The organism is Ligilactobacillus sp. LYQ139 (assembly GCF_045033025.1).
Taxonomy (GTDB): Bacteria; Bacillota; Bacilli; order Lactobacillales; family Lactobacillaceae; genus Ligilactobacillus.
Genome location: NZ_JBJFZW010000001.1, coordinates 346,029 through 437,985 on the forward strand (window position 1 = coordinate 346,029; position 91,957 = coordinate 437,985).

General features: G+C 47.8%; 96 protein-coding genes, 3 tRNA genes and 1 pseudogene (1 of these 100 running past the window's edge). 9 read left to right on the forward strand and 91 right to left on the reverse strand.

The genetic code is table 11. The features are described from left to right. From ACI3E1_RS01690 to ACI3E1_RS01780, 19 genes are all read right to left on the reverse strand, one after another. On the reverse strand, positions 1–1,047 hold the 5' portion of the coding sequence (locus tag ACI3E1_RS01690; RefSeq protein WP_405023948.1) for an FtsW/RodA/SpoVE family cell cycle protein. 147 nt of this gene lie to the left of the window's left edge; 1,047 of the gene's 1,194 nt are visible here — the first part of the coding sequence; the start codon lies at positions 1,045–1,047; the stop codon falls past the left edge of the window. Between the two features lie 18 nt (positions 1,048–1,065). Continuing rightward, positions 1,066–1,284 carry a DUF2969 domain-containing protein gene (locus ACI3E1_RS01695; protein WP_405023949.1) on the reverse strand — a complete coding sequence of 73 codons (219 nt, stop codon included), beginning with the start codon at positions 1,282–1,284 and terminating at the stop codon, positions 1,066–1,068. After that, the gene (gene yidD / locus ACI3E1_RS01700; RefSeq protein ID WP_405023950.1) at positions 1,259–1,594 is read right to left on the reverse strand and encodes a membrane protein insertion efficiency factor YidD; all 336 of its coding nucleotides are present in this window, start codon (positions 1,592–1,594) and stop codon (positions 1,259–1,261) included. The genes ACI3E1_RS01695 and yidD overlap by 26 nt, the downstream gene beginning before the upstream one ends. After that, on the reverse strand, positions 1,591–2,637 hold the full coding sequence (locus tag ACI3E1_RS01705; RefSeq protein ID WP_405023951.1) for a rod shape-determining protein: 1,047 nt from the start codon (positions 2,635–2,637) through the stop codon (positions 1,591–1,593). The genes yidD and ACI3E1_RS01705 overlap by 4 nt, the downstream gene beginning before the upstream one ends. 177 nt (positions 2,638–2,814) lie before the next feature. Next, positions 2,815–4,116: a UDP-N-acetylglucosamine 1-carboxyvinyltransferase gene (gene murA / locus ACI3E1_RS01710; protein WP_405023952.1), complete on the reverse strand. Its 1,302-nt coding sequence runs from the start codon at positions 4,114–4,116 to the stop codon at positions 2,815–2,817. Positions 4,117–4,151: 35 nt separating this feature from the next. Next, entirely contained in the window at positions 4,152–4,382 is a 231-nt protein-coding gene (locus ACI3E1_RS01715; protein WP_405023953.1) for a DUF1146 family protein, read from the reverse strand. A gap of 245 nt (positions 4,383–4,627) precedes the next feature. After that, positions 4,628–5,044: a F0F1 ATP synthase subunit epsilon gene (locus ACI3E1_RS01720; protein ID WP_405023954.1), complete on the reverse strand. Its 417-nt coding sequence runs from the start codon at positions 5,042–5,044 to the stop codon at positions 4,628–4,630. Positions 5,045–5,058: 14 nt separating this feature from the next. Then, positions 5,059–6,462, reverse strand: coding sequence for a F0F1 ATP synthase subunit beta (gene atpD, locus ACI3E1_RS01725; protein WP_405023955.1), 1,404 nt, complete (start codon positions 6,460–6,462; stop codon positions 5,059–5,061). Positions 6,463–6,482: 20 nt separating this feature from the next. Next, positions 6,483–7,427, reverse strand: coding sequence for a F0F1 ATP synthase subunit gamma (locus tag ACI3E1_RS01730; RefSeq protein WP_405023956.1), 945 nt, complete (start codon positions 7,425–7,427; stop codon positions 6,483–6,485). A 17-nt stretch (positions 7,428–7,444) separates the two neighbouring features. Further along, the gene (gene atpA / locus ACI3E1_RS01735; protein ID WP_405023957.1) at positions 7,445–8,965 is read right to left on the reverse strand and encodes a F0F1 ATP synthase subunit alpha; all 1,521 of its coding nucleotides are present in this window, start codon (positions 8,963–8,965) and stop codon (positions 7,445–7,447) included. A 20-nt stretch (positions 8,966–8,985) separates the two neighbouring features. Further along, positions 8,986–9,528 (reverse strand): ATP synthase F1 subunit delta, encoded by a 543-nt coding sequence (gene atpH / locus ACI3E1_RS01740; RefSeq protein ID WP_405023958.1) that lies wholly within the window; start codon positions 9,526–9,528, stop codon positions 8,986–8,988. Next, entirely contained in the window at positions 9,515–10,036 is a 522-nt protein-coding gene (gene atpF / locus ACI3E1_RS01745) for a F0F1 ATP synthase subunit B (protein WP_405023959.1), read from the reverse strand. The genes atpH and atpF overlap by 14 nt, the downstream gene beginning before the upstream one ends. A gap of 47 nt (positions 10,037–10,083) precedes the next feature. Then, positions 10,084–10,320, reverse strand: a complete 237-nt coding sequence (gene atpE, locus ACI3E1_RS01750; protein ID WP_283581459.1) for a F0F1 ATP synthase subunit C — start codon at positions 10,318–10,320, stop codon at positions 10,084–10,086. A gap of 49 nt (positions 10,321–10,369) precedes the next feature. Further along, positions 10,370–11,092 (reverse strand): F0F1 ATP synthase subunit A, encoded by a 723-nt coding sequence (gene atpB, locus ACI3E1_RS01755; protein ID WP_405023960.1) that lies wholly within the window; start codon positions 11,090–11,092, stop codon positions 10,370–10,372. A 277-nt stretch (positions 11,093–11,369) separates the two neighbouring features. After that, the gene (gene upp, locus ACI3E1_RS01760) at positions 11,370–12,008 is read right to left on the reverse strand and encodes a uracil phosphoribosyltransferase (RefSeq protein ID WP_405023961.1); all 639 of its coding nucleotides are present in this window, start codon (positions 12,006–12,008) and stop codon (positions 11,370–11,372) included. A gap of 59 nt (positions 12,009–12,067) precedes the next feature. Beyond that, a complete protein-coding gene (locus tag ACI3E1_RS01765; RefSeq protein ID WP_405023962.1) occupies positions 12,068–13,075 on the reverse strand; it encodes an L-threonylcarbamoyladenylate synthase in 1,008 nt (335 codons plus the stop codon). 36 nt (positions 13,076–13,111) lie between these two features. Then, positions 13,112–13,954, reverse strand: coding sequence for a peptide chain release factor N(5)-glutamine methyltransferase (prmC, locus tag ACI3E1_RS01770; protein WP_405023963.1), 843 nt, complete (start codon positions 13,952–13,954; stop codon positions 13,112–13,114). Then, the gene (gene prfA, locus ACI3E1_RS01775) at positions 13,947–15,029 is read right to left on the reverse strand and encodes a peptide chain release factor 1 (RefSeq protein ID WP_405023964.1); all 1,083 of its coding nucleotides are present in this window, start codon (positions 15,027–15,029) and stop codon (positions 13,947–13,949) included. The genes prmC and prfA overlap by 8 nt, the downstream gene beginning before the upstream one ends. A 1-nt stretch (position 15,030) precedes the next feature. After that, positions 15,031–15,636, reverse strand: a complete 606-nt coding sequence (locus ACI3E1_RS01780) for a thymidine kinase (protein ID WP_405023965.1) — start codon at positions 15,634–15,636, stop codon at positions 15,031–15,033. A 146-nt stretch (positions 15,637–15,782) separates the two neighbouring features. Between ACI3E1_RS01780 and ACI3E1_RS01785 the strand changes: the two genes are divergently transcribed. From ACI3E1_RS01785 to ACI3E1_RS01810, 6 genes and pseudogenes are all read left to right on the forward strand, one after another. After that, positions 15,783–17,135, forward strand: coding sequence for a MurT ligase domain-containing protein (locus ACI3E1_RS01785; RefSeq protein WP_405023966.1), 1,353 nt, complete (start codon positions 15,783–15,785; stop codon positions 17,133–17,135). Beyond that, positions 17,135–17,839: a type 1 glutamine amidotransferase gene (locus ACI3E1_RS01790; RefSeq protein ID WP_405023967.1), complete on the forward strand. Its 705-nt coding sequence runs from the start codon at positions 17,135–17,137 to the stop codon at positions 17,837–17,839. Before ACI3E1_RS01785 ends, ACI3E1_RS01790 begins: the two co-directional genes overlap by 1 nt. A 132-nt stretch (positions 17,840–17,971) precedes the next feature. Then, positions 17,972–18,910: pseudogene (locus tag ACI3E1_RS01795) on the forward strand (GntP family permease); the annotation flags it as partial. Positions 18,911–18,933: 23 nt separating this feature from the next. Further along, positions 18,934–20,082: a glycerate kinase gene (locus ACI3E1_RS01800; RefSeq protein WP_405023968.1), complete on the forward strand. Its 1,149-nt coding sequence runs from the start codon at positions 18,934–18,936 to the stop codon at positions 20,080–20,082. Between the two features lie 74 nt (positions 20,083–20,156). Then, entirely contained in the window at positions 20,157–20,639 is a 483-nt protein-coding gene (locus ACI3E1_RS01805) for a sugar diacid recognition domain-containing protein (protein ID WP_405023969.1), read from the forward strand. A 294-nt stretch (positions 20,640–20,933) separates the two neighbouring features. Continuing rightward, positions 20,934–21,185, forward strand: coding sequence for a helix-turn-helix domain-containing protein (locus ACI3E1_RS01810; RefSeq protein WP_405023970.1), 252 nt, complete (start codon positions 20,934–20,936; stop codon positions 21,183–21,185). 111 nt (positions 21,186–21,296) lie between these two features. Here ACI3E1_RS01810 and manA read toward each other — a convergent pair whose 3' ends face one another. The 23 genes from manA to ACI3E1_RS01925 all read right to left on the reverse strand — a co-directional run bounded on the left by manA (position 21,297) and on the right by ACI3E1_RS01925 (position 41,233). Beyond that, on the reverse strand, positions 21,297–22,262 hold the full coding sequence (gene manA / locus ACI3E1_RS01815; protein WP_405023971.1) for a mannose-6-phosphate isomerase, class I: 966 nt from the start codon (positions 22,260–22,262) through the stop codon (positions 21,297–21,299). 41 nt (positions 22,263–22,303) lie between these two features. Then, positions 22,304–23,317: a serine hydrolase domain-containing protein gene (locus ACI3E1_RS01820; protein ID WP_405023972.1), complete on the reverse strand. Its 1,014-nt coding sequence runs from the start codon at positions 23,315–23,317 to the stop codon at positions 22,304–22,306. 60 nt (positions 23,318–23,377) lie between these two features. Beyond that, positions 23,378–23,450 (reverse strand) — tRNA-Gln (locus ACI3E1_RS01825). Positions 23,451–23,570: 120 nt separating this feature from the next. Next, complete coding sequence (locus tag ACI3E1_RS01830; RefSeq protein ID WP_405023973.1) at positions 23,571–25,265, reverse strand: oleate hydratase; 1,695 nt, start codon at positions 25,263–25,265, stop codon at positions 23,571–23,573. Between the two features lie 172 nt (positions 25,266–25,437). Then, positions 25,438–25,761, reverse strand: coding sequence for a hypothetical protein (locus ACI3E1_RS01835; protein ID WP_405023974.1), 324 nt, complete (start codon positions 25,759–25,761; stop codon positions 25,438–25,440). A 117-nt stretch (positions 25,762–25,878) separates the two neighbouring features. Beyond that, positions 25,879–25,951, reverse strand: a tRNA-Glu gene (locus ACI3E1_RS01840). A gap of 44 nt (positions 25,952–25,995) precedes the next feature. Then, complete coding sequence (locus ACI3E1_RS01845) at positions 25,996–26,214, reverse strand: hypothetical protein (protein WP_405023975.1); 219 nt, start codon at positions 26,212–26,214, stop codon at positions 25,996–25,998. Next, the gene (locus ACI3E1_RS01850) at positions 26,202–26,801 is read right to left on the reverse strand and encodes an XTP/dITP diphosphatase (RefSeq protein ID WP_405023976.1); all 600 of its coding nucleotides are present in this window, start codon (positions 26,799–26,801) and stop codon (positions 26,202–26,204) included. Before ACI3E1_RS01850 ends, ACI3E1_RS01845 begins: the two co-directional genes overlap by 13 nt. A gap of 138 nt (positions 26,802–26,939) precedes the next feature. Then, positions 26,940–27,251, reverse strand: coding sequence for a thioredoxin (trxA, locus tag ACI3E1_RS01855; RefSeq protein ID WP_405023977.1), 312 nt, complete (start codon positions 27,249–27,251; stop codon positions 26,940–26,942). Between the two features lie 81 nt (positions 27,252–27,332). Then, positions 27,333–29,702, reverse strand: a complete 2,370-nt coding sequence (locus ACI3E1_RS01860; protein WP_405023978.1) for an endonuclease MutS2 — start codon at positions 29,700–29,702, stop codon at positions 27,333–27,335. A gap of 19 nt (positions 29,703–29,721) precedes the next feature. Beyond that, the gene (locus ACI3E1_RS01865) at positions 29,722–30,288 is read right to left on the reverse strand and encodes a CvpA family protein (RefSeq protein ID WP_405023979.1); all 567 of its coding nucleotides are present in this window, start codon (positions 30,286–30,288) and stop codon (positions 29,722–29,724) included. Positions 30,289–30,310: 22 nt separating this feature from the next. Then, on the reverse strand, positions 30,311–30,538 hold the full coding sequence (gene zapA, locus ACI3E1_RS01870) for a cell division protein ZapA (RefSeq protein WP_405023980.1): 228 nt from the start codon (positions 30,536–30,538) through the stop codon (positions 30,311–30,313). A gap of 13 nt (positions 30,539–30,551) precedes the next feature. Beyond that, positions 30,552–30,896, reverse strand: a complete 345-nt coding sequence (locus ACI3E1_RS01875; RefSeq protein ID WP_405023981.1) for a phage holin family protein — start codon at positions 30,894–30,896, stop codon at positions 30,552–30,554. 1 nt (position 30,897) lies between these two features. Continuing rightward, on the reverse strand, positions 30,898–31,254 hold the full coding sequence (locus tag ACI3E1_RS01880; protein WP_405023982.1) for a PspC domain-containing protein: 357 nt from the start codon (positions 31,252–31,254) through the stop codon (positions 30,898–30,900). Then, complete coding sequence (locus ACI3E1_RS01885; protein ID WP_405023983.1) at positions 31,251–32,324, reverse strand: PDZ domain-containing protein; 1,074 nt, start codon at positions 32,322–32,324, stop codon at positions 31,251–31,253. The genes ACI3E1_RS01880 and ACI3E1_RS01885 overlap by 4 nt, the downstream gene beginning before the upstream one ends. Before the next feature lie 10 nt (positions 32,325–32,334). Further along, a protein-coding gene (prfB, locus tag ACI3E1_RS01890; RefSeq protein WP_405023984.1) for a peptide chain release factor 2 occupies positions 32,335–33,454 on the reverse strand; the annotation gives its coding sequence in 2 pieces (ribosomal slippage) (positions 32,335–33,381 and positions 33,383–33,454; 1,119 coding nt in all). Positions 33,455–33,528: 74 nt separating this feature from the next. After that, complete coding sequence (gene secA / locus ACI3E1_RS01895) at positions 33,529–35,892, reverse strand: preprotein translocase subunit SecA (protein ID WP_405023985.1); 2,364 nt, start codon at positions 35,890–35,892, stop codon at positions 33,529–33,531. 274 nt (positions 35,893–36,166) lie between these two features. After that, positions 36,167–37,864: an arginine--tRNA ligase gene (gene argS, locus ACI3E1_RS01900; protein WP_405023986.1), complete on the reverse strand. Its 1,698-nt coding sequence runs from the start codon at positions 37,862–37,864 to the stop codon at positions 36,167–36,169. A gap of 239 nt (positions 37,865–38,103) precedes the next feature. Further along, positions 38,104–38,174 (reverse strand) — tRNA-Gly (locus tag ACI3E1_RS01905). A gap of 48 nt (positions 38,175–38,222) precedes the next feature. Continuing rightward, a complete protein-coding gene (locus ACI3E1_RS01910; RefSeq protein ID WP_405023987.1) occupies positions 38,223–38,432 on the reverse strand; it encodes a DUF2187 domain-containing protein in 210 nt (69 codons plus the stop codon). 120 nt (positions 38,433–38,552) lie between these two features. Beyond that, positions 38,553–39,101 (reverse strand): ribosome hibernation-promoting factor, HPF/YfiA family, encoded by a 549-nt coding sequence (hpf, locus tag ACI3E1_RS01915; RefSeq protein ID WP_405023988.1) that lies wholly within the window; start codon positions 39,099–39,101, stop codon positions 38,553–38,555. 138 nt (positions 39,102–39,239) lie between these two features. After that, a complete protein-coding gene (locus tag ACI3E1_RS01920; RefSeq protein WP_405023989.1) occupies positions 39,240–39,863 on the reverse strand; it encodes a ComF family protein in 624 nt (207 codons plus the stop codon). 53 nt (positions 39,864–39,916) lie between these two features. After that, positions 39,917–41,233, reverse strand: coding sequence for a DEAD/DEAH box helicase (locus ACI3E1_RS01925; protein WP_405023990.1), 1,317 nt, complete (start codon positions 41,231–41,233; stop codon positions 39,917–39,919). Between the two features lie 63 nt (positions 41,234–41,296). Between ACI3E1_RS01925 and ACI3E1_RS01930 the strand changes: the two genes are divergently transcribed. Further along, entirely contained in the window at positions 41,297–41,938 is a 642-nt protein-coding gene (locus ACI3E1_RS01930) for a YigZ family protein (RefSeq protein WP_405023991.1), read from the forward strand. A 74-nt stretch (positions 41,939–42,012) separates the two neighbouring features. On the opposite strand, the gene ACI3E1_RS01935 is transcribed toward ACI3E1_RS01930, so the two are convergent. From ACI3E1_RS01935 to ACI3E1_RS02150, 44 genes are all read right to left on the reverse strand, one after another. Continuing rightward, complete coding sequence (locus tag ACI3E1_RS01935; protein WP_405023992.1) at positions 42,013–42,303, reverse strand: DUF1292 domain-containing protein; 291 nt, start codon at positions 42,301–42,303, stop codon at positions 42,013–42,015. A gap of 15 nt (positions 42,304–42,318) precedes the next feature. Further along, entirely contained in the window at positions 42,319–42,762 is a 444-nt protein-coding gene (gene ruvX / locus ACI3E1_RS01940) for a Holliday junction resolvase RuvX (RefSeq protein WP_405023993.1), read from the reverse strand. A 5-nt stretch (positions 42,763–42,767) separates the two neighbouring features. Continuing rightward, entirely contained in the window at positions 42,768–43,025 is a 258-nt protein-coding gene (locus ACI3E1_RS01945) for an IreB family regulatory phosphoprotein (RefSeq protein ID WP_405023994.1), read from the reverse strand. A gap of 204 nt (positions 43,026–43,229) precedes the next feature. Next, positions 43,230–45,872, reverse strand: a complete 2,643-nt coding sequence (gene alaS, locus ACI3E1_RS01950) for an alanine--tRNA ligase (RefSeq protein WP_405023995.1) — start codon at positions 45,870–45,872, stop codon at positions 43,230–43,232. 246 nt (positions 45,873–46,118) lie between these two features. Continuing rightward, on the reverse strand, positions 46,119–47,462 hold the full coding sequence (locus tag ACI3E1_RS01955) for a DEAD/DEAH box helicase (RefSeq protein WP_405024049.1): 1,344 nt from the start codon (positions 47,460–47,462) through the stop codon (positions 46,119–46,121). Beyond that, entirely contained in the window at positions 47,462–48,421 is a 960-nt protein-coding gene (locus ACI3E1_RS01960; protein ID WP_405023996.1) for a bifunctional oligoribonuclease/PAP phosphatase NrnA, read from the reverse strand. The genes ACI3E1_RS01955 and ACI3E1_RS01960 overlap by 1 nt, the downstream gene beginning before the upstream one ends. 56 nt (positions 48,422–48,477) lie before the next feature. After that, positions 48,478–49,557, reverse strand: a complete 1,080-nt coding sequence (dinB, locus tag ACI3E1_RS01965) for a DNA polymerase IV (RefSeq protein ID WP_405023997.1) — start codon at positions 49,555–49,557, stop codon at positions 48,478–48,480. Between the two features lie 160 nt (positions 49,558–49,717). Then, entirely contained in the window at positions 49,718–50,227 is a 510-nt protein-coding gene (locus ACI3E1_RS01970; RefSeq protein WP_405023998.1) for a hypothetical protein, read from the reverse strand. A 17-nt stretch (positions 50,228–50,244) separates the two neighbouring features. Further along, entirely contained in the window at positions 50,245–51,204 is a 960-nt protein-coding gene (locus ACI3E1_RS01975) for an SPFH domain-containing protein (RefSeq protein ID WP_405023999.1), read from the reverse strand. Then, on the reverse strand, positions 51,201–51,665 hold the full coding sequence (locus tag ACI3E1_RS01980; protein WP_405024000.1) for an NfeD family protein: 465 nt from the start codon (positions 51,663–51,665) through the stop codon (positions 51,201–51,203). The genes ACI3E1_RS01975 and ACI3E1_RS01980 overlap by 4 nt, the downstream gene beginning before the upstream one ends. Before the next feature lie 12 nt (positions 51,666–51,677). After that, positions 51,678–52,778, reverse strand: a complete 1,101-nt coding sequence (locus ACI3E1_RS01985) for a hypothetical protein (RefSeq protein ID WP_405024001.1) — start codon at positions 52,776–52,778, stop codon at positions 51,678–51,680. A gap of 356 nt (positions 52,779–53,134) precedes the next feature. Then, on the reverse strand, positions 53,135–53,401 hold the full coding sequence (locus tag ACI3E1_RS01990) for a hypothetical protein (RefSeq protein WP_405024002.1): 267 nt from the start codon (positions 53,399–53,401) through the stop codon (positions 53,135–53,137). After that, entirely contained in the window at positions 53,343–53,732 is a 390-nt protein-coding gene (locus tag ACI3E1_RS01995) for a hypothetical protein (protein ID WP_405024003.1), read from the reverse strand. The genes ACI3E1_RS01990 and ACI3E1_RS01995 overlap by 59 nt, the downstream gene beginning before the upstream one ends. Positions 53,733–53,796: 64 nt before the next feature. Continuing rightward, the gene (zwf, locus tag ACI3E1_RS02000) at positions 53,797–55,251 is read right to left on the reverse strand and encodes a glucose-6-phosphate dehydrogenase (RefSeq protein ID WP_405024004.1); all 1,455 of its coding nucleotides are present in this window, start codon (positions 55,249–55,251) and stop codon (positions 53,797–53,799) included. A gap of 185 nt (positions 55,252–55,436) precedes the next feature. Then, positions 55,437–56,192: an enoyl-ACP reductase FabI gene (fabI, locus tag ACI3E1_RS02005; RefSeq protein WP_405024005.1), complete on the reverse strand. Its 756-nt coding sequence runs from the start codon at positions 56,190–56,192 to the stop codon at positions 55,437–55,439. Positions 56,193–56,210: 18 nt separating this feature from the next. Beyond that, positions 56,211–56,993, reverse strand: coding sequence for a carboxyltransferase subunit alpha (gene accA, locus ACI3E1_RS02010; protein WP_405024006.1), 783 nt, complete (start codon positions 56,991–56,993; stop codon positions 56,211–56,213). Further along, complete coding sequence (accD, locus tag ACI3E1_RS02015; protein WP_405024007.1) at positions 56,986–57,846, reverse strand: acetyl-CoA carboxylase, carboxyltransferase subunit beta; 861 nt, start codon at positions 57,844–57,846, stop codon at positions 56,986–56,988. Before accD ends, accA begins: the two co-directional genes overlap by 8 nt. Further along, a complete protein-coding gene (gene accC, locus ACI3E1_RS02020) occupies positions 57,846–59,219 on the reverse strand; it encodes an acetyl-CoA carboxylase biotin carboxylase subunit (protein WP_405024008.1) in 1,374 nt (457 codons plus the stop codon). The genes accD and accC overlap by 1 nt, the downstream gene beginning before the upstream one ends. Positions 59,220–59,223: 4 nt before the next feature. Beyond that, complete coding sequence (gene fabZ / locus ACI3E1_RS02025; protein WP_405024009.1) at positions 59,224–59,670, reverse strand: 3-hydroxyacyl-ACP dehydratase FabZ; 447 nt, start codon at positions 59,668–59,670, stop codon at positions 59,224–59,226. Positions 59,671–59,672: 2 nt separating this feature from the next. Then, positions 59,673–60,167 carry an acetyl-CoA carboxylase biotin carboxyl carrier protein gene (accB, locus tag ACI3E1_RS02030; protein ID WP_405024010.1) on the reverse strand — a complete coding sequence of 165 codons (495 nt, stop codon included), beginning with the start codon at positions 60,165–60,167 and terminating at the stop codon, positions 59,673–59,675. A gap of 2 nt (positions 60,168–60,169) precedes the next feature. Further along, positions 60,170–61,402, reverse strand: a complete 1,233-nt coding sequence (gene fabF, locus ACI3E1_RS02035; RefSeq protein ID WP_405024011.1) for a beta-ketoacyl-ACP synthase II — start codon at positions 61,400–61,402, stop codon at positions 60,170–60,172. A 13-nt stretch (positions 61,403–61,415) separates the two neighbouring features. After that, complete coding sequence (gene fabG, locus ACI3E1_RS02040) at positions 61,416–62,147, reverse strand: 3-oxoacyl-[acyl-carrier-protein] reductase (RefSeq protein WP_405024012.1); 732 nt, start codon at positions 62,145–62,147, stop codon at positions 61,416–61,418. Beyond that, positions 62,147–63,088 (reverse strand): ACP S-malonyltransferase, encoded by a 942-nt coding sequence (locus ACI3E1_RS02045; RefSeq protein ID WP_405024013.1) that lies wholly within the window; start codon positions 63,086–63,088, stop codon positions 62,147–62,149. Before ACI3E1_RS02045 ends, fabG begins: the two co-directional genes overlap by 1 nt. A 31-nt stretch (positions 63,089–63,119) precedes the next feature. Continuing rightward, entirely contained in the window at positions 63,120–63,365 is a 246-nt protein-coding gene (locus ACI3E1_RS02050) for an acyl carrier protein (protein ID WP_283581407.1), read from the reverse strand. A 23-nt stretch (positions 63,366–63,388) separates the two neighbouring features. Next, positions 63,389–64,372 carry a beta-ketoacyl-ACP synthase III gene (locus ACI3E1_RS02055; RefSeq protein ID WP_405024014.1) on the reverse strand — a complete coding sequence of 328 codons (984 nt, stop codon included), beginning with the start codon at positions 64,370–64,372 and terminating at the stop codon, positions 63,389–63,391. Positions 64,373–64,395: 23 nt separating this feature from the next. Beyond that, complete coding sequence (fabZ, locus tag ACI3E1_RS02060; protein ID WP_405024015.1) at positions 64,396–64,845, reverse strand: 3-hydroxyacyl-ACP dehydratase FabZ; 450 nt, start codon at positions 64,843–64,845, stop codon at positions 64,396–64,398. Between the two features lie 186 nt (positions 64,846–65,031). Next, positions 65,032–65,400 (reverse strand): preprotein translocase subunit YajC, encoded by a 369-nt coding sequence (gene yajC, locus ACI3E1_RS02065; RefSeq protein WP_405024016.1) that lies wholly within the window; start codon positions 65,398–65,400, stop codon positions 65,032–65,034. Between the two features lie 66 nt (positions 65,401–65,466). Beyond that, positions 65,467–66,477, reverse strand: a complete 1,011-nt coding sequence (gene ruvB, locus ACI3E1_RS02070) for a Holliday junction branch migration DNA helicase RuvB (protein ID WP_405024017.1) — start codon at positions 66,475–66,477, stop codon at positions 65,467–65,469. A gap of 16 nt (positions 66,478–66,493) precedes the next feature. Further along, a complete protein-coding gene (gene ruvA, locus ACI3E1_RS02075; protein WP_405024018.1) occupies positions 66,494–67,084 on the reverse strand; it encodes a Holliday junction branch migration protein RuvA in 591 nt (196 codons plus the stop codon). Positions 67,085–67,099: 15 nt separating this feature from the next. Further along, positions 67,100–69,016, reverse strand: a complete 1,917-nt coding sequence (mutL, locus tag ACI3E1_RS02080; protein ID WP_405024019.1) for a DNA mismatch repair endonuclease MutL — start codon at positions 69,014–69,016, stop codon at positions 67,100–67,102. Then, on the reverse strand, positions 69,000–71,603 hold the full coding sequence (gene mutS / locus ACI3E1_RS02085; RefSeq protein WP_405024020.1) for a DNA mismatch repair protein MutS: 2,604 nt from the start codon (positions 71,601–71,603) through the stop codon (positions 69,000–69,002). Before mutS ends, mutL begins: the two co-directional genes overlap by 17 nt. Before the next feature lie 29 nt (positions 71,604–71,632). Continuing rightward, positions 71,633–72,439, reverse strand: a complete 807-nt coding sequence (locus ACI3E1_RS02090; RefSeq protein WP_405024021.1) for a TIGR00282 family metallophosphoesterase — start codon at positions 72,437–72,439, stop codon at positions 71,633–71,635. A 133-nt stretch (positions 72,440–72,572) separates the two neighbouring features. Next, on the reverse strand, positions 72,573–74,138 hold the full coding sequence (gene rny, locus ACI3E1_RS02095) for a ribonuclease Y (RefSeq protein WP_405024050.1): 1,566 nt from the start codon (positions 74,136–74,138) through the stop codon (positions 72,573–72,575). A gap of 189 nt (positions 74,139–74,327) precedes the next feature. Continuing rightward, positions 74,328–75,374: a recombinase RecA gene (gene recA / locus ACI3E1_RS02100; RefSeq protein WP_405024022.1), complete on the reverse strand. Its 1,047-nt coding sequence runs from the start codon at positions 75,372–75,374 to the stop codon at positions 74,328–74,330. A 97-nt stretch (positions 75,375–75,471) separates the two neighbouring features. Beyond that, on the reverse strand, positions 75,472–75,954 hold the full coding sequence (locus ACI3E1_RS02105; RefSeq protein ID WP_405024023.1) for a CinA family protein: 483 nt from the start codon (positions 75,952–75,954) through the stop codon (positions 75,472–75,474). Between the two features lie 142 nt (positions 75,955–76,096). After that, positions 76,097–76,687: a CDP-diacylglycerol--glycerol-3-phosphate 3-phosphatidyltransferase gene (gene pgsA, locus ACI3E1_RS02110; RefSeq protein WP_405024024.1), complete on the reverse strand. Its 591-nt coding sequence runs from the start codon at positions 76,685–76,687 to the stop codon at positions 76,097–76,099. A gap of 24 nt (positions 76,688–76,711) precedes the next feature. Continuing rightward, the gene (locus tag ACI3E1_RS02115; RefSeq protein WP_405024025.1) at positions 76,712–77,719 is read right to left on the reverse strand and encodes a RodZ domain-containing protein; all 1,008 of its coding nucleotides are present in this window, start codon (positions 77,717–77,719) and stop codon (positions 76,712–76,714) included. Positions 77,720–77,802: 83 nt separating this feature from the next. Beyond that, complete coding sequence (ymfI, locus tag ACI3E1_RS02120) at positions 77,803–78,528, reverse strand: elongation factor P 5-aminopentanone reductase (RefSeq protein WP_405024026.1); 726 nt, start codon at positions 78,526–78,528, stop codon at positions 77,803–77,805. A 2-nt stretch (positions 78,529–78,530) separates the two neighbouring features. Beyond that, positions 78,531–79,802, reverse strand: a complete 1,272-nt coding sequence (gene yfmH / locus ACI3E1_RS02125) for an EF-P 5-aminopentanol modification-associated protein YfmH (protein WP_405024027.1) — start codon at positions 79,800–79,802, stop codon at positions 78,531–78,533. After that, positions 79,789–81,066, reverse strand: a complete 1,278-nt coding sequence (gene yfmF / locus ACI3E1_RS02130; RefSeq protein WP_405024028.1) for an EF-P 5-aminopentanol modification-associated protein YfmF — start codon at positions 81,064–81,066, stop codon at positions 79,789–79,791. Before yfmF ends, yfmH begins: the two co-directional genes overlap by 14 nt. 420 nt (positions 81,067–81,486) lie before the next feature. Then, complete coding sequence (locus tag ACI3E1_RS02135; RefSeq protein WP_405024029.1) at positions 81,487–83,793, reverse strand: DNA translocase FtsK; 2,307 nt, start codon at positions 83,791–83,793, stop codon at positions 81,487–81,489. 11 nt (positions 83,794–83,804) lie between these two features. Then, positions 83,805–84,317 carry a tRNA (cytidine(34)-2'-O)-methyltransferase gene (locus tag ACI3E1_RS02140; protein ID WP_405024030.1) on the reverse strand — a complete coding sequence of 171 codons (513 nt, stop codon included), beginning with the start codon at positions 84,315–84,317 and terminating at the stop codon, positions 83,805–83,807. 145 nt (positions 84,318–84,462) lie between these two features. Next, complete coding sequence (locus ACI3E1_RS02145) at positions 84,463–84,966, reverse strand: YbaK/EbsC family protein (RefSeq protein WP_405024031.1); 504 nt, start codon at positions 84,964–84,966, stop codon at positions 84,463–84,465. A gap of 2 nt (positions 84,967–84,968) precedes the next feature. Then, positions 84,969–85,322 carry a PTS glucitol/sorbitol transporter subunit IIA gene (locus tag ACI3E1_RS02150; RefSeq protein WP_405024032.1) on the reverse strand — a complete coding sequence of 118 codons (354 nt, stop codon included), beginning with the start codon at positions 85,320–85,322 and terminating at the stop codon, positions 84,969–84,971. Between the two features lie 106 nt (positions 85,323–85,428). Here ACI3E1_RS02150 and ACI3E1_RS02155 point away from each other — a divergent pair, with 106 nt between their 5' ends. Beyond that, positions 85,429–86,457, forward strand: a complete 1,029-nt coding sequence (locus tag ACI3E1_RS02155) for a lactonase family protein (protein ID WP_405024033.1) — start codon at positions 85,429–85,431, stop codon at positions 86,455–86,457. 24 nt (positions 86,458–86,481) lie between these two features. Further along, entirely contained in the window at positions 86,482–87,114 is a 633-nt protein-coding gene (locus ACI3E1_RS02160; protein WP_405024034.1) for a copper homeostasis protein CutC, read from the forward strand. A 73-nt stretch (positions 87,115–87,187) separates the two neighbouring features. On the opposite strand, the gene ACI3E1_RS02165 is transcribed toward ACI3E1_RS02160, so the two are convergent. The 5 genes from ACI3E1_RS02165 to ACI3E1_RS02185 form a co-directional block, all read right to left on the reverse strand. After that, entirely contained in the window at positions 87,188–88,282 is a 1,095-nt protein-coding gene (locus ACI3E1_RS02165) for a glycosyltransferase family 4 protein (protein ID WP_405024035.1), read from the reverse strand. A gap of 123 nt (positions 88,283–88,405) precedes the next feature. Beyond that, a complete protein-coding gene (locus tag ACI3E1_RS02170; RefSeq protein ID WP_405024036.1) occupies positions 88,406–89,074 on the reverse strand; it encodes a TIGR01906 family membrane protein in 669 nt (222 codons plus the stop codon). After that, complete coding sequence (locus tag ACI3E1_RS02175; protein ID WP_405024037.1) at positions 89,046–89,831, reverse strand: TIGR01457 family HAD-type hydrolase; 786 nt, start codon at positions 89,829–89,831, stop codon at positions 89,046–89,048. The genes ACI3E1_RS02170 and ACI3E1_RS02175 overlap by 29 nt, the downstream gene beginning before the upstream one ends. Positions 89,832–90,366: 535 nt before the next feature. After that, positions 90,367–91,641: a LysM peptidoglycan-binding domain-containing protein gene (locus tag ACI3E1_RS02180; protein ID WP_405024038.1), complete on the reverse strand. Its 1,275-nt coding sequence runs from the start codon at positions 91,639–91,641 to the stop codon at positions 90,367–90,369. Next, positions 91,641–91,957, reverse strand: a 317-nt coding sequence (locus ACI3E1_RS02185) for a hypothetical protein (protein WP_405024039.1), incomplete at its 5' end; no start/stop codon positions are given. The genes ACI3E1_RS02180 and ACI3E1_RS02185, both read right to left, overlap by 1 nt.

Genomic DNA, 91,957 nt, shown 5'->3' on the forward strand with positions numbered 1-91,957 from the left:
GCCAATACTCATCCCGATATTTTCAAACACGTGGAACAAAATCATCATTACGACCCCGGTTGAAATATAGGCGTAAAACACGTTTTTTGTATCAAAGGTCACCTGTAAAATTTGGAAAATCAATAACAAGTAAATAAAGATCAGGACACAGCCGCCAATAAAACCGAAGTTCTCTCCGATTACCGAGAAAATCATATCTGATTCCCGGACAGGGACGTAGACGGTAGAAACATCAAAGCCCTTCCCAAAAATCTGACCGGACCCAATCGCCTTCATACTCTGCCATAACTGATAACTATTCCCGGTTGACCCGGCTGCCGGATGCAACCACGCATCTATCCGTTGAAACTGGTAATTTTGGAATCCCAGATGTAAGAGGATCCCCCGCCCATAAGTTACCAGTAAAATTGCCGTAACTCCCAGGGCCGCGACCATTGCAACTACCGGGGCAATGATACGCCAGCTAATTCCCGAAACAAGCACCATTCCAAAGAAAATAGCGGCAAAAACAAGCGTCGTCCCGAAATCATTTTGCAAATGCAGTAACACGATAATCGGTAGGGTCCACAAAAACATCTTCCCGATTAACCGCCAGTCGCTCTCAAGCGTATGCTGCGGATAAACTGAGTTATGCTTTGCAATTACTCGCCCAAGCATTAGAATATAGGCCGGCTTCATCACTTCCGATGGCTGAAACGTCAGCGGCCCTAGAGCAAACCAACTCTTCGCCCCGGTCTTAAGCGCATACGCCCGACTATAAAAGACCAGCAAAAGAACAAGTAATGTAATTCCAATTCCGTACGCAATGGGTGCAAGTTTCCAAAGCTGTTCGGCATCAAAGCGCATCACAATAACTACAAGTAAGACTCCAATGATGTACCACACCGCCTGAGAAACCAATGCATGGAGGACACTTGTCGTACTCGTATCGTGCTTAACCGCCACGTAAAGGGCCGCCATTCCAATTACCGCCAATAAGAGAACGGACAAAATGATCCCCCAATCAACCCGGGCTTCGTTTTCCCGCCGTAACTGTTGTTGTTTCACGTTAACCGGCTCCCTTCACTAGTTATGAAGATGGTATTCCCGAATCAAGGCATTAACCGCCTCATCTTCACTCGGTAACTTAAACTGCCGCCCGTCAGGAAGCTCTGCTTGAAACGCACCATCAACCGGCAACACCCGACCAATAACATCCTTTCCAACAACATACTCCGTTAAAAGTGTGCCATGATCCATCTTTTCGTTCGCAACAATTTCAATGTTTTTTTCCTTGCGTGCCACTATAATCCTCACTTTCCTCATTATCAGATATTTGCTCCATATATTGGTCTAGGTCAGATAAATCCAGGTGAGCATCCCGGTTACGATGAAGCGAAAAGTGATCCGGAACCGGATCGTAACCAGGACGACAAAAAGGATTACACCGAAATAACCGCGCGATTCCCATTAATCCGCCACGGATAACACCGAACCGTTCAACTGCGTTCATCATGTAGGTCGAACAAGTTGGATAATACCGGCATGCCGGCGGTAATGCAGGCGAAATGTAACGCTGGTAAAACCGTAATCCCGCTAAAAAATAACGTTTCATTTCGTAGAACTAGACTCGCTTTTGGTGGTCGCTGTCTTCTTGGCAAGCAACTTACTTGTCCCCACCGCAACATCATCTAACGGTGTTTCCGCGACGGTTACCGGAACCCGTAATTCATCCGCAAGTAACTCCGCAATCCCATCAAACTGCGCCCCGCCGCCTGTCAAAGTAACCCCTGACTCAATAATATCTCCAACAAGTTCCGGTGGGGTGTGGGCAATCACCTTTTTTGCCGCCACAACAATTTCCGCCATCGTCTCATGGATTGCATCCTCAACATCGTTAGAAGTCAATGTAATAGTCCGGGGCATCCCGTCAACAGTATCGCTCCCCCGAACCTGTAATTCAGCGTCCCGGTGATCTTTAATAACCGTTCCGATTTCAACCTTAGCCTGCTCAGCTGACCGTTCACCAATCAAGAGGTTATCGTGTTGCTTAACGTATGCAGCAATATCAGCGTTGAACGTATCCCCCGCCTTCCGGAGTGATGCGCTCGTCACAATTCCGCCAAGTGATAACACGGCAATGTCGCTTGACCCCCCACCAATATCAATAATCATACTGCCGTGGGGTTTAAAAATGTCCAGCCCCGCACCAATTGCGGCCGCCTTAGGCTCCTTCTCCAAAAACACCTGACCACCGCCGGATTTTTCCGCCGCCTGAATTAACGCCTTTTGCTCAACGTCGGTAGTATCCGTCGGGCAACAAATCATAATGTTGGGCCGCGTTAAAAAGCCCTTCACGTTCAGCTTTTTAATAAAATGGGCTAACATTGCCTCAGCCATATCAAAATCGGCAATGACACCGCCCTTTAATGGACGAACAGCGCGAATATTTTCGGGTGTCCGTCCCACCATGGCAGCCGCCTCATTTCCCACCGCAACAACTTTATGCTTATCATCAGCAACGGCAACAACCGCCGGCTCATTCACGACAATTCCTTCACCCTGAACATTAATTAGGACATTTGCTGTTCCTAAATCAACACCAATATTTTTTGTCGCTGTGCGCTTTCCAAACAAAAACCTCCGTGTAGCAGTCATGCTACTAACCTCCTCGTCATTGGACAATTCACCGTCCATGTCCTCCCGATTATACCATAATCATAGGTATTTCTCCGATTCATTCGCGGCGATTTTCTAATTTCATCTTTTCAAAAAACAGGAAACCACGACCGTAAACCCTCGCGTAACGATCCTCGTTTCCTGTTCACCATTATTCTATTTTGACTCAGCCTTTACCCGTACACTTTCCGGAATAATATCATCAACCCGTTTGATTTCAGCACCAAGAGCCGCTAATTTCTGATGGAAATGATAATATCCCCGGTCAAGGTATTCCAAGTGTGTAACCTGCGTAATTCCATCGGCGACAAGGCCGGCAATTACCAGCGCCGCTCCTGCCCGTAAATCGGTCGCAGCCACCTCGGCCCCACTAAACTTAGTCGGTCCGTACAACACAACGGTATCTCCCTCCACCTTGAAGTTAGCGTTCATTCGCCGAAGTTCTTCCAAGTGCATAAAGCGATTTTCAAAAACCGTTTCCGTTAACACACTCGTCCCCCGAGCAGCGAGTTGCAACACCGTCATTTGCGGTTGCATATCCGTCGGAAAACCCGGGTGCGGCAACGTCTTTACTTCAATAGGCTTGAGTTCTTGGGGGCCGACAACCCGGATGCCCGCCGCGCTAACCATTACCTGTGCGCCCATTTCCCGTAACTTTGAAATCAACGGTTTATTATGTTCTGCTACCGCATTTTTAACCAAAACGTCTCCGTGCGTAACTGCCGCCGCTGTCATAAAAGTCCCGGCTTCAATCCGGTCTTGCATTACCTGGTATGTTGTTCCGTGAAGGTGGTCCACTCCAATAATTTTAAGGGTATCCGTTCCTGCCCCCACAACGCGCGCACCCATTTTATTAAGGGCATTTGCTAGGTCAACGATTTCCGGTTCCCGCGCAACGTTTTGGATTACCGTTGTTCCTTCGGCTAAGACCGCCGCCATCATAATATTTTGGGTTGCCCCAACACTTGGAAAATCAAGGTATATCCGGGCCCCCTTAAGGTGGTCTGCCTGCGCTTCAATGTAACCGTCATGTTGCTCGATTGTTGCGCCAAGTGCTCGCAATCCCTTCAAATGAAGATCAACTGGCCGAGAACCAATCGCGCATCCTCCGGGCATTGCCACCTTAGCCCGACCTAACCGGGCAAGAAGCGGTCCTAAAACAACGACGGACGCCCGCATCTTTGATACGTACTTAAACGGTGCTTCGTACGATAAATTTCCCGTTGCATCCAGGGTAATCGTATTTTCCCGCTCCTCAAAACCAACTTGAACGTTGAGAAACCGAATAACGTTATTCATCGTGTACACATCCGCTAAAATCGGAACGTCTGTCAAGACGGTGCGCCCCTCCGTCGGTAAAATTGCCGCCGCTAAAATCGGTAAAACCGCATTTTTTGCTCCTTCAATAGCAACTGTTCCTTGTAGCCGCTGCCCGCCATGAACAATAATCTTTTCCATTGAAATGATCCTTTCACAAGTTAATTTTATTCGTCTTATAACAAGTAACCAAGATTCCGGACATTAGTAATAAAGCTAAGGAAAAACTGACTACACGTGAATCCCAGTGCAACCGCCCCTAGAACAACTAGTAACCGTACTGCCCACTGCTGCTCAGAGGGAAAGAAACGGTCAAGCCGTAACCCCTGAAGCATATAAAACGTCACTGCGATAAACGTAAAGTGACTTATTAAGGTTAAAAGCGCCATTATACCGTATAGTTTCATTGCCTTCCTCCGCAAATAAATTCGCTCTCATCATAGCATAAAAACCGTTACCAGAATGTAATGTTCCCGTAATTTTAATCTTTTTAATAAGGTTAATTAATAACCTTCTTCCCCAAAGGACTAATCACAAATAGTAAATCGTACGAACCACGAATCGTAATTTCTAATTCTCAATTTATTTAGAAATAACAAAAAAGAGACCAGGCAATTGTCCCTAGCCTCTTCATTGAAGGTAACCAATTTTCTTAATGTTTTGTAATGTTCAACCGGTTAATTGCCCGCCGGAGAGAAACCTCCGCCCGCCGCATTGCAGCATCATCATGTTTCTGCTTTGCGGCAGCGATTGCTTCTTCAGCACGCTTTTTGGCCTGTTCAGCCCGTGAGATATCGATATCCTCTTTGCGCTCCGCAGCCGATGCCAAGACGGTTAAGGTGTTATCAGAAAATTCACAAAAACCGCCACTCACTGCGATTTCATCAAACTGATCCTCGCCTTTTTTCACCCGAATTTCATCGATTGCAAGTGAAGCAAGCAACGGAATATGATTCGGCATAATCCCGACTTCACCACCAGTTGTTTTGCAAATCACCAATGTGGACTGGTCATTGTAGACCGTTCCATCCGGCGTTACGACGTTAACAGTTAAAACAGGTTCAGCCATTAGACGTTCCCTCCTTAATTGTTAGTCATCTTTTTTGCTTTTTCAACAACTTCCTCAATCCGACCAACTGATAAGAACGCATCTTCCGGAAGGTCATCGTACTTTCCCTTCAGGATTTCATCAAAGCCCTTAACGGTTTCTTCAACAGGAACATAGGACCCTGGAACCCCCGTAAACTGTTCAGCTACGTGGAAGTTCTGTGATAAGAAGAACTGAATCCGCCGGGCCCGGTTAACAATGACCTTTTCTTCATCAGACAACTCATCCATCCCAAGAATCGAGATGATATCCTGTAGCTCACGGTACCGCTGGAGAATATGCTGAACTTCCGTGGCAACCCGATAATGTTCCTCACCTACAATTTCAGGTGCAAGAGCACTTGAAGTTGATGCGAGCGGGTCCACGGCCGGGTAAATCCCAATCTGCGTTAATGACCGCTCCAGGTTCGTCGTTGCGTCCAAGTGGGCGAACGTCGTTGCTGGAGCCGGGTCGGTATAGTCATCAGCAGGCACGTAAACGGCCTGAATTGACGTAACTGACCCCTTCTTCGTAGAAGTGATCCGTTCCTGCAACTGACCCATTTCAGTGGCTAGTGTTGGCTGGTACCCAACGGCTGACGGAATCCGTCCAAGAAGGGCGGACACCTCTGACCCAGCCTGCGTGAACCGGAAAATGTTATCGATAAACAACAGCACATCCTGACCTTCAACGTCCCGGAAATACTCAGCAATCGTTAACCCGGTTAACGCAACCCGCATCCGGGCTCCAGGCGGCTCGTTCATTTGCCCAAAAACCATGGCTGTCTTCTCGAGAACACCGGATTCCTTCATTTCGTAGTACAGGTCGTTCCCTTCACGGGTCCGTTCACCAACACCAGTAAATACCGAAATTCCATCGTGTTCCTGAGCAATGTTATGGATTAATTCCTGAATCAGCACGGTTTTACCAACACCGGCACCACCGAACAGACCAATCTTTCCCCCCTTAACGTATGGTGCTAAGAGGTCAATAACCTTAATCCCCGTTTCGAGAATTTCAGTTCCCGTACTCAATTGATCATAGTCAGGTGCATTCCGGTGGATTGGATTCCGCTGTGCATCTTCACCAAACTCTGGACCGTTATCAATGGTTTCCCCAAGGACGTTAAATACCCGTCCGAGCGTTTCCTTTCCAACAGGAACGCTAATTGAAGCCCCCGTATCAACAACCTGCGCGCCACGCTTCAAACCGTCCGTTCCGTCCATGGCGATTGTCCGCATGATTCCGTCACCCAATTCGAGGGCAACTTCGATAACTAATTCGCTACCATCTTCACGCTTAACCTTTAAGGCGTTGTCAATTTCTGGTAATGCTTCATTTAATGGAAACTGAACATCAACAACAGGACCGATAACTTGAACGACTGTTCCAGTACTCATTCGTTATTCCTCCTGTTTTCTTATTCTAAGGCAGCTTGTGCACCCGTAATTTCCGTGATTTCCGTCGTGATGGCACTTTGCCGAGCCCGGTTATACTGTAATTCCAAATTGGCAATAATATCACTCGCGTTATCCGAAGCCGACCGCATTGCGGTTGAACTTGAGGCGTGTTCGGAAGTCTTGGCGTCAAGAATCGAACCATAAACCAGACTTTCCGCATACTGCGGAAGAACGGCCTCGAGAATTGCTTCTTCTGACGGTTCGGTCTCGTACAGGCTACTGATTGTATCTGTATCCGCTGTTTTCTTATCCGTGAGATCGTCATGCCCCAAATTTTCTGCTGAAATCGGGAGCATCTTCTCTGCCCGGAAAACAGACGTTAACGTGTTGACGAAGTGGCTGTAACAAACGTATAATTCGTCGTACTCAGCCTCGTCATACCGCTGAATAATTTCCCGCACGATTGGCCGCACTTCCCGAAACGTCGGCACGTCACTAACACCCCGGTACTCGTATTCCACGGTGAATCCCCGTTTCTTAAAGAAATCCGCACCGGTTCCGCCAATTGCAAGAATCACAACGTCATCCTTGGTGTGCTTTCCCTTCTGGATAACTTCCATTGTCTGCTTAATGATATTACTATTATAGCTTCCAACCAGCCCTCGGTCCGAGGTGATTACCATAATCCCAATTTTATGGACAGGCCGCTGGATCAGCATTCCAAGGCCGCTCTTCCTTTCAGCAGGCGCATCCTCAGAACCAGCCGCAGCAGCAGCAAGTAAGTGGGACTTAGCAAGGTGGGTAATCACACTCCGTACTTTATCGGCATATTCACGGTAACTCGTTGTGTGGTGTTGAATCTGGTTCAACTTGGACGTTGAAACCATCTGCATTGCACTGGTAATTTGCTTCGTCTTCTTAGTTGAAGCAATCTTCCGCTTAACTGCTTGCAGTGAACCAGCCATTTATGTCACCACCCTTCTTATTTGCTACCCTTATCGCTTGGCTGAAATGTTTCAGTAAATTCCTTGATTGCAGCATCAAGCTTATTAGTATCCGGTAAGTCACCCGTCTTAGCGATGACATCTAACAAATCCTTGTGGTTACTATCAAAGAAAGCAAACATTTCATTCTGGTATCTTAAAATATCAGCAACCGCGATGGTGTCTAGGAACCCATGCGTCAGGGCGTACAGAATCAACACCTGTTTCTCGACTGGAAGCGGCTTGTGAAGCGGCTGCTTTAATACCTCAACCGTCCGTTGCCCACGGTTCAACTTAGCCTGCGTTGCCGCATCCAAATCTGAACCGAACTGAGCGAACGACTCTAGTTCGTGGAATGAAGCAAGATCCAACCGAAGAGTTCCGGCAACCTTCTTCATTGCCTTAATCTGGGCAGCGCCCCCAACACGAGAAACAGACGTTCCGGCATCAATCGCCGGCCGAATTCCTGAGTAAAAGTTGTCACTGTCAAGGAAGATCTGACCATCAGTAATTGAGATCACGTTCGTTGGAATGTAGGCCGAAACATCGCCAGCCTTCGTTTCAATGAACGGAAGAGCTGTCATCGAGCCACCGCCAAGATCATCGCTTAGCTTGGCAGCCCGTTCAAGCAGCCGGGAATGCAGGTAGAAAACGTCCCCTGGATATGCTTCACGTCCAGGCGGCCGCCGTAAAATAAGTGACAGTTCACGGTAAGCGTCGGCCTGCTTTGAAAGGTCATCGTAAACAATTAAGACGTGCTTACCGTTAAACATAAACTCTTCGCCCATTGCTGCCCCAGCATATGGTGCTAACCACAGCATCGGCGCTGGTGATGACGGTCCAGCAGTTACAACGATGGTGTAATCCATTGCGCCGAACTTCCGCAGCGTTTCAACTTGAGCACGCACGGTCGAATCCTTCTGCCCGATAGCAACGTAGATACAAATCATATCCTGATCTTTCTGGTTAATAATTGTATCAATAGCAACGGACGTTTTCCCGGTCTTCCGGTCACCAATCACTAACTCACGCTGTCCCCGGCCAATTGGAACCAGGGAGTCAATCGCCTTTAACCCGGTCTGAAGAGGTTCAAAAACAGATTGCCGTTCCATAACGCCAGGAGCCTTATGCTCAATTGGCCGTGTCTTCGTCGTTTTGATTTCACCTAAACCATCAACCGGCTGCCCAAGAGGGTTGACAACCCGACCAATTAATTCTTCACCAACTGGTACTTCCATAATCCGGCCAGTCCGCTTAACGGTATCGCCTTCCCGGATTCCCTTGTAGTCCCCCAGGATAACGATTCCGACATCAGATTGTTCCAGGTTCTGTGCCATTCCGTAGGTACCGTCAGCAAACTCTAACAGTTCACCTGATAAGGCGTTATCTAACCCGTTTGCCCGGGCAATTCCGTCCCCAACATACGTTACGGTACCGACTTCTTCAACAGTAAGTTCATCTTGGTAATTTGCTAATTGCTGTTTGATCAGAGCACTGATTTCCTCAGCTTTAATGCTCATAAAAGTCTCACCTCTTTAAATCATTTTAATAACAGACGCTTGATGTGCTCAATCTTGGACTTGATTGAACCGTCATAGATGTAACTATTTGAATGGAGAATTACCCCACCAATGATCGACTCGTCAACAACCGTGTCAACCACAACCTTATTTGCACCTACAACATTAGCAAATGAAGAGGCAAGCTTGTCCTTCTGCTCATCATCCAACTCAATGGCGGTCGTTACGGTTGCCCGGACCGTCCTATGGTACTCATCATTTAATCTGTTAAATTCACTGACAATCCCATCAAAGTTAACTAATCGCCGGTAATCATACAGCATAGTTACCAGGTTTTTCGTTACCGGTGACAGGTCGGCAGTTATCGCTGTTAACATGGCCTGCTTAGCCTTCTCTGTAATCTGAGGACTGGTCATGAACAACATAAATTGTGATTCTTCGTTAAACGCCTGGTTAAGCGTTGTTAACTCAACCTGCACATCTTCAAGTACTTGCTTTTCCTGCGCAAGTTCAAACAACGCCGTTCCATAACGCCGGGCGATCGTTGCATTACTTTGTGACATTTTGCTTCCCCAATCCTTCAATGTAAGAGTCAACTAAGGCCTTCTGGTCATCAGCAGAAAGTTCTTTCTTGATAACCTTCGAAGCAATCTCAATGGACAATTCAGCAACATCATTCCGCACACCGTCAATGGCTTCTTGCCGTTCCTGCTCAATGTCCTTCTTTGCGTTTGCCTTCAGCGTTGCGACTTCTTTGTGGGCGGCATCAACGATGTCAGCCTTCTGTTGTTCGCCGTTCTTCTTCGCCCGGTCAACAATTTGGGAAGCCTCAACGTGTGAATTCTTCAGCGCCTCTTCGCGTTGAGCAGCAAGCTGTTCGGCTTCCTGCCGGGACTTTTCTGCAGAGTCAATGTCACTAGCAATCTTCTCAGCCCGTTTATCCATCATCTTAGTCACTGGTCCCCAAGCAAAATGCTTAACAACTAATGCCATGACAATGAACAAAATCAGGTAGTAGAGGAAATCGCCCCATTGAACACCAGACGTTGCGCTTAAAAGCATCGAATTCATCGCTTAGCACCTCCTTATTACTATAATTACGCAGCTGATATAAGGAACTACTTAGCAAGTAACATGAAGGCAATAACGATTGAAATAATCGGCACAGCTTCAATCAGCCCAACACCAATGAACATGTTTGTCCGTAACTGACCAGTTAATTCTGGCTGCCGTGACATTCCTTCGAGCATCTTCGAAATAACGAGCCCGTTACCAACACCAGTACCAACAGAAGCCAACCCTGCGGCGAGCCCTGCACCAAGTAAAGCTAAACCTGTAATAATACTAGAAGCCATAATAAAATTCCTCCTTAATGTACCTCTCACGAAGTTGCTTCCAACTTCACTATTCTTCTTCGACCTTTTGTGAAATATACACCATTGTCAGTGTGACAAAGACATATGCCTGGATCGCTCCAATAAAGACCGAGAATGCTTGCCAAATCATTTCAAGCGGAATTGATGAAACAAAACCAACCGGTCCTGCCTTAACAAGACCTCCAATAACCTCCAACAGTACTTCCCCGGCGTAAATGTTACCGAATAAACGGAGTGCTAGCGTCATGAAATTGGTGAATTGTTCCAGCAGGTTAATCGGAAATAGGAAAAAGAACGGCTTTAAGTACGTATTCTTAACGTAACCCTTAAAGCCAAATTTCTGTACCCCTGCAGCATGGGACAGAACCAGCACCATCAACGCCAACGTCAGTGTTGTTGTTGCTGATGCCGTCGGACTCCGGAAGAAGTTAAAGTCCTGTCCGTGCTTTGCAATATCAAATTGGAAGATCAGCCCTGCCTGGTTAGCGATGAAGATAAATGCAAAAAGTACGAAAGCGAACAGCCGGTACTTCTTACCTTCTTCATCGGGAAGAACTCCTTTGATGATCCCGTTTGTGAAATCAATTAGCCATTCCAGCATATTTTGCCATCCCGTCGGCTTAAGCTTCAAGTCACGGGAAAACCAAAAAACAAGGGCAAGAAAAACAAATGCCACTAGGGTCCCAGAGATGATGTTACTTACGTTGAAGGGAATCCCAAAAAGTTTCACAATTTGAAACGATTCATCCACAAGTCTCACCTCTTTTCAAATAAAATCATACGGTTAAACAATAAGGTCGAACCATAAGAGAATTCAGGGGCAAAAATCCCGTGAATACATGTAGAATCATACCACTTACACCTCAATTTCACAAAGTTAATTTGGAAATTTCTTAGGCCAATACCGAACAATCCTGTCCTAACAACACCCCGATAAGGCAGCGTTATTCCCAAAACAGCGAATAATAAACCGCATACCAAAAAACCGGATTCAGCCGATTCCCCGTCCAAATCCGGAAATTATTACCCTAATTCACATCGACTGTTCCGTATAACCGGTCACCCGCATCACCTAACCCCGGAACAATGTACCCAATTTCATTAAGACGGTCATCAAGGGCTGCTGCATACAGCTCAATGTCAGGATGAGCAGCCATCAGTTTATCAACCCCCTCAGGAGCCGCCACGATGCTTAGGAACTTAATTCGTTTTGCCCCCCGTTGCTTGAGCGCCTCGACTGCCATCATGGCAGAGCCCCCCGTTGCTAACATCGGGTCGATGATGATTACCTGTCTGTCACTAAGTTTATGGGGAAATTTAGCATAATACTCTTCCGGAACCAGGGTTTCTTCGTCCCGTTGCATTCCGATGAATCCTACCCTAGCAGACGGAAGCATATCCAACACTCCATCCAGCATCCCCATTCCGGCTCGTAAAATTGGAACCACGACAGGCTTCTTCCCGCCAAGCTTCTTTTCCGTTGCCGTTCCCATTGGCGTCGTTACCGTAACATCCTCCAAGGGAAAATCCCGGGTTGCTTCATACGTCATCAGCTGGGCGATTTCCGTCACGCATTGTCGAAATTGATTTGTGCTACAATCCTTATCCCGAATAATCGTCAATTTATGCTGAACCAACGGGTGACTAACCACCGTAAAGTTTTTCATGCTGTCACGCTCCTATCCCGGCATCACGGTACCGGCTTAATCATCATAATCATACCATACTAACCGTGGAAGAACTGGTCTCCTGCTGCTTTTCGCAACCGGTTCATGTACGCCATTCCTAGCCCTTCTTCAGGGTATGCGGGAGCAAGGATGTAATCAACAGGTACGTCGCTATCAAAATACCGTAATCCAGCAAAGAGCCTGCGACTAGCCGTTGCGACATCCGCCCCTATATCAAAGAACGGGTGGGACGTCTGTTTTTTCAGTACCGCTGACGCCATTACGCCAACCTTTTTTTCCTGCCGGTCAGCCCATCGAAGTGCCTCCGGCCACTCATCAGTAGCGACAATTAGTACCTGAGCGGCTGGCGCATAATGCTTGTACTTCATCCCAGGTGCCTTGGGAATTTCAGTTTTCCCGACGTGATGATTATCAGCTAATACCGGACAACCAAGGACGCCCTCAATTTCTTCTGGCGTAACCGCTCCAGGACGAAGAATTGTCGGCTGCCCCTTACTAAGATCAAGGATGGTTGATTCAACACCCACCTTTGTCGGTCCGTCATCAATAATTCCCGCAATCCGACCATTCATATCGTGATAAACATGTTGGGCTGTTGTTGGGCTTGGTTTTCCAGAAGTGTTGGCTGATGGTCCAACGATTGGCGTATCAGCCGCCGCAATCATCTTCCGCGTTGTTTCGTTGGCAGGACACCGGAATGCCGCCGTAGTCAGCCCCCCCGTCACCGTCTTGGATAGTTTTCCCGGAGCAACGTTAAAGATTAACGTCAGCGAACCTGGCCAGAAATGGTCGATTAACCTTTGGGCCCGCTTATCCACCGGTCCGGTAAAGCGCTCCATCATCGCCTGTGAACTAACCGTCACAATCAACGGGTTGTCAGACGGGCGGCCCTTTGCCAGGTATACCCGCTTGGCCGCCTGCTCATTAGTGGCATCCGCACCAAGGCCATAGACCGTCTCCGTTGGAAAAGCGATCAATTCGCCAAGCTGAATCTCCTTTGCCGCAGCTTCGTATTCGTCTGGCTGATAAATCCGCGTAATCATCATTATTACCGCTTCCTTTCACCATAGTCCTCATTTTCACTATAAACATACTCGCACCATACGGTCATGGCCCGCTTCATCCTGACGGACTGTTACCTGCGCAGCTGGAAACTGCCCTTCAAAGAGTTGGCGAACAGCTTCCCCCTGATGCCAGCCGATCTCAAGGTATATCCGCCCGTGGGGGGATAAAATCCGAAACACTTCTTTTGCTAACTGGCGGTACACTGCTAACCCGTTTTCCGGGGCAAAAAGTGCCCTGACAGGCTCATGCTTACGCACGCTTATATCCATCTGGGATTGCTCCGTCATCGCAATATATGGCGGGTTCATAACAAGCACGTCATATTGTCCGGTTAACGGCGCGGTTAAGTCTCCAACTGTTACGCTAACGACTGCCCCTAACTGACGGGCATTGAGGCGCGCCACCCGTGCAGCCCGCGGTGAAATATCCGTTAACGTTACCTGCCACTCTGGATGAGCTAACTTCAGCGTGATTCCAATGTTGCCGCTCCCGGTCCCAATGTCAACAACTTGCTTGGGCGCACTCCCCGGATAATCTGCAAGGAGCCACTCAACCAAATCACCCGTTTCCACCCGGGGAATCAACGTATCTTCCGTCACGGTAAACCACCGTCCAAAAAACGGTGCTTTCCCGACCAGCTGCTGGGGCGGCCAACCGGTACATACCCGTTGAACGTTGACTTGGTACTGGTGCCACTCTGTAACCGGCATGGTCTCTTGCAAATGAACGAGCAACGCGGTCGCATCCCACTCATGAGGGGCACGCAATAACCACGTTGCATCTTCCCGGTAACCACCATGGGCTGCAACATAAGAAAAAGCCCACTGTTGGGCTTCAAAATACGTCGGCTGGCTAATCATTTTGGAGCTCTTCCAGCGCTTTGGTTTGGTCGTAAAGAACAAGGGCATCAATAATCTCTTCAAGTTCTCCGTTCATAATCCGATCCAACTTATTTAAGGACAACCCAATTCGGTGATCCGTAACCCGATTTTGGGGGTAATTATACGTCCTGATTCGCTCTGACCGGTCTCCGGTTCCAACCGCTGACTTCCGGTTTTCGTCGTACTCATTTTGTTCCTTCGTTGCGTAATAGTCGTACACCCGCGCTTTTAAAATCTGCATCGCCTTCGCCCGGTTTTGTTGTTGGGAACGCTCATCTTGCATTGCAACAACAATTCCCGTTGGTAAATGGGTCATTCGTACCGCAGACGACGTCTTATTAATGTGCTGTCCACCAGCTCCGGACGACCGGTAAACGTCAACCCGAATATCCTTTGGGTCAATTTCAATCTCAACGTCCTCTTCTTCAGGCATAACTACCACCGTCGCTGTTGAGGTATGTACCCGGCCAGCTGATTCGGTTACCGGTACCCGTTGTACCCGGTGGGCCCCACTCTCGTACTTTAACTTTGAGTATACCTGGTTCCCACTAATCAAAACTGCAACTTCCTTGAAGCCCCCGACTTCAGTCTGATTCTTATCAATTACCTGGAACTTCCATCCCTGCCGTTCAGCGTACTTGCTGTACATCGAAAAAAGATCAGCAGCAAAGAGACTCGCTTCGTCTCCCCCGGCGGCACCCCGAATTTCCATAATGATGTTTTTATCATCGTTAGGGTCCTTGGGAATCAACAGAATCTTAATTTCATCTTCGAGCTGCTCTTTCTCCTCCTTAGAGGCCGCGAGTTCTTCCTTAACCATGGCCGTCATTTCATCATCCATGCCCGCATCAAGCATTTCCTCATCATCCTTGATCTGCTGAACAACCTTCTTATAACGGTCATACTTTTCAACGGTTTCCTTTAGGTCAGCCATCTCCTTGGACAACTTCGTAAACCGCTTGGTGTCAGCAATGACGTCCGGATCTGACAACAATCCGCCCAATTCTTCATACCGGTCAGCTAACATTTGTAACCGGTCAAATAACTTATCCATATTAATCGTAATCCTCCTTTACGTTCTGGTGGATTAATTCCTCGTTCGGATGAAAGTAGTGTTCCCGACAGACCGAATAATACGCTTCGTTACCCCCAATTTGAATCTGTTCGCCATCGTAAACGGGATGCCCTTCATTAACCCGAAGGTTCATCGTGGCCTTCCGTTCACAGAACCAGCAAATCGTCTTCATTTCCTCAATTTTATCGGCATACAAGAGAAGATACTTAGTCCCTTCGAACAACTCATTCCGAAAATCATTTTTCAACCCAAACGTCATTACCGGAATCCCTAGCTCATCAACAATCTGAGTAAGTTCCATGATATGGTGTCGCTGAAGAAACTCTGCTTCGTCAATCAGTACACACGAAACCTTTCCGGGAACCGCCTTAACGTGTTCAAAAACGTTTGTCTCCGGATAAATAATTTCCGCCCTTCGCTTTAGTCCGATCCGGCTCGCAATTACTCCCTGACCTGCCCGATCATCAACACTGCTCGTCATGATGATGACCTGTTTTCCTTCTTCTTCGTAGTTATGGGCCACCTTTAAAATTTCAATGGTTTTCCCACTGTTCATTGCACCGTACCGAAAAAAAAGCTGTGCCACCCTACTTCACATCCTCTATCAGTCTTTCCGTCTAAGTATAGCTGATTTTACGCTAAAATGCACCAACTGGTAGTCCGATCCCGCCGCCGCACTCGTTTTATGATAAAATTCAGGGGAAGCTTTTGATACGAAAGGATAATAGAGGCATGACACTTAGAAGTTCATTTGCAGCCCTTGCGGGGAAATCATCGTACCGGCTCCTTCACGATGTCCTTCACCGCGGCGGAACCTCGTTTCCCGGCGGCCTGGCACTTAAAATTGACCCAGCCGTGCTAACAACACTTGCTAAAAACTACGAGGTCATTATCATTACGGGAACAAACGGCAAAACCCTTACCACTAATTTAACGGTTAAAGCGCTTCGCCCGGCCTTCCCGCACATCCTAACAAATCCCAGCGGGTCAAACATGATGCAAGGAATCGTTACGGCATTTTTAACTAACCAAAAAGCTAAAAGCGGAAGACACCTCGCGGTGATTGAAACCGACGAGGCAAACGTCCCGTTAATTTCGCAATACGTTAACCCTAAAGCATACGTCTTCACGAATCTTTTTCGTGACCAACTGGACCGCTACGGTGAAATTTACACCACATATAACAAGATCCTTAAGGGAGTACGAATGCATCCCGATGCACTTATTATCGCTAACGGAGATGCACCCATCTTCAACAGCGTAACCCTTCCTAACAAAATCGTATACTATGGGTTTGCTAATCGGCCTGATAAAATCCAGAATGCCCCTGCTAACACGGACGGACTGCTATGCCCTAAATGTCACCACATTCTACGGTATAAGGAACTGGTTTACGGTAATCTAGGGAAGTACTTTTGCCCCCACTGTGATTTCCACCGGCCAGGCCTAACCTACCAGGTAACAACAATCGTTAACCAAACGCCGCAATCATCAACGTTTATGATTAATAACCATAAAATTACCCTCCACATTGGGGGCACGTATAACATCTACAACGCCTTGGCCGCGTACGCCGTTGCCCGGGAAATGGGCGTTTTGCCGGAAGATATTGTCCATCAACTTAGCACGGATGACAAGAAGGTCTTTGGCCGCCAGGAAGTTATTCCCCTTGATGGTAAGGACGTTACGCTTATCCTCGTTAAGAACCCAGTTGGATTAGACCAGGTATTACAAATGATTAAAACCGACAACGAACCGTTTTCGCTGGTGGTCCTCCTGAACGCGAACTACGCCGATGGAATTGATACCAGTTGGATTTGGGACGGCCGGTTTGAAGACCTCCCGTTCGAGCGGATTCCAGCGGTTCTTACCGGTGGCGAGCGGTACCGCGATATTACGTTCCGCTTGCGGGTTGCCGGCGTTCCGGAAGAACATTTTGACCACAAAGAAAACCTCAAGGATGTAGTTACAGCAATCAAACAAATGCCCACCAAACACGTATACGTTCTCGCAACGTACACCGCGGTGCTGCAGTTGCGCGCGCTCCTTGCCAGTGATGGATACATTAACGGGGAGATGAAGTAATGAAATACGAATTACACTTAACCCACCTATACGGAAACCTTCTTAATACGTACAGTGATATCGGAAATATCCTAACGCTTCAGTACTATGCCAAGCAGATGAACATCCACATTACCCCCGAAGTTATTTCCCTTGACCAGCAATTTGACCCAGATAACACCGATTTGGTTCTCTTTGGCGGGGGACAAGACCTGGAACAAAAGGTTGTTTCTGATGACATTCAAACAAAGCGCGATGCCATTATCCAATACATTGAAACGGACGGCCCGCTGCTTGCCGTTTGTGGAGGCTACCAGCTTCTTGGTGAATACTACGTCGGGGCGGATGGCACTAAGATAAAGGGGATCCACGCCCTGGACCACCGCACTGAAACCCAGGAAAATAACCGCTTTATCGGTGACATTAAAATTAAAAATGCCGAAACCGGACAAATCTACCATGGATTTGAAAACCACAACGGAATGACCTTCCTCGGAAAAAACGAACGGCCGCTTGGGCAAGTCATCGAGGGCCACGGAAACAACGGTCAGGACGGAACGGAAGGGGCCATTCATAAAAACACCTTCTGTACGTACTTTCACGGCCCGGTACTTGCTAGAAACGGCGAACTAGCAAAACGCCTGCTTCTCATTGCCTTGAAACGCAAGTATCCCGACGCGGATTTGGGTGCGGCGAAAGCATTAAAAATCAAACCAACGTACTAAACATTTTCAGCTGTACCATTCACGTAAATTTCTCGTTCACCGTGGATGGTTATTTTTTACGTAACCTAGTGATTTTCGTCACTTGTTCTGCATTCACAGCAAAAAACAATGATACACAAATATTCCTGTATTTTAGCGGTTATTATTATGGCCCCAATTGCCCTAGAAGTCGGCAAAAAACTAAACATCTCTAAACTTGCCCTACTAATTGCCTTATCGGGCGGCGGCAAAGCAGGTAATATCATTTCACCAAATGCCAATACAATTGCCGCTGCTCACGGTTTTGGACTGCAACTTAGCCAAGTAATGATTGCAGATTTTGTTCCTGCATTGACAACGTTAGCGACAACGGTCATTGTCGTAATATGTATTCAACACCTTGGAAGTCAAGTTACTTCCGCAGACATTAAGGATACTGAGAACGCTAAAAGACAGTTACCTTCACTTGGAAGTGCATTAGTTGCGCCGACCGTCGCAATTATTCTCCTATTATTGACTCCGATCGGCGCAATTTTTCATCTAGCATGGTTAGAAAAATGTAATTTAGACGCAATGTACGTTTTACCCCTTGCCGCCATAATCGGTGCACTTGCAATGCACCAAGGAAATCACCTTCGTTCCTTTGCGGCAACCGGAATTAGTAAAATGACTGATGTCGTCCTCATCTTAATCGGAGCAGGTGCAATTGGCGCAACAATAACGCAATCAACGTTCCCGCAATTATTAATCACTGAAATTAAAACAATGCATATTCCTGGCGTTTTACTTGCACCATTGTCAGGACTATTAATGTCTGGCGCTGCCGCCTCAACTTCTACTGGCGTTATCCTGGCTACAAAAGCTTTCTCGAAAGCAATTCTAGATTTTGGCGTCGCCCCATTAGCAGCAGCAATGGTTCACTGCAGTGCAATCGTAATCGATTCACTTCCCCAAGGAAACTACTTTCACGTTACGCAAAATGCCATGCACATGAATATTAAAGAACGGTCCAAGACCATCATTTTTGAGGCGCTTTGCGGAACAGCCGCTATGATTACTGCTACCATAATGTACGGATTATTACATTTATAAAATAAAATTGGAGGATGATTATAATGAAAATTGTTATTGCTCCAGATTCATTTAAGGGGTCAGTTACCGCCAAAGAAGCGGCCCAGTTAATGATGACCGGGATGAAACGTATCTTTCCAAAAGCAGATTACGAACTTATTCCAATGGCAGACGGCGGTGAAGGAACGGTCCAATCTTTAATCGATGCCACCAATGGTCATTTTATTACAACGCCAGTACATGACCCCTTGGGACGTAAAATCAACGCCCGATACGGCCTTCTTGGCGACCATAAAACAGCTGTAATCGAAATGGCAGCAGCCAGTGGGATGGAATTAATGCAATCAAAGGAACTAAATCCGTTAGTAGCAACCACTTACGGTACTGGCGAATTAATTAAAAATGCACTTGATCATGATGTCAAAAAAATCTTAATTGGTATCGGCGGAAGTGCAACAGTCGACGGTGGTGCGGGAATGGCGCAGGCATTGGGAGCACACTTACTTGATAAAAAAGGAAAAGAACTATCCTGGGGAGGTGGCATGCTGGACAAATTAGAACAAATTGACATTGCGGAAATCGATCCCCGGATTAGCCATACCCAAATCCAAATTGCTTCTGACGTTACTAACCCGCTTACTGGTAAAAATGGTGCTGCAATGGTTTTTGGCCCTCAAAAAGGGGCAACCCCATCAATGGTTAATTCTTTGGATAAAAATCTCCACCACTACGCCCAGCTCATTACCCGTGATTTAGGAATGAACGTTGAATTATCCTCCGGCGCCGGCGCTGCCGGAGGATTAGGAGCTGGCTTGTTGGCCTTTTGCCACGCACAATTAAAAGCAGGGGTCAACTTAATAATCGATACGGTTAAACTAAAACAACGTGCCCAAGATGCTGATGTTGTGCTTACGGGTGAAGGGAAAATTGATTTTCAAACACAATACGGTAAAACTCCTTTTGGCGTCGCACGCGCAACCAAATCCGTTGCTCCGCATGCGCCAGTCATTGTGCTAGCGGGTAATATTGGTAAAGGAGTCGATACTCTATATAGCTCTGATGGAATTGACGCCATCTTTTCAACCCCAACCGGCGCCAAACCGTTAAAACAAGCTTTAGCCGACACAAGACATGATTTGTCACAAACGGCCGAGGAAGTGGGCCGTTTAATCAAAGCTTTCATGCACTCCTAATAAATTAATACGGGATGGGGATTCATCAAACCCCACCCCGTTTTACTTGCTAAAACAAATATGGAGGAATCCAAATGGAATTAACAGCTGATCTAGCCCAGGAAATCGTCAACGCCGCAATGGAACGAATTCCGTATAATGTCAATATTATGAATGAACATGGATACATTATTGCTAGTGGCAATCACGACAGAATTAATACACTTCATGTTGGTGCGTTACAAGCAATTGAAGAACGTAAAATTTTACCCATGGATGCATCGTTCGGACCCCATGGACAACCAGGAGTCAACATGCCGTTATTCTATGGCGGAGAAGTTATTGGTGTGATTGGAATTACTGGTAATCCCCAAACCGTTACCCCGCTGGCTTCTCTATTACAAGCCACCGCTGAGTTATTACTTCACCAATCTGAAATTAACCGCCAACAAAATTCGCACCATGATCAACTTAACCGTTTTTTAAATCAATGGATCAAAATAAAAACGGATATTATGCAACGCACAACCTTTGTTCTGGAGGCACAACAACTTAAAATTAACCTGAATCACCAGTAGCGTGTCCTTGCGGTTCGCTGTACACCACAATTTATCCGTTCAATTTATGTTAATCCAAAGGACTTTACACTCTCCCCAACTGGGTCAACCTCAATCGTAATTACCTACCAAGCATCAACAATTAATCACCTGATTAAAATTTGTCATACCAAACAATTACCTTTAGGAATTGGAGAACCCAATATAAACCTTGGCAATTCAGCTGATCAAGCCTATCAAACGCTTGAAATCCAGCAAATTCTTCATAATCCAAAGATGATTTATTATAAAGATGTCGCTCTAATTAGTGATTTAATGAGCCAAAATTTTCATTTGGAATCATTAGTAGATAGATTTAACCGGTTATCCCAAACTACTTTCGGCCAAGAATTGATTGCCACAATTGGCGAATACATTCGTTATAACCAAAGTATTAAAATTACCGCTAATAAAATGCATATCCATCGCAATACGTTAAACCATCGCTTACTAAGTATCAAAAAAATATTCGAACTTGACCCACATAATACGTTCCAATTAATTACGCTATATATTGCGTACTTATAGTTCACATGGCATCACGAACATAAATTAAAGTAACATCCATTATAAAAAACCTATTACCACTTCAAATGGTGGTAATAGGTTTTTTATTCTACACGAGCAAAAAATTATATTTTATACCCGTTCTCCCGGCTCCGACGCGATTGCCACGAGATTTCCTGCTAGCGTCCACCGCCTTACATCATTAGGTAGAATAAAATGTTGTCCCTTTCGCAATGAATAGGCGGTCCCATTAACCGTAATGCTACCAACACCATCCAGTACCGAAACCAACGTATATGGAGCTTCTCCCCGCGCAAACGTCCCGGCTCCATCAACAACCTGCCAGCGATAAACCGTAAAGAACGGCGTCTTTACAAATCGTGTTACCCTAACGTCTCCGATGATGATCTCTTCCAGGGTTAACTGCGGATCACTATGCGGAACGTTCGTCACCGCAACGGATTGCTCAATGTGAAGCGGCCGCTTCCTCCCCGTTATCGAATCAACACGGTCAAAGTCGTAAAAACGGTACGTTGTATCACTGCTCTGCTGCGTTTCAAGGACCATAATTCCCTTTCCGATAGCATGAACAGTCCCACTCGGAACGTACAGGAAATCGCCCGCCTTAACGGGAACCCGCCGAAGGAGTTGATTCCATTGTCCCGTTTCAACCATTTTCCGTAATTCCGCCCGGTTCTTAGCATGATGACCATAAATCATCGTTGCACCCGGATCGGCCTTAATCACGTACCAGCACTCTGTTTTCCCCAGTTCGTGCTCATGTTCCATTGCGTATGCGTCATCCGGGTGTACCTGAACGGAAAGATCCATCTTCGCATCCAAAATCTTAGTGAGTAACGGGAAAACATTTCCTGGGGCGTTCCCAAACACATCCCGGTGCTTGGCCCACACCTGATCAAGGGACATTCCCCGATACGGTCCGGTTGCCACCGTGGCCAGTCCATGCGGATGGGCGGATATGGCCCAACATTCTCCCGTGTGATCACTGGGAATATCATAGCCAAACTCATCATGAAGCCGGGTACCGCCCCACATTTTCTCCTGAAAAACTGGCGTTAAGAAATATGGTTCACCCATTGTTCATTCCCCCTGAAATTATTTTCTCCCATATACTAGACTTATGAAACCGACTCCTTTTCAGCAAGGTAAACCTGCACTACCTCCGCTCGTCGATCAATAAACGTGTGATTATCTTGCTGCGGGTGCACCCGATTAGTCAGTAAAATCAACGCATCGTGCGCCTGTTTATCAATCAACAGCATTGGCCCGGTATAACCTGTGTGGTGAAGACATACCTGCCCGCTAGACGTATATCGAAGATCCCATCCCAAAGACCGCCCCAGCGTTCCTGTTGGAGTCCAATCAGCGAAAAGCCGGTTAATAAGCGCGCTGCTAATAATCGGGTGCTGGAATTCATCCGTCATCATCCACTGACAAAAGGTTATTAAATCATCCAGCGTTGTAAACAAACCAGCTGACCCACACCTGCGCTGTAATTGCCGGGCTTTCGGGTCATGAACAACACCACGTAAAACATTCCCGCCTGGCGTCACCGTAGTGGGAACGCACTTAGCCGGATCACGCGGAGTAAACGTACTGTGCCGCATTCCTAACGGTCGAAGGACAATGCGCCTAATGGCCTCTTGAACGGGCATTCCCGTCACAGCCTCAACCACTAAACCAGCAAAAATCAATCCCAAATCCGTATAACGCACCTGCCGCCCCAACCGTGAACCAATATGAAGGCCCATCAATGCATTAATTAACTGGGAACCCGTTAACTGGTCCCGGTGGGGAATATAACCGCTAATTGCCGCCGTGTGGGTCAACAAGTGCCGGATAGTAACGCGGGAATCAAAAAACTCCGGAAGATACGTTACTACCGGACAATCCACATCCAGCTGTCCAGCCTCCATCAAATGCAACAACACCGTAGTCGTCCCCACTACCTTTGTAAGGGAGGCTACGTCATATAACATTCCTGGACGGAGGGGTTCGGCTTGAGGGATCACGGCCGCCTTCCCCTCGACACGCTTAATTACCGTATCGCCGTGAATTAGCGCCCACGCCATTCCTGGGACTACGCCGGTCGTAATCATTTGGTTTAATAACGCCGTTGTTTGGGCAAACATCGCTTCTTTTCCCCCCCTTTAGATATAAAAAAAGAGCCCACCTCCGTGAACTCCCAGTGATTGGGCATACTGGATTCGAACCAGTACATTACGGATTCAGAGTCCGCTGCCTTACCAGTTTGGCTAATGCCCAATAATTATCAACCGACTTTTACAGTATATTAATTTATTCCTTTACTGTCAATAACATTTCGCGTTTTTTTCGCAAAAAAATGGCGTCCCAGCTGGGACGTCATTAACACTACTAATTATCCTACTCAAACATCTTCTTAGTTGCCCGGAATAACGTTTTCGGATCCTTATCGTACCGCGGGTTTTTAACTAACCGTTTCATCGGTACTCCCGCAAAGTGGAACGCAGCAATTTCGCCAGAACGAACCGCGCTTTGTTCGGTAAAAATCATCTGATACGGCTGTTCAACAAATTCCCCCGTAAACGCTAAGTTCGTGGAGTTTGCCGGAATTATCTCCGGCCGGTCACTCTTAGCCCGATTGTTAAACAAGGCGGAAGCATACGGCATGTAAACTGGAATGCAGTTAACTACGCTGGCCATAATTTCCTTTTTCTTTGATTTAATATTTACCGGCCCCGGATCAACCTTAGACAGCTGCCCAATTAATTCTTCAAGCATTTCCTTCCCGGTCATCTTAATGTACTGCTTGTCAACGAACTCACCGTGGCGCCGCGGATACAAGAAATACCCCCACAAAACAGTCTCGTTCGGCTTCTGGGTTGTAAAGTGCGGCTGATGATGCACCACAATCGACATATTGACGTCCTCGTGACCAAGCGGCGTAATCGGTTCCGTTGAAATGAAGGAGTTCAAGGCATTTCCTGGTTCTTGGGTGGTAATTCGCGTAATTTCGTTTAACAGAAGATGGTTATTCGTTGTTAACGTGAAGCTAACCCATTCGCTCGCATCACGGTCTGCAAAAAACTTATCCGGATTCCCAAGGTTATAGAAGTGCTCCGTGGCCTTCTTCCATAGACTTGAAGCCGCCCCATAGTCCATGTTTTCAGATGCAGGTGTATTAAAGTCCCCGATAGTAGCGGCGTCGGTAATTGAACCATTAGTAAAGATTACCGCCGTATCATCATCAACGGTAACGTGTTCTTCTTCCCCCGTTTCAGTATTTTCCATTACCAGTCCCGTAACAGTAATCTCATCTTGCATGGTTGTTTCCTTAAATTCCCAATCCGTAACGCGCCGGTTTAGAATAATGTGGCATCCCTGTCCTTGTAAATACTTAATCAGGGGTAACATGATACTTTCATACTGGTTGTATCGTGTTCGATTAACCCCCACAAGATGCTCAATTTGGGTGAATTCGTAAATCATCTGGTGCATGTAACGCCGTAATTCCTGTGCGGAGCTTTGTGTTCGGAAAGCAAAGGTTGTCTCCCACATGTACCAGAAGTTCGTCTGAAACATGTGCGGGTCATCCTTAAAGTACTCAGCAATTGTTACGTTATCAAGCCGTTCTTCCTGACTATCCGGCATCATCACCAGCTTCGTTAATAACAAACGATCCTTATTATTCAATCCAAGTTTCCCGCCATCAACGATGCCGACACCGCCTTTTAATAACCGTGCCTTATCATACGTCCGATGGTGGGCGTCAAAATCGCGCGTATCCTCTGCCGCCGTCATTCCCGGCTCCGTTACTGACGGGACCCGCGCTAGTAGATCCATCAAATCTACATACGTCCGGTAGTTTAACATCCGGCCACCCCGGGCAATAAAACCCTTTGTATTATTCATCGGGTAATTCTTGTTCCAATACTCGCCGGCCTGCGCCTTATCGGTTGATCCGTCATTGGAACCATGGTCATCAAGGCTATAGAATGTGATGTTTTCGCCATTCCACTTTCCTTCCTGAATCAGATACACAGCGGCCGCCATGTTCGCTAACCCCGCACCAATCATAATCGCTTTACGTTTAACCATTATTTTCATCCTTTCACCTAAGCTCATTAACGTCTGCTTCTAGTATAATGAAACCAAATTAGTAAGTCGAGCGAACCGTTGCAATAAATAATATTATTTTAAATTATGGCTATCCTTAATAAAAATACAATAAGCGGCGCCGGAAAATCTCCCAGCACCGCTTTCGCCTTTATTATTTTCCTTTAGCCACGTGCATTTCACACTGCTTTTTCCCGGTATAACGGTATGCCTTCCGCTTCAAATAACTTAACAGTTGCGCTTCATTGTCAAATTCCCGCGGATGCACCTGTTTATGCAGGCGAAGTGAAATCTTGTTAATCTTAATCCGGCCAGTAATCGTATAATTATAATCAACGATAAACCGGTTGTTCAGATTATCCGGATCCTTGCCAAAGCGTAGAACGTACACCCGCTCAGGTACCATCATTGGATTAACGTGCTCTTTATCGTAAGAAACACCATACGCACGTAAAAGGTTCTTAGTTCTTCTTAGCATGTTGATCTCCTTTCTGACAGTTCCATCTTTAACTCTATTATAACAATTTTATACTGCAACTAGTACTACAAAGAATGGACTGTGATTAATCACAGTCCATCGCACGTGTTCTGCTTATCACCCGTACGGGGATCGAACCCGTAACTCCGCCTTGAGAGGGCGACGTCTTAACCAATTTGACCAACGGGCAATACCAAAAGTACTCTTACTATTATACAGGTTCGGCCACTATTGTCAACTCTTAACTACTACTTTTTTATCAGTGCGAGAAACCATAAAACCAGTAACACCACGCACCACCCGACGGCCATCAAAACCACCCATGCAAGGAACTGACTCTGGAGCAGGATATTTGCAGCAAACAAAATCATTGTAGTAAGGCACCAAAAGATTAACCGGTCCTGGATATAATGTGCTTCCCTTTTCACGGTCCACTCCTGCTAATTCCACCATTCATCAAACTGCATCATTAAGTGTTGCATTGCCCGACCGCGGTGACTTACCTTGTTCTTTGCAGCTACCGTTGTCTCCGCAAACGTTGCGTGCACTTTCGGACAATAGAAAAGTGAATCATACCCAAACCCGGCAACCCCCTGTTCGTGCAGCGTAATTTGACCGTCACACCGTCCCGTAGCAATTAACGGCGCACTTCCATCAGGCTTAACCGCCACAATGACCGTCTCAAAGTGGGCCGTTCGCTCTTCCACTGGAACCCCTACAAGGTTCGTCAGCAATTTTGCGCGATTGGCTGCATCATCGTGATCACCCGCATACCGGGCGGTATATACTCCAGGCTCTCCGTTCAGTGCATCTACAAACAACCCTGTATCATCCGCCAAAACGGGGATTGTCAACGCCTCAGCAATTGTTTGGGCCTTAATCATGGCGTTTTCCCTAAGGGTTGTTCCCGTCTCATGAATTACCGGAACATCGTTAAAATCCGCCAACGTTTTAACGGTCAATCCCTTTGGGGCAAAAAGCGCTGCGTATTCCCGCGCTTTTCCCGCATTGCCCGTTGCAACTACAACCGTCTTTTTCACGTAATCACCCTCCAATCAACTTGCTTCCATTATGCCAAACAAGCTACGCCGTGACAATTACCACTTGTTCTACAGCTTAGGCTTAATACAATAAACGGGCCAGCGTTTTTCTAACACTGACCTGCTTATTATTTACACTTAGTTCAAATACTGTTCGATTTCCTTCTTTAGGGCTTCCTTTGGATGGTAACCCACAATTGTATCAACAACTTTCCCGTCCTTCTTAATTAACATCGTTGGGATACTCATGATTCCGAACTGTTGGGCCAACTCTTGGTTTTCGTCCACATCCACTTTGCTGAAATGTACGCGATCACCCATTTCATCGTCAAGCTCTTCAACAACCGGTCCCTGCATCCGGCAAGGACCACACCATGTTGCCCAAAAGTCGGTGAACGATACGCCGTGTGCAGTCTTCTCATCAAAATTCTTTGTCGTTAACTCTTCCATGTTAACCCCTTCTTTCTTACTTTTCGTAAGTAATTATAACACAGTTTATGTTTCCCGGTGCATCAGATGCCCCCACCGAAACTACTTAAAGTGTACCACCGTTGCACCGTTTCCGCCCGCATTCGGGGCTGCAAAGTTAAAGCTCTTTACTGCTGCGTTATTCTTAAGGTAGTTTGTAATACCCGTTCGAAGTGCTCCGGTTCCCTTTCCGTGCACAATCGTCACTGACTGATACCCGGCTAAAAGAGCGGCATCTAGGTAACGATCAACCTTCGTCATTGCGGCATCATAACGTTCTCCGCGTAAATCCAACGTGGGTGATACGTGACTTGCACGGGCCGTTTTAACGGTTGGATGTGCCCGTTTTCCACCGGATTCCTTTCGCGGGGCACGCACCTTCTCCAGGTCCGCCTCATCAATCTTCATTTTCAAAATCCCCAGCTGAACCTCCCACTGGTGGTTCCCGGCCTTACGAAGAAGCACTCCGCGTTGGCCATACGATTTAACAAGAACGTCATCGTTGGCATGAAAAACATACTGTTGCTTTGCCCGTCGCAATACCCGGTTTTTCCTTAACGTCGGGTTCTGCTCTAAGGCATTTAGCTTTCCTTGGGCCGCAATCAATTTATCTTCCTTAACGGGGGCGTGTTGCTCGTTCCGCATCCGCCGCAGGTCGCTAATAACTGCGTTAGCCTTCTTTTTAGCATTGGCAACCAGTTCGTTAGCGGACCGTTTCGCCTGGTTCATCAGTTGCTCTCGCTCGTTGATAAATTGAGTAAACCGTTTACTTAAATCAGCGTGCAGTTCCGTCGCCGCCTCAAGGTTTTTATTAAGCGCAACCTGATCGTTCTCAAGTTGCCGGCGTTTTGCAACTAAATCGGCAATCATATCGTTGAGATCCTGGTTATCATCAGCAGTTAAATTACGAGCTGCTGTAACCACCGTCGGATCCATCCCCAGCCGCTGGACAATATCAAACGCATTACTCCGTCCAGGAATTCCAACCAACAGATGATACGTTGGCTGAAGTGTTTTGCTGTCAAATTCCATTGAAGCGTTGATTGTTCCTGGCCGTTCGTACCCGTAGGCCTTTAATTCTGGATAGTGCGTCGTTGCCACAACAAAACTGCCCCGCGCGCCAACTGCATCCAGAATGGCAATTGCTAACGCCGCTCCTTCCTGGGGATCCGTTCCAGCACCAAGCTCATCAAAGAGGACTAACGCGCGCGCATCCGCCTGCCGCATAATCGCAACGATGTTTGTCATATGCGCTGAAAATGTACTAAGACTTTGCTCGATGGACTGTTCATCCCCAATATCGGCAAAAATATCACTAAAGACGCCAATCCGGCTTTCCTCAGCCGCGGGGATAAACATCCCGGACTGTCCCATCAACTGAATCAACCCAAACGTCTTCAACGTAATTGTTTTCCCCCCGGTATTGGGCCCCGTAATTACCATCGCCTGATAATCCGCCCCAATAGCGAGATCGTTTTTCACCGCCTTCTTTGGATCTAAAAGTGGGTGCCATGCCTGACGGAGATACACGTCATTTTTAGGGGAAATCGCTGGCTTGGTTGCCCGGAGGTGTTTAGCGTACCGGGCCTTGGCATTAATGAAATCAAGCTGGCCTAATACCACCGCGTTCCCTGCAAGCTCAGTCGTATACGGCACAAGTAACGCTGATAATTCCGCTAATATTCGTCGAACTTCTTCAGCTGCTGCTAACTGCTGCTGGCGAAGCCGGTTGTTAAGGGTAACGATTTGTTCTGGCTCAACAAAGAGCGTTTGGCCAGATGCGCTCTGGTCGTGAACGACACCCCCAAACCGGCCGCGGTTTTCCGCTCTGACCGGAATAACGTACCGGTCATCCCGCAACGTAATAACCGCATCACTCAGGTACTTCGCATTTGCGCCGTGCGTATAACTATTTAGTTCCGCCCGAATATTTGCTTCCGTACTAGTAATCTGGTGCCGAAGCCGTTTTAGTTCCGGCGAAGCATCGTCAGTAACGTGACCATCAAACTCAACGGAGCGAATCAAACGACTTCCAATTTTAGGAAGTGTTACCAACTGTTCTAAAAGGTGCGTAATAACGGGGAGTTGCGCATCCTGCTCTGCAGTCAACTGCTTAAAAAACACCCGCACCTCGTTTGCCGCGCGGAGCACCCGGGCAATTGAAGCAAGCTCTTTCCCGTTAAGGGTTGCTCCCACTTTAAGCCGTTTAAGCGCGGGGGTAATTGTTACAAGTTGTGGAAGCGGGATCCCGCCCTTCAACCGCAACACATCCATTCCATCCTGGGTGCCAGCTAACTGCTCTTTAACCCACGTCAAATCCGTGTGGGGGGTTAGTTGGTCAACGAGTTGCGCTCCCATCGCCGTTGTCGTCTCTTCCCGCACAGCATGTTTAATTTTTGCATACTCTAAAGTAATCAGGGTTTTTTTATTCATTATCATATCCCCCCTACGGCTATTGTTCGTTAATAACCGGTTGTTGTTGGCCAGAACCCCCCTGCTCTGCAGGAGTAACGCTGTTAGTCGTCATAGTTGACAACCCCGGGGTCTTCATTAACATGGCATTCGCCACCATTGACGTACTGACTGCTTGCCGAACAGATGCTACTGGCCAAGCGCTTAACAAAAGGAGCCCACCGAAAATAACCACGTAGGCCGTTAAAAATGAAAACACCGCCCCTGCTAACCGGTTAAGCGTTGCAAGAAGCGGCAAATCTGCAATCCGATTGATTGCCCGAACAATAAACCGTGCAATAATCCCACAAATAATCGCCACGACCCAAAACGCAACGAACTTATAAAACATCAGGTTCAGGTTAACGCGCAAAAGAAGCCAGTCTCCGGTATTCGCAACCGCTGGAAAAATTCCCGCCAAAAAACGGCCCACCGTACCGGACAACCGAATACTGATGATAAACGTAACGATCACGCTAATAAAATTCAAAATTCCTCGAATTAATCCCCGCCGGTAACCATGCCGCAGCGCTAACAATAGTAACAGAACAATAATTACGGAAACCATCCCGTCAACCTCCTAAGGACGTTTACTCCTTGCTTTTTTGTTGGAGCGCAAGTTGGTCGGCCACTGCATTTACAGCTGTTAAAATTGCCGCCCGTTCATCTGAAATCCCGGGCATCTGCTCCTTAATCGCTGCCAATTGCTGGTTCACTATACCCACGACCGCATTCATGCGGGCCATACTAGCCTCCCCAATGATAATGTATTCCTTGCCGCCAATTTCCACTTTAAAACGACGCTTATTTTCCGTCATCTAATTCGCCTCACTAATCCGTAAAATAGTTTGTAATCACTACATTAACCACGCTAATAATTAACGCCACTACTAGCGCCCACCCAAAGTTAGCAAAGGCAAATGCTCCTCCAACCACCAAGGCGGTTAACTCCAACATTACCGCGTTAATTACCCACGAAAAGAGTCCTAGTGTCAGCACAGTAATTGGTAATGAAATAACCGTTAATAACGGCTTAACTACCATATTAAGGACACTCAAGACAACAGCCGCAATCAGGGAAACCCAAATACTGGCCACATGAAAACCTACCGGGAAAAAGCCCGCTACCGCTAAGAAAACAATGGCATTAATGATAATTCGTTTCCAAAAACCCACGTTAATCGTCCTCTCGGTGTTCATGGACGTCTCGTTCATGAACATCAGTAATAATCTTTCTTCCCGCTGGGCGCTTCTGCCGCGCTGAAGTGGTCGTCCGGTTAGTAAACATATCAGTCCACGCCGACCGCGAATTAGTCGACTCACCATCTTCCGGTGCCCCCATCAGCAGGTAACATACCAGGTATAACCCCACCGGCAAGACAACCATTCGGGGAAACAACATGCAGATAACGGTAATCCCTACCCACGTTGCGCGCAGGTAGTTTGCCCTGATTCCCCAGTGGGCCGCTAACCCACCACAAACGCCTAATAAAAACTTATTTTGTGTTGACCGGTGAATCCGGGATTCCTTCATTTTAGCTCACCTACCCGTGAATAAACCGCTGCGGGGAACGTCACAATTCCCACTTCATGGGGAACCCCCGCATATAAACTACTCTCAACTAACTTCATGTCCCCCGTCACTGTCCGAACGCGCAAGCGGCAATACGCTGCGCTGCGTTGCAGGGCCGCGTACAACTCCCGGTGATTATGGACCGGCGCATCATTGCACGCCACCACAACGTCACCCGGACGTAATCCCATCCGCGCTGCTGGCGTTGCTGGACGAACAGCGACTACCCGGATTCCATCCGTTGCGGCTGTCACAACCGGGGAGTGATGGTGGATTCGCCACCATTGATTGCCAATATCGTAACAGCTCACCATTACCAACGCAACACCTAGCCCCGCCCGGAGCGCTGAGTACCCCGTAAAGCTTCCTAAAAGCGCCAGTCCGCACTGAATGCCAGTCACCATTTGAAGGTGGCGCACTACCGGTGCCGTTGTTTTTTCCTGAATTACCCGGTGAATTCCTACTGGGAAAAATATGATAACGGGAATCGAGCCTTGACGGGTTCCTACCATCACAAACGCCGGTAGGATGGTCGTTTCCCGCCACTCGTACCGCGCAAAGACATGGTGACGCCGGTTCATTACCATCCGGGGACTAACTTTCTGACCACCAAACAAGCTTAAAATTAACCGGGTAATACAAATAAACACTGTAAATACTAAAGTAGCGTGCAGTGCGCCACCATCCTTGGTAATCAGTGTCAGCCCAACTGGAACTAAAATCAACAGCGGTGTTAAATTATGCCACCAATTGGTTAATGCCACTATTCCAGCGAGAAAACCATAAACAGCCACCAACTCCCAACTTACGGTTACCCGCATCAAAATTGTCCCGCCAATACCAATAAGAGCCATTCCGCCAAAAGCCATGATAAAGTGCCGGCCCTCATACCAATCACGGTCAACGGCTTGGCGCCACTGGTGGCGTTCCTGACGAATTCGTACCAGGTAATTAATTCCGGGCATCACGCCACCCAACCATAATAATGGATTAAATACGATCGCTCCGAGGAGCCACCCAACTACTTTCATTTACTAACTCCTACTGGGGATTTTGTTGTTGCAGTTTCCACTGAAGGTACGCATTAATGAACGGATCCAAATCACCATCCATAACCGCCTGACCGTTCCCCGTTTCATAATTGGTCCGGTGATCCTTAACCATCGTGTATGGATGGAAAACGTACGAGCGAATCTGGGAACCCCACCCAATTTCAAGCTGCTCTCCCTGAATAGCAGCCTTCTTCTTGGCCTGTTCTTCTAGTTTCATTTGGTAGAGCTTAGCCCGCATCATTTTTTCTGCGGTTGCCCGGTTTTGAAACTGGGACCGTTCCGCCTGACTGGAAGTTACAATTCCCGTTGGGATATGAATTAACCGAACAGCAGAAGATGTCTTATTAATGTGTTGACCCCCGGCACCACTTGACCGGAAAACCTCCATTTTAATATCTTCAGGCCGAAGTTCAACTTCAACGGAATCGTCAAGTTCGGGCATTACGTTTACCGACGCAAACGAAGTATGCCGGCGACCCGCCGCATCAAACGGAGAAATCCGGACCAATCGGTGAACCCCCCTTTCGCCCCGAAGGTATCCATACGCGTTATCCCCCCTAATCAGAAGGGTTACGCTTTTAATTCCGGCTTCATCCCCCACCTGGTAGTCCGCCGTTTCAACGGCAAACCCGTGCTGGTCAGCCCACCGCTGGTACATCCGAAAAAGCATGCTTCCCCAGTCCTGGGACTCGGTTCCCCCAGCTCCTGGGTGGATTTCTAAAATAGCGTTATTTTGATCGTATGGTTCGTTTAACAGCATCCGCAGCTGGTAGTCTGCCAACTTCTTTTGAACCGCTTCAAAGTTTGCGGCTAACTCAACCTGCACGTCCGAATCAGTTGGATCCTCTGCTGACATCTCACACAAAACAGTTAAATCTTCCAGCGCTGCTCCAAGCTGTTTATAATTATCATACTTTGCCTTCAATTGATTATTGGCGGCAATCACTTTTTGCGCGGCCTGCTGGTTGTCCCAAAAACCCGGAGCTGCCATTTGGTGCTCATTATCGGCAATTTCTTCTGCTAACCGATCTAAGTCAAAGAGACCTCCCAAAGTCTGCGACTTTTTCATTCATTACCTTAATTTCACGTCGGTAATCACTTAATTCCATTCAAAATCTCCTCCGCCCAAAAAGGAGGCTGGGATTTTCATCCGCACCTCCCCACCATGTTTCGTTCCTATCAGCTACCGCCTAACGTTTTGCCGGATTTCCGCTTTCAAGAACAGCCGCGTTACGTCTTCTTCAATGTCAGCAACCATTTGTTCAAACATCGTGAAGCCATCGGACTGGTATTCAACTAGCGGATTCAACTGTCCGTAGCCCCGGAGTCCAATTGATTGCCGGAGCTGGTCCATTTCATCGATATGATCAGTCCACCGGGTATCAACTACCCGAAGAATGCAGACCTTCTCAAACTCAAGCATCTGCTCCGAATCAGGTAATTGTTGTTGCTTTTTAGCGTAGACTTCCTCAGCCCGTTCGTCCAGATAGCCCATGATTTCCTGGGGATTCTTTCCCTCTAAATCATCAAGGGCAATCGTATCCTCCTTTACCATGCTTGACTGGGCAAAATCGAGAATGGCCTCTAAGTCCCATTCATCCTTGTTTCCCTGGGTGTGCACCTCAACAACATGCTTAACGGTCCGCTTAATCATCGGCATGATTACCGGCTTTAAGCTTTCTTCTTCCATGATTACCTGTTGCCGTTGGGCGTAAATTACTTCCCGCTGGGCCCGCATTACATCGTCGTACTGAAGAACTTGCTTCCGCGTATCGTAGTTGTTTCCTTCAACCCGCTTCTGGGCGGATTCAACCTGCTTGGTAATCATCCGGGATTGGATAACTGCATCGTCATCAGCAACCTTCATTTTCTCTAACACGGCCTTGATCTTTTCTGAACCAAAGCGAAGCATTAGATCATCTTCGAGCGAAAGATAAAACTGACTTAATCCCGGATCACCCTGCCGACCAGACCGTCCCCGCAACTGATTATCAATCCGCCGGGATTCGTGCCGCTCCGTCCCAATAACGGCAAGACCGCCAACTTCTCGGACCCCAGGGCCGAGTTTAATATCAGTTCCCCGCCCGGCCATATTCGTCGCAATGGTTACGGCTCCTTTTTGACCAGCATTAGCGACAATCTCGGCTTCCTTGGCATTATTCTTAGCATTTAAAACAGCGTGGGGAATCCCTTCCTGATCAAGTAATCCTGACAAATATTCAGACGTTTCAACGGCAACGGTCCCAACCAGAACTGGCTGCCCCTTGGCATGCCGCTTCTTGATGTCTTCGACTACCGCCGCAAACTTACTCTTTAACGTTGGGTACAGTAAATCCGCCTTATCCTTCCGAATAACTGGTTTGTTGGTTGGGACTGTGATGACTTCCATGTTATAAATTTCACGGAATTCTTCCTGTTCCGTCTTAGCCGTCCCCGTCATCCCGGATAACTTCTTGTACATCCGGAAGAAGTTTTGATACGTAATGTTGGCCATCGTCTTGGTTTCTTCCTCGATGTTAACACCTTCCTTAGCCTCAATGGCCTGGTGCAACCCGTCAGAGTACCGCCGGCCGTCCATAATCCGCCCGGTAAACTGGTCAACAATTAGTACTTCACCATCGCGCACAACGTAATCTTTATCCCGAAGCATAATGTAATTTGCCCGCAAAGCATTATCAAGGTGGTGCGTCAAAGCCGTATTATCCGGATCAAACAGATTCCGTAAGGCAAAGTACTTCTCCGCCTTCTGGATTCCCCGCTCTGTCAGCGATACGGTCTTTGATTCAAGGTCAATCTTAAAATCGTCTTCCTTGGTAAGGGTCTTTGCAAACCGGTCCGTCCGTTTGTAAAGAGCAGTTTTCCCAGTTGATTGCCCCGAGATAATCAGTGGCGTCCGGGCTTCGTCAATCAGAATTGAGTCTACCTCATCGACAATCACAAAATTTAACGGCCGCTGAACCATGTCTTCTTTGTAGACCACCATGTTATCCCGCAGGTAATCAAAGCCAAGTTCACTGTTCGTCGAGTACGTAATATCACAGTTATACGCCTGCCGCTTTTCTTCGGGTGACTTATTGGCGACGTTTAATCCAACGCTTAACCCTAACCATTCGTACAGTTCACCCATTTCCGTAGCATCCCGGCCGGCCAAATATTCATTAACCGTCACTACATGAACTCCCTTACCAGCAAGCGCATTCAAGTAAACCGGCATCGTTGCCGTCAGGGTCTTCCCCTCACCGGTTTTCATTTCGGCAATGTTTCCTTCGTGGAGGACAATTCCCCCAATGATCTGAACCCGGTACGGGTATAACCCAAGAACCCGCTTGGCTCCCTCCCGACAGACCGCAAAGGATTCCGGCAAAAGTTCATCAAGGGTCGCCCCCTTTGCATAGCGCTCCTTTAACGCGGGGGTTTGCGCCTTTAATTCTTCATCGGACAAAGCCGCCATTTTATCAGCGAGCGCCTCGACCTTATCAGCAATTTTTCCTAGTCGTCGCAGTTCACGTTTATCACTTTCGACCCATTTTTTCAGGATGTTTGTCATTGATTTAATCCCTTCTCAGTCGTATATTTTCAAGTCCCGGCACTTGGGCCGTAATCCAATAGAATATCGGTTTTTATTTTAGCATTATACCCGGATTAGAAGCAAGATGCGGCAGCTTTTAAACAAAGAATCCCACCTGAAAGTTGCCACACTCCAAAATATAAATTGACGCCCCATACACCTTTTCCACTTCATTCCCCCAACCATTTACTTGGAATGAAACAATAAGGAGGACAAGACAACGGCTCATCCTCCATGATGGTAATACTTTTTATTACATTTCGTCTGGTGCTTGAACACCTAAAAGTCGCAGGGCTTCTTTGAGAACTAAGGCAACGCACTTAACAAGTGCTAGGCGAGCATTCCGGCCGGCATCCTCCGTCAGGATTCGGGAGTGTGCGTAGTACTTATTAAACGCCTTCGCAAGGTGCAACGCGTATTTGGCGACCACGGATGGTTCGTATTCGTCCATCGCCCGCTTGATAACCGCCGGAAAATCTCCCAGTAACCGCAGAGTCTCCCAGGCCTGCGGATCATCAACGGCAAATGCCTGGTCTGCTGTTAGTTGCGGATTCCCTGCCTTCCGCAAAATACTCATTGCCCGAGCGTGGGAATACTGAACGTACGGCCCAGTTTCTCCCTCAAACCGCACAACTTCGTCCAGATTAAAGTCAAAGCTGTTTAGCCGTTCGTTCTTTAAGTCGTGGAAGACTACCGCCCCGATTCCCACAGCACTGGCGACCTTATCTTTATTAGCTAATGTCGGGTTTTTGGCGGCAATTTGTTTCTCCGCTAGGCCAATCGCATCGTTAAGCACCTGATCAAGGAGCACTACATGCCCTTTTCTGGTGGACATCTTCTTCCCGTCCTTGGTAATAAGGCCAAACCCAATGTGATGAATTTCATCGGCCCAATCGTACCCCATCTCCGTTAGAACGGCTTTTAGTTGATCAAAATGATTTGTTTGTTCGTTACCGGCAACGTACAAAGACTGAACAAAGTTGTATGTCCGCTTCCGGTACAGGGCTGCTGCCAGGTCCCGGGTAATATAGAGAGTAGCACCGTCCGAACGCATAATTAATGCCGGATTAAGGTTGTATTTCTCCAAATCAACGATCTGAGCTCCCTGACTTTCATGCAAAAGCCCCTTTTGTTTCAGCAAGTCAACAACCTCATCCATCTTATCGTTATAGAAGGCTTCCCCGTTGTACGAGTCAAAGTCAATTCCCAGTTTCTTGTAAATTCGCATAAACGACTTCAATGATTCCGACCGGAACCACTTCCACAGTCGGGTTGCTTCTTCATCACCATCTTCAAGCCGCTTAAACCAGTTCCGGCCCAGATCATCAAGCGCTGGATCCTTTTCAGCCTCCTCATGGAACTTCACGTAGTACCTCAACAAGGTGTTAATCGGGTCCTGCTTGACTTCTTCTTCACTCCCCCACAACGTGTACGCCGCCATGAGCTTTCCAAACTGGGTTCCCCAATCACCCAAGTGGTTAATCTTAATTGGATGGTAATTCGTCTTCGCAAGCAAGAGTGCAATTGCATTCCCAATTACCGTCGATCGGAGGTGACCCATTGAAAACGGTTTAGCAATGTTGGGGGAGGACATATCTACCGTCACGTTCCCTCCGTGGCCGAGATCCTGGTCGCCATAATGCTCCTGTTTCTTTAAAATCGTTGCCAAAATTTCCTGACTATACTTCGCCTTATCAAGGAAAAAGTTAACGTACGGGCCAACCGCTTCGACCTTCTCAAACCCCGTTTTGTCAATTTGGGTGACCAAATCAGCTGCGATTTGCTGCGGTGCCTTGTGGAGGACCTTAGCTAAGATAAATGCCGGGAAGGCGTAATCCCCACGCGCAATCTCCTTAGGAACCTCAACCTTATCCATAATTTCTTCAGCAGGGGTTGGCGCACCGAGCGTAGCGGAAATCCGAGCCGCAATTTGTTGCTTATAGTCTACCATTTTAACTCCTTTCAGCAGAAAAACCCCGTCCCTTTATTAAAGAGACGAGGCTTCCCGCGGTACCACTCTAATTGATCTTCAATCCACTTTGATATTTAACTAAACCCTCAAAAGCGCGCTTCCTGCAGGCCGAACACCCGGCTTCCACCCTCCCAGACTCGCTTTTGTCCTCCTCTGCAGTACTCTTCTTTCTCATCAGGTATTAAAAAGGCATCCCACAAACAATGAGATGTCACTTAAGCGGATGACGAGAATCGAACTCGCGATGCCAGCTTGGGAAGCTGGAGTTTTACCACTAAACTACACCCGCATCGAACGAAAGTTAGTATACCATACTCATTTTCGCTTGTCATGTGAATTACGAGATTTTTTTCATGTTCTTCTGGGCAATAATTACCCGTTCATGGTAATCGCTAACGGCAATCCGGTCTTCGTCATCATACTTAGTAATAGAAACCAACCCCGAATTATCGTATAGTTTCTCCAAGGTACCCTCAAAATCATGCTTTAAAGCCCCCATCTTCTTGCAGGTTACCTTATCGCCGACCGCTAACTTTGCTTTTGCCATTACATATCACCCCTCATAGTATGTTTGATACTATCAAATTTATTGATGCCGTGCAACTTTTTAAAACACGAGAAGCGGGGTCATCCTATAAACCCCGCTTCCGTATCACCAAAGTTAATGCTAATCAGCCGCTTCAATCATTCCATACCGTCCGTCACGCCGCTTGTAGACAATATTAACATCCGCCGTTTCGGCGTCACGGTAGATAAAGAAATTATGCCCTAACATATTCATTTGTAGAATCGCTTCTTCAGCATCCATTGGCTTTAAGGCAATGTTTTTGTTCCGAACGATTTCAAACTGCTGGTCTGACTGATCATCATCCGTTGCGGGCGTCACGAAGGCCATATCCTTAACGCCCTTTTCCCGCGATTTCCGGTTAACCTTTGTCTTATATTTCTTAATCTGCCGAACAAGTTTATCAGTAACTAAATCAATACTTGCATACATGTCAGAAGAAGTTTCTTCAGCCCGTAGAACCAGGTACGGTAACGGAATCGTTACTTCCACTTTAGCGGTTTTGTCAGGATAAACCTTTAAGTTAACGTGCGCAGTTGGCTTTGTCGCATCAGCAAAGTACTTTTCTAACTTGGCTAACCGCTTCTCCACGTATTCTCGAATTGCTGCCGTAACCTCGATATTCTCACCACGAACGTTGTACTTTAACATAGTACCCTCTCCTTTCACACGTAAGTACATTCAAGTGAACGCGCTTACTAACGCGGTGCAAGTGCATCTCGTCTACATCTATATTATATGATAAAGCACTACCGGAAACAATTATCTCTACTAAGAAATCTCCCTTTCTTACCGAGCCAGAGTTACCGAACGAATGTGCTGAACCCCCACTGCAGTCAGGGCTTTTCGCGCATGATACAGTGTCCGTCCCGTAGTATAAACATCATCAACCAACACGACACGCGCGAACCGCGCGGCACTTGGCTTAGCCTGAAACGGTTGTTTAGTTTGTAACCGGGCGGTGCGAGTCTTAGTACTTTGCTTTTGGTGGCAAGAAGGGATCATCATTAATCCCTCTTTAATAGCAATGCCGGAAAGAAACCCCACCACCTGATTAAACCCACGTGTTTGCCACGTTATATCATCAACCGGCAATGGGACGTATATCCATCCCTGCCACCGGGGATACCATTTCGTTAAAGCGGTCTGAAGTTCATCGCTAAAAACCCGTCGAAGCCGATAATCGCCCTGAAACTTATACCGTTGCATATAAGTACGCATTGCATTGTTATACGCGTATAATGCCCGGTTACATAACAAAGACGGCTGTTGGGATCGCCATCGTCGGCAGTCCGGACACAATTCTGGCCATTTACGACCACATCCCGGACACGTTGACCCGGTAAGCCGCACAAATTCTTTTCGGCAAGCGGAACACAGGTAATCATCCTGTATTCTCTGCCACGATAACACCCACCTAAAGGAGGACAAGGTTTTTAAAGCTCTCCCACATAACAAGCAATTCATCATCCCATCCTCCGGGCAGCCCGATTAAGGGCGCGAATTTGACGGTAAGCCGCCCGAACAACCGGCGTTATCCGGGTACATCCAAATAAAACGGTTCCCGTTGGTGCGGTGGGGGATCGTCCAACCCGGCCAGCAATTTGAACAAGAGCCGCAACAGTAAACACCGGATCATCCGCTCCTAAAATAATAACCTGAACGTCCGGAAAGGTTACTCCTCGTTCAAGAATCGTTGTGGTAACTAGATATTGCACCCGATGTTTCCGCATTGCAGCAACCTTTTCTTGCCGGCGTGGATCAGCCGCATAGACACTCGTTCCCCGCCAAGTCGGTAACTGTCGTTGAAGCGCACGCAGGACCGGTTTTAACCACTTAATCCGGGAAACAAAAATTAATACTGGTAAACAACGCTCCTGCCATCCTGCTAACGCTGCTTGAATCTTTGTGGGGAACATCTGTCGGTGAATTAAGCGTTCCCAATGCCCAATCCGAACAAACACGGGTTCGGGAAGAGGATAGCCATGGTACCGGGCAGGAAGCATCCCAATCTGGAAGCGATGCCGCCGTATAACTTTAAGCAATTGGGATGACGGCGTAGCAGTAAGAAGCAGCACCGCTGCATCCTCCTTAATCGCCCGTGCAGCAGCATAATGTAATCTTTTATCCGTAATAAACGGAAAAGCATCCACTTCATCTACTACTAAAAGATCAAACGCCCGGTAGAACCGCAAAAGTTGGTGGGTCGTCGCGACAACTAGTTGTGTATACCGGTATGGCGTCGACTCATCCCCCGTAAGAAGAATGGCAGTCACAGCTGGAAATGCAGTCCGTAGCCGGGGGAAAAGTTCCCGACAAACATCAATCCTGGGGGTAACCACCCCAACCCGCCAACCGGCAGCGAGGCCCGCTTCCAGTCCTGGAAAAAGCATTTCCGTTTTCCCAGCTCCCGTCACCGCCCACACCAGAAAACGGCGCCGTTGCTGAACGGCCCGCTTAATCTTTTCTGCTATCCGGGCTTGCGCAGGCGACAACTTTCCCCGCCATACGCACCGGCTCCCATCAAAGTGAAAATCATTTGGCTCGGGAATAGTGTATAATGAAGTTAATGTACTAACCCGCCCGAGTTGAAGGCACTGGGGACAGTATGCGTGATGGTGCGGCAACCGCCCTTGCCGCCACGTTACCTGCCCGCACCGTAAACACCACACTACCGGCCCCCACCTGTGAATCACCGGGACTTGTTGGATTTGTGGGCTATTCCTTAGACCGGCGGGTAACGGACCTGCCACAAGCCGCCCGTATAGTTCGCTCTTTTCCATCCCAATCCCTCCTTCACCATATAATTACGCTTAAAGGGGAATAATTTATCGGAGGAATTAGCTTTGACACCGTATTACACGATTACAACTCCTGGAAAGGCCACCCTCACAATTAAAAAATCAATATTTATTTGCCGAATTACCCGCACAACTTCTCCAAAAGAGGCAACTGCTTTTATTGAACGGGTTAATACAACTGAACGTAAGGCCCGACATAACTGCTTTGCCACCGTTATCGGTGACAACGACCAGTTTCAACGAATGAGCGATAACGGCGAACCTTCCGGAACAGCAGGCGTTCCCATTCTCAGTACCCTTCAGCAACGCCACCTCCACGATGTCACGGCAGTTATAACCCGCTATTTTGGCGGCATTAAACTAGGAACTGGCGGATTAATTAGGGCTTATCGGAAAGTAACAAGCACCGCAATCAATGCAACAACCATTATGACAAAGCGCTCCCAGCAAACTATCACCGTTACAACCGATTATGCACGGTTTCAAACCCTCCAAAATTACCTACAACAGCACCATATTCCGCTACTAACGACCGACTACACGACAGCCGTTACCACAACAATTACTCTTCCGGCAAACCAGTTCCCCGCCTTCAATCAGACAATTAAGAACCTCCTTTCTGGTCATGTAACGCTTCACGCAGGAAATATTCAGCCAACGTATGTTCCGGCAAACATAACACATTAAAAAACGAGGTTAGAACGGCTAAGTTCCAACCTCGTTTTTTGTTCACGTTCCTTGTGCTTCTAATTAATCAACCACTACTGCATATTTTCGTCATTGAGGAACGTGTCAAGCACACCTTCAACCATGTCCCATTCATCGTCGTCATCAATTTCAAATAGATCTGCGTCTTTTGCTTCTCCGTTTTCATCCGGTTTAAACGAAAAGGCCAACACGTCCACCTGTTCGTCTGGTTCAGCATCAGCTGGAACCAACAGAATATACGACTTACCATAATCCTCCGAATCAAACGTAAAAAGGATGCGGTAAAGACTTTCATTGCCTTGATCATCAACCAATGTAATTAAGTCGTCCTGTTCCTGTGCCATTTAATCTCCTCGTTTCTAATTTAATTTTGCAGTCAACGGTCCCTTCCGGTCAAGGTATCCTTGCAAAATCAGGCTTGCCGCCAACTTATCAATAACCTTCTTGCGCTTTGCCCGGGAGGTATCCGCTTGCTCAACCAGCATCCGCTCCGCCGCAACGGTTGTTAGCCGTTCGTCTTGATAATCTACCGGTAACCCGAAGCGTTCCTTAAGCAATTCACCATAATGCCGTGCTGCTTCTACCCGGGGACCCTCCGTATTATTCATATTTTTGGGCAATCCCACTACAAAAGCACTCACATCATGGTCAGTGATAAGGGCGGCAATCCGCTCAAGACCAAACTGCTCTTCTTTTTCGTTAATCGAAACAATCTCAACCCCCTGGGCGGTCCACCCAAGAAGATCACTCACTGCCACACCGACGGTCCGTGAGCCGACATCTAATCCCATCAACCGTCCCACGCGTACTAGTCCTCCTTATTCAAGTATGCCCGCACAAGCTCCTCAATAATTTCGTCACGCTCGTGCTTTCGGATCAAGTTACGGGCATTATTTAACCGTGGAATGTAAGCCGGGTCGCCAGATAGAAGGTAACCAACAATCTGATTAATTGGGTTATATCCCTTCTCCTCCAGTGCCTGGTAAACGGTCACGAGCGTATCATGAACACTTTGGGGATTATCAGCATCAAAATTAAAGAATACTGTTTTATCAGTTGGTTTCATCATGCCACCTCCAAACTAAGCTCCCGTACATAATCTGCTTTCAGTATACCATAACCGTTTTAAAAACAAGAGTTGCGGGAAGATAAACCGCAACCTTCTCGCTTTTTTGCGCATATAAAACAAACGGGCTGAGTAAAAGTCCGCCCCCTCCGAACCGATCTTCACAATTCAGTCGGTTTGCAACTTCTATTCTGCCCGTTTAATTTACTGCTGTGCTACCCACTCAGCTGCCTGCTTAAGGGCATCCTGAATACCAGCCGACTTCTTTCCCCCAGCCTGTGCGAGGTTTGGCCGGCCACCACCGCCACCACCAACAAGCGGCGCAATCGCCTTGATCAGATCACCGGCCTTCAAGCCAGCCTTAACCTGCGCATCACTCATTGCGGTGATGAGGTTTACCTTACCGTCTTCCGTGGCCGTTGCCAGTACCAAAATATCTGAGTAGCCGTTGGCCTTCCACTGGTCGGCAAGCTGCCGGAGTTGACCCATGCCAGAAACGTTTACCTGCGCGGCAATTAATGTCTTACCGTTGATTTCCTGAACGTCCTGAAAAACGTCACTAGCCTGCTGGGAAGCAAACTTGTCTTCTAAGGATTGTTTTTCCCGTTCAAGCTGCTTAATGGTCCCCTGAAGCTGGTCGACCCGTTCTGGTAAATCTTTTACTTGAACAACCTTTGCCTTTGCGGCGGCCGTTGTTAGTAAGTTGTCATGCTGTTTCAGGTATTCGTACGCTTCCTTGGAAGTGACCGCCTCAATCCGCCGGGTCCCGGCACCTACCCCAGATTCAGAAACAACCTTAAAGAGTCCCAGTTCACTCGTGTTATCAACGTGGTTCCCACCACAGAATTCCATCGAGTAATCACCAGCCTTAACCACCCGAACAGTATCACCGTACTTCTCCGAAAAGAGGGCAATGGCCCCCATCTTCTTGGCGGATTCAATGTCCGTAACGACCGTCTCTACCGGAAGTGCCGCCCAAATCTTTTCGTTTACAATCTGTTCAACTCGTTCGAGATCTCCCGGTGTAACGGCTCCCAGGTTGGTAAAGTCAAACCGCAAGTACGTTGGTTCAACCAATGAACCTGCCTGATGCGTATGCTCACCTAAAACATCGCGTAAAGCTTGGTCTAAAAGGTGCGTTGCGGTATGGTTCTTCTTTACCTTATTATGGAATTCCCGATCAACTTCAAGGCTATAGGTGCGGCCCGTTACCAGCGGGCCAAGCACCTTAACCGTGTGCATGTTTTGCCCGTTTGGTGCATGTTGGACGTCCGTAACGCGGGCAACAACCTCACCGTCTTCATCCTTAATTACTCCCTGATCAGCGACCTGTCCGCCCATCTCAGCGTAAAACGGAGTCTTATCAAAAATTAACTGGGCCCCGCCCCGGGCGGTTTGATCAACTAGTTCATTATTAACAATGATGTTCCTTAACGTTCCGTCGATGCTTAACTGGCGGTACCCTACGTACTCACTCGGCGTCTTAATATCAGTGAGCAGTCCGTTTTGAACCCCCATCGACTTAGCATCACTCCGAGCAGCACGAGCCCGGTCCTTCTGTTCCTTCATGGCAGCGTCAAACCCAGCCTGGTCAACCACCATGCCCGCATCATGCGCGTATTCCTGGGTTAATTCAAACGGGAAGCCGTACGTATCGTACATCTTGAACGCCCCATCACCCGGAATTTCCGTTTTTCCGGCTTGCTTTGTTTCAGCAATTAAATCATCTAGCAACTGCATTCCTGCGGCTAAGGTTTCGTTAAAGCGTTCTTCTTCCATCCGGATAACTTTCTGGATATAATCCACCTGTTCAAGCACTTCCGGATACGCAGATTTCATAATTTCACCAACAACAGGGACAAGGTTGTAAAGGAACGCGCCCTTAATTCCCAACTTTTGACCGTGCATGACCGCCCGGCGGATTAACCGCCGAATGACATAACCGCGCCCTTCATTAGATGGTAAGGCCCCATCGCCAATCGCAAAGGTAACCGCCCGGATATGGTCAGCAATGACCTTAAACGACACATCGGTTGTTGGTGCATCCCCATACTTAACGCCAGGACCCATTGCCGCCGTGGCGTCCATGATTGGTAAAAACAGGTCCGTTTCAAAATTTGTCGGCGCATTTTGGAAAATGGAAACAATCCGTTCCAGCCCCATTCCAGTATCGATGTTCTTATGCGGAAGTGGTTCGTAATTGCCATCCGGCTTATGGTTAAATTCAGAGAACACAATGTTCCAAATTTCCAGGTACCGTTCGTTTTCCCCTCCCGGATAATTTTCAGGATCATCCTCAGCAACGTTATTCATTTCCTGCCCACGATCATAGAAAATCTCGGAATCCGGACCACTTGGTCCCTGACCGATGTCCCAGAAATTATCCTCAGCCTCATAAATATGGCCTGGTAAAACACCAACCTCTTGCCAATACCGCTTAGCATCTGTATCCTTCGGGTAAACCGTTACGTACAGTTTTTCCGCATCAAACGCAAACCATTCCGGACTCGTAAGTAATTCCCACGCCCACGTGATCGCCTCTTCCTTGAAGTAGTCTCCCACGGAGAAGTTCCCCAACATTTCAAATAACGTGTGGTGCCGGGCAGTGTGTCCTACGTTTTCAATGTCATTTGTCCGGATAGACTTTTGGGAACTTGTAATCCGGTGGTTCTTAGGAACAACCGTCCCATCAAAGTACTTCTTCATCGTTGCTACCCCGGAATTAATCCATAGGAGCGTCGGGTCATCGTGTGGAATTAACGGCGCACTCTTTTTCACATCGTGCCCCTTACTCTTAAAGAAGTCCAGATACATCTGGCGCACCTGAGCACTCGTTAGTTTTTTCATAGTAACAATTCCTTTCCAACGATAAAAAGCACCGTCACAACGTAAGGACGCCTTTGCGCGGTACCACCTTACTTGCAACGATGCTAGTCGTTTACCTCTTAATAATTAGTTCATTTAGTTTTAAGTCAGGGAGCACAGGCTGCCTCATTCTAGATCCGTCGCACCACCAGGATCCTCGCTGCAGAACGCTAGCAGACCGCATATCCTGCCGCACCTAAGAATAGCAAACTCCCCCCTAGTTGTCAATTACCAGTTATCACGGTGTTGCTTACGCTGAGCTCGCATTTTCTGACGCCGTTCAATCCGGCGTTTTTGCTGAGCATCCTTTGCAATTACCCGCTTAATCTTTTTTTTGTATCCCGGTTTATGCTTCTTCTTAGCCTTCTTGACCATTCCTCGGAGTTGCGGATCCATATGATCCTGACGTTTTCCCCGCTGCTGGCGCCGACGTCGATCGTACGTATCAACTAACCGACCATTTTTTAACTCTTTAGGCTTAAAATGGATTTCCATCCCTTCAAGTTCCTTAATTTGGCGGTCATCGCCCGGCCCATACAAGGTTATTGCTGTCCCGGACAACCCGTTGCGCCCGGTTCGCCCAACCCGGTGAACAAAAAATTCTAGATCACGGGGAAGATCATCATTAATTACCAAAGACACCCCTTCAATATCAATTCCCCGGGCTGCAAGGTCAGTCGCAACCACATACTGGTATTCCATGTTATGAATTGCACGCATAACCCGCTTTCGTTCACGGGGTTGAATTCCCCCGTGAACGGTAGCAACGCGTAATCCCTGGTGCCGCAGATAAGTACTCAATTCATCAGCCCGTTCCTTAGTATTAGTAAATACTAATGCCAGGTACGGTTCTCCCATAGTGAGTAGCCGCAAAATCAGCTGATTTCGGTCACGCCCCTTCGTTGATAACAAAAAGTTATCAATCGTGGGACTAATTACATGCTGGTTTTCCACCACTTCGACTACCGGATTTTCCATGTATTTCCGTAAAAATGGGCGTAATTTTTCCGGAATCGTGGCGGAAAAGACCATCATTTGAAGATCACGCGGCATTGCTCCGGCAATGGCATCCGTTTCCGCTAAAAAACCGAGGTCGAGCGTCATATCAGCCTCGTCAACCACCAACATTTTAGTGCGGTGAACATCAAGCGCGCCTCGCCGAATCAAATCATTGATTCGCCCTGGGGTACCAATAACAATCTGGGGTTGTGCCCGCTGAAGCTTGCTGATTTGGCGTTGTTTATCAGTTCCTCCCACGTAATTTTGCACCACGATCGCCGGGTTAAACCGCACAATCTGCTTGGCGGCATCGTAAATTTGATAAGCCAATTCCCGACTCGGGGTTGTAATAACAGCTTGAACCGACTGAATCCGGGGATCAACCGCGTTAAAAATCGGAAGAAGAAACGTATGCGTCTTCCCGCTTCCAGTCTGAGATTGCCCCACAACACTTTTCCCCGCCATAATCGTTGGGATTAGCCGTTGCTGCACTTCCGTCGGACGGCTAAAGTTAATCGCTGCCAACGCCTTCATGATAAACGGCTGAAATTTAAAATCTGCAAAGGTCGCCATCACTGGTGTTCCTCCTCATACTTCGCTGCGAGAGCATCTAACTCAGCCACGTAGTCCGGGATCTGCTCTTCATCATGTAAAACCGCTCCACTAGCAAGGGGATGACCGCCACCATCGTGCTTCTTTGCCAATTCATTAATCACCGGCGCCTTTGACCGAATTCGGAGCCGGTATGTTCCGTCCCGTTGCTCAACAATTACGGTCCAACACAAAACATCCGCAATCATCCCGGGAAGGGAAACAACACTGGACGTCCCAGCATCCTTAATTCCTAACCGGGCAATATCTTCCAGTTTAATCACAACAAAAGCAGCATGATGCGCTGTAATCTCCATATTTTGATATACAAATGCAGCCAACCGCGCCTCCGGAAGGGAAATATCGCTTAACTTCCGGTTAACCGCCGGAGCATCAATTCCCTGCCGGAAAAGTTTAGCAACAACCTCCAACGTATGCGGTGTCGTATTATCGTACATAAACCGACCAGTATCCCCAACAATCCCGGCATACAGCATCCGGGCTGCTTCGGGCGTTAAGTGAAGCTTCCCGTGGCTCGCTGAAACAAGGTCCACTATCAGTTCAGACGTACTTGATGCTTCTGGGACAACCCAGTTTAACGGCGCATACTGATCTTCTGCTGGATGATGATCAATTTTAATGAGATCAGCTCCCGTAGTATACCGGACATCGTCAACCCGCGGCGCATTTGCCGTATCCAAAACAATCACCAAAGCGTGCTGATAAACCGCATCGTCAATGGTCTGTTCCTTGGCAATCCAATCAAGGCTGTGCACGTCTTGCCCAACCTGATAGACCTGCTTACCCGGAAAACTTGCCCGCAAAATGGTTGCCAACCCTGCTTGAGCTCCCACGGCATCCGGATCCGGCCGCTGGTGGCGGTGAATAATAATCGTTGGTGCAGCTTCAATCTTATTAATAATTTCATCTTGTACTGTCATCCTTATCGGTCCCTTCTTCAAAACCTTCCTGTTACCCAGTATAGCAAATTCCCCGCCTAAAGCGGGAGGCGGATGTTCTCAAAGGCAACGTCATCCAGGTTAGTCATCGTCAAACCCAACAGCCGAACGTTAATAGCATCCGGTTGAACCACGTCAAATAATTGCTGCCCATACCGTTGAATTTCTTGAACATCATTTTCAAAGTAATCATCCAGGGTAATCCGCCGCGTAACCGTTTCAAACGCCGCATTCCGCACCTTAATGACAAGCGTCTTCCCGTGTTTTTGTTTCCGGTGAAGTTCACTAACAAGCCGTTCGGCCGTCGCATGCATTACGCGCTCAACTTCAACACCACTCATCAATGGCTGGTCAAACGTTCGTTCACTTCCAATTGATTTGCGCTCCCGTTGCCATTCAACTGGTCGGGGATCAATCCCCCGAATCCGTTCATAAAACAGGTGACCCGCCTTACCAAAGCGCCGGATTAACTCCGTATCGCTCACCGCATATAAGTCCGCCCCCGTTTCAATTCCCATAGCATGCATTTTTACAACGGTCTTCTTCCCCACGCCCCGAATGGTCTCAATGGGAAGCGGATCAAGAAAGACCCGCACATCCTCCTGCCGGACAACCGCCACACCAACTGGTTTACGGTATTCCGATCCAAGCTTTGCTAAAAATTTATTTGGCGCCACCCCTACCGAACAAGTCAGGTGGGTTTGCTCAAAGATGGCCCGTTGAATCTGGCGGGCAACCACAATTGCTGACCGGATTCCCTGTTTATTTCGCGTAACGTCCAAGTATGCCTCATCCAAAGCAACCGGTTCAATCATATCGGTATACTCGTGAAAAAGCGCATGAATCTGGTCGGAAACCCGGTGATACTTGGGAAAGTCTGGCCGCCGAAAGTGAGCTTGTGGGCACCGCCGAAGGGCCTCTTGTGCACTCATGGCCGAGTGAATCCCGTATTGCCGCGCAATGTAATTGGCAGTTGCCACTACCCCATGTCCCCCGGAATGTCGAGGATTCCGGCTTACCACAAGCGGCACGTTTTGTAATTCTGGGTGATCCCGCATTTCAATTGATGCGTAGAAGGCGTCCATATCGACGTGAATAATTTTTCGTTGTCCAACCACAAAATCATCCCCACAATCGTTCTTCCTTTTATTAAAACGCCGCACACGTGTTCGTGCAACTTCTTTTAATTTTACGCTAAAAAAGAGGCCGGAATCTATGATCCAACCCCTCGCATATTCAAATCCCTCACGGTGAAATGCTTATTTTTCGTAAAAATCATCATCGCTGCTGAACATGCCTAACCACAAAGAAAACAATGGTGGTTATAACTGCGGTAATAATGAATACATTAGCCATCGCAAAATCGCACAGAAGACTAATCCCCGCCATCGCCTTATCTGCACCGTGTAATGCAGCCGCCATCAACCACCGGTCCATCGTTTCAACAATCACAATCTGCGCAATCCATCCTAGGATAACGGTCACCATCATCACCCCCAGAGCGGCAAACCCACTTTGACGTAATGACAGAACATTGCGTAACGTCCACCACGCTAGTAGCCAAGCAATTAATACGTAACCACACCACATAATTCGTGAAACGACGACCTGCGCATAGAGCGAAGAATGCCTCAAAAATATTTCCGCAGTAAAATTCAGCGCCATCTCAACAAAGGTTAGTATAATGGCAAGCGTCCATAACCGTGCTATCCCCTTCTTGGACGGGACGTTTTCCCCCGACTGCTTAGGAGCCTTCCGGACACCATAACTAAACTGTTTCCGTTCCATTGAGTATCCTCGGCGCGTTAGTTCTGCTGGTCAGTCGTGGCCTGTTTTTTAGCGGGAGCATCCGTTACGCTGGCCTTAAACACGGAGCCAAGGCTCGCAATGTTCTGCAACTCACTCGGAATTACCAACTTTGTTGCTTGTCCATCCGCCAACTGCTTAACGGCCTCTAAGCCCTTAACGGTTAACGTCTGATCCGTTACGTCCGCCTGACTAATTGCACTCAGTCCGTCAGCTGTGGCCTGTTGAACCTGCCGAATTGCCTCAGCCTGCCCTTCAGCTTCCAAAATTCGGGACTGCTTTTGCCCCTCAGCGACCTGAATCGCTGATTCCTTATCGGCCTGAGCCTGCAAAATTTGAGATTCTTTTTGCCCTTCCGCCTGCAGAATTGCGGCTTTCTTGTTTCCTTCAGCAGCCAGCACCTGAGCCCGGCGTTCCCGTTCAGCTTTCATTTGCTTTTCCATGGCATTCTGAATTTCAGCCGGCGGCGTAATATCCTTTACTTCCACCCGGTTAACCTTGATTCCCCACTTATCGGTGGCGCCATCCAAAATGGTCCGCATTTTGGTATTAATGATGTCCCGGCTCGTTAATGTCTCGTCAAGATCCAAATCCCCAATAATGTTCCGAAGCGTCGTTGCCGTTAAGTTTTCAAGCGCGGCGACCGGGTTTTCAATTCCGTAAGTCGTCAGTTTAGAATCCGTCACCTGAGAATAAACCACGGTATTAATCTTAATCGTAACGTTATCCTTCGTAATCACCGGCTGTGGTGGAAAATCCATTACCTGTTCCTTAAGGGAGTTCTTAGCTACCACATTGTCGACAAACGGAACCAGAAAGTGAACACCGTTTGTCCAGGTAGCGTAGTAACTTCCCAATCGCTCCACAACCCAGCTTTGACTCTGACTAACAACCCGAATATGACCGAGTACGTACACAACTACCGCAACTAAAATCAGCAATAAAATTAAAAAAATCATTTGTCATCCTCCTGCTTAATTTTTTCCACTGTCACCGTAACGCCATTCAGCGCAGTGACCACTACCTGGCAACCAACGGGTAAATCATGATCAGCTGTTGCTTTCCAATCATCCCCTGCAACCGTTACCCGACCAGTACCATCCTTAACCGCAACCGTTACCCGCCCGTGCTTTCCAATCACGGTTTCCGCAGTATTGAGCGGGTGATAGCCATGCCGTTGTAGCAAGTGCTTGGCAAGCGGGTGAAAAATTACTCCCAGAATAATCCCGGTTACTAAAAACTGAACTAGCTGAACCGTTAAGCTAACGTGGCACACCTGCAACCCCAGGCTAACGACTGAACTAACGGCAAACCAAATTGCCACTAACTGGGTCGTAAACAACTCGATGATAAGAAAGAGCGCCGCCAGGCCGGCCCAAATCCAAAGCAACGTCGTTGGGGTTAGTCCCAATTCGTTCATTCCCTTCACCTCCTAGTTTCCAATATAGGTCAACGAAACTACGTCCGGGTTAATCTCAATCTTTGTCCCCTTCTTTAAGGTTACCGTTGTTGTTTCGTGTTTTTTAAGGCGAGCAAACGTTGTAAGCCCATCCGCCTTTCCAATGTTACCCGAGCCACTCAAAACCCGGACTTTGTACCGCCCGGCTGGTAAATCTTGCCCCACCGCGTATACGGCTGAACCAAGAATCAGGTTATGGGGCTTGGGGGGCAGCTGAACCCGCTGGAGGTGAACCGCACCACTAGCCACTTCAATCTTCTGGTCTTTCTGGATGGCTACCACCACACTTGTGTAGTGATGCTTCTTCATGTTTGGATGAGCATATAGTGTGAAGTAGTCATAACAATTATTACCATCAAATGACACAATAGATTGATCATCAGCCCTCGTTGTATCACAGTAGGTTACCTGATAAATTCCCGGTTGCACATCAGCGGTTGACCGGACCGAATCACCATTATAGATAAATTGGTCGGCCCGCTCCTGGTTTTTAAGAGGGATTAAGGTGATGGTATCACCCTTACCCCCCTTCAACTTCACTTCCCGGCCAGCAGGTAGGTTTGCTACCCCCTGAATAATGTTATCAGTTTGGGCGCCATTCACATAATAGATGTTATTATGTGCTTCAAACGATAATTCATGAAAATCATCATCAAAATTTTTATTGGCCCGCGTCAACTTGACGGCGTACCGCCCAGGTTTAATCTGGCCATTATTATCTACCGTTGTCTTAATAGTTTGGTCGTCCTGGTCAAAATGAATTACCTGAGGCTGGCCCGCCGTGACTGCTTGCAAATCCGCCCCACTCTTTGCCTGACTAACAAGCTGCTCCCGCTGCTGCTTGTTGGGAGCGGCAATCGCCCGGGGCACCTTTTCCTGAGCTTGTTCAGCCTTCTTATCCGCCTGATCAGTTTTATGGTGTTTCTTAGGCGTACGCCGTTCGGTTTGAGCCATCCGGTGCACATCATGCACCACCGTTCCCATGAAGCTGCCCCCCATAAGAATCACCACAAGTATTAGCCAAAACCACCACCGGCGGTATAGCGGTTTTTTATCGTTCTTAATGGTATACATTGGTGAAACTACTCCTTATCAATTTCTTAACAAACAACCACTTCACAATACCGTATTTTAAATAAAAAGTAAATAATTAACCCCTAATTCCCCGTCACTTTTTCATTGGGACTAACCGAAAAATATTCGGACCGGATTCGAGTTTCTCACTCCGATAAAAAGTAACGACTACACTCGTTCGCTTCCCGTTAGGCTTAATCTTTTTGGTTGTTATCTCATCGCCGTTTTTTCTGGATTTTAACCCGCGCCTTCCCCTGTTCAGCAATTATCCGGTACCGCCCCGCCGGAAGGTCCTTCCCAATTTGGTATTCCATATCTATAAGTAACAATGACCGGGGGTGTTTAAGTGGGGCCAATTACTTAAAACACAACACCCCAGAATCATTCTTAATTTCCTGACCACGATGAAGTGCGACCGTTACTGAATTAAACTGGCGTTTCTTTCGGGGATGTGGCTTTAGGTAGGCCAACCCACCATCCACCTCAATCCCTGCCGGGTCACTATTAGTTGCGGTTAATGTCATCTGATACAATCCTGGACGAATATCCCTTCCAATCCGCCAACTAATGCTGGGATATAAAACCTGACTTCCGCGGAGTTGGCGCTTCAACGGAATGAACATAATTACATCCTCCCGGTTTCCGAAAGCGGTAGGCCCACGAATTTCCCGTAAACCGACTAGCCATATCCTGTTGGAGATCCGGAACACCCAAAACCTGTTCAGAAGCGGGCGCATGGCCATGCGCTCCCGTATACTGTGCCAGTCTTTTAGACGATAAGTGCACCCGTGAGGCAACCGCTGCGGTGCGTTGCACTTCATAGGTCCGTACTTGCCAGATTCTCCACCGGATGCCACCCACACTGCCAATAACGAGTAACATCCCAATGATACACAATATCCAAAAATTACCCCGTAGATAAAACGGGCACCGCTTTTCCTGAACCGAATACATCTACTTTCTCCTTTACTGAATTAAAGGGGCCGTGACAACCGCCACGGCCCCGTAATTTACTTCTTTATTCTGGATCATATACCCAGAACTTTCCGTCCCGGGCCAGCAATTCCATTGCACTCCGGGGTCCCATCGTTCCACAGTCATAATTTGGAAAATCTGCCGGCGTTCCTTCGTCATCCCAGACCTGCTCAATGGCATCCACAAACTGCCACGAATAAAGCAGCTCTTCCAGGTGAGTAAAGTTCATGGCATTCCCGTACAAAACGTCCAAAAGCAGTTTCTCGTAAGCCCCAGGAATTTCGTTTTCGTTGGCCTTAAACTCAAGATTAATCGGCCGGATGGCGAATCCTTGCCCCTCCTTCTTGGTATTGAGCTGCAATGACATCCGAGAATGCGGGTCCGCCTCAATCGACAGCACATTCTGCCGAATTTCACCGTACTTAAAAATTCGTGCTGGCAGGTTCTTAAACACAACGTCCACCCGGGACTGCTTGCACCGCATCCGTTTTCCTGTCCGGAAGTAGATTGGCACCCCAGCAAAACTCATGTTGTCCACGATCAGCTTCCCCGCCACGAACGTTTCGGTCCCAGAGTACTCGTCAACCCCTGTTTCTTCACGGTACCCCTTCATTCCGTTCGCCGCGTCGTACTGACCCCGAACAATGTTTTGCTTAATCTCATCGGCACTGTAAAATTTAAGTGCTTTAAGAGCGCTCATTTTCTCCCGCCGGATATCCTCATCAGTAAATGATGCCGGCGAATTCATCGTTAATAGCGAGACAATTTGTAAGACATGATTCTGAAACATGTCCCGCAAAGCACCTGCTCCTTCATAGTACCCAGCCCGGGTTCCCACCCCAAGCGGTTCGCAAAGCGTAATCTGAATATTATCAATGTAGCGATTATTCCACAAAGCATTAAACAGGTTATTCCCAAAACGCAATGCGGAAATATTCTGAATCATTTCTTTTCCAAGGTAGTGATCAATTCGGAAAATCGATTCCTCCGGGAAGTATTTGCGCAGGTCAGCGTTAAGTTTCCGGGCACTTTCGAGGTCGTTTCCAAATGGTTTTTCAATTACCAACCGATTATACCCTTCCGGGGTTACCAATCCCTGGGTCTTAAGGTGCTTGGCAATCACGCTGAAAAATTTAGGCGACATTGCCATGTAAAAAATTCGGTTTCCCCCAAGCTGGTACTGTTCATTAAGGCGCTCAGCTAGTTGCCGGAGGGTTACGTAGTGCTGCGTATCATTCACGTTATGAGCCTGGTAGTAGAAGTGACTCGCAAACTCGTTCGGATCAATCGTGGTTGGCACTAACTTCCGAATCGAATCCAAGACAACCTCGCGGTAATGATCATCAGTCCACTCCCGGCGAGCAGTCCCAATCACCGCAAAGTCGTCATCAAGAAACCCCTTCCGGTACAGCTTAAAAAGGGACGGATAGAGCTTCCGCCGTGCAAGGTCCCCCGTTCCGCCGAAGATTACGAACAACGCCTTCTGCTTTTTTGTCATTATTATTCTCGCACCACTTTCCAGAGTATTCACCACCATTTTAGCGAGAAACCCACTAATTAACAACAGGACGATTCAAATTCCCCTAACTTTTACCATAAAAAAAGTTGAGACTAACGCCTCAACCTTAACGAAAAACATAATAATATAATTATTGCTCTATTCAGGCCTTAATCACCTAATCATTAAATCAAGTGAACACCCTTATCAACGTAAATTACATCACCAACAACCCCGGTTGACAGATCACTCATCAAAAAGGCGCATAGCCCACCAATTTCCTTAGTTGTTACGGACTGACCATCAACCGTTCGTTCCTTTGAAATCTTCAGCAGATCTGAATGCCCGTGAATCCCCGTAACGGCTAATGTCCGAACTGCTCCGGCAGAAATGGCGTTCACCCGCACGCCGTCCTCGCCCATATCCCGGGCAAGGTAGCGCATGCTTGCTTCCAGCGATGCCTTAGCAATTCCCATTACATTGTAACTTGGAATGACCCGTTCTGACCCAAAGTAAGTAAGAGTGACAATACTTGCCGGATTATTTAGGATATCCTTCCCGTACTTTGCAACGGCAATTAGGGAGTATGCCGATATATCATGAGCAAGCGCAAAGCCATCACGACTTGTATTTAAAATGCTTCCCTCGAGCTCCTCTTTTTTGGCAAACGCAATTGCATGAACAATGCCGTCAACTTTGCCAAAACGCTCCTTCACGGTTTTAAATGCCTGCTGAATACTTTCATCATTAGCAGCATCACATTCTACGAGCCGATTATCATCCTCAACCAACCGGCTCACTCCACGCTTCATCCGCTCATTCTGGTAGGTGTAAATAATCTCCGCACCCTGCTCTTCCATTACCTGCGCACATCCCCAGGCAATGGAGCGTTTATTGGCAACCCCCATAACGAGAATCTTTTTTCCTGATAATAATCCCACTTTCCATTACTCCTTTACTTAAAACTTCCGATAGCGTTGCTTCCGCCGCTCAAGCAGTTCAGTCGTTGTCATCCGTTGCAGCCGGGGTAACTCACGTTTAAGGACGTCAGCAATATTCCGCACAACTTTCTTGTGCGAACCAGGTTCGGGAATAATTCCCTCAATAACCTGCTGCTTTAATAGCGCCTGGGGTGTCAATTGAAGAAGCTCAGCAGCTTCCGCTGAACGACTGCTGTCCTTCCACAGAATTGATGCAAATCCCTCTGGTGATAAAACCGAGTACATTGAATCTTCAAGCATCCACACCTCATCACCACAGGCCAAGGCAAGGGCCCCGCCGCTTCCTCCTTCACCAAAAATAATGGTGATCATGGGAACCGGTACGGTACTTAACTCAAGAAGATTCCGTGCAATAGCCTCGCCCTGACCGTTTTCCTCTGCCGCTTGTCCCGGATACGCTCCAGACGTATTAACAAGCGCAACAACCGGCCGGTGAAACTTAGCCGCCTGCATAATTAACCGCCTGGACTTCCGGTAACCAGCCGGTAGCGGACTTCCAAAGTTCTTGGCAATCCGCTCCTCGGCGCTTGTTCCCTTATCCGTTGCAATTAAGGTCACCGGCTGTTGGTTGAATATCCCAATTCCACCGATAACAGCCTGGTCATCCCCGTTCCCACGGTCACCGTGGAGTTCCATGAACTCACTGCATAAGCCGCGAATCAGTTCTGGGGTCGTAATCTTTTTTGGCCCCCGGGCGGCAGCAACAATGGCCGCCGCTGTTTGCTTATCACCTTTAGCCATTGTTTCTTCCTCCCATCACATTATACTTCAAAAGCCACGCAACCGTTGCGCGCATTTTATCCCGCGGGACAATCGCATCGATAAATCCATCCTTTAAAACCGTCTCAGCATCCTGAAGATCAGCCGGAACTTTCTGGTGCATTGTCTGTTCAATTACCCGTTTCCCAGCAAAACCTACTAACGAACGAGGTTCTGCGAGGATAATATCACCCTGCATCGCATAACTTGCCGTAACTCCCCCGGTCGTCGGATCACACAAGACCGTTAAATAAAAGAGCCCTGCATCGCCATGATCCTTCACCGCCCGGGAAATCTTGGTCATTTGCATCAGGGAAACAATTCCTTCCTGCATGCGCGCGCCGCCAGATGACGTGAACAAAACAACGGGTAACTGTTCTCGGGTTGCCCGTTCAAAAAGTCGTGTGATTTTTTCACCAGTGACTCCGCCAAGGGAACCCATAATAAACTGGGGATCCATGATTCCCAAGGCACACCGCTGCTTCTTAATCATTGCTACTCCGGTCAAAACCGAATCATTGAGATTTGTTTTTGCCTGACAGACAGCAATCTTATCGCGGTATCCCGGAAAGGATAACGGGTCATTCGTCTGAAGGTCTGCATCATACTCGGTAAACTGGTTCTTATCAACCAACCAACTTAACCGTTCCCGGGCACCGATTCGAAACCCGTACCCGCACTGAGGGCAAACCTTATACTTCCCTAATTCCTTATGGTAAACCGTTTGGTGACACTTTGGACACGCTTGCCATAGTCCCTCGGGCACCTTATCCATGGCCTCCTTATCAGCCTTAACGTGTTGGCTGCGGAGGGTCTTCAAGTCAAACAGTCGCATTATTTATCACCCATCTTCTTTTTCCAACGCGGCAAAACCTGTGTCTCGACGTAATCCGTCGTAAATGTCCCAGCCCGAAAAACCGGGTCTTTTAATATTTCAAGGTGGAACTGCTGATTAGTGGTAACCCCTTCGACGCGCATTTCCTTAAGTAACCGCGTCATTTTGGCAATTGCTTCAGCCCGATCGTGCCCCCATGCAACCACCTTGGCAATCATCGCATCATAGTATGGTGAAATGGTTGCTCCCGGGTACAGCTCAGAGTCAATTCGAACACCGAGATTTCCAACCGGCAGGTACAACTTTGTGACCTTTCCAACCGCCGGCATAAAATCCCGTTGGGGGTCTTCGGCGTTAATCCGACATTCAATCGCGTGTCCAGAAATCTGCACATCATCCTGCGTAAACGGTAAGTCGCCGCCAGCAGCAACAATAATTTGGGCCTTTACGAGGTCAATCCCAGTAATCATTTCTGAAATCGTATGCTCAACCTGAATTCGAGTGTTCATTTCCATGAAGTAGAAGTGGTGCTCCTGATCCATTAAAAACTCAATCGTCCCGGTATTCAAATAATCAATCGCTTCGGTTGCGCGTAGGGCAATCTCACCGAGGTGCGCCCGCTCAGCTGTCGTTAACTGACTACACGGGCTTTCCTCAATCATTTTTTGCTTATTTCGTTGAACAGAACAATCCCGTTCCGGGAAATACGCCATATGTCCACTCCTATCCCGGAACACCTGCACCTCAATGTGTTTGACATTGGTCATAATCTTTTCAAGGTACATCCGCCCATCGCCAAACGCACTCTGAGCTTCGCGCTGCGCATTATTAAACGCCGCTACCAGATTCTCTTTCCGGTCAACCCGGCGAATACCCTTACCGCCACCACCAGCTGCTGCCTTGAGCATTACCGGATAACCAACCTTAGCCGCCACCTTAAGCGCCTCATCCGCATCGGCAATAAACCCATCGCTCCCCGGAATTACGGGAACCGCACTCTGCTGCATCCGTACCCGGGCGTTGGCCTTATTTCCCATTAACTCGATGGTTTCCGAACGCGGTCCAATGAACGTAATCCCACAAGCCTCACACATTTCAACAAATTCGCTGTTCTCTGAAAGAAATCCGAATCCAGGATGGATCGCCTCTGCCCCAGTGCCAACAGCCGCCGCAAGGATATTCTTCATGTTTAAATACGAATCCTGCGGCCGGTTTCCGCCAACACAGACAGCTTCATCAGCCAATTGAACATGCAGGCTGTGTTGATCCGCTACCGAGTATACCGCAACCGTTTTAATTCCCATTTCCTTTAAGGAACGAATAATTCGAACAGCAATCTCGCCCCGGTTAGCAACCAATACTTTCTTAAACATGCACTTACCGCCCCGTCTCTTCGTCATCACCGATAAAGAACGTCAACGTTGCCGAGCAAGCTTTCTTGCCATTGACCGTTGCGATTCCCTTTCCGGTACCGATATTATGCTTCAACTTTTCGAGCGTTACTTCCAGGCGTAACTGATCACCCGGCCGAACAATCCGCCGAAACTTGGCGTTTTTAATGCCGCCAAAAAACGCCGTTTTCCCCTTAAATTCCGGTTGTGACAGTAACGCCACCGCTCCGGTCTGCGCCAACGACTCAACAATCAGCACTCCCGGAAGGACCGGATTATCCGGAAAATGGCCATTAAACACTTCTTCGTGGGCTGTCACATTCCGAATAGCAACCGCCTTTTCACCAGGAACAATTTCTTCAATCCGGTCAATTAGTAAGAACGGATAACGGTGCGGAATAATCTTTTTAATTTCATTAATGTCCATTCCCATTGTTATCCCTCCGTTACGCGGAAGAGGGGTTGATCAAATTCAACAAGGTCTTCATTATCAACAAGGACCTCCGCAATCACCCCGTCAACGTCACTCTTAATCTCCGTCATCATCTTCATTGCCTCGATGATGCAAACAACGTCGCCCTTATGAACAGGCTGACCAACCGTCACGTAAGCGGGACTATCTGGCTTAGCCTGTAAGTAAACCGTCCCTACCATCGGCGCCTTAATTACGGGGCCTTCTTGTTGGGTTGCCTTAGCTTGAACCGGTTCTTCTTTTGGTTGAGAAACTTCAACCGGTTGCGTTGGTTTAACCGGTGCTGGAGCTACTGGCTGGCTAGCTGGCGCTACTACCGGGGAATCGTTTCCGTCCTGTTGTGGCGCATCATTCTTACTCAGCCGAATCCGAAATCCATTTTCTTCGGTAATCTCCAATTCCCGGGTCGGGGACGCATTAAACTCCGCCATTAAGTCCTTAATTTCATTAAAATTCACGCTTAGTCACTCCATTTTTTAAATGCTAGTACCGCATCATGCCCCCCAAAGCCAAGGGAGTCACTCATCGCATACTCTAAATCAGGGGCCTTGGTCCCAGGTTCAGTTACCACGTTAATCTGACATTCCGGATCCTGCTTGGTCATCCCCATGTTCGGCGGAAGTTCCCCCCGTTGAAGAGCGGCAACCGTTGCAACGGCCTCAACCGCCCCAGCTGCTCCTAAGAGGTGACCGGTCATTGATTTGGTACTTGAAACCTGCAGGTCACTATTAGTCCCAAACGCAAGGTTAATTGCCTTTGCTTCACCAACATCATTGGCGTGCGTAGCCGTTCCGTGAGCATTTAGGTAGCCGACCTGGTCAGGGGTAACCCCCGCTTCATCCATAGCCTGCTTAAGTGCCCGGGCCGCACCGGCCCCGGTTGGATCAGGAGCAGTGATGTGGTAAGCGTCACACGTGCTTCCATAACCAACAACCTCGGCTAAAATTTTCGCTCCCCGGGATACTGCGTGGTCGTAACTTTCAAGGACAAGAGCAGCGGCTCCTTCACCGAGCACAAAACCACTCCTGTTTTCATCAAACGGCGTAGATGCCTTCAGCGGATCACTCTCCCTGGATAATGCCGTAAGGGAGGCAAAACCCGCGATTCCAATCATATCGATTGGTGCTTCTGCGCCACCAGTAATCATCACCTCAGCACGGTCTTCCTTAATCTGCCGGAAAGCCTCACCGATTGAATTGGTTGCCGTTGAGCACGCCGTTACAATCGTCATACACGTATTTTTCGCACCAAGCCGAATTGCAATGTTGCCGGCCCCCATGTTCGGAATAATTTCCGGAACGAACAGCGGCGAGACCGCCCGGGGACCCCGCTTCCCCATTTTTAAAATCTGCTTTTGGATGGTAGAAAGGCCGCCAATTCCGGTTCCAAAAATTACCCCCATATCTTCCCCGCGGGTGTTTTCAGGGGTGATTCCAGCTTGCTCAACTGCCTCTAACGCCGTATGAACCGAGTACTGTGAAAAGAGGTCCATCCGCCGCCCTTCCCGGCCAACACGGTCCTTATAATCAAACCCGTCAACCTGACCAGCCACGCTAATTCCGGTATCCGTGGCATCAAACTTAGTAATTGGCTTAATACCAACCTTCCCCGCAAACGTGTTTTCAATAAATTCATCCCGGGTAATTCCGTTTGGCGCAACAACGCCCATCCCCGTTACAACGACTCTCGCCATGCTATCCCTCCAACTAAATTGTCATTCCGCCATCCACGGAAATTACCTGACCAGTTACGTAATCACTCTTAGCCAGGAACAAGGCAACGTCCGCTACATCATCGGGCGTTCCGAACCGCTTTAACGGAATTTGTTCCATAATTTGCTTCTTAACCTTATCGCTTAAGGCATCGGTCATATCAGATTTAATCATCCCAGGAGCAATGCAGTTACACCGAATCCCCCGCAAAGCACCTTCCCGGGCAGTTGTTTTCATTAAACCAATTACCCCCGCCTTACTTGCGGCATAACTTGCTTGGCCAACATTGCCGTGTAACCCAACAACACTTGCCATATTAATGATGCACCCTGAACGTTGCTTGTTCATCCGCTTCATGAACAGTTTAGTCATCAAAAACGTTCCTTTCAGGTTAACGTTGATTACCTGTTCAAAGTCAGCTTCTTTCATCCCCACAAGCAGGGTATCCTTAGTAATTCCGGCATTGTTAACTAAAACATCAACCCGACCAAACGCCTCAAAGGCTTCCTTTGTCATTCGCTTAACGTCTTCTGCCTTTGAAATGTCACCCAGTACCGTTGCGTACTGTACTCCATATTCGTTGAGTTGGTCAATTAATTCGTCTGGGATCCCCTTCCGGCCGTTTAAAATCACCTTGCAACCTTCAGCGGCAAATCGCACGGCCATCTGTGCCCCCAGTCCCCGGGACGAACCCGAGATAAATACAACCTGATCCTTTAATTTCATTACTCTTCCCCCCGTAACATCGCTAGCAGTTGCTGGTATCCATCCAAACTATCAACGTGGTACCGCGTCACCTGCCGGTCAATCTGCTTGGTAAACTTACTAAGCGTCTGTCCTGGCCCCACCTCAATGGTTGCCGTAATCCGTTCTTTAGTAATCATAAATCGAACACAATCAGCAAAGTGGGTCGGCGTGCTAACCTGCTTGGTGAGCACCGCCGCAATTTCATCCTTTTCAAATGGTCTTCCCGTGGTGTTGCTAATTACCGGATAATCAGGCTGACAATACGTAAGTCGCGGCAATACCGCCGCCAACTTCTTCTGCGTATTTACAAAAAGCGGGGTGTGAAACGCCCCGCTTACCTTTAATGGAACCACGCGCCGCACACCAGCATCCCTTAATTGTTTGCTTGCTGCGGCTACTGCAGCCTGATCACCACCAATGACAACTTGCTTCGGGGAATTATAATTAGCAATCACGACCTGATTGCCCTGATCAGAGCACGCCGCACATACCTGTCTAACCTGCTCAACATCAGGATTTAATACCGCTGCCATTGCTCCTGGCCGGGCATCGGCGTCTGCTTGCATTGCTGCCGCCCGAGCCCGTAAAACATCCATTCCGGCGTTAAACGGCATCGCGCCACCCGCAATCAATGCAGCGTACTCACCAAGCGATAAACCCACCATTCCGCCAACGGCAAGCGTGGGCACATCCCGTTTGAGCATCGCTATTAATCCGAGTTCGACAGCAACAATGGCTGGTTGAACATACTTCGTTTCGTTTAGCCGGTCCTCATCACTGAGGACTGCAGCAACGTCGTAACCTACATGCGGACTCGCCGCATCAACAACCTTTCGGAATAAGTCATCATTTGCGTACAGATCACAACCCATTCCTGCATACTGGGCCCCCTGACCACTAAATAAAATCCCGAATTTCATGGTGTTCAGTTCCTATCTAAATCAAATTAAATTAGTCCTTAGCGTCAAGTTCCTTCTTAACGTACTTAACAACGTCCTCAACCGTCGTGATATCTTCGTCGGCCTCCAGCTCAATTTCGAACTCGTCTTCAAGTTCGCTCATGATTTCGAAGAGGTCTAAGCTATCAGCATCCAAATCGTCCTTGATGTTCGTCGTCAGCGTAATCTTCGCCTTGTCAACGTCTAATTCTTCGGCTGCAATTTCCTGTACCTTAGCAAAAATTTCTTCTTCAGTCATTGATATAACTCCTTTACCATGATTTAGAATCGAATAATTTGTGTTCCCACAGTCAGACCACCGCCAAAACCACTCAGCGCAATCACTGCTCCAGGGCGGAGCGTCCCTCGGGTCACCAGTTCGTCCAGTAAGAGCGGAATACTTGCTGCAGATGTGTTTCCATACTTCGCAATATTTACTGGGAACTTGGCAACCGGCTGACCAATTTTTTTAGCAATCACATCTATGATACGATAATTTGCTTGATGTAGCAAAAAATAGTCGACATCAGCGGCAGTCATCCCTGCCGCTTCCAATGTCGTCATTAGCGACCGTGCAACTTCGTTTGTTGCAAACCGGTAGACGGCATGCCCGTCCATTGTAAACGGAGCATACTCCCACCGCTGTTGCTGCGGAGGAAACGACTGCAAGGGGGCTGTCTGCCCTGCTTGTAGTTTATCATATGCCGTTCCGTCCGCCCACATCTGGCCAGCCAGAAATGCGGCACTTTCATCATTAGGCTGCGTTTCCAAAAGAACCCCAGCAGCACCGTCTCCAAACAACACTGCAGTTCGCCGATCCTGCCAATCTACCAACTTGGATAACACCTCGCCCCCAATAACAAGGGCCCGACGTGCTCCAGTTGCCAGAAATCGCTGGGCAACCTGGAGACCGTACACAAATCCAGAACATGCAGCGGAAAGATCAAAGCATGCAGCGTTAACCGCCCCGATCCGTCCCTGAACGATTGCCGCTGTCGCTGGCGTACATGCATCGGGTGACATTGTTCCCACGATAATCAAATCCAAACTTGCAGGGTCCCATCCACTCCGCGCTAGCATTTGCTGAGCTGCCCGGGTGCACAAATCAGCGGTGTTTTCGCCGGTACTAATGTGGCGGGACTCAATTCCCGTCCGCGGCCTAATCCACTCATCTGACGTATCCAAAAACGTACTCAAATCATCATTCGTTACGATCCGCTCTGGAACTGCCGCTCCCGTTGCCACAATTTTAATTCCCGTTTTCATTCCCTTACTCCCATTACAATTACCTACTGTCGCCGTTCTTGGTTATCAACAATGAAGACCAACTCACCGCTACAAGCTTTTTTATCATCAGCAAGCGTCGCGGTGAAGCGAACAATTCCCATGTTACGTCGTTGTTTAATAATTTCAACGGTAAAATGAAGAATTGCCCCAGGACGTACCATTTGCCGAAACTTAACCTTATTGGCAGCACCCAGGTACGCGGTTTTATTCTTAAAAGCTGGTGATTTTAAAATCAAAATGGAAGCAACCTGTGCAGCAGTCTCAACGATTAACACCCCAGGCATTACCGGATTTCCTGGAAAATGTCCCCGAAAGTAATCTTCATTAATGGTGACATTTTTCGTTGCCCGAATCATCTTGTCCGGAACGATCTCGTCAACGTAATCAACGTAGCAAATCGGACTTCTATTAGGGATCAAGTCCATAATCTCCTGCGCGTTCATCACTGGCATCACACGCACCTTCCTTTCATCGAGCTATTGTTTAGCTCCACAAAGTACTCTACCTCATTATTATAAGGTTGTCAAATCATATCAATAAACATTATTTTTCTGAAAGATACTAGAGGGAAAGAAAACCATCTGTATAACATAATAAAAGCGCCTCTTCTGTCAAAGAGACGCTTTTATTGCAATTAATTACTTCGCGTTATAAGAATTATCCTCCGCCGCATCGGCGTCATCCTGTTGCTCTTCCTTATCTTTTTCAGCAAGTTCTTTATCAACGGAAATCTCGTCACCCGCCGTTGCCGGAATCACGTTCATTACGGCATTTACGTCAAACGTCAAGTAAATCCCGTCACAATCAACGGAAATCGTCCCATCCGCTTTATTAATCTTGTCAATCTTTCCGTGTAACCGGCTAATCATGACAACGTGATCCCCAACATGTAAGTTGTTAATCATTTCCTGGTGCTGCTGTTGCTGCTTTTTTTGTGGCCGAATCATGATGAAGTACATCAAAACGAAAAGAACCACAAACATTATGATGGTCGTAACCGAGCCCATTAATAACACTCCTTAGTTATAGTCTAAACATAACCATACCAAAAACGACCGCTCTTGCCAACCGTCCTAACCTCGCTTATACGGAATCCCTAAATGCTCGTAAGCTGCCGGTGTTACTACCCGTCCCCGCGCCGTTCGTTTCAAGAACCCAATTTGCATAAGGTACGGCTCAATCATATCCGCTACTGTTTCTGCCTCTTCGCCCGTATTAGCCGCAATCGTGGTTAGCCCAACGGGGCCACCACCATATAATTCAATCATTGTGGTAAGAACCCGCCGGTCGTTTTCATCCAGTCCGCGTTCATCAATACGTAATAATTGAAGGGCATAATCCACAATTTCAGGGTCAACCGTTTCCTTCCCAGCAACCTCCGCAAAATCCCGTACCCGCTTAAGAAGGCGGTTTGCAATCCGCGGGGTCCCCCGGGACCGCTGAGCAATCGCATGAGCCCCTTCCCGACTTATCGCCGTGTGCAATACTTGCGCTGACCGGCAAATAATCGCCACCAGGTCATCCTCGGTGTAATACTGCATATGACCGTTAATCCCAAACCGGTCTCGCAGCGGTGCCGCCAACATTCCTGCGCGGGTGGTCGCCCCGATGAGGGTAAACGGCGGAAGCGGAAAGTGAACGGCGTGGGCACCAGCATCCTGACCAACAACAATATCAATGTAATAGTCTTCCATGGCCGAATACAAGATTTCTTCGACGTTCTTGGGAAGACGGTGAATTTCATCAATAAATAATACGTCTCCCGGCGTCAATTCATTAAGAAGCGCCACTAGATCACCCGGCCGTTCGATTGCCGGGCCACTCGCCTGCTTAAGGCTAACTCCTAACTCGTTAGCGATAATTACGGCCATCGTTGTTTTCCCGAGCCCCGGCGGACCGTATAGTAAAACATGGTCTAACGCTTCTTCCCGCTGTCTAGCAGCCTTGATGTAAACTCCGATCTCTTGTTTGAGCTTATTTTGCCCGATGTAATCACCCAATGTTTGGGGACGTAACGAACCTTCCCCTTGTTCCTCAGTCGCATCACTGTTTACAGCCGAAACTAACCGTTCTTCATCATCCATTCGATCCCTCCTCTCGTTAACTCATCATCAACCGGAGCGCTTCTCTAAGATACTCATCAGTCGACTGACCCTCAAAGTCACGAAGCTTCTTGGTCACCCGCTTAACCTCCGCTTTAGTATATCCCAGGGCACTTAAAGCAGCCACCGCATCTCGGAGAGCCGGATCATCGGTGGGTGGTTGAACAACTTCCTTATTAGGCGATTCAACGGCTACCGGCGCCAGCTTCCCTTTAAGATCCAAGATAATCTGTTTGGCGGTCTTCTTACCAATCCCCGGGTACTTAACCAAATAATTTACGTTATCCGCCTCAACGGCCGCAATGAAACCGGCATGGTCTTCGTTGGCTAAAATTGCCAGCGCACTCTTAGGACCAATTCCTGCAACACTAATCAGACGTAAGAAAAGTTCTTTTTCTTCCAGGGAGCTAAAGCCATAGAGCGTAACGGCCGTATCACGGACAGCCTGATACACGTATACCCGCTGTTTTTCATTTTCACAAAACCGAAACGGATTCGCTACCTGCACCCGATAACCAACGCCTGCCACATCCACAACAATGTATCCGGGGGTTATAGCAGTAATTAACCCCGTTAAGTACTCATACATGGTTTCCCTCCTTAATCACTGGTTCCACGACCGCTTACTATGGTGGGGATCTTGAATTCGCTTAAACATTCGCTGCAACTCATTGGCCGTGAAATGGATCGTTGTGGGCCTGCCGTGGGGGCAGTTATACGGATTAGTACACTCCGCTAAATGAGCCAAAAGAGCTTGTCCTTGCGCCGGCTCAAGATGATGATTTGCCTTAATCGCTCGTTTACAGCTAGCCATGGCCAACGCCGCTTCCCGTAACCGGGTCAAGGTAATCTTTCGGTGAGTAATCACAGTATCCACAATCGTCCTAATTTGTTCAGCAACATCAGCCCTGCCCATCCATGTCGGGTGTTCCCGTACAATAAACGTGTTCTGACCAAAATCCGTTAACGTTAACCCCAACTGTTTTAAATCACCTAAGCGCTCACTCACAATTAGTGCGTCACTCGCGGGGTAACTTAACACCACCGGCACAAGCAATTCTTGCATTGAAACGTGTTCATTTGCTGCAGCAGTAGTGATTTCTTCGTACTTCACCCGTTCATGGGCCGCATGCTGATCGATCAAGTATAATCCATCAGCGCCCTCAGCTAACAAATACGTCCCGTGAACCTGTCCAAGATACTGCAACCGGGGAAAGCGTTCACCCTCATGTACCTTACCGTTTTCGCCACTAACCTTTACCTGATAGTGCCGATCCCACGCCTGCATTATTGGACTGGTAAGGTCTGCCCGACTCTTAATTGTAATGGTAGCCGGGTGATCATCCGTAGCAACAACTTGCTCCTTCTGCGCGCGGGAAGGCGCGACAGGAGAAGCCCCCATTACTGCGGCGTGTACCCGATTACGAACCGCTTGGGCATGAAGGCTGGTCTGAAAATCCAGCTGCTGGCTATGTTTTGTTCGGGAAGAACTTTCCCAGTGACCATGATGACCAGTAGCGGCAGGAATTAAATTCGCACCTGCGAGCCCCTCCTGAATCGCAGCGGTAATCAATGTTACCAACTGATCTTCCTTACTTAACCGTACTTCCTGTTTAGTAGGATGTACGTTCACATCCACTAATAACGGGTCAAGTTGAATATTAATTACCGCAATGGGAAACCGCCCCACCATTAACTTTGTGCCGTATCCCTCCTGAATTGCCGCCCGCAACACAGGATTAATCACCGTTCGGCCGTTAATCAGGGTTGTCATGTATTTCTTAGCCGCACGGGTCATCGTGGGTTTGGCAATGTACCCGGTAACGTGAAAATCAAGGTCCTGCTGATCAACCGCAAGCATTTCCCGGGCAACCCGGACGCCGTAGACCGCACTAATGACCTGTTGCATTTTACCGTTCCCGGCAGTTTGCAGCAAAGTCCGCCCGTTATTAACCAACCTAAACGAAATTTCCGGGTGACCAAGAGCCATCCGACTAAGAAGGTCACTGGTATGGGCGAGTTCGGTCGCAGGCGCTTTAAGGTACTTTAACCGGGCGGGAGTGTTATAAAACAATCCCGCAACGGTCACCACAGTTCCCGGACGATGCGCCGTTGGCTCGAAGGCCACCTGCTCGCCACCCTTAATGCGAATCATGGTCGCCGCCTGCGCTTCCTTAGTCGCCGTTGTGAGCGTCACGTCCGCGACTGACGCAATACTTGGCAACGCTTCGCCCCGAAAACCAAGGGTATGCACCCGAAACAAGTCGGTGCGGTCCGTGATTTTGCTTGTCGCATGCCGCCGAAATGCCACCGGAACATCCTCGCCGGCAATCCCCGTCCCGTTATCAGTTACCGTAATCGTCTTTAATCCGGCATCCGTCAACTCAACCGTTATCCGTTGAGCGTGGGCATCAATCGCATTTTCAACCAGCTCCTTTACCACCGAAGCCGGCCGCTCAATTACCTCCCCGGCAGCAATTTGGTTCGCCAGATTTTCGGGAAGCTCATGAATTCGTGTCATCACTACCACCTCCCTGAAGTTGTTGTTGCCACTTGTAAAGAATGTTCATCGCATCAAGGGGCGTCATTCCCATTAAGTTTAATTGCCGTAACTCAGTCACAATCGGATCAGCAACTGTATCCTTTTTCGAATGCGGAACCAAAGACGTTTCCGGAACAAACAACGATAGCTGCTCATCTGCTTTCGCTTCCGGAACCGCCGGCTGCGAATCACCCGCTTTTTCCAACTGTTGTAAAATCACGGTTGCTCGCTTAATTAATGATTCTGGCATTCCCGCCAGCTTAGCAACGTGAATCCCATAAGATTTATCGGCCGGCCCTGGTGCCACTTTATGCAAAAAAATTAACTTTCCGTCCCGTTCAACCGCCCCAACGTGCACGTTTTTGAGGTGCGAAAGTTGCGCCGTTAATTGCGTGAGTTCGTGATAATGGGTGGAAAAGAGTGTTTTAGCACGCACATGCTCATGAACATATTCGATAATTGCCTGGGCAAGCGCCATGCCATCATACGTCGCCGTCCCTCGTCCAAGTTCATCAAAGAGCAACAGGCTATTAGCAGTGGCGTTACTTAGCGCTGCGTTAGCCTCCTGCATCTCAACCATGAACGTCGAATTTCCCGCAATTAAGTCATCCGCCGCCCCAATCCGAGTAAAAATTTGATCAAACAACGGTAACTGTGCTTTTTTAGCCGGAACATAACATCCTATCTGTGCCATAATCACCGTAAGGGCAACCTGCCGCATATAGGTACTTTTCCCGGACATGTTCGGCCCGGTAATCAGTAAAATCTGTGCATCCTGCGTCAATTGCACGTCATTGGGAACGTACTCTTCCGTCCCAATTACCTTAGCAATTACAGGATGCCATCCCTGCTCAATTACCATGTCCTTGTGCTTGAGATCGAACGTTGGGCAAACAAACTGTCCCTCCTCGCTTACCGTAGCAAAACTTTGGAGAACATCAAGTTGGGCAACGGCTGCTGCTAAACGTTGTAATCGCGGAATGGCCTGTTTAATTTGCTCCCGAATTTCCATAAAGAGCTGGTGTTCAAGAGCAACGGCATGGTCCTCCGCTCCAAGAATCAGTTGTTCTTTTTCCTTTAATTCAGGCGTAATAAACCGCTCAGCATTAACCAACGTTTGTTTCCGCTGGTACCGGCCCCGTGGAACCTTATCAAGATGGGCCCGGGAAACCTCGATATAGTAACCAAAAACACGGTTAAACCCAATTTTAAGCTTACTAATTCCGGTTGTTTTCCGTTCCTGCTGCTCTAGGTCAGCAATCCATTGCTTCCCGTTCGTCATTGCCTCCGTATACTCGTCAAGTTGCGCACTATACCCCGGTCGAATAAGCCCTCCGGCGGTAATGGTCACGGGCGGATCATCAACGATTGCATGGTGGATAAGGTCCGTAACGTCACTTACCGGATCCAAATCATCCAATAATGCCGTAAACGCTCCAGTATCAAGTTCGGTAACAATGTGCCGGAGTTGGGGAATATGTTCCAAAGACGTTCGGAGTTGCACCAAGTCACGCCCATTAACGTTTCCCAGGGCAACCCGCCCAACCAGTCGTTCTAGGTCGTATACGTGAGTTAATTCTTCCTGCAGGGCCGAACGCTCCATAAAGTTTTCCAGTAATACGGTCACCCGCTCCTGCCGGTCATGAATTACCGAAGCGTCAAGCAATGGCCGGCGAATCCACTGGTGAAGCATCCGTCCCCCCATTGCCGTTTTGGTTTTATCCAACAACCATAATAACGTCCCTGCTTTTTTCCCCGTCCGTGAATTTTTCACCAAATCAAGGTTAGTTACGGCAGAATGGTCGAGCTTTAAAAACGCTGTTGGGGTATAACTAACTGCCCGTTTAAGGTGAGTAAGCGCCCGCTTTTGGGTGACAATGAGGTAGGAAACAAGGTGCTTAACTGCCGCCAATTCATTCTGGTCAGTTAACCCCTGACTAGCAAATCCTACCTCAGCATGATCACTAACCTGAATTTGTGTTGACTGTAATATGCGGAGTTTTTTTAACTGCTTCTTAGTTGCAGTCGTAACGCTTTCATCCAGGACAACTTCTTTAGTTTGTAAACTGATTAGTTCATTTACCACTGCAGGCAGATCAGTGAGGTGGGTAACCTGCAATTCACCGGTGGATAAGTCAACGTAAGCCAAGCCAACCGCATCCTGTGATTCGTGGAGCGCTGTTAGGTAATTATTGTCCTTGGCGTTGGCCTCCGTCTGACCAACCAACGTTCCTGGAGTAATGAGTTGGACAACCTCCCGTTTAACCATTCCCTTTACTAGCTTGGGATCCTCCATCTGTTCACAAATCGCAACCTTGTACCCCTGGTCAACTAAAATATCAATGTAATTCTGCACTGCGTGGTGGGGTACCCCGCACATTGGCACCTTTTCCTTTGATTGCTTATTCCTAGCAGTGAGGGTTAGTTCCAGAAGCTGGGCACCCTTCACCGCATCGTCATAAAACATTTCGTAAAAATCGCCAAGCCGGTAAAACAAAAATGCATCCGGATACTGTTTTTTTATCGCCAGATACTGTTCCATCATTGGCGTTGTCTTTTTTGCCATCGCTTCTCTCACCTCCACACCAAACTCGCCTATTCAAAGAAGGGTTGATCCGGGCTAATTTGAACCGGAAAAATGCGCCGGGCAACGAACGGATTAGTATCCTTCGTTTCCACCACACAACCGCACAACGTTGCCCGATCGTCTTCATCAACGGTAAACCGAACGGGCATTTGGGTTAAAAACCGATCAATTACTGCGGTCCGTTCCATTCCTAAAATGCCATCGTACGGTCCGGTCATCCCCGCATCGCTCATAAACGCGGTGCCCTTTGGCAATACGCGGGCATCGTTTGTTTGAACGTGTGTATGCGTCCCAACAACCGCGGTCACCTGCCCGTCAAAGTGCCAGGCAAACGCCTCCTTTTCACTCGTTGTTTCCGCATGAAAATCAACAAAAATTGCATCAACGTGGTCATGTTCCCTAAGCTGCTTAATAATCCGGTGCGCTGCTGCAAACGGATCATCACACGGATTCATGAAAATTCGCCCCTGCAAGTTGATTATACCAACCCTATGTTGGTTAACCTTCACGGTACAGTACCCCTTTCCCGGAACCGTTGCCGCAAAATTAGCCGGCCGAATCAGTTTATCAGCATGGTCAATAAAATCCTGAATTTGCGAATTATCCCACGTATGGTTTCCCATCGTAATTACGTCTGCTCCGGCCGCCAAAAGCTTTTTATAAACCTTTTCGTTGATTCCCCGACCCCGAGTAGCGTTTTCCCCGTTAATGATGGTTAACTGGGGGTGATATTTTTTCTTTAATCCAGGCAGATATTCCGTAACCATTTGTTGGCCCGCCGTACCCATCACGTCACCGATAAATAAAAACTGCATGGTTTAGACGCCCTTCTTATTAATTTCGTTATTATTCTATCATAATCATCCTGCGGGAATTATATCGCTAAGGAGTTGTAAAACAAACGTGACGGTCATAATCAGTGTCATGACCGTCACGTTTTCCGGAGTCCTACTTAGCGTAGTCAATTGCCCGGGTTTCCCGAATTACCGTCACCTTAATCTGGCCCGGATATTCGAGCTCATCTTCAATTTTTGCCTTAATGTCGTGAGCAAGTGTTGTCGCTTGCAGATCATTAACCCTCCTTGGTTCAACAATCACCCGCACTTCACGGCCGGCTTGAATTGCGTAACTCTTATGAACACCCTTGAAGCTCTTCGCAATCTCCTCCAACTTCTTCAACCGATGAAGATAACTTTCAAGTGATTCACTCCGAGCGCCTGGCCGTGCAGCAGACATCGCGTCCGCTGCGGCAACCAGAACCGCAATCACTGATTGGGGTTCCACATCACCGTGGTGGGAGGCAATGGTGTTAACCACAACCTTACTTTCGTGGTATTTCTTCGCCAATTCAACCCCAATTTCAACGTGTGAGCCATCAACTTCATAATCAATGGCCTTACCAATATCATGTAACAATCCTGCGCGCTTCGCCATTGTAACATCTTCGCCTAACTCAGCTGCCAGCACTCCTGCTAGCTTTGCAACCTCAATCGAATGATTGAGAACATTTTGCCCATAACTAGTCCGGTAATTCATCCGGCCAACCGTCTTAATTAAGTCAGGGTGCATCGAATGTAAACCGAGATCAAAAATAGCCTGCTCCCCGGTTTCCCGAATCTTGCTATTCATTTCTTTGGTAGCCTTTTCGACCATTTCCTCAATCCGGGCCGGATGAATCCGCCCATCCTGAATTAACTTTTCAAGGGCAATTTTCGCAATTTCACGCCGCACGGGATCAAACCCGCTCAGCACCACTGCTTCGGGAGTATCATCAATGATTAAGTCAATTCCCGTTAATGTTTCTAAGGTACGGATATTCCGTCCTTCACGACCGATAATCCGTCCCTTCATATCATCGTTTGGAAGGTTGACTACCGACACCGTTGATTCAGATACGGTGTCCGCAGCAGACCGCTGAATTGCCTGGGTAATTAGATTTTTGGCGCGGCGATCGGCTTCAGCTTTCGCTTCCGCCTCGGAATCCTTAATCATAATTGCCCGTTCCCGGCTCAACTTATCCTTCATTTTAGCAAGAATCTGACCCCTTGCCTGGTCCTCAGTTAGCGAAGCGATTTCCTCAAGTCGTTCCTGCTGTTGCGCAACGAGTGAGTCAACCTTCTTGTTTTTGTTTTCGAGCGCTTTACGATCGTTGGCCAACCGATTCTCCTTATGCTCAAGCGTTTGTTCCCGCTTTTCAAGGGATTCATCCTTGTGATCAAGGGTGGCCTCCCGTTGAATTAATCGGTCTTCCTGCCGCTGAACCTCAGCCCGTCGATCTTTTAATTCGCGTTCAACCTCTTTCCGGTAACGGTGATTTTCGTCCTTGGCTTCTAAAAGTGCTTCCTTCTTAGCAGCCTGAGCATCCTTATTTGCCTGTTGAATAATTCCATCGGCAGTCTGCGTAGCCTGATCAAGGTGCGCTTCGTAAGTCCGCTTCCGAAAAACCGTTCCTGAAACAAAACCAACCACTAACGTTATAACGGCGACGGCGAGGATAGCAAAAATCATCATTATGCTACACCTCCACATCGTCTAATTAGCAAATCGAGTTTTAGATGTTATTTGATTAATTGCACACAGCACTATTTTAAGCGTCCGGTGCGAGCAGTGTCAATACTCAGATAACCAATCAATCAAATTGCCGAATTAAAGAATAAAATCGTCAATCCAGCGATTTCACGCCCGATCAACGATTAATTCCCTTTACTTTTGATCATCCAACGGAAGCTCATCCGGGTGTGTTTCTTGTTCCTCTTCCGGCGATGCAATTCCATAAGCGGTCCGTACTTTTGCGGTGACCTCCTTCATCACCTCAGGATGTTCTTTCAAGTAAGTTTTCGCATTCTCCCGTCCCTGTCCAATACGCTCATCACCATACGCGAACCATGAGCCACTCTTCTTAATGATATCTTTTTCAACGGCCATATCAAGCAACTCGCCGGTCTTAGAAACTCCTTCGCCGTACATAATATCAACTTCAGCAACTTTAAACGGCGGCGCAACCTTATTCTTTACGACCTTAATCTTAACCCGGTTACCAATAATATCGCTCCCACGCTTAATTTGCTCGGCCCGCCGAACTTCCAACCGAATCGTTGAATAGAACTTAAGCGCCCGACCACCAGGAGTCGTTTCGGGGTTTCCAAACATAACCCCCACTTTTTCCCGGATTTGATTGATAAAGATTGCAATCGTCCGGGTCTTATTAATTGAACCAGAAAGCTTCCGCAGTGCCTGGGACATTAACCGGGCTTGCAATCCAACGTGGGCGTCACCCATTTCGCCTTCAATTTCAGCTCGTGGAACTAACGCAGCAACTGAATCAACAACGATAATATCAATTGCTCCCGAAGTAACCAACATATCCGCAATCTGAAGACCTTCTTCTCCAGTATCAGGCTGAGAAAGAATCAAATCACCTGTGTTAACGCCGAGTGCTTTGGCGTACGAAAGATCCATCGCGTTCTCAGCGTCAATATAGACAGCCTTGCCACCCATTTTCTGCACCTCAGCCACAGCATGGAGGGCAACCGTTGTCTTTCCCGAACTTTCAGGACCGTAAATTTCAATAATCCGTCCCCGCGGATATCCGCCAACACCAAGCGCCTCGTCAAGGGCAATCGATCCACTTGAAACGGTTTCGATTTCCGTATTAACCTGCTCATCCATCTTCATGATGGAGCCCTTTCCAAAACTTTTTTCAATTTTCTTTAATGCGTTATCAAGCGCTGTTTGTCGTTCATCTGCCAAAAATCATTCCTACTTTCCGTCCAAGTTTTTCTGCCGAACTCCGGCTTACCTTCCTTAGAATACCGGACTTATCCTTAAAAATCAAGAAAAACGCGAACTAATGTTTGCCCAGCTCCGTAAAAACCTGCTGTAACGCCGTTAACACGCATTGCTGCCGAACACTATCCCGATCACCATCAAACCGGTATTTCTGTGTAACCTTTCCTTGTTCACTTACTATCCCAATCCACGCCGTTCCAGCGGGATTTCCTTCCAACTCAGCGGGGCCAGCCACACCAGTAAATGAAACTGCAATGTCTGTCCGCATAATCTTACGGGCTTGGCGTGCCATCCACACTGCAACTTCTTCACTAACAACCCCAAACTGGTTAATTACCGGCGCTGGAATCCCCAACAATGCACTCTTTGCTTCGTTGGAATAAGTTACAAACCCGCCCGGAAAAACATCAGAAATTCCAGGAACCGCCGTTAGCGTGGCCTGAAAAAGGCCGCCGGTTAAACTCTCAGCCGCAGTAATTGTCTTTCCACGTTCAATTAAGCTAGCCCCCACCTGACGGGCAACTTGTTGCAATTCTTCCATTACATGAACCCTTTCATTTATTAATTACGCCCTTAACGTGTTAATCTTGCACTAATCATCCTGTTTTCTATTAATTTAAAAATTACAGGCCCGAGCAATCACCGCTATGGTGCTTACCAAGCCCGCAATTTTAATCACATCCTTATTTTTTCCCGAATGAATCTGCAAACACTGCCCGGCTGTGGTAAAAGTAATCACACCCCGAGTAAACCGTAAAGAACAAACAAATATAAAGCAACACTAACCCAATCGGAAAGTTAAGGGCAGCAAAAAAGACATTATTCAACAGGAGAAAAATAATTGCAAACATCTGCGTAAACGTCTTAATCTTTCCTGGCATCGCTGCTGCCATTACTTGTCCGTTGTTTTCGATAACGATTAAGCGCAGCCCCGTTACCGCTAACTCCCGGCAAACGATAATTGCTGCCACCCAAGCCGGAGCCTTTCCCAACTGAACAAGAAAGATAAAAGCCGTCATCACTAACATCTTATCCGCTAAAGGATCAGCAAATTTGCCAAAATTAGTGACAAGGTGCTGCCGCCGGGCAATCTGACCATCAATAAAATCAGTCACACATGCCCCTGCGAATACAAGCGCCGCAATTAAGTGAGACCAAGTAATCACCGTCCCAGCAACAGTTATAGTTCCCCACTGCCACGGAACCGCCAATAAAATCATAAAAATAGGAATCAGCACGATGCGGCCAACCGTTAACTTATTTGGTAAGTTCATTTTCTATTAATTCCTTCCTAGATGTTAATAGTTCCGGTTCGCTGCTTGCAACGTCCCGTCTGTTTTGGTTCTGATTGCTTGTGAGGAAACCGTCCCCATGTTAATAACGATACTTCGCACGGTTAGTTTATGGTTCGCCTTCAAAAAATTAAATTTTCGTCCGTTGAACTTAATTAGCGTTCCCTTGGAATTTCCCAGACTAATCTGAACGTTAGTTGCCGCTGCCGGAATTCGAATTTGCCGGCTAACCCCGTCCGTTAACGTTCCCTGCCAAAGGGTTTCCCCGTTAACGGCAACGGAACACCACGATTCAGCGGCCTTCCCCGTTAACTGGATCACGTTATTTCCATCGTTGTTCTTCATTTTGTAAACAAAGGTCTTCCCGCTCTTCCTAGTTAACTTAAACGATTGTTTCTTGTGATGCGCGGTCATTGAAGACTGCGAAGAAGCCAAACGACTCGTCATTGATGTCACCGAACTACTTACAGCAGCCGAATGAACGTTTTCGGCTACCTGATTACTGTTAGTGGAACTTTGCGGCACCGCTGAATGGTGATGGCGAACGTTGTTATTGATCGCCACTTTCCGACTTGTTTGTGCAATTTGGTGCTGCGTTGCCCGCTGATTCCGAACAGATGCATACACAACCCCGCCAATAATCAAAACAACAACCCCAATAATGGTAATTAGCGGTAATTGCTGCTTTACCCGCTCCAACACATTATCCTTTGCTACCGGAACGGAACCATTTTGCCGACGCCGCAAAAGAGGCTGCTCGGTCGTCCCTGCTGCGCTACTAGAAGCCCCCTCCTTAACTAACTGAGCAACAACCGCGTCTCCATCGAGACCAACGGTATTAGCGTATTGGCGCACAAACGCCCGCACATAAAATTGCCCTGGAAGTGCATCAAAATTGTTCTCTTCAATTGCGATTAAGTACCGCTTTTGAATCTTAGTAATCTGCTGCAAATCATCAAGGGTATACCCCTTCTTCTCCCGCGCAGCTTTCAATGTTTGTCCAATATTATCCATCAGGAATCTCTCCAATAAGCAATGATTTCCACTTCAAGTTCCTCATCAGTATAGCACATTCCATCCGTTTAAAACCGCAGTTTCTACTTAAGCCAACCTCCGGTGACATAAAGCGTTTGCCCCGTCATATACTGTGCTTCCGGCTGAAGTAGCCCCGTTATCCAGTACGCAATCTCCTGGGGAGTTGCAAACCGACCAGCGGGCACCTCGGCAGCTACTGCCGCGCGCGTTTCATCATCAAACATTGCATTCATCCGCGTATCCACTGCCCCAGGAGCAACGACATTAACGGTAATCCCCGTTGCTGCCACCTCTTGACTGTAGGCCTGTGCAAATGCACTCAACGCCCCCTTAATGGTACTGTACATCACTTCCATTGCACTTCCTCTTCCCCCGTAGACTGAACCCACAAACACAATTCGGCCGGCCTGACTGTGAGCTAATTTATCTTCAACCAACTGCACCAGCCGTAGTGGTGTTTGCAGCTGAACCTTTAACATGGAAGCAAACCGTTGCGGATCACTGTCATGAAATAATCCGTATTCGGTGGTTCCCTGAGAAAAAATAACAGCATCTAAGCTAAATAACTGTTCGGCAATTGTCGGCGCAGCGGTTAACGCGCTCAGATCAGCCCCAATGGGGAGAAAATCCTGACGTGAATATTGCGTCTGTAACTCAGTTATCAAGGAAGCTATTCGCTCTTTTCCCGTATGATAATGTAGATACAACGACCAACCCTGCGCCGCTAACCGCCGCGCAACGGCCGTTCCAATATCACCGGATGCCCCACAAACTAACGCCCACTTCATTATTAATCATCTCCCGGTAAAAGTATTACTACGCACGGTTTTTGGCTTACCATGTTTTTCATTTGCGCCCGTACTTCCGCTAGCGTTAACCGCTGCAATTCACCAAACGCTTCAAATAACGTCACATCACCCGGAAACGCTGCCGCAGAATCAGCCACCGCCTCAAGCGAATTAATTGCTTGAAGATACCGTCCCGTATACTCCCGCTTTGCCCGCGCAAATGCGCCGTTTGCATTCAACAATAACGACGATGCCTGAGTAAGCTGGTGGCAAATAACCCGCCGTAATTCCTGTGGCCGGGGTGTTTCCCCCGTAATTGTCATGAAATGATAGCCCCGTTCATACTCATAGGTGGCACTAAAGCTATCATCCAGCAAGCCAGCTTCATAATGTCGCTGATAAAACGTCGTCTCTTCACCAAAGAGCATGTACAGCCCAATTTGCCCGGCAAGGCGGGCCCGTAATCCTGGAATTCCTGAAATAGATGCTGTTGTCCCCCGTAATCCTACCGCAATTCGTGGCCGGGTGACCGCCAACCGCAACGTTGTTGACCGCACCGGAGAAGCCAATAAAACAGGCTGCCGGACAAACGCCGGCGCCGGCCGGACAGGTAACGGAAGTTGCTGAAGAAACGTGGCAATTCGTTGAACGTCAAACCCGCCCGTAACAAACAGCGTCATGTTCGCCGGCTGGTAAAACGTTGCCCAACATGCATACAACATTGCTGGCGTTATTGCTGCAATCGATTCTTGAGTCCCCGCTACGTCAGCAGTTAACGCTGTTTGCGGATACATATTTTGTCCCAGTTGTGCCAGAAGTCGCCATTCAGGATCATCCTGGTACATCTGAATCTCCTGCCCAATGATTCCCTGCTCCTTTGCCACCCCTTTTGCTGAAAAGTACGGATCGGTTACAAAATCAATTAAAATTTGCAAGCACTCCGTTAAGTGAGTAGTTGTACTAAACAGATAACTTGTTTGGGTGTAACTCGTAAAGGCGTTTGCATCCGCCCCGTATTTTCCAAAGAGGTCAAGCGCATCGTGATCCCGTTTTTCAAACATTTTGTGTTCCAAAAAATGAGCAGTCCCCACCGGATACGTTACCCGCTTTCCCGACCGGTACGTTACGACCGTGTCAATTCCACCGTAATTAACCGTTAGTAACGCATAACTCCTTTGGTACCCAGCACGCGACATTAGGTTAACCCGTAATCCATTGGCTAACGTTAACTGATACCGGGTCTCATGTAATTGATCGTACTTAATTTGGCGCATCCCCGGTCGCCCCTTTCAATAATATTGTCGCTTGTAACTGACACTTCCGGGCAGACTGCATAACGGCTTGCTTCGTGACAGCTTCTATCCGTCGTATTACCTTGGCAACACTAACTGACTGTCCTATCAACTGACACGTAAGTTCCCTATTAAGCGGAGTACCCTGTAAATCAAGGTTAGCCCGATAATCGTTAATCAACGTTGCCTTAACTTGGTCTAACCGAGCGGAGGAAATCTCCCCCGTTTGCAACCGGTGCAACTGAGTCAGCACCTTATTCCGGACCACCGTAACGTTTTTGGCTTCAATTCCCGTTTCAACAATTACGGTTTGGCGGAACACATCATACGTGCTGTTAGCATAATACGCTAGACTGGCCTGTTCACGCACAGTTGTAAACAAATACGATAACGCCGTTCCACCAAAGAGGCCGTTCATTACCACGGCAGCATAATAGTCCGGCGTCCCGTACGCTATTGGTAACCGGAATGCAAGGTCAAACTTAGCCTGACTGACAGGTAATTTTAACACCCGATCAGTAACGATTGCCCGTTCTGGTTGATGATATGTCACTTCACGCTCAAGGGGGCACCGGGGATCAAACGGTAATCGCTCCGCCACCGCATTAATTACCGGCACTTCATCCACGGCACCCGTAACACCAATAAAGACCTCATCTGCCGTTAACATTTGCTGGTAGGCAACCGCTAATGTCATCGCATTTTGCATACGCACATCAGTAACCGCTCCTAGCGGGTCCACCTGCTGCGCCGGGTCATTAAAGTACTCTTCAGCCAATCGCTGGGCCGCAAGCGTCTGCTTATCGTCTACCATTCCTGTTAAGTAGTCGTCCAATATCTGTCGCTGCTGTTCAACCATGCCATCCTCAAAATGACCCTGTTGTAATAACGGATGAAAAATCATTTCCCGCAAAAAATCAAGGCCAGCAGTCAGAAGAGCCGGATGCTCCGGAATAAATTGAGGAGCCGGAATGGTTAAAATAAAGTTAATCACATGCCGGGTCCCCTTCCGCACCACGGTCGTGCCAAAATTTGCCCCATACAACTCCGCCAGCGCCCGCGCAACCGCCCGTTGAGTTGGATACCGCATGCTGCTAACCTCCAAAATGTTTGCTAGGAGGGCCCGCTGAGCAAGCTGTTCCGGACTGATAATCTTCGTTGCAAATGAAACCATCACCCGGATAGTTTTAAACTGACTGGTAGGGAGAACCATCAGGTGAACCCCCGTTGTTAACCTTCGGCGCATACCTGCGCCTCCTTCCGTATTAATTCGCGGGATAATTATACACCGAACACTCTAGAACTAAAACGGCCGCTCCCCTATTTCTCACTGGTTAACTTCAGGGTACCAGCCTCCCAACCAACCATTCGTGAATAATCATTATTCCCCCAATCGTCTCATCCCCGTTAATTTCCTACCTGACTTTTTAAACCGGTCCAATTCCTCCGCTAAGGGTATCAACTAGCCCCCTAAAGCACTTCACCACAAATAGTAATTTACCTGAGGACCATCCGCTGGGCTGATGTAAAAATCATCATAACGAATGCATCAAATATTTAATTCACCCTTCATTTAATCCTTATTTATAATTTCTATCATGCACACCACCGTTATTAAACAACATGTAGTGGAGATTTACTTAATCTCCACTACATGTTACGAACGCTATTCATCTTTTGGCAAAAAAACCTGTCGGGGTTTGCTCCCATCCTGGGGACCAACAATTCCCTTCTTTTCTAACTCATCAACAATTCGGGCCGCCCGATTGTACCCAATCTTAAACCGCCGCTGTAACATCGATACGCTGCACCGCTGTTCGTGGCGAAGAAGATCAACTACCTGATCAAACAAAGCGTCCTCCCCTGATTCAGTCGGCTGAGAATCCGCGATATCCTCATCTGAAATATTTAACGCTTCATCGTACTCTGCTTCCTGTTGCTGCTTGACAAAGTTAACCACATTTTCAACGTCCTGCCTCGAAATAAATGCTCCTTGAACCCGAACAGGTTTATTCGCATCAATTGGCTTGAACAACATATCACCACGGCCCAATAGCTTTTCTGCACCCGTCACATCCAGAATTGTCCGTGAGTCCGTTCCTGACGCCACCGCAAAGGCCATTCGGGACGGAACATTGGCCTTGATTAACCCAGTAATAACATCGACAGACGGCCGCTGCGTCGCTAAAATCATGTGGATCCCGGCAGCTCGCGCTTTTTGTGCAAGTCGAATAATCGCGCCTTCAACCGCATCCGAAGCAACCATCATTAAGTCAGATAACTCATCAACGATTACAACAACGTACGGCAAGGTCGGCTCTTCGGTCCCTTGATCTGCGTTCTGACGCGCAACCATCGCGTTATAGTCAGCGATATTTCGTTGACCAGTATCTTCGAATAGATCGTACCGCCGCTCCATTTCCTTAACCATTTTATTAAGGGCCATTGCCGCCTTTTTCGGGTTAGTCACCACGGGCGTCAACAGGTGAGGAATCCCGTTATACACCGCTAGTTCAACTTTTTTGGGGTCCACCAGCATTAACTTAACTTGATCCGGAAGGCACTTCATTAGGAGACTCGTAATTATGCCGTTAATTGCGACCGATTTTCCGCTTCCAGTTGAACCAGAAATCAAGAGGTGGGGCATCTTCGCTAAATCAGCTGTCACTAGGTTCCCCGATACATCCCGTCCTAACGGAACTTCCAGGGGTTTCTTTGGATCCTTTCGCTGGGCAGAAATAATATCCTTAAACGCAACCGTCGCTACCTGTTGGTTAGGCACTTCAATTCCAATTAAAGCTTTTCCAGGGATGGGGGCCTCAATTCGAATATCCTTGGCTGCCAGCGCTAATGCGAGATCGTCCGCTAAGTTCACAATCTTACTGACCTTTACCCCAATCGCGGGGTGCAGTTCGTACTTCGTTACCGCCGGGCCAAGAATGGTATTCTTAATCTCCGCATCCACCCCAAAGCTTGTCAGGGTCTGCTGCAAAACCTGTTGATTCTTAGCAATAATTTTCCTGTCCTTGCTCTGATCGGTTGGGGCGACATCTTGCAACAGGCTGATTGGCGGTAACTGGTAGTTAGGATTTGCCTTGGTTGCTGAAATCTCAACTGATTGAGCAGCAGACTTTTGGGGTGCGGGGGATTGGTCACTCCAGTTTGCCACCTGCGTATTAAGTGTACTTTCCTTAACGCTGTTCCCCGTACGGTCAGCCACCGACTGCGGGAACTGTTCGACATCATCTTGCTTCGGAGAAGCCGTTGGGGTCACACAAGCGGGCTTTTGCTCCTTAGCGGTCTGCTGGCTTGCCCGACGTTCCCGCAACGTTGCCATTAACTGGTGGCCCCACATACCGCAATGCTGTAACCCGGCTTGCATAATTCGTCCCATTCCATCAATCATTTCCTGAACGGTTACCCCGCTAAGAACGCACAAACCAATAATTACTGCCAACCCAGCCACCAAATAACTCCCTGGTTGGGCAACTAGGAAAAACGTCCCGGTATATGCCACTGCTCCGATTAGTCCGCCCCCAACCGAACTGGCAACACTTCCTCCGAGCAGATCGTTGACAATTGTGTTCCACGTAATCCGAATAAAGTGGCTATGCGCTCCCAGGGCCGTAGTGGTATGAATGGTTAAAAAGAGCATTACCCCGAAGTAAACGAGAGCTCCACCGCCTCCATACCGCGCTGTTATCTTAGGCCACTTAGCAGTAACTAATAAAAAGGCCCCCAAAATAAGCCCCAAGATATTTCCCAGTTGGTAGGCATCACCCCAAACAAGCCGAACAACGTTATCAATTAATGTTCCAATAAAGCCAAGCTTAAAAAGGCCAAGAGCGGCCACTAATGTCACCACTACCCCGCTAACCCGCAAAGAACGGGCGCTTACTTGTTGAGAAGCCTTTTTAGCCCTCTTTTTCCGGGAAGCTGATTTCTTCTGGGGAGTTGTTTGCTTCCGTGCCATGGTGTCCCTCCCTACTTTAATTTATCGTTTTCGTACCGGTGAACCCGCTCAAGATGCGGAAAAGCCTGCTGCCGGAGCGCCTCATAGATAATAATTGCCGCGGTATTGGATAAGTTCAACGCCCGAATATGTTCATCATTTTGAGGAATCCGAATACATTCGGCAGGATGTTGACGCATAAACGGCTCAGGCAATCCCGTTGTTTCCTTTCCAAACAGGAAATACTGATCACGTTCTGGGCGGTTATAATTAACGCTAGCATAATCATGCAGCGCAAACTTAGAAACAATATGAAGGTCTTCGGCCCCCGTTAACGTTCCCATAAATGCGGGTAAGTTATCGTGGTACACAATCCTAACCTTATCCCAATAGTCTAACCCTGCCCGCTTAAGGTACTTATCATCTGTCGAAAACCCTAACGGTTTAATGAGGTGCAAGACCGTATTAGTTCCCGCGCAGGTTCGGGCAATGTTTCCGGTATTAGCAGGCATCAGCGGTTCAAATAACACAATATGGTTAGTCATAATCCATTCCTCTTTCATCCATAAAAAAAGCGTAACCATTCGGTGTGGGCACGGCGAACGGCTACGTTAATGATTAGCAACAACCCAATTAAATAATTGCTAAATGCATTCTTAATCTAACACGTTAACTTCTAGAACACAACCCTTATCCGTGAATAACATGGATATACTGGCCTTCCACCAAATTAACCAATGCCGCCCTGTTCACCCGAACAGACCGGCCAAGCTTTCCAGCCGATACAGAAATTTCTGAAAACTCCCGAATTCGTTCGTCGAAGTAAATTGGAAATCCCTTATTCGCATGAATTCCGATCGGTGTATTGGCTCCATGAACGTATCCCGTAATGTTAACTAGCCGCTTCGCATCAGCTAAATGAAGCTGTTTTTTCCCTAGTTCCCGGGCAACGGTCTTCAAATCAATTTCATCTTCAACCGGTAAACAAACAACCAGGTAGTCGTGCGGATCATTGTTAGCTTGCAACACAATCGTTTTTAGAATACTCTTAGCAGCCACTCCCACAGCAGCTGCATCATCCAGGGCCGCCTGCCCCCGACCAACCCAGTCAAAGTTCTTCTCGGTATACACAATCCCATGTTGGTCTAAATACCGTTCCTCGTTTGTTTTTTTAAGTTTTTTTTGCTTAGCCACTACTATTCCTCCCCGTAAGTGATGGTCATTCCCGGTTCAATTCGGGGTATCCGCTTAGGTGTAAGGTAAATTCCGTTATGCCGCGGCTCTGCTGGTACGTCATCAAAAACCAAAACAGTGTGCCCGATCGTTATTAAGTTCTCATTTGCAACCGGACCAATAAAAGTTATCGTGTACTCCTGATCGCCAATCATAATCTGCTTTCCTGCCTGTAAGGTTACCGGTGTTCGGTCAATAAATTGCTGAAGAACCGCTACCTGCCGGAGCATGGGCGCCGCGTCTTCTTCGAATAAGACCAAAAATGGATCACCCTGTTGAAGCGCATCGGATCCAATTTCTTTAACTACAGCTTTCATCATCCGTCACTCCTATCAATTCAGCTCTCATTTTACCACACTGCACCTTCGCTTCTGTGGGTGAAATGATATACTAAAACAGAGTAATTATACGGAGGGTAATGGAATGAAAGAGCACTTTTTACTTGGAACGTATACCAAAAAAACCAGCCAAGGAATTTACGCCGGAACCCTTGACACCATCACGGGGCAAGTGGATGAACCGCAACTATACCTCGAGGTCGAAAACCCTACCTATTTACAACAAACGCCTGATGGCCAGTTAATTAGCATTGCTTCCCAGTGGGGCCAAGGCGGCGTATTAAGTTACGCGATGAACCGCCACCGGTTAAACAATCGGGTGCTAGACGACGGTCCTAACCCGTGCCACGTGTGCATTGATAATGACCGACAACTGGTCTTTGCCGCCAATTATCATAAAGGAACAATCACGAGCTACCGGCTAAATCCTGATCATACGTTAAGTCGGGGCGTTACCATCCAGCACACAGGAAGTGGTCCCCGGCCAGAACAGAAGAGCGCTCACGTTCACATGTGTGGGCTTACCCCAGACAAACGCCTTTTTGCGATTGACCTCGGAAGCGATACGTTAACAACGTATAACATCACCAGCCACGGAGAGCTTAGTGTTCAAGCAGTTGTTCATTTCCCGGCCGGTTACGGCCCGCGGCACCTTACATTCGTCCCCCATTCAAACACGGCCTACGTTGTTGGCGAACTAAGTAGTCAGATTTCTCGCCTACAATACGAGCCCCTCACCGGTCTTTTCCGGATTGAACAAACTGTTCCCACAATCCCGACCGACTGGACAAAATATAACGGTTGTGCAGCCGTTCGGGTAAGCACAGACGGTCGGTTTGTATACGTTTCAAACCGGGGTTATAACACGATTGCCGTCTTCGCTACCCAAAATAAAACCCTAAACCTTATCCAACAAATAAGTACGGCAGGCGACTTTCCACGAGACTTTGCGCTTGACCCTACAGAGCATTTTGTTCTTGCGGTTAACCAAAAAAGCGATAGCGGCACCCTTTATGCCCGGGATCAGCAAACCGGAAAATTAACCATTATCCAACAAGGAATTGCTACTCCAGAGGCCATCTGTGTCTCATTTGCGCATCCCGTTAACCATTAATCAACTAGAAATGGAGAGACAATTATGATTATTAAGGAAGCATGCGTTGAAAACTTTACGGCCGTTCCGACCGTCATTCAAAACGGCGCCCGGCGAATTGAACTCTGTGACAACCTCGCCGTTGGTGGAACTACTCCAAGTAAGGGGGTAATGGCAGAAACCCATAAATATGCTGCTGAGTTTCATATCCCAGTAACTGCAATGATTCGGCCACGCGGAGGAAATTTTATTTATACTGACACTGAAGTCAAAATAATGGAGGCAGATATTTTTGAGGCTCAAGCCCTTGGAATTGATGCCGTTGCTTTTGGCGCTCTCACCCCCCAAAAAACACTTGACGTTGAGGTAATGGACCAATTAAGTGCAGCTGCTGGAGGAATGCAACTAGTCATGCACATGGCTTTCGATGAACTAGCATGGCCGCAACAAAAACAAACAATCGATTACCTGGTTAACCGGGGATTCGACCGAATTTTAACTCACGGGGGAGCTGCATCAAATCCAATTACAGCCAATCTTGACCACCTCCGCCAGCTAATCGACTATGCCGCCGAACGAATTGTAATTATGCCAGGCGGTGGTGTTACCCGTGATAACTACGAAAAACTAGTTACCGCCCTTAAAATAAGCCAGGTTCACGGAACGACAATTGTTTAGTGCTATGTAAAACAAGACATCGTAAAAAGCTGAGACATATCACCATGTCCCAGCTTTTTTATTGTCCCTATCATTAATGGCGCCGACCATCCTGCGGCTCTTCCCGCAAGACAATAATCCGAATCAAGTCTAACAATGGTTGCCGGTGACTACCAACAAGTCCGATTGCTTCGACGAACAATTCCACCCCTAGTAAAACGGCTACCGTTAAAATTAGCGCTCCCCAAAAACTAGACAGTGCGTATAGCAACGAAATCAACGAAAAGATTAAAGCAATCCCGTAAATTACCAGCACTGTTTGCCGGTGGGATAAACCCATGGCCATTAAACGGTGATGAAGATGATGTTTATCCGCCTGCATAATGGGCTTTTTGTTGAGCGCCCGACGGAGAATCGCCGACACCGTATCAGTGATAGGCACCCCCAAAATAATCACGGGAATAATCACTGAAATGATTGTGGCGTTCTTCAACCCATAAAGTGAGAAAACAGCAATCATAAACCCGATAAACAGCGATCCGGTATCACCCAAGTAAATCTTAGCTGGATAAAAATTGTACGGCAAGAAGCCCAGCATTGCCGCAACTAACACCAACATCATAATCGAAACAAAGATATTAGCCGTCCCCAGAAAAAAGTAACCAATCAGCGCACTTGTCGTCAATGCAATGCATGCCACCCCGGTAGCCAAGCCGTCTAGCCCGTCAATTAGATTAAGGGCATTAGTGATTGCAATAATCCAAACTAATGTTGCTGGCAAACTCAACCAGTGCAGATGCACTTCTCCGGTAAACGGTAAGGTAACCATTGCCATCCGAATTCCTGCACAATACGTTATTACAGCCGCAATCGTTATTCCAATTAATTTTTGAAACGGACGGAGCTCAAAAAGATCATCGAGCATTCCCGTAATAATAATTACGCACTCTGCAACAAACAACCAGGTTAGCTGGCGCCCGGGATATTGATCCCGCAACAAACAAAAATTAGCAACAGCAAACGCAATAAAAATTGCTAATCCACCCATTGTCGGCATGGGAACCTGGTTAACCCGCCGAGCATTCGGGCGGTCCAACGCACCAATCCGCTGCGCGATTTTCCGAACTAACGGTGTTAAAAGCGTTGCAATTAACGCTGTTATCAAAAGTGTCACAATAATCCTTGGCATATCGTCATTCCTCTTTGCCGTGAATTTTCTTCCGGCGCAGATTAATAGCTGGTTACAAGACCGAACCATTTTCCTTCAATATCATACCATATTGCCAGTTAGTTGCCTGCATTTTTCCGGTTATTATCCTAAACCACTCGCCTCATCATTCCATAATTCTTTCCAGCAGATCCACCATATCATGGCCATCTCAACTCCAATTAATCCAACCACCACCCCAAAACTTGCAGCAAAGAACGATTCTGGAAGAAGTTTAATGACGGGATCCGTTTTTGGATTAAATAGCCAATCATTGTTTTGGAAAAGGATCTGGTGAAAGGTAATAAAAAAGGAATTAAAATCAAGGCACATCCAACCCATCACCATAATTAATCCTAAAGCAGTCCATGCCAATGGGCGTAGTAATAACCACCGCTCCCGACGAGCCCTAAGATGACGCCAGCCAATCCAAGCTACGGGAATTAAACCACAGGTAAAACAGTTATTAATCATCATAAAGACCTTCACCTGATGAAGATGAAACATTGCTTTAGCCGTAATGGGGAGGCTGCGTCCTAAATGAACTCCTGGAATCTGAAGAAACTCCAATAACTGCAGGTAATATATCATTACCCGCCTAGCAGGCCACCCAACCTGCGCTCCTAGGTGATGATTATAGACAAACCATTCGTACAGCGGAAAGCAGTTAATCGTTATGGTTACTGTTCCACAAACCAGCGTGGCAAAGATAACGGTCCACCAGCCCCAACTTGTTAACCGCACCTTAAGCATGGGAGTTAACGGGAACCTCATCCAACGACTGAACTTCCCACGTTGGAGCAACGGGTTGGGCTGCAACTAATTCTGGGGTAGAGAGACCAGTGTAAACAAGAATTTGGTCAACCTGAGCGTTAATTCCTGCTTTAATATCAGTCATGTAGTTATCACCAACAATAGCCAACGCTTCACGCGGACATCCAAGTCGTTTTACCGCTACGTCCATAATTTGTGGTTCTGGTTTTCCAATATACTGCGCCTTTGTTTGCGTTGCGTACTCCATGAAAGTTACCAGGGGACCAGCACTTGGAATCATTCCCCATTCACTCGGCAAATTACTATCAGCATTCGTCCCAATTAACCGTGCTCCCCGCCGAACAGCAAGCGTCGCAACCGTAAACTTATGGTAAGTGACATCCCGGTCTAATCCAACAACAACGTAATCCGGGTGAATTTCATCGTACTTAAACCCTTGCTGAAAAAGTGCCTCTTTTAACCCCCGTTCACCAATTGGGTAAACCGTTGGCGGTTCGCTAGCTTGTTGGTTCGCCAAATAATCAGCCGTTGCCATTGCGGATGTATACACATTATCTGTGGTAACGTGGATTCCAAAATTATGCTCTAAGTGGTCAACCACCATCTGCGGGGTTCGCGTACTATTATTAGTTAAGAGTAAAAACGGAATATGATTATCTTGAAGACGTTCAATAAATCGTTTCCCAGCAGGAATTGGTTCCGCCCCACGATAAATAGTTCCATCTAAATCAATTAAAAAACCGCGATACTGTTTCATCCTTAATCCCTAACCCCGTTTATGTTTTTTTTGTTGAAACCAAACACCGTTGGTACAAAGGTGTTTCTGGCTTGTCTGACCGTTTTTTGACCGTCAATGTGTTAAAAACGGTCTTTTTTACTGCTTTTTACAGCTTTAATTGCCTGCCCGCATTATACAATAAAAACGACCTCTTGCCACCACAGCAGGAAGTCGTTTTATGTTTGGGCGTTGTGTTCACGACAGCTCCGTCCGTGTGAGATACCACCCTCACATTTCGCAAGTAATCAGCTTGCAGACCCAAGAAAGGTCGGTATAAGTCTATTGAAAGACCTTTTGGTCGCTCCCCGTTGGGTAACTCCGTTCTCGAACGGCTATTAGCCCGGCGGGGGTGTTTTTATTATACGCTATTTTTGACTGATATGTACAAAACGACCCCAGCCATACAGCTTGGGGTCGTCTTAATAAGTGGAGCTTAACTCCCAGTAACTACATTATTACATATGTTTATGCTATACACAAAAAAGCTCTCCGCTTGAATACGGAGAGCTAGTTATTAATAATTCAATTTTTCACCCGGGTAAATCAGGTTCACGTTCCGAATGCGGTTCAGTGAAGCTAACCGAGAAACCGAAGTGCCTAACCGGCTAGCAATCACGGAGAGATTGTCGCCTGGACGCACTACGTAACTACGTGCGTTGGCTGTACCACCACGTACCGTCAACCGTTGCCCTACGTAAATGTAGTTCGGGTTCGACAGGCGGTTCAGACTAGCTAACGCCTGCCACGTTGTGCCATACCGGCTGGCAATTCCGCTCAACGTATCGCCAGCTTGCACTACATACGTCCCGCTAACTGGAGTGGCGTTTTCCGTCCGTGCTTGGTGGGCAGTCTGTAATATCTCCACGTCATGCCTACTGATCCAACTCATAATGCCAGACAATAAGACCCGGTTACCTCGAACTTCCTGTACGGTGTAGGCCTTGCCCTTCACCCAACTCGGAATGCGTTGCCCGGTGGCCCAGTAGTTCGCGGAGAAGTTGACCTTAACCGTGTAACCCGGTTTAATTTCCCGTTTCGGGGTCTTGTCAGCCTGTTGTCCCTGCTTAATTACTGGGGTTTCGTGCTTCGGCTGGTTATTGCCGTGATAACCGTTATACGTAATTCCAGTTAAGTCCACGTCGCCGTCAATACCCCGGCGGTTGTAGTTATCGTCGAACTGCCAAATGCTAACCCCGTTCATCGACGGAAAGTAATTGTAGTTCGGATAAGTGCTACCCGGACACGGGTACGCTGCTATCCAGACAGACTGGTTACCGAACGCTTGCACAATGCGGTTCACGTCCACGTGTGCCACCGTGTATGGTTTATATGAATAGTAGACTGGCGTGTAGCCCGCCTGCTTAATCTCATTCATACCGGCAATGATAGCGTCCGTATTTGCTTCTACATTCCAACTGGCTCCGGCTTCGTAGTCCAACGCAATGATTGACCCTTTCGGTGTTTGTGTCCGGGGCAGGAAGTAATCAACCACCTGCCGTCCCAAGCCCGCATTACCGCCAACTTGGTACCAGATATACGTATGCGCCCGTTTACCCTGCGCAATCGTGGTGGCAACTTGCGAATTATAGGTGTTCTGCAAGTACAGTCCACCCTGATAACCACCAATCTGGCAGATAGCGAACTCATCATCAGCCCGGCCAAATTGTGCTGTATAACTATTATACCGGGATAAATCAACCCCTTGCGGACGGTTCGCACTTGCAACGCTTGGTGCTAACAAAAAAGCGCCGGCCACCAGGACGGACGCTAATAGGCGTTTATGTTTCATTAATCCTCACCTCCGGACGGCTCGGCTGGTTTAATCTTGGGCGTGCTGTAAACCCGTTCAATGTCATCTTTCAGCTCACAGTAGGCGTGTTCCAGACACCCCCGCAATAAGTCGGTGTCCTGTTTATCGAACCCCGCCCGTACCAACATATCTTGCAGCATAACCTCGGCATACTGCATTTTATCCGGCGCGCCAGCCTTTTCTGCCAGCACTACGGCGTCCTTGGCAAACTGTTCCAATGCTTCCAATACATCCTGTTGGGGAACATATTTATGGATAGCGTTAGCAATAACTAACATTACGGCCGGAGTTAATA

What these genes read in the sequence shown, in the direction of transcription:
- yidD (WP_405023950.1), bottom strand. Translation starts at nt 1,594, where the DNA reads ATGAAACGTTATTTTTTAGCGGGATTACGGTTTTACCAGCGTTACATT.
- ACI3E1_RS01705 (WP_405023951.1), bottom strand. Translation starts at nt 2,637, where the DNA reads ATGACTGCTACACGGAGGTTTTTGTTTGGAAAGCGCACAGCGACAAAA.
- murA (WP_405023952.1), bottom strand. Translation starts at nt 4,116, where the DNA reads ATGGAAAAGATTATTGTTCATGGCGGGCAGCGGCTACAAGGAACAGTT.
- ACI3E1_RS01715 (WP_405023953.1), bottom strand. Translation starts at nt 4,382, where the DNA reads ATGAAACTATACGGTATAATGGCGCTTTTAACCTTAATAAGTCACTTT.
- ACI3E1_RS01720 (WP_405023954.1), bottom strand. Translation starts at nt 5,044, where the DNA reads ATGGCTGAACCTGTTTTAACTGTTAACGTCGTAACGCCGGATGGAACG.
- atpD (WP_405023955.1), bottom strand. Translation starts at nt 6,462, where the DNA reads ATGAGTACTGGAACAGTCGTTCAAGTTATCGGTCCTGTTGTTGATGTT.
- ACI3E1_RS01730 (WP_405023956.1), bottom strand. Translation starts at nt 7,427, where the DNA reads ATGGCTGGTTCACTGCAAGCAGTTAAGCGGAAGATTGCTTCAACTAAG.
- atpA (WP_405023957.1), bottom strand. Translation starts at nt 8,965, where the DNA reads ATGAGCATTAAAGCTGAGGAAATCAGTGCTCTGATCAAACAGCAATTA.
- atpH (WP_405023958.1), bottom strand. Translation starts at nt 9,528, where the DNA reads ATGTCACAAAGTAATGCAACGATCGCCCGGCGTTATGGAACGGCGTTG.
- atpF (WP_405023959.1), bottom strand. Translation starts at nt 10,036, where the DNA reads ATGAATTCGATGCTTTTAAGCGCAACGTCTGGTGTTCAATGGGGCGAT.
- atpE (WP_283581459.1), bottom strand. Translation starts at nt 10,320, where the DNA reads ATGGCTTCTAGTATTATTACAGGTTTAGCTTTACTTGGTGCAGGGCTC.
- upp (WP_405023961.1), bottom strand. Translation starts at nt 12,008, where the DNA reads ATGAAAAACTTTACGGTGGTTAGTCACCCGTTGGTTCAGCATAAATTG.
- ACI3E1_RS01765 (WP_405023962.1), bottom strand. Translation starts at nt 13,075, where the DNA reads ATGATGATTACGCGGATTTATCAGCCAGACGAATACGAAGCTGCGGCA.
- prmC (WP_405023963.1), bottom strand. Translation starts at nt 13,954, where the DNA reads ATGATTAGCCAGCCGACGTATTTTGAAGCCCAACAGTGGGCTTTTTCT.
- prfA (WP_405023964.1), bottom strand. Translation starts at nt 15,029, where the DNA reads ATGGATAAGTTATTTGACCGGTTACAAATGTTAGCTGACCGGTATGAA.
- ACI3E1_RS01785 (WP_405023966.1), top strand. Translation starts at nt 15,783, where the DNA reads ATGACACTTAGAAGTTCATTTGCAGCCCTTGCGGGGAAATCATCGTAC.
- ACI3E1_RS01790 (WP_405023967.1), top strand. Translation starts at nt 17,135, where the DNA reads ATGAAATACGAATTACACTTAACCCACCTATACGGAAACCTTCTTAAT.
- ACI3E1_RS01800 (WP_405023968.1), top strand. Translation starts at nt 18,934, where the DNA reads ATGAAAATTGTTATTGCTCCAGATTCATTTAAGGGGTCAGTTACCGCC.
- ACI3E1_RS01805 (WP_405023969.1), top strand. Translation starts at nt 20,157, where the DNA reads ATGGAATTAACAGCTGATCTAGCCCAGGAAATCGTCAACGCCGCAATG.
- ACI3E1_RS01810 (WP_405023970.1), top strand. Translation starts at nt 20,934, where the DNA reads ATGAGCCAAAATTTTCATTTGGAATCATTAGTAGATAGATTTAACCGG.
- manA (WP_405023971.1), bottom strand. Translation starts at nt 22,262, where the DNA reads ATGGGTGAACCATATTTCTTAACGCCAGTTTTTCAGGAGAAAATGTGG.
- ACI3E1_RS01820 (WP_405023972.1), bottom strand. Translation starts at nt 23,317, where the DNA reads ATGTTTGCCCAAACAACGGCGTTATTAAACCAAATGATTACGACCGGC.
- ACI3E1_RS01830 (WP_405023973.1), bottom strand. Translation starts at nt 25,265, where the DNA reads ATGGTTAAACGTAAAGCGATTATGATTGGTGCGGGGTTAGCGAACATG.
- ACI3E1_RS01835 (WP_405023974.1), bottom strand. Translation starts at nt 25,761, where the DNA reads ATGCTAAGAAGAACTAAGAACCTTTTACGTGCGTATGGTGTTTCTTAC.
- ACI3E1_RS01845 (WP_405023975.1), bottom strand. Translation starts at nt 26,214, where the DNA reads ATGGTGGAATTAGCAGGAGTGGACCGTGAAAAGGGAAGCACATTATAT.
- trxA (WP_405023977.1), bottom strand. Translation starts at nt 27,251, where the DNA reads ATGGAAGAGTTAACGACAAAGAATTTTGATGAGAAGACTGCACACGGC.
- ACI3E1_RS01860 (WP_405023978.1), bottom strand. Translation starts at nt 29,702, where the DNA reads ATGAATAAAAAAACCCTGATTACTTTAGAGTATGCAAAAATTAAACAT.
- ACI3E1_RS01865 (WP_405023979.1), bottom strand. Translation starts at nt 30,288, where the DNA reads ATGGTTTCCGTAATTATTGTTCTGTTACTATTGTTAGCGCTGCGGCAT.
- zapA (WP_405023980.1), bottom strand. Translation starts at nt 30,538, where the DNA reads ATGACGGAAAATAAGCGTCGTTTTAAAGTGGAAATTGGCGGCAAGGAA.
- ACI3E1_RS01880 (WP_405023982.1), bottom strand. Translation starts at nt 31,254, where the DNA reads ATGAAGGAATCCCGGATTCACCGGTCAACACAAAATAAGTTTTTATTA.
- ACI3E1_RS01885 (WP_405023983.1), bottom strand. Translation starts at nt 32,324, where the DNA reads ATGAAAGTAGTTGGGTGGCTCCTCGGAGCGATCGTATTTAATCCATTA.
- secA (WP_405023985.1), bottom strand. Translation starts at nt 35,892, where the DNA reads ATGACAAACATCCTGAAAAAATGGGTCGAAAGTGATAAACGTGAACTG.
- argS (WP_405023986.1), bottom strand. Translation starts at nt 37,864, where the DNA reads ATGGTAGACTATAAGCAACAAATTGCGGCTCGGATTTCCGCTACGCTC.
- ACI3E1_RS01910 (WP_405023987.1), bottom strand. Translation starts at nt 38,432, where the DNA reads ATGGCAAAAGCAAAGTTAGCGGTCGGCGATAAGGTAACCTGCAAGAAG.
- hpf (WP_405023988.1), bottom strand. Translation starts at nt 39,101, where the DNA reads ATGTTAAAGTACAACGTTCGTGGTGAGAATATCGAGGTTACGGCAGCA.
- ACI3E1_RS01925 (WP_405023990.1), bottom strand. Translation starts at nt 41,233, where the DNA reads ATGGAAAAGAGCGAACTATACGGGCGGCTTGTGGCAGGTCCGTTACCC.
- ACI3E1_RS01935 (WP_405023992.1), bottom strand. Translation starts at nt 42,303, where the DNA reads ATGGCACAGGAACAGGACGACTTAATTACATTGGTTGATGATCAAGGC.
- ACI3E1_RS01945 (WP_405023994.1), bottom strand. Translation starts at nt 43,025, where the DNA reads ATGAAACCAACTGATAAAACAGTATTCTTTAATTTTGATGCTGATAAT.
- alaS (WP_405023995.1), bottom strand. Translation starts at nt 45,872, where the DNA reads ATGAAAAAACTAACGAGTGCTCAGGTGCGCCAGATGTATCTGGACTTC.
- ACI3E1_RS01955 (WP_405024049.1), bottom strand. Translation starts at nt 47,462, where the DNA reads ATGGCGACCTTTGCAGATTTTAAATTTCAGCCGTTTATCATGAAGGCG.
- ACI3E1_RS01960 (WP_405023996.1), bottom strand. Translation starts at nt 48,421, where the DNA reads ATGACAGTACAAGATGAAATTATTAATAAGATTGAAGCTGCACCAACG.
- ACI3E1_RS01970 (WP_405023998.1), bottom strand. Translation starts at nt 50,227, where the DNA reads ATGGAACGGAAACAGTTTAGTTATGGTGTCCGGAAGGCTCCTAAGCAG.
- ACI3E1_RS01975 (WP_405023999.1), bottom strand. Translation starts at nt 51,204, where the DNA reads ATGATTTTTTTAATTTTATTGCTGATTTTAGTTGCGGTAGTTGTGTAC.
- ACI3E1_RS01980 (WP_405024000.1), bottom strand. Translation starts at nt 51,665, where the DNA reads ATGAACGAATTGGGACTAACCCCAACGACGTTGCTTTGGATTTGGGCC.
- ACI3E1_RS01985 (WP_405024001.1), bottom strand. Translation starts at nt 52,778, where the DNA reads ATGTATACCATTAAGAACGATAAAAAACCGCTATACCGCCGGTGGTGG.
- ACI3E1_RS01990 (WP_405024002.1), bottom strand. Translation starts at nt 53,401, where the DNA reads ATGTTCATTCCGTTGAAGCGCCAACTCCGCGGAAGTCAGGTTTTATAT.
- ACI3E1_RS01995 (WP_405024003.1), bottom strand. Translation starts at nt 53,732, where the DNA reads ATGTATTCGGTTCAGGAAAAGCGGTGCCCGTTTTATCTACGGGGTAAT.
- zwf (WP_405024004.1), bottom strand. Translation starts at nt 55,251, where the DNA reads ATGACAAAAAAGCAGAAGGCGTTGTTCGTAATCTTCGGCGGAACGGGG.
- accA (WP_405024006.1), bottom strand. Translation starts at nt 56,993, where the DNA reads ATGGCTAAAGGTGATAAGCAAACAGCGGCGGCCATTGTTGCTGCCGCC.
- accD (WP_405024007.1), bottom strand. Translation starts at nt 57,846, where the DNA reads ATGCGACTGTTTGACTTGAAGACCCTCCGCAGCCAACACGTTAAGGCT.
- accC (WP_405024008.1), bottom strand. Translation starts at nt 59,219, where the DNA reads ATGTTTAAGAAAGTATTGGTTGCTAACCGGGGCGAGATTGCTGTTCGA.
- fabZ (WP_405024009.1), bottom strand. Translation starts at nt 59,670, where the DNA reads ATGGGAATGGACATTAATGAAATTAAAAAGATTATTCCGCACCGTTAT.
- fabF (WP_405024011.1), bottom strand. Translation starts at nt 61,402, where the DNA reads ATGGCGAGAGTCGTTGTAACGGGGATGGGCGTTGTTGCGCCAAACGGA.
- fabG (WP_405024012.1), bottom strand. Translation starts at nt 62,147, where the DNA reads ATGAAATTAAAGGATCAGGTTGTATTTATCTCGGGTTCGTCCCGGGGA.
- ACI3E1_RS02045 (WP_405024013.1), bottom strand. Translation starts at nt 63,088, where the DNA reads ATGAAATTCGGGATTTTATTTAGTGGTCAGGGGGCCCAGTATGCAGGA.
- ACI3E1_RS02050 (WP_283581407.1), bottom strand. Translation starts at nt 63,365, where the DNA reads ATGACTGAAGAAGAAATTTTTGCTAAGGTACAGGAAATTGCAGCCGAA.
- ACI3E1_RS02055 (WP_405024014.1), bottom strand. Translation starts at nt 64,372, where the DNA reads ATGAAAACGGGAATTAAAATTGTGGCAACGGGAGCGGCAGTTCCAGAG.
- fabZ (WP_405024015.1), bottom strand. Translation starts at nt 64,845, where the DNA reads ATGCCAGTGATGAACGCGCAGGAGATTATGGACTTGATCCCTAATAGA.
- yajC (WP_405024016.1), bottom strand. Translation starts at nt 65,400, where the DNA reads ATGGGCTCGGTTACGACCATCATAATGTTTGTGGTTCTTTTCGTTTTG.
- ruvB (WP_405024017.1), bottom strand. Translation starts at nt 66,477, where the DNA reads ATGGATGATGAAGAACGGTTAGTTTCGGCTGTAAACAGTGATGCGACT.
- ruvA (WP_405024018.1), bottom strand. Translation starts at nt 67,084, where the DNA reads ATGTATGAGTACTTAACGGGGTTAATTACTGCTATAACCCCCGGATAC.
- mutL (WP_405024019.1), bottom strand. Translation starts at nt 69,016, where the DNA reads ATGACACGAATTCATGAGCTTCCCGAAAATCTGGCGAACCAAATTGCT.
- mutS (WP_405024020.1), bottom strand. Translation starts at nt 71,603, where the DNA reads ATGGCAAAAAAGACAACGCCAATGATGGAACAGTATCTGGCGATAAAA.
- ACI3E1_RS02090 (WP_405024021.1), bottom strand. Translation starts at nt 72,439, where the DNA reads ATGCAGTTTTTATTTATCGGTGACGTGATGGGTACGGCGGGCCAACAA.
- ACI3E1_RS02105 (WP_405024023.1), bottom strand. Translation starts at nt 75,954, where the DNA reads ATGGAAGAATTGCAACAAGTTGCCCGTCAGGTGGGGGCTAGCTTAATT.
- pgsA (WP_405024024.1), bottom strand. Translation starts at nt 76,687, where the DNA reads ATGAACTTACCAAATAAGTTAACGGTTGGCCGCATCGTGCTGATTCCT.
- ACI3E1_RS02115 (WP_405024025.1), bottom strand. Translation starts at nt 77,719, where the DNA reads ATGGATAATATTGGACAAACATTGAAAGCTGCGCGGGAGAAGAAGGGG.
- ymfI (WP_405024026.1), bottom strand. Translation starts at nt 78,528, where the DNA reads ATGAAGTGGGCGTTAGTTTGTGGGGCATCCGGTGATATTGGAACGGCC.
- yfmH (WP_405024027.1), bottom strand. Translation starts at nt 79,802, where the DNA reads ATGCGCCAAATTAAGTACGATCAATTACATGAGACCCGGTATCAGTTA.
- yfmF (WP_405024028.1), bottom strand. Translation starts at nt 81,066, where the DNA reads ATGCGCCGAAGGTTAACAACGGGGGTTCACCTGATGGTTCTCCCTACC.
- ACI3E1_RS02135 (WP_405024029.1), bottom strand. Translation starts at nt 83,793, where the DNA reads ATGGCACGGAAGCAAACAACTCCCCAGAAGAAATCAGCTTCCCGGAAA.
- ACI3E1_RS02140 (WP_405024030.1), bottom strand. Translation starts at nt 84,317, where the DNA reads ATGACTAACCATATTGTGTTATTTGAACCGCTGATGCCTGCTAATACC.
- ACI3E1_RS02150 (WP_405024032.1), bottom strand. Translation starts at nt 85,322, where the DNA reads ATGAAAGCTGTAGTTAAAGAAATTGGATCCGATGCGCTTCAACAGGGT.
- ACI3E1_RS02155 (WP_405024033.1), top strand. Translation starts at nt 85,429, where the DNA reads ATGAAAGAGCACTTTTTACTTGGAACGTATACCAAAAAAACCAGCCAA.
- ACI3E1_RS02160 (WP_405024034.1), top strand. Translation starts at nt 86,482, where the DNA reads ATGATTATTAAGGAAGCATGCGTTGAAAACTTTACGGCCGTTCCGACC.
- ACI3E1_RS02165 (WP_405024035.1), bottom strand. Translation starts at nt 88,282, where the DNA reads ATGCCAAGGATTATTGTGACACTTTTGATAACAGCGTTAATTGCAACG.
- ACI3E1_RS02170 (WP_405024036.1), bottom strand. Translation starts at nt 89,074, where the DNA reads ATGAGGTTCCCGTTAACTCCCATGCTTAAGGTGCGGTTAACAAGTTGG.
- ACI3E1_RS02175 (WP_405024037.1), bottom strand. Translation starts at nt 89,831, where the DNA reads ATGAAACAGTATCGCGGTTTTTTAATTGATTTAGATGGAACTATTTAT.
- ACI3E1_RS02180 (WP_405024038.1), bottom strand. Translation starts at nt 91,641, where the DNA reads ATGAAACATAAACGCCTATTAGCGTCCGTCCTGGTGGCCGGCGCTTTT.